General features: G+C 70.7%; 70 protein-coding genes, 1 tRNA gene and 1 rRNA gene. 26 read left to right on the forward strand and 46 right to left on the reverse strand.

The window, feature by feature from the left end:
- Nucleotides 1-136: 136 nt before the first annotated feature.
- Nucleotides 137-1,723 (reverse strand): DUF4192 family protein, encoded by a 1,587-nt coding sequence (locus AB0I54_RS30570; protein ID WP_363299430.1) that lies wholly within the window; start codon nucleotides 1,721-1,723, stop codon nucleotides 137-139.
- Between the two features lie 142 nt (nucleotides 1,724-1,865).
- Between AB0I54_RS30570 and AB0I54_RS30575 the strand changes: the two genes are divergently transcribed.
- Together AB0I54_RS30575 and AB0I54_RS30580 are read left to right on the forward strand one after the other, a co-directional pair.
- Complete coding sequence (locus AB0I54_RS30575; RefSeq protein WP_363299431.1) at nucleotides 1,866-4,031, forward strand: RecQ family ATP-dependent DNA helicase; 2,166 nt, start codon at nucleotides 1,866-1,868, stop codon at nucleotides 4,029-4,031.
- A gap of 284 nt (nucleotides 4,032-4,315) precedes the next feature.
- Nucleotides 4,316-4,936, forward strand: coding sequence for a hypothetical protein (locus AB0I54_RS30580; RefSeq protein WP_363299432.1), 621 nt, complete (start codon nucleotides 4,316-4,318; stop codon nucleotides 4,934-4,936).
- Nucleotides 4,937-5,403: 467 nt separating this feature from the next.
- Here the strand turns inward: AB0I54_RS30580 and AB0I54_RS30585 are convergent, their stop codons facing one another.
- From AB0I54_RS30585 to AB0I54_RS30595, 3 genes are all read right to left on the reverse strand, one after another.
- Nucleotides 5,404-6,033: a hypothetical protein gene (locus AB0I54_RS30585; protein ID WP_363299433.1), complete on the reverse strand. Its 630-nt coding sequence runs from the start codon at nucleotides 6,031-6,033 to the stop codon at nucleotides 5,404-5,406.
- 68 nt (nucleotides 6,034-6,101) lie between these two features.
- Nucleotides 6,102-6,803, reverse strand: a complete 702-nt coding sequence (locus AB0I54_RS30590) for a ribonuclease HII (protein ID WP_363299434.1) — start codon at nucleotides 6,801-6,803, stop codon at nucleotides 6,102-6,104.
- An 81-nt stretch (nucleotides 6,804-6,884) separates the two neighbouring features.
- On the reverse strand, nucleotides 6,885-7,508 hold the full coding sequence (locus tag AB0I54_RS30595; protein ID WP_363299435.1) for a TetR/AcrR family transcriptional regulator: 624 nt from the start codon (nucleotides 7,506-7,508) through the stop codon (nucleotides 6,885-6,887).
- A 187-nt stretch (nucleotides 7,509-7,695) separates the two neighbouring features.
- Here AB0I54_RS30595 and AB0I54_RS30600 point away from each other — a divergent pair, with 187 nt between their 5' ends.
- Nucleotides 7,696-9,243, forward strand: a complete 1,548-nt coding sequence (locus AB0I54_RS30600; RefSeq protein WP_363299436.1) for an MFS transporter — start codon at nucleotides 7,696-7,698, stop codon at nucleotides 9,241-9,243.
- A 306-nt stretch (nucleotides 9,244-9,549) separates the two neighbouring features.
- Here AB0I54_RS30600 and AB0I54_RS30605 read toward each other — a convergent pair whose 3' ends face one another.
- The 3 genes from AB0I54_RS30605 to AB0I54_RS30615 form a co-directional block, all read right to left on the reverse strand.
- Nucleotides 9,550-10,455 (reverse strand): ADP-ribosylglycohydrolase family protein, encoded by a 906-nt coding sequence (locus tag AB0I54_RS30605; RefSeq protein WP_363299437.1) that lies wholly within the window; start codon nucleotides 10,453-10,455, stop codon nucleotides 9,550-9,552.
- Nucleotides 10,456-10,465: 10 nt separating this feature from the next.
- Nucleotides 10,466-11,125 carry a histidine phosphatase family protein gene (locus AB0I54_RS30610; RefSeq protein WP_363299438.1) on the reverse strand — a complete coding sequence of 220 codons (660 nt, stop codon included), beginning with the start codon at nucleotides 11,123-11,125 and terminating at the stop codon, nucleotides 10,466-10,468.
- 119 nt (nucleotides 11,126-11,244) lie between these two features.
- On the reverse strand, nucleotides 11,245-11,850 hold the full coding sequence (locus AB0I54_RS30615) for a YdbC family protein (protein ID WP_363299439.1): 606 nt from the start codon (nucleotides 11,848-11,850) through the stop codon (nucleotides 11,245-11,247).
- Nucleotides 11,851-12,001: 151 nt separating this feature from the next.
- Between AB0I54_RS30615 and AB0I54_RS30620 the strand changes: the two genes are divergently transcribed.
- Nucleotides 12,002-12,535: a TerD family protein gene (locus AB0I54_RS30620; protein ID WP_363299440.1), complete on the forward strand. Its 534-nt coding sequence runs from the start codon at nucleotides 12,002-12,004 to the stop codon at nucleotides 12,533-12,535.
- A 230-nt stretch (nucleotides 12,536-12,765) separates the two neighbouring features.
- On the opposite strand, the gene AB0I54_RS30625 is transcribed toward AB0I54_RS30620, so the two are convergent.
- Both AB0I54_RS30625 and nrdR read right to left on the reverse strand, forming a co-directional pair.
- Nucleotides 12,766-15,660, reverse strand: a complete 2,895-nt coding sequence (locus tag AB0I54_RS30625) for a vitamin B12-dependent ribonucleotide reductase (protein WP_363299441.1) — start codon at nucleotides 15,658-15,660, stop codon at nucleotides 12,766-12,768.
- Between the two features lie 164 nt (nucleotides 15,661-15,824).
- Entirely contained in the window at nucleotides 15,825-16,376 is a 552-nt protein-coding gene (nrdR, locus tag AB0I54_RS30630; RefSeq protein WP_363299442.1) for a transcriptional regulator NrdR, read from the reverse strand.
- 563 nt (nucleotides 16,377-16,939) lie between these two features.
- On the opposite strand from nrdR, the gene lexA reads away from it, so the two are divergent.
- On the forward strand, nucleotides 16,940-17,719 hold the full coding sequence (gene lexA, locus AB0I54_RS30635) for a transcriptional repressor LexA (protein ID WP_263213418.1): 780 nt from the start codon (nucleotides 16,940-16,942) through the stop codon (nucleotides 17,717-17,719).
- A gap of 154 nt (nucleotides 17,720-17,873) precedes the next feature.
- On the opposite strand, the gene AB0I54_RS30640 is transcribed toward lexA, so the two are convergent.
- The 4 genes from AB0I54_RS30640 to AB0I54_RS30655 form a co-directional block, all read right to left on the reverse strand.
- Nucleotides 17,874-19,850 (reverse strand): ATP-dependent DNA helicase, encoded by a 1,977-nt coding sequence (locus AB0I54_RS30640; RefSeq protein WP_363299443.1) that lies wholly within the window; start codon nucleotides 19,848-19,850, stop codon nucleotides 17,874-17,876.
- A gap of 253 nt (nucleotides 19,851-20,103) precedes the next feature.
- On the reverse strand, nucleotides 20,104-20,880 hold the full coding sequence (locus AB0I54_RS30645) for a GNAT family N-acetyltransferase (RefSeq protein ID WP_363299444.1): 777 nt from the start codon (nucleotides 20,878-20,880) through the stop codon (nucleotides 20,104-20,106).
- Nucleotides 20,881-20,919: 39 nt separating this feature from the next.
- Nucleotides 20,920-22,893 (reverse strand): IucA/IucC family protein, encoded by a 1,974-nt coding sequence (locus AB0I54_RS30650; RefSeq protein ID WP_363299445.1) that lies wholly within the window; start codon nucleotides 22,891-22,893, stop codon nucleotides 20,920-20,922.
- A 76-nt stretch (nucleotides 22,894-22,969) separates the two neighbouring features.
- Nucleotides 22,970-24,514 carry a diaminobutyrate--2-oxoglutarate transaminase family protein gene (locus AB0I54_RS30655; RefSeq protein ID WP_363299446.1) on the reverse strand — a complete coding sequence of 515 codons (1,545 nt, stop codon included), beginning with the start codon at nucleotides 24,512-24,514 and terminating at the stop codon, nucleotides 22,970-22,972.
- 286 nt (nucleotides 24,515-24,800) lie between these two features.
- Between AB0I54_RS30655 and AB0I54_RS30660 the strand changes: the two genes are divergently transcribed.
- Both AB0I54_RS30660 and AB0I54_RS30665 read left to right on the forward strand, forming a co-directional pair.
- Nucleotides 24,801-26,033 (forward strand): hypothetical protein, encoded by a 1,233-nt coding sequence (locus AB0I54_RS30660; protein ID WP_363299447.1) that lies wholly within the window; start codon nucleotides 24,801-24,803, stop codon nucleotides 26,031-26,033.
- 135 nt (nucleotides 26,034-26,168) lie between these two features.
- On the forward strand, nucleotides 26,169-27,377 hold the full coding sequence (locus AB0I54_RS30665) for a hypothetical protein (RefSeq protein WP_363299448.1): 1,209 nt from the start codon (nucleotides 26,169-26,171) through the stop codon (nucleotides 27,375-27,377).
- A gap of 63 nt (nucleotides 27,378-27,440) precedes the next feature.
- Here the strand turns inward: AB0I54_RS30665 and hflX are convergent, their stop codons facing one another.
- From hflX to miaA, 6 genes are all read right to left on the reverse strand, one after another.
- Complete coding sequence (hflX, locus tag AB0I54_RS30670; protein WP_363299449.1) at nucleotides 27,441-28,934, reverse strand: GTPase HflX; 1,494 nt, start codon at nucleotides 28,932-28,934, stop codon at nucleotides 27,441-27,443.
- A 150-nt stretch (nucleotides 28,935-29,084) separates the two neighbouring features.
- The gene (locus AB0I54_RS30675; protein WP_363299450.1) at nucleotides 29,085-30,650 is read right to left on the reverse strand and encodes a M1 family metallopeptidase; all 1,566 of its coding nucleotides are present in this window, start codon (nucleotides 30,648-30,650) and stop codon (nucleotides 29,085-29,087) included.
- Between the two features lie 104 nt (nucleotides 30,651-30,754).
- Nucleotides 30,755-32,965, reverse strand: a complete 2,211-nt coding sequence (locus tag AB0I54_RS30680; RefSeq protein WP_363299451.1) for an HD domain-containing protein — start codon at nucleotides 32,963-32,965, stop codon at nucleotides 30,755-30,757.
- Nucleotides 32,966-33,248: 283 nt separating this feature from the next.
- Complete coding sequence (gene dapF / locus AB0I54_RS30685; RefSeq protein WP_363299452.1) at nucleotides 33,249-34,118, reverse strand: diaminopimelate epimerase; 870 nt, start codon at nucleotides 34,116-34,118, stop codon at nucleotides 33,249-33,251.
- An 88-nt stretch (nucleotides 34,119-34,206) separates the two neighbouring features.
- Nucleotides 34,207-34,719 (reverse strand): hypothetical protein, encoded by a 513-nt coding sequence (locus AB0I54_RS30690; protein WP_363299501.1) that lies wholly within the window; start codon nucleotides 34,717-34,719, stop codon nucleotides 34,207-34,209.
- Nucleotides 34,720-34,827: 108 nt separating this feature from the next.
- Nucleotides 34,828-35,766 carry a tRNA (adenosine(37)-N6)-dimethylallyltransferase MiaA gene (miaA, locus tag AB0I54_RS30695; RefSeq protein WP_363299453.1) on the reverse strand — a complete coding sequence of 313 codons (939 nt, stop codon included), beginning with the start codon at nucleotides 35,764-35,766 and terminating at the stop codon, nucleotides 34,828-34,830.
- A gap of 182 nt (nucleotides 35,767-35,948) precedes the next feature.
- Here miaA and AB0I54_RS30700 point away from each other — a divergent pair, with 182 nt between their 5' ends.
- Entirely contained in the window at nucleotides 35,949-36,263 is a 315-nt protein-coding gene (locus tag AB0I54_RS30700) for a hypothetical protein (RefSeq protein ID WP_363299454.1), read from the forward strand.
- A 24-nt stretch (nucleotides 36,264-36,287) separates the two neighbouring features.
- Nucleotides 36,288-36,566: an antitoxin gene (locus AB0I54_RS30705; protein WP_363299455.1), complete on the forward strand. Its 279-nt coding sequence runs from the start codon at nucleotides 36,288-36,290 to the stop codon at nucleotides 36,564-36,566.
- Between the two features lie 87 nt (nucleotides 36,567-36,653).
- Here the strand turns inward: AB0I54_RS30705 and AB0I54_RS30710 are convergent, their stop codons facing one another.
- On the reverse strand, nucleotides 36,654-37,367 hold the full coding sequence (locus AB0I54_RS30710; RefSeq protein WP_363299456.1) for a class III extradiol dioxygenase subunit B-like domain-containing protein: 714 nt from the start codon (nucleotides 37,365-37,367) through the stop codon (nucleotides 36,654-36,656).
- Nucleotides 37,368-37,451: 84 nt separating this feature from the next.
- Nucleotides 37,452-38,966 (reverse strand): tRNA (N6-isopentenyl adenosine(37)-C2)-methylthiotransferase MiaB, encoded by a 1,515-nt coding sequence (miaB, locus tag AB0I54_RS30715; RefSeq protein WP_363299457.1) that lies wholly within the window; start codon nucleotides 38,964-38,966, stop codon nucleotides 37,452-37,454.
- A 240-nt stretch (nucleotides 38,967-39,206) separates the two neighbouring features.
- On the opposite strand from miaB, the gene AB0I54_RS30720 reads away from it, so the two are divergent.
- Together AB0I54_RS30720 and AB0I54_RS30725 are read left to right on the forward strand one after the other, a co-directional pair.
- Entirely contained in the window at nucleotides 39,207-39,557 is a 351-nt protein-coding gene (locus tag AB0I54_RS30720; RefSeq protein WP_363299458.1) for a metalloregulator ArsR/SmtB family transcription factor, read from the forward strand.
- A gap of 249 nt (nucleotides 39,558-39,806) precedes the next feature.
- The gene (locus AB0I54_RS30725) at nucleotides 39,807-41,198 is read left to right on the forward strand and encodes a hypothetical protein (protein ID WP_363299459.1); all 1,392 of its coding nucleotides are present in this window, start codon (nucleotides 39,807-39,809) and stop codon (nucleotides 41,196-41,198) included.
- A gap of 6 nt (nucleotides 41,199-41,204) precedes the next feature.
- On the opposite strand, the gene AB0I54_RS30730 is transcribed toward AB0I54_RS30725, so the two are convergent.
- Nucleotides 41,205-41,612: a MazG nucleotide pyrophosphohydrolase domain-containing protein gene (locus tag AB0I54_RS30730; protein WP_363299460.1), complete on the reverse strand. Its 408-nt coding sequence runs from the start codon at nucleotides 41,610-41,612 to the stop codon at nucleotides 41,205-41,207.
- Between the two features lie 87 nt (nucleotides 41,613-41,699).
- Here AB0I54_RS30730 and AB0I54_RS30735 point away from each other — a divergent pair, with 87 nt between their 5' ends.
- On the forward strand, nucleotides 41,700-42,698 hold the full coding sequence (locus tag AB0I54_RS30735; protein WP_363299461.1) for a TAXI family TRAP transporter solute-binding subunit: 999 nt from the start codon (nucleotides 41,700-41,702) through the stop codon (nucleotides 42,696-42,698).
- A 22-nt stretch (nucleotides 42,699-42,720) separates the two neighbouring features.
- Here the strand turns inward: AB0I54_RS30735 and AB0I54_RS30740 are convergent, their stop codons facing one another.
- Nucleotides 42,721-44,124: a HAMP domain-containing sensor histidine kinase gene (locus AB0I54_RS30740; RefSeq protein ID WP_363299462.1), complete on the reverse strand. Its 1,404-nt coding sequence runs from the start codon at nucleotides 44,122-44,124 to the stop codon at nucleotides 42,721-42,723.
- Nucleotides 44,125-44,133: 9 nt separating this feature from the next.
- The gene (locus AB0I54_RS30745) at nucleotides 44,134-44,820 is read right to left on the reverse strand and encodes a response regulator transcription factor (RefSeq protein WP_363299463.1); all 687 of its coding nucleotides are present in this window, start codon (nucleotides 44,818-44,820) and stop codon (nucleotides 44,134-44,136) included.
- Nucleotides 44,821-45,117: 297 nt separating this feature from the next.
- Between AB0I54_RS30745 and AB0I54_RS30750 the strand changes: the two genes are divergently transcribed.
- The 8 genes from AB0I54_RS30750 to AB0I54_RS30785 all read left to right on the forward strand — a co-directional run bounded on the left by AB0I54_RS30750 (nucleotide 45,118) and on the right by AB0I54_RS30785 (nucleotide 51,545).
- Nucleotides 45,118-45,894, forward strand: coding sequence for an amino acid ABC transporter ATP-binding protein (locus AB0I54_RS30750; RefSeq protein WP_363299464.1), 777 nt, complete (start codon nucleotides 45,118-45,120; stop codon nucleotides 45,892-45,894).
- 82 nt (nucleotides 45,895-45,976) lie between these two features.
- Nucleotides 45,977-46,819, forward strand: coding sequence for a glutamate ABC transporter substrate-binding protein (locus AB0I54_RS30755; protein ID WP_363299465.1), 843 nt, complete (start codon nucleotides 45,977-45,979; stop codon nucleotides 46,817-46,819).
- A gap of 111 nt (nucleotides 46,820-46,930) precedes the next feature.
- On the forward strand, nucleotides 46,931-47,596 hold the full coding sequence (locus tag AB0I54_RS30760; protein ID WP_363299466.1) for an amino acid ABC transporter permease: 666 nt from the start codon (nucleotides 46,931-46,933) through the stop codon (nucleotides 47,594-47,596).
- A complete protein-coding gene (locus tag AB0I54_RS30765; RefSeq protein ID WP_363299468.1) occupies nucleotides 47,593-48,495 on the forward strand; it encodes an amino acid ABC transporter permease in 903 nt (300 codons plus the stop codon). The genes AB0I54_RS30760 and AB0I54_RS30765 overlap by 4 nt, the downstream gene beginning before the upstream one ends.
- Before the next feature lie 175 nt (nucleotides 48,496-48,670).
- Nucleotides 48,671-50,314 (forward strand): FAD-dependent monooxygenase, encoded by a 1,644-nt coding sequence (locus tag AB0I54_RS30770; protein ID WP_363299469.1) that lies wholly within the window; start codon nucleotides 48,671-48,673, stop codon nucleotides 50,312-50,314.
- Between the two features lie 51 nt (nucleotides 50,315-50,365).
- Nucleotides 50,366-50,479 (forward strand): putative leader peptide, encoded by a 114-nt coding sequence (locus AB0I54_RS30775; RefSeq protein WP_363299470.1) that lies wholly within the window; start codon nucleotides 50,366-50,368, stop codon nucleotides 50,477-50,479.
- Nucleotides 50,480-50,589: 110 nt separating this feature from the next.
- On the forward strand, nucleotides 50,590-51,135 hold the full coding sequence (locus AB0I54_RS30780; protein WP_363299471.1) for a cysteine dioxygenase: 546 nt from the start codon (nucleotides 50,590-50,592) through the stop codon (nucleotides 51,133-51,135).
- The gene (locus AB0I54_RS30785) at nucleotides 51,132-51,545 is read left to right on the forward strand and encodes a rhodanese-like domain-containing protein (protein WP_363299472.1); all 414 of its coding nucleotides are present in this window, start codon (nucleotides 51,132-51,134) and stop codon (nucleotides 51,543-51,545) included. Before AB0I54_RS30780 ends, AB0I54_RS30785 begins: the two co-directional genes overlap by 4 nt.
- A 109-nt stretch (nucleotides 51,546-51,654) precedes the next feature.
- Here AB0I54_RS30785 and AB0I54_RS30790 read toward each other — a convergent pair whose 3' ends face one another.
- From AB0I54_RS30790 to recA, 4 genes are all read right to left on the reverse strand, one after another.
- Nucleotides 51,655-54,183: an ABC transporter permease gene (locus AB0I54_RS30790; RefSeq protein WP_363299473.1), complete on the reverse strand. Its 2,529-nt coding sequence runs from the start codon at nucleotides 54,181-54,183 to the stop codon at nucleotides 51,655-51,657.
- Nucleotides 54,180-54,794 carry a helix-turn-helix domain-containing protein gene (locus tag AB0I54_RS30795; RefSeq protein ID WP_363299474.1) on the reverse strand — a complete coding sequence of 205 codons (615 nt, stop codon included), beginning with the start codon at nucleotides 54,792-54,794 and terminating at the stop codon, nucleotides 54,180-54,182. The genes AB0I54_RS30790 and AB0I54_RS30795 overlap by 4 nt, the downstream gene beginning before the upstream one ends.
- A gap of 178 nt (nucleotides 54,795-54,972) precedes the next feature.
- Complete coding sequence (recX, locus tag AB0I54_RS30800; protein ID WP_363299475.1) at nucleotides 54,973-55,854, reverse strand: recombination regulator RecX; 882 nt, start codon at nucleotides 55,852-55,854, stop codon at nucleotides 54,973-54,975.
- Nucleotides 55,855-55,857: 3 nt separating this feature from the next.
- Nucleotides 55,858-56,982, reverse strand: coding sequence for a recombinase RecA (gene recA / locus AB0I54_RS30805; RefSeq protein WP_363299477.1), 1,125 nt, complete (start codon nucleotides 56,980-56,982; stop codon nucleotides 55,858-55,860).
- Between the two features lie 413 nt (nucleotides 56,983-57,395).
- Here recA and AB0I54_RS30810 point away from each other — a divergent pair, with 413 nt between their 5' ends.
- A complete protein-coding gene (locus tag AB0I54_RS30810; RefSeq protein ID WP_363299478.1) occupies nucleotides 57,396-58,157 on the forward strand; it encodes a hypothetical protein in 762 nt (253 codons plus the stop codon).
- Between the two features lie 9 nt (nucleotides 58,158-58,166).
- On the opposite strand, the gene AB0I54_RS30815 is transcribed toward AB0I54_RS30810, so the two are convergent.
- Entirely contained in the window at nucleotides 58,167-59,435 is a 1,269-nt protein-coding gene (locus AB0I54_RS30815) for an AI-2E family transporter (protein ID WP_363299479.1), read from the reverse strand.
- Between the two features lie 60 nt (nucleotides 59,436-59,495).
- Entirely contained in the window at nucleotides 59,496-59,690 is a 195-nt protein-coding gene (locus tag AB0I54_RS30820) for a DUF3046 domain-containing protein (protein ID WP_363299480.1), read from the reverse strand.
- A gap of 80 nt (nucleotides 59,691-59,770) precedes the next feature.
- On the opposite strand from AB0I54_RS30820, the gene AB0I54_RS30825 reads away from it, so the two are divergent.
- Nucleotides 59,771-60,715, forward strand: coding sequence for a hypothetical protein (locus AB0I54_RS30825; RefSeq protein WP_363299481.1), 945 nt, complete (start codon nucleotides 59,771-59,773; stop codon nucleotides 60,713-60,715).
- 12 nt (nucleotides 60,716-60,727) lie between these two features.
- Here AB0I54_RS30825 and AB0I54_RS30830 read toward each other — a convergent pair whose 3' ends face one another.
- The 3 genes from AB0I54_RS30830 to AB0I54_RS30840 are packed head-to-tail and all read right to left on the reverse strand — an operon-like array spanning nucleotide 60,728 to nucleotide 62,702.
- Nucleotides 60,728-61,036, reverse strand: coding sequence for an AzlD domain-containing protein (locus AB0I54_RS30830; RefSeq protein ID WP_363299482.1), 309 nt, complete (start codon nucleotides 61,034-61,036; stop codon nucleotides 60,728-60,730).
- Nucleotides 61,033-61,815 (reverse strand): AzlC family ABC transporter permease, encoded by a 783-nt coding sequence (locus AB0I54_RS30835; protein ID WP_363299483.1) that lies wholly within the window; start codon nucleotides 61,813-61,815, stop codon nucleotides 61,033-61,035. The genes AB0I54_RS30830 and AB0I54_RS30835 overlap by 4 nt, the downstream gene beginning before the upstream one ends.
- Nucleotides 61,716-62,702, reverse strand: a complete 987-nt coding sequence (locus tag AB0I54_RS30840; protein ID WP_363299484.1) for an AraC family transcriptional regulator — start codon at nucleotides 62,700-62,702, stop codon at nucleotides 61,716-61,718. Before AB0I54_RS30840 ends, AB0I54_RS30835 begins: the two co-directional genes overlap by 100 nt.
- A 120-nt stretch (nucleotides 62,703-62,822) precedes the next feature.
- Between AB0I54_RS30840 and AB0I54_RS30845 the strand changes: the two genes are divergently transcribed.
- Genes AB0I54_RS30845 through AB0I54_RS30855 form a run of 3 tightly spaced genes read left to right on the forward strand, consistent with a single transcriptional unit; the run spans nucleotide 62,823 to nucleotide 69,429 of the window.
- The gene (locus tag AB0I54_RS30845; RefSeq protein WP_363299485.1) at nucleotides 62,823-67,745 is read left to right on the forward strand and encodes an ATP-dependent helicase; all 4,923 of its coding nucleotides are present in this window, start codon (nucleotides 62,823-62,825) and stop codon (nucleotides 67,743-67,745) included.
- Nucleotides 67,746-67,789: 44 nt separating this feature from the next.
- Nucleotides 67,790-68,632 (forward strand): DNA-formamidopyrimidine glycosylase family protein, encoded by an 843-nt coding sequence (locus AB0I54_RS30850; RefSeq protein ID WP_363299486.1) that lies wholly within the window; start codon nucleotides 67,790-67,792, stop codon nucleotides 68,630-68,632.
- A 32-nt stretch (nucleotides 68,633-68,664) separates the two neighbouring features.
- On the forward strand, nucleotides 68,665-69,429 hold the full coding sequence (locus AB0I54_RS30855) for an SDR family NAD(P)-dependent oxidoreductase (protein ID WP_363299487.1): 765 nt from the start codon (nucleotides 68,665-68,667) through the stop codon (nucleotides 69,427-69,429).
- Here AB0I54_RS30855 and AB0I54_RS30860 read toward each other — a convergent pair.
- The 10 genes from AB0I54_RS30860 to AB0I54_RS30905 all read right to left on the reverse strand — a co-directional run bounded on the left by AB0I54_RS30860 (nucleotide 69,377) and on the right by AB0I54_RS30905 (nucleotide 84,203).
- Nucleotides 69,377-69,664 carry a hypothetical protein gene (locus AB0I54_RS30860; RefSeq protein WP_363299488.1) on the reverse strand — a complete coding sequence of 96 codons (288 nt, stop codon included), beginning with the start codon at nucleotides 69,662-69,664 and terminating at the stop codon, nucleotides 69,377-69,379. The genes AB0I54_RS30855 and AB0I54_RS30860 overlap by 53 nt on opposite strands.
- 130 nt (nucleotides 69,665-69,794) lie before the next feature.
- The gene (locus AB0I54_RS30865) at nucleotides 69,795-70,265 is read right to left on the reverse strand and encodes a DNA starvation/stationary phase protection protein (protein ID WP_363299489.1); all 471 of its coding nucleotides are present in this window, start codon (nucleotides 70,263-70,265) and stop codon (nucleotides 69,795-69,797) included.
- 200 nt (nucleotides 70,266-70,465) lie between these two features.
- Nucleotides 70,466-70,840, reverse strand: coding sequence for a helix-turn-helix transcriptional regulator (locus AB0I54_RS30870; RefSeq protein WP_053666341.1), 375 nt, complete (start codon nucleotides 70,838-70,840; stop codon nucleotides 70,466-70,468).
- 109 nt (nucleotides 70,841-70,949) lie between these two features.
- Nucleotides 70,950-71,495 carry a CinA family protein gene (locus AB0I54_RS30875; RefSeq protein ID WP_363299490.1) on the reverse strand — a complete coding sequence of 182 codons (546 nt, stop codon included), beginning with the start codon at nucleotides 71,493-71,495 and terminating at the stop codon, nucleotides 70,950-70,952.
- Nucleotides 71,492-72,265, reverse strand: a complete 774-nt coding sequence (gene pgsA / locus AB0I54_RS30880; protein WP_363299491.1) for a CDP-diacylglycerol--glycerol-3-phosphate 3-phosphatidyltransferase — start codon at nucleotides 72,263-72,265, stop codon at nucleotides 71,492-71,494. The genes AB0I54_RS30875 and pgsA overlap by 4 nt, the downstream gene beginning before the upstream one ends.
- Nucleotides 72,262-73,737, reverse strand: coding sequence for a 30S ribosomal protein S12 methylthiotransferase RimO (gene rimO / locus AB0I54_RS30885; RefSeq protein WP_363299492.1), 1,476 nt, complete (start codon nucleotides 73,735-73,737; stop codon nucleotides 72,262-72,264). The genes pgsA and rimO overlap by 4 nt, the downstream gene beginning before the upstream one ends.
- A gap of 92 nt (nucleotides 73,738-73,829) precedes the next feature.
- A complete protein-coding gene (locus AB0I54_RS30890; protein ID WP_363299493.1) occupies nucleotides 73,830-74,669 on the reverse strand; it encodes a RodZ domain-containing protein in 840 nt (279 codons plus the stop codon).
- Nucleotides 74,670-74,946: 277 nt separating this feature from the next.
- Nucleotides 74,947-77,664: a DNA translocase FtsK gene (locus AB0I54_RS30895; RefSeq protein WP_363299494.1), complete on the reverse strand. Its 2,718-nt coding sequence runs from the start codon at nucleotides 77,662-77,664 to the stop codon at nucleotides 74,947-74,949.
- A 124-nt stretch (nucleotides 77,665-77,788) separates the two neighbouring features.
- Nucleotides 77,789-78,472 (reverse strand): response regulator, encoded by a 684-nt coding sequence (locus AB0I54_RS30900; protein ID WP_363299495.1) that lies wholly within the window; start codon nucleotides 78,470-78,472, stop codon nucleotides 77,789-77,791.
- Nucleotides 78,473-78,746: 274 nt separating this feature from the next.
- Nucleotides 78,747-84,203 (reverse strand): HAMP domain-containing protein, encoded by a 5,457-nt coding sequence (locus AB0I54_RS30905; protein ID WP_363299496.1) that lies wholly within the window; start codon nucleotides 84,201-84,203, stop codon nucleotides 78,747-78,749.
- Nucleotides 84,204-84,598: 395 nt separating this feature from the next.
- Between AB0I54_RS30905 and AB0I54_RS30910 the strand changes: the two genes are divergently transcribed.
- On the forward strand, nucleotides 84,599-87,355 hold the full coding sequence (locus tag AB0I54_RS30910; protein ID WP_363299497.1) for a SpoIIE family protein phosphatase: 2,757 nt from the start codon (nucleotides 84,599-84,601) through the stop codon (nucleotides 87,353-87,355).
- Nucleotides 87,356-87,416: 61 nt separating this feature from the next.
- On the opposite strand, the gene AB0I54_RS30915 is transcribed toward AB0I54_RS30910, so the two are convergent.
- From AB0I54_RS30915 to rrf, 3 genes are all read right to left on the reverse strand, one after another.
- Nucleotides 87,417-87,489, reverse strand: a tRNA-Thr gene (locus AB0I54_RS30915).
- A gap of 85 nt (nucleotides 87,490-87,574) precedes the next feature.
- A complete protein-coding gene (locus AB0I54_RS30920) occupies nucleotides 87,575-88,237 on the reverse strand; it encodes a DegT/DnrJ/EryC1/StrS family aminotransferase (RefSeq protein WP_363299502.1) in 663 nt (220 codons plus the stop codon).
- A 114-nt stretch (nucleotides 88,238-88,351) separates the two neighbouring features.
- A 5S ribosomal RNA gene (gene rrf, locus AB0I54_RS30925) occupies nucleotides 88,352-88,444 on the reverse strand; the annotation flags it as partial.

The following is an 88,444-nucleotide window of genomic DNA, read 5'->3' on the forward strand; positions in this document are numbered from 1 at the left end:
CGAAACCCGTGCGGCGGTAGCGGGCCCCCGGCAGCGGGCGGAGCCGGCCCGGCCAGTCGCCACGTGCCCCGACCTGACAGCAGACGCCAGGCGACCAGCAGGCACCAGGCAACCGAGGCAACACACCAACCGTTGCTCATGCATCCGCCTCCGGGCCATTGCTTCCGGATCGATTGCCTCCTGATGCGGCGTCGTCGCACCGCGCATCGCCCTTCCCTGCGGCACGCGTGCGCGTACTGGCCGGCCTTGAGGCGCCCGGGCGCGTACGTCCGGGTGCCGGGGTGCGCGGATGCGTGCCGTCCGGCCGGAGCCGTCGGCTCTTCGCGCGTGTCGAGCGCGGCTGACGGTCGGCGCCGTCGGCGGCACGAGCGCGGTGGTGTCGGCGGGAGGCGCCCTCCGAGACACCCGGCCGAGTCGGGGCCGAGTCCGAGTCCACCTCCGTTCCCTCGTCCTCAGCGGCCTCCGTCTCCACACCTCCCGTGCGTCCCGCACGCAGGCAGCGGCGGATCGCCTCCGGATCCAGGCCCTCGTTGCAGGCCTGGTGCAGAAGGCGGGCGAACAGGTAGTCCGGGTCCGCGCCCAGGGCCATCGCCAGGGCCTCCCTGGCTTCGAGGTCGTCGCCGATCGACCAGGCGACCCAGCCAGCGAGGGTGAGGGGTGCGGCGGCGTGTTCGCCGTACGGCCCGACGCATCGGCGGGCCAGCGCACGCCACAGACGCAGCGCCGGACCGGCCTCGTCACCTTCCATCCATGCCGCGGCCCGGTCCCGGGTCGTGCGGTCCTGCAGGCCGAGGATCAGCTTGGCCGCTTCCTCGTGCGTGATCAGTTCGTCGTCACGAAGGTCCGCGGGGAGTGTGCCGGACACCGACGGCGCCGCGGCAAGCCGGGCCATGACCCGCTCGGCGAGGCCGAGGGTCTCCTCGGCGACCTGCGCGCGCGTCGCGTCGTCGATGATCCTGGGCACCACGGTCATGCCCATGGTGTCCAGGACGATCTCCTGCTCCAGCGCGGCAGACGTCTCCCAGGGAAGCAGCCTGGCCCGCAACTCGCGCAGCGTGCCGCGCACTTGGATACCGGCGTAGGTGGCCGCTGCCGCGAGTACGGAGGTGCCGGGCAGGCCCATCGGTGTTCCGTCGTCCGGGCAGCACCCCTCGTTCGGGCAGCAGTAGGACCAGAAGCGGCCGTCCGAGATGCACACCGCCTCGATGACCGGTACGTCGAGGTGCCCGCACTCGGTGCGCAGCAGTTGGGCAAGCGGACGCAGCCGCCGCATGACGTCCCGGCCCGACTCACCCTTCGCCGGTTCCTGACAGACGTAGGCGACCATCTGCTCGGGCCGGGCGCCCCTGCGCTCGCTGCCGGCCACCAGGCCCTGGGCCAACTGACGGGCGGCCGACTCCCAGTCGTCCGTGCTCGCGGGGATGCCGAGCCGCGCCCGGCCGCCGAAGCGGCCGCGGCCGCCCCGGTCGTGCAGGGCCACCAGCACGATGCTGTCCTCGGGGCGGTAGCCGAGCAGATAGGGCAGGGCGTCGGCCAGTTCGGCCGGGGTGCGCAGCGTGATCTGGCTCTCGTGTGCCGTGGGCCCGAGGTCTGCGAAGCGCTCTGTCTCCGCTCGCTCCACTCGCCCCGATCGCCCGGCGTCCGCGGCGCGCCCGCTGTGCGCGTCACGTCCTGCGATATCGCCGTTTTCGGAAGGTCCGGTCGTTTCGCTGTGATTCGTCATGCGCAGACGATCTCGCGGATCCCGAGATTCCGCTTGAGCCTGTGGATAAGTCCGAGCAGGGACACGCCAAACAACCGGAGCACTCCCGCCCGCCGTCCCACGGACCGCACGGATGTCAGTGCCGTCCTGTTGTATGGGACGCATGGAGCACACGAGCAACGCGGACCTCAGGACGCAGGCCGACGCCGTCCTCGCCCGTCTCGTCGGGGACGCCACGGGCACGGCGAGACTGCGCGAGGACCAGTGGCGGGCGATCGAGGCACTGGTCGCCGACCGGCGCCGGGCCCTGGTCGTGCAGCGCACGGGCTGGGGAAAGTCCGCCGTCTACTTCGTGGCGACCTCGCTGCTGCGCGCCCGGGGCAGTGGCCCGACCGTCATCGTCTCGCCGCTCCTCGCACTGATGCGCAACCAGGTGGAGGCGGCGGCCCGCGCCGGCATCCACGCCCGGACCATCAACTCCTCCAACACCGAGGAATGGGACACCGTCCAGGGGGAGATCGCGGCGGGCGACGTCGACGTGCTGCTCGTCAGCCCCGAACGCCTCAACAACCCCGACTTCCGCGACCAGGTCCTGCCCAAACTGGCCGCCGCGACCGGACTGCTCGTCGTGGACGAGGCCCACTGCATCTCCGACTGGGGCCACGACTTCCGTCCCGACTACCGACGGCTGCGCACCATGCTCGCCGACCTCCCGCCGGGTGTACCCGTACTGGCCACCACGGCCACGGCCAACGCACGGGTGACCGCCGACGTCGCCGAGCAGCTCGGCACCGGAGGCACGTCCGACGCGCTGGTGCTGCGCGGCCCGCTCGACCGGGAGAGCCTCAGCCTGAACGTGCTGCGGCTGCCGGACGCGGCGCACCGTATGGGCTGGCTCGCCGACCACCTCGACGACCTGCCGGGTTCCGGCATCGTCTACACGCTCACCGTGGCGGCGGCGGAGGAGGTCACCGCCTTCCTCAGGCAGCGGGGACACACCGTCGCCTCGTACACGGGAAAGACGGAGAACGCCGACCGGCAGCAGGCCGAGGACGATCTGCTCGGCAACCGGGTCAAGGCGCTGATCGCCACCTCCGCCCTCGGCATGGGCTTCGACAAGCCCGACCTCGGCTTCGTGGTGCACCTCGGCTCGCCCTCCTCCCCCATCGCCTACTACCAGCAGGTCGGACGTGCCGGGCGCGGTGTCGAGCACGCCGAGGTACTCCTGCTGCCGGGCAAGGAGGACGAGGCGATCTGGGAGTACTTCGCGTCGCTGGCCTTCCCTTCCGAGGACCTGGTGCGCCGCACCCTGGATGTCCTCGCCCGGGCCGCCGGCCCCTTGTCCCTGCCCGCCCTCGAACCGCTGGTGGAGCTGCGCCGGTCGCGTCTGGAGACCATGCTGAAGGTCCTCGACGTCGACGGTGCGGTCAAGCGTGTCAAGGGCGGTTGGATCGCGACGGGTCAGCAGTGGACGTACGAGGCCGAGCGGTACGCCTGGGTGGCGCGGCAGAGGGCGGCCGAGCAGCAGGCGATGCGCGAGTACGCGTCCACGACGGGCTGCCGGATGGAGTATCTGCAGCGGCAGCTCGACGACGAGGGCGCGAAGCCCTGCGGCCGCTGCGACAACTGCGCGGGAGCGCGTTTCACGGCGGACACCTCGACGGCCGCGCTGGATGCGGCGCGCGTCGATCTGGGCCGCGCGGGAGTCGAAGTGGAACCTCGTCGCATGTGGCCGACGGGGCTACCGGCGGTCGGCATTGATCTCAAGGGGCGCGTTCCGGCCGGGGAACAGGCTTCGGCGGGGCGGGCGTTGGGGCGACTGTCGGACATCGGATGGGGCAACCGGCTGCGGCCGATGCTCGCACCGCAGGCGCCGGACGCTCCCGTGCCGGACGATGTGGCGAGGGCCGTGGTGGGCGTCCTGGCCGACTGGGCCAAGGGCCCCGGCGGCTGGGCTTCCGGCGAGGAAGGCGCGCCGCCCCGGCCGGTGGGCGTCGTCACCGTCGCCTCGCGCACCAGGCCGCGGCTGATCCAATCCCTGGGCGCGCGTATCGCGGAGATCGGCAGGCTGCCACTGCTGGGCTCCGTGGAGTACATGGGCGAGGTGCCGCGCGGCTCCCGCAGCAACAGCGCGCAGCGCCTGAAGGTCCTCGACGGCGCGCTGACCGTTCCGCCCGCCCTGGCCGCCGCTCTCACCGAGGCCCGGGGTCCGGTTCTGCTCGTGGACGACTACACGGAGACCGGCTGGACCCTGGCGGTCGCGGCCCGGCTGCTCAGGAGGTCCGGGGCGCAGGGGGTGTTGCCGCTGGTCCTGGCCATGCAGGGCTGATCCACGGATGCGCGGGCGCCGCCCCCGGTCCGCGGCGTACGCACGTGTCGTGCTCGAACGTCACGTACGTTGCCAGGCGCCTCACAAGGTAGGGATATAAGCCACGCACCACCAGATAACAGTCGGTGGCCCCAATTGCTCGTTGCCGCATCCAAGTTCGACAGGAAGAATTGAAGTCCGCTCCCCGCACGGTTCGCTCGTGATCCGGTTGGGCTTCGCTGCGGTGTGCGCTCCCCCGAATCCGACCCCGCCCGCTGTATGGGCGCGTAGCCGAAGGGAGGAACGTGACCTTCGGATTCGCTCCGTCCTCGGCGGCCTCGTTGTCGACGTCCGCGTCCGCCGCGTCCGCCAGTCGCCTGCTTGAGCCTGCCGAGTGGGCAGCCGCCGGCATCCCACTGCTGCGCAACCCCCGTGAGGTCGTCAGCGGGCTGCACACGCGGCACCATCCCAGGGCGGCGACGGCGATCGTGGCCGTCCTCGACCCGGAGGAACGGCTGCTGGCGAGCGCCTCGTTCACCCGGCGCCCGGCACCGGCCGACGGATGGATGTTCCGCAACGCCCTGCTGGACCAGCTGCGCCGGGTCATACCGCATGATCTGCGGCGCCGCACACCGGTGCGTACCGCCGTGCTGCTCTACTGCCGTGAGGGGGACGCTCGTTGGACGGAGGAGGACGGCGCGTGGATGTGGGGGCTGCGTGACGCCTGCACGCTGCACGGGCTGCGCTGCGGGGCATACATCACGCTGACCAGCGACGGCTGGCAGGTGCTCGGCGAGGGGCGTGGCGGCCGCCGCCCGAACTCGGACTCGACACCTGAACCCTTCGGCATATCGGACGTGCCGCCCCCGTCGCCCCGCACCGGCGGCGCCATGTCGGACGTCCTGCGCCGCGCAGCGGCCCGCTGAGGAGCACCGGCTCCGTGTGCGCGTGGCGCCGGGCCGAGCCTCCACCGGGTCGACCGCTCCCGAAGCGCTGCGCGCCGCGCAGGTGGAGACGGGACCGCGACGGCTCGGGGAGGGTGTCCGGCACGGGCCCCGACGGCGCCGATCAGCCCCTCGGAGTTCTTCGCGCGCGGAACACGGGACCCCGCACGCACCGGTCACAGCGCGTGGGTAGGGCGCCTGCGAGATGGCATACCGCGGACCGGGGACGGATACGACACCATGGACCCGCCGCCGACGGGTGCGCCGGCGTCGGCGTCGTCACTCCGCGCGCCTCCACCAAGCCCTGAGCCGCCCGTCCATCCGGAAGCCGCCCCTCGGTGGGGCAGGGCCGCCACCGGATTCCGAGCAGGCCGAAGGCCCCACCGTGCCGGTGCCACCGCTGCGGCACCCTTGGCACCTCCGGTGCTTCCGGAGGTGCCGGACAGGGCTCAGACGCCCGCGCCCAGCACCGAGTTGATCTGCTGCGGGTCACCGCAGACGACCAGCAGGGCACCGGCCCGGGTGAGGGCCAGCGGAAGCGCGGTCGCGGCAGCGGCGGCAGGACCACCGTTGACGGCAACCACGACGACAGGACGGGACGCGGCACGCGAGGCCATGGCGGCACCCGTGTAGAAGACGTCGTCGCCCGCGTCGTGCTGGGCCCAGTAGGAGGCTTCACCGAAGGACAGCTCGTGGTCGGCCCACGGGTGCGGTTCGCCAGTGGTGATCACCAGCACGTCACCGGGGGCACGGCCCGAGTCCAGGAGCAGGTCCACTGCCTCCTCGGCGGCGTCGAGGGCACCCTCGACAGAGGCCGGGATCAGCTGGATCTGCGGAGTCGCCGCGGCTGCGGCGGGAACGGCCGGACCCGACGGGCCCGGCTTGGCGGCCACGTCGCGCGGCGTACGTTGCACCGGTTGCCCGGGCCGGAGAGGGCCGGGACGACCGGGACGCGACGGAGCCGCGGGGCGGGGGCCGGGTACGGGGCGAGGGGTCGGCGCGGTACGGCCGCTGGCCGGAGTGGCGCGGGGACCCTGGGCACTCTCGTGAATCTGAGGCTCCTCGGGAATGAGAGGCATGGGCTGATGTTTATCAAACGTTGGTGCGACTCGCGCGACCGGGTGGCACAACAGTGCGGGTGGAACGGTCAGAAATCGAAGCCCAGCTGACCCTCGATCTCAGGAACGCTTCCCTCCGCCCAGCTGCGGACCTTCTTGAGGTGCCGCCACTGGGGCAGCGCATCAAGATACGCCCACGACAACCGGTGGTACGGGGTGGGGCCCCGCTCCTCCAGTGCGGCCTTGTGCACGGGCGACGGATACCCGGCATTGTCCGCAAAACCGAAGTCTGCATGGTCGATACCCAGTTCGGCCATCATTTTGTCGCGCTGAACCTTGGCAATCACCGAAGCCGCCGCCACCGCCACGCACGAGCGGTCGCCCTTGATCACCGTGCGGACCTTCCAGGGGGCTCCGAGGTAGTCGTGCTTCCCGTCGAGGATCACCGCGTCGGGGCGGATCGGCAAGGCCTCCAGGGCCCGTACGGCGGCAAGCCGCAGCGCCGCCGTCATCCCCAGAGCGTCGATCTCCTCCGGGGAGGCGTGCCCCAGGGCATAGGCCGTCACCCACTTCAGCAGCTCCGCGGACAGCTCCGTGCGGCGCTTGACGGTGAGCAGCTTGGAATCGGTGAGGCCCTCGGGCGGCCGGCGGAGTCCAGTGACCGCCGCGCAGACGGTGACAGGTCCCGCCCAGGCGCCGCGCCCCACCTCGTCGACACCGGCGACGACCTTCGCTCCGATCGTGGCGCGGAGGGAGCGCTCGACGGTGTGAGTAGGCGGTTCGTACGGCATGGCGCCCTTAGCCTACGCCGCCGAGATCTCCGCGCGACACCCCGACCCACCCGGCGGGCCCGGGGGCGACGCGGCCCCGGATCAGGCCCCGTCCGGGCGCAGCAGCGGAAGCATCAACTGGTCGATCATCTCTTCGAGATCCTGGTCGGTCCATTCGCTTGCGCACATCTTGGACCGGTACATCATCATCGCCGGAATGGCGTCGAAGACATAGCTGTTCGCGGCATCCGAACGAACCTCTCCCCGCCCTATTCCACGGGTGATGACCTCACGCAGCAGTCTGATGGTCGGCTCCACAACCCCTTCGAAGATCAGGCCGTGGAAGCGCTCGGCCTGCGCGGGATCACATTCGTGAATGACTGCTCGCAGGGCGAATCCGGGTCGCGAGAACATCGCGCGACGCGCCTGGCGGCACAGGGCGAGCAGGTCCTCGCGCACCGTCCCCAGGTCCGGCGCCTCCGCCGGACGCGGCAGCCCGGCCTGGAGCGCGTCGGCCACGAGATCCTCCTTGGACGGCCAGCGGCGATAGACGGCCGCCTTGCCGGTCTGGGCACCGGCGGCGACACCCTCCATCGTGAGGCCCTTCCAGCCGACCGTACTGAGCTGCTCCAGCGCGGCGTCCAGGATCGCGCGTTCGAGCACGGCGCCGCGCCGGCGAAGAGAGGCCGTCCGAGCCGGGGCGGCCGTCCAGCGCGAGGTAACCATCTGAGTTTCTCCAGCGAGCAGGGTGAAGCGGGGATTGCGGGACCGGGGACACATCGCGCGACGGCAGAGGGGGACGCGAGGCGCGACGGTGAGCTAAGTGAACGCTTGCGTTCTCTGTCAGGAACTCACTACCTTTGACGGGACAGTGAACGCCTGCGTTCACTAACGCCTTCGTGGGGGACTCATAGTGACAACCTCTCAGCTGATACAGAACGAAAAACCTGGAGCAGCCCGCCGGGAGGGACACCCCGGCATCGCACTCACCGTCATCGCGGCCTGCCAACTCATGGTGGTACTCGATGCGACGATTGTGAACATCGCTCTCCCGCACATTCAAGACGCCCTCAAGTTCAGCACCACGGACCTCACATGGGTGGTCAGCGCCTACACGCTGACCTTCGGAGGCCTCCTCCTGCTCGGCGCGCGAGCCGGTGACATCCTCGGTCGCCGCCGGGTGTTCATGACGGGCATCCTGCTGTTCACCTTCGCCTCGCTGCTCGGCGGAATCGCCCAGGAGCCCTGGCAGCTGCTCGCCGCGCGCGCCCTGCAGGGCATGGGTGGCGCCATCGCGTCGCCCACGTCGCTGGCGCTCATCACCACCACGTTCCCCGAAGGGCCGGAGCGGAACCGGGCCTTCGGCGTCTTCGCCGCCGTCTCCGCGGGTGGTGGCGCCATCGGTCTGCTCGCGGGCGGCATGCTGACCGAGTGGCTCGACTGGCGCTGGGTGCTCTTCGTCAATGTGCCGATCGGCGTGCTCATCGCCGCGCTCACCCCGATGTACATCAACGAGTCCGAGCGACACCCCGGGCGCTTCGACATCGCGGGCGCGCTGACCTCGACAGCCGGTATGGCATCGCTCGTGTACGGCTTCATCCGGGCCTCGGAGGACGGCTGGCGCGACAGCCTGGCCCTCGGCTCCTTCGGTGCCGCCGTGGTCCTGCTGGTGGCCTTCGCGCTCACCGAGATGCGGGCCAAGGAGCCGATCACCCCGCTGAAGATGTTCGCCGACCGCAACCGCTCCGGCACATACGTGATCATGCTGAGCCTGGCGGCCGCGATGTTCGGCATGTTCTTCTACATCGTGCTGTTCGTGCAGAATGTGCTGGGCTACAGCCCGATCAAGGCCGGTCTGGCGTTCCTGCCCGTGACGGTCGCCATCGCGGTCGGCGCGGGTCTCTCGCAGCGGTTCCTGCCCACGCTCGGCCCCAAGCCGTTCATGATGACCGGTGCGACGTTCGTCGTGATCGGGCTCGTCTGGCAGTCGTTGATCACCCCTGACAGCTCTTACGCCGGGGGCGTGCTCGGCCCGATGCTGGTGTTCGGCTTCGGCATGGGGCTGAACTTCGTGACGGTGACCGTGACGGCTGTCTCCGGCGTCGCGCAGCACGAGGCGGGTGCCGCGTCCGGACTGCTCAACGCCACCCAGCAGGTGGGCGGTTCGCTGGGCCTGTCGATCCTCACCACGGTCTTCGGCTCGGCCAGCAAGGACGAGGCGAAGAAGCAGCTGCCGAAGTTCCTCGCCAACGGCTCGCCGGAGCAGAAGGCGGAGTTCGCCAAGACCCATCAGCTGCCCGCGCCCTGGGGGCACGAGGTGCTCGCCCACGGCATCTCGACCGCGTTCATTCCGGCCGCCTCGATGGCCGTGCTCGCCCTGGCCACCGCATGGCTGGTGATCAAGGTCCGCAAGAGCGACCTCGAAGCCCTCGCCGGCACGGCGGGCCCGGGGATCGGCTGACCCGACCGGGTCCGCGCAAGACCGCGGAAGGCCGGACCACGCCCGGGGGACAGCTGGCGAGGGCGACGGTCCGGCCTTCCGCACTCGGGCCAACGAGGCCACGAGAAACACCGACACCACCAGCACCAGCACGAACGACACTCCCGACACCCCCTGCCGCCCGCGGAACCTCTCGCCCGTGCGCATTCAGACTCCACACGGCTGATGCCAGGACAACGCCCACCCATCACGCAGAGTTCCCGGCGAACACAGAGAGTTCCCAAAGGCGGCCAGGCCCCCACAGGTGTCAGCTCGGCCCCACGGGCATCAGGTGGACGCGGCCACCCACTCCGGCAGCGTCTCCGTACGCTCCACCCACTCGGCGGGCGGTGTCCCCGCCTTGCCCGACGCGAGCACGCCGCCCACGATGGCACAGGTGGTGTCCACGTCCCCGCCGACCTGTGAGGTCGTCCAGAACGCCGTCTCGTAGTCACCGAGGGCCCGCGCCGCCGACCAGAGGGCGAAGGGGACGGTGTCATGGGCACTCGTACGCCGTCCGCAGCCCAGGACGGCCGCGACAGTGCCGGCGTCGCCGTAGTCGAGCATGTCCCGGGCGCGCCGCAGGCCCGCGCCGACGGCACTCTTCGGCACCAGGGCGATGACCCCGTCGAGGAATGACTCCGGGGTGGGCGGACCGCCGGGGGCGGCGGCCAGCGCGGCGGCCGCGGCGACGGCCATGGCGCCGACGACGGCCTCACGGTGCTGGTGCGTGGGGTACGCCGAGATCTCGGCCTGGTGAGTCGCCTGATCCGGGTCGTCCGCGTACCAGGCGCCCAGCGGTGCGATCCGCATCGCGGCCCCGTTGCCCCAGGACCCCTGCCCGTTGAACAGGCCGGAAGCCAGCTCACGCCAGTCGCCGCCCTCCCGCACGAGGCGCAGCAGCCTGTTGACCGCGGGGCCGTAACCCCGGTCGAAGTCGTGGTGCTCGGCGAAGGAGAGCGCCAGCGCGTCCTGGTCGACGCGGTGGTGAGCGGCGAGGACGGCGACCACGGAACAGGCCATCTCCGTGTCGTCCGTCCACTGCCAGGAGCCGGGCGGCAGCTCGCGGCGCTTCAGCAGCGGATAGTTCGCCGGAACGAAGAACTGTGAGCCCAGCGCGTCCCCCACCGCGAGTCCGCGCAGGCTGGCCAAGGCGCGGTCCAGGCGCCCGAAGGAAGAGGAGTCAGCGGTCATCGCCGCCACTCTAACCGGTGACCCAGTGCGGCACCGGGTCCCGCCAGCGCTCGAAGGGCCGGTCCAGTGTGTACTTGCCGTCGTCGCCGAGTACGAGCATCCGCATCTCGGCGTTCCCCGGGTTCGAGAGCGACTCGAATTCGGCGACCGTCCAGTGGAACCAGCGCATGCAGAACAGCCGCATGGCCAGACCGTGGGTCACGAGCAGGACGTTCGGCGGATGATCGGGGGCCTCGAAGCTGCGGAACAGGCTCTCCAGGAAGCCGCCGACCCGGTCGTACACGTCGGCGCCGGACTCTCCCTGGGGGAAGCGGAAGAAGAAGTGCCCGTACGCGTCCCGGTAGGCCTTCTGCACGCGTACGTCGTCGCGGTCCTGCCAGTTTCCCCAGTCCTGCTCGCGCAGCCGGGGTTCCTCGCGCACCCGTATGAGCCCGGGGTCGAGATGGAACGCGCGGAAGGTCTCGTGCGTGCGGCGGTACGGGGAGACGTACACGCTCACCCGCTCCCGCCCGAAGATCTCCCGGATCCGCTTGCCGGTCTCCTCCGCCTGCTGCCAGCCCAGCTCGGTGAGCCCCAGAGCATGGTCGGGTTCACGCTCGTACACGGAGTCATCAACATTGCCCGTTGACTCGCCGTGCCGGACAAGGACGATGCGCCGTGGTCGTGCCATGCCAAAACCCTAGATCGGCCGACGCCCGATCGAGCACTCGTACGGGCTCCATACGGCGTACGTCACACGAATCCCGCACCAGGAGCCACACAGAGGCACACGTTTTGCGCGTCCGGATTTCAAACCGTCCAGGACGGTTCCAGCTCCACGATGTCGCCGGTCAGCGATGCGATGTCCGCCTCCGTCTGGGCCCGCAGGGCGAGGCGCTCCACCCGCTCGGTGCGGTACTTACCGTGCTCGGCGGCCGACCGCCACATCGACAGGATCAGGAACTCGTGCTCCGGGGTCTCGGCGAACATCCCCCGGATCATGCCGGGCGAGCCGGCCATCGCGGGGTTCCACACCTTCTCCTGCATCAGTGTGAAGTGCTCGACGCGCTCCTCGTGGACACGACAGAGGGCGACACGGATCAGGTCGGAGTCCGTGAACCGCGGCTCGAAGCCGGTCTTCACGTCGAACCGGTACTCGAAGAGTTTGACCTGCGCGTCCTTGAACGTGCCGGACTGGGCAGCCGCCAGCCGGTCATGGGAGCGGGCCATGAAGGAGTCGTAGAAGGCACGGCTCTCCCAGAAGGCGAATATGTGCGCCACCCCCGGCCGCTGCCGGCTCCAGCCACCGCCCTGCCCCCGAAACCCCGGCTCCCCCAGAAGCCCCGCCCACTTTCGCTGCCCCCGCTCGAAGCCGCGGCGGTCCACCACGGTGCAGCGAATCCACTTGACCAGCACCGCGCCATCGTAAGGCCATGGGGCGTGGCGTCGGTCACGCTCCGGCACAGATCACCCGCGCACACTCCCCCGCGCGCATGGCACGATGGACAACGTGCCTCGGCCACCCGGGAGTTGGGGCAGGAGGCCGCGAGGGGGAAGGGGACGCCTGTTGAACGGCTTCAGCAAGGGGATCCGCAAGGTCGAGGTCGCACTGAAGTGGGACCCGAGTCCGGCGGGGCAGTCACCCACCGATCTGGACATCGTCGCCGCTCCGTACGCGGCGAACGACCCGTACGGGGCACCGGCGTACCTGGTGCACTTCGACAGTCGCTCGCCCGACGGCACGATCTTTCTCAACCGGGACAGCAAGGACGGCAAGGGCTTCGGCTGGGACGAGGTCATGACGCTCGAACTCGACCGGCTCGACGCCCGGTACGCGCGCGTGGTGGTCGGCATCGTCATCCAGCAGCGCACGGCGGAACGAACCTTCGTCAATGTCCGGAATCCGTCCGTGCGCATTCGGGAGGGCTACAACGTCCTGGCCGAGGACGACTTCGGCTCCGTCCTCGGATCGACGGCGGCGACGGTCGCGGAGTTCGTGCGCGACGAGTCCGGCGGGTGGAACTTCCGGCCCGCCATACGCGGCTTCGACGACGACCCCGCGGCCTTCGCCCGGCACATGGGCGGGGCTCATCAGCCCTGAGGGCCACCCCGTGCAGGGGGCCACGCACGATCCGGGTGAGCGCGTAGGCGGACCGGCAGCAGGGCGACGGCTTTGTTTCGGCCGGGTACCAGTAGGTGAAGGCGCGCCACCACTCCTGACGCCGGTCGCACGACTCGCTGAGGCCGCGGTCCAGTCGGGGCGCACGGCACGGAAAAGGGGCGCCGGCACATGGCCGGCGCCCCTCAGCTCAAGAGGGCTTGCCGTCGGCGTCAGCTGCAGCCGCTCGTCGAGCCGCAGCCCTCGCAGATGTAGCAGGAGCCGGCCCGCTGCATCTTCGTGCCGCAGGAGAAGCAGAGCGGGGCGTCCGCCTGGATGCCCAGCTGCATCTCCACCAGCTCGGCGCTGGTGTGGGCCTGCTTGGGAGCGGGCTGGGCCGCGCCGGCCTCCGCCTTCGGCGTGGCGACGGCCTTGAGGTCCGTCTGGCGCGGCGCCGACTGGGCCAGGCCCTCGACGTCGACCTCGTCCTCGGAGGGCTCGTACGAACCCGTCTCCAGGTGGCGCTGACGCTCCTCGGCGGAGTGGATGCCGAGCGCGGAGCGCGTCTCGAAGGGCAGGAAGTCCAGCGCGAGGCGGCGGAAGATGTAGTCGACGATCGACTGCGCCATCCGCACGTCCGGGTCGTCCGTCATGCCGGCCGGCTCGAAGCGCATGTTCGTGAACTTCGAGACGTACGTCTCCAGGGGCACGCCGTACTGGAGACCCACCGAGACGGCGATGGAGAAGGCGTCCATCATGCCCGCGAGGGTGGAACCCTGCTTGGACATCTTCAGGAAGACCTCGCCGAGACCGTCGTCCGGGTAGGAGTTGGCGGTCATGTAGCCCTCGGCGCCACCGACGGTGAAAGACGTGGTGATGCCGGGACGACCCTTCGGGAGGCGCTTGCGGACCGGGCGGTACTCGACGACCTTCTCGACCGTCTCGCGGATGGCCGCCTCGGCCTTCTCCGTGATCTCGGCCTTCTCCTTCTCCTTGGTCTTGGCGGAGAGCGGCTGGCCGACCTTGCAGTTGTCGCGGTAGATCGCGAGCGCCTTGACGCCCATCTTCCAGGCCTCGAAGTAGACCTCCTCGACGTCCTCGACGGTGGCGGTCTCGGGGAGGTTGACCGTCTTGGAGAGGGCGCCGGAGATCCACGGCTGGATCGCGGCCATCATGCGGACGTGGCCCATCGCGGAGATGGAGCGCTCGCCCATGGCGCAGTCGAAGACCTCGTAGTGCTCGTGCTTGAGGCCGGGGGCGTCGATCACATTGCCGTGCTCGGCGATGTGGGCGACGATCGCCTCGATCTGCTCCTCCTGGTAGCCCAGGCGGCGCAGGGCCTGCGGAACGGTGCCGTTGACGATCTGCATCGAGCCGCCGCCGACCAGCTTCTTGAACTTGACCAGGGCGAGGTCGGGCTCGAGGCCGGTGGTGTCGCAGGACATCGCGAGACCGATGGTGCCGGTCGGGGCGATGACGGACGCCTGGGAGTTACGGAAACCGTTCTGCTCGCCGAGGCGGACGACGTCCTGCCAGGCCTCCGTGGCGGCGGCCCAGATCGGCGTGTCCAGGTCGTCCATGCGGACGGCCGTGCCGTTGGCGTCGGCGTGCTGCTTCATGACGCGCTTGTGGGCATCGGCGTTGCGGGCGTAGCCGTCGTACGCGCCGACGACCGCGGCGAGTTCGGCGGAGCGGCGGTACGACGTGCCGGTCATCAGGGAGGTGATGGCGCCGGCGAGGGCGCGGCCGCCGTCGGAGTCGTATGCGTGGCCGGTCGCCATCAGCAGGGCGCCGAGGTTGGCGTAGCCGATGCCGAGCTGGCGGAACGCGCGCGTGTTCTCGCCGATCTTCTGGGTCGGGAAGTCCGCGAAGCAGATGGAGATGTCCATCGCGGTGATGACGAGCTCGACGACCTTGGCGAAGCGCTCGACGTCGAAGGACTGGGTGCCCTTGCCGTCGTCCTTGAGGAACTTCATCAGGTTCAGCGAGGCGAGGTTGCAGGACGTGTTGTCCAGGTGCATGTACTCGCTGCACGGGTTCGAGCCGTTGATACGGCCGGACTCCGGGCACGTGTGCCAGCGGTTGATCGTGTCGTCGTACTGGATACCCGGGTCGGCGCAGGCCCACGCGGCCTCGGCCATCTTGCGGAACAGGGCCTTGGCGTCGACCTCCTCGATGACCTCACCGGTCATCCGCGCGCGGAGACCGAACTTGCCGCCCTGCTCGACCGCCTTCATGAACTCGTCGTTCACTCGGACCGAGTTGTTGGCGTTCTGGTACTGGACGGACGTGATGTCGTCGCCGCCCAGGTCCATGTCGAAGCCCGCGTCACGCAGGGCGCGGATCTTCTCCTCCTCCTTGACCTTGGTCTCGATGAAGTTCTCGATGTCGGGGTGGTCGACGTCGAGGATGACCATCTTGGCGGCGCGACGGGTGGCACCGCCGGACTTGATCGTTCCGGCCGAGGCGTCGGCACCGCGCATGAAGGAGACGGGACCGGAGGCGTTGCCACCGGAGGAGAGCAGCTCCTTGGAGGAGCGGATACGGGAGAGGTTCAGGCCGGCGCCGGAACCGCCCTTGAAGATCATGCCCTCTTCCTTGTACCAGTCGAGGATCGACTCCATGGAGTCGTCGACGGACAGGATGAAGCAGGCGGAGACCTGCTGGGGCTGCGGGGTGCCCACGTTGAACCACACGGGGCTGTTGAAGCTGAAGATCTGGTGCAGGAGGGCGTACGCCAGCTCGTGCTCGAAGATCTCGGCGTCGGCGGGCGAGGCGAAGTACTTGTAGTCCTCACCGGCCTTCCGGTACGTCTTCACGATGCGGTCGATCAGCTGCTTGAGGCTGACCTCGCGCTGCGGGGTGCCGACGGCACCACGGAAGTACTTGCTGGTGACGATGTTGACCGCGTTCACCGACCAGAAGCCGGGGAACTCGACGCCACGCTGCTCGAAGTTGACCGAGCCGTCGCGCCAGTTGGTCATGACGACGTCACGGCGCTCCCAGGCCACCTCGTCGTACGGATGCACGCCGGGGGTGGTGTGGATGCGCTCGATACGCAGGCCCTTGCTGGCCTTGGCGCCCTTGGCTCGGGAACCTCGTGCCGGACCGCTCGCCGTCTCTGTCATGCCGCCTCCCTGTACGGGCTAAAACGCCCTGAAGTGCCACGATGTTCCCGTGACACGGTGTTCTGTCATGTGTTGCGGGCACCCTCACGCTGCCGCCCGCAACAGGTCTTGGATTGCCGCCGTCCGGCCGGATCCGGGGCCTCCGCCCCACTCCGGTCCGCCGGTCAGTCGGCGGCGTGGGCGGGCACCGGAACCTGGCTGGTCCCTCCGGTCCCGCGGTCGTCTTCCTGGCTCCCCGCTCCCGCGTCTTCGTCGTCCACGGCGGGGCCTCGCCTCGTTTCCCTGAGCTCCGTGATGGCTGCCTCGAAGTCCTCCAGCGAGTCGAACGCCCGGTAGACGGAGGCGAATCGCAGATAGGCGACGAGGTCGAGCTCCTGCAACGGGCCGAGTATGGCCAGCCCCACGTCGTGGGTGGTCAGCTCGGCGCTTCCGGTGGCCCGCACCGCCTCCTCGACCCGCTGGCCGAGCTGGGCGAGTGCGTCCTCGGTGACAGGCCGTCCCTGGCACGCCTTGCGCACGCCGTTGATGACCTTGGTACGGCTGAAGGGCTCGGTGACTCCGGACCGCTTGACCACCATGAGCGAGCACGTCTCCACGGTCGTGAAACGACGGGAGCAGTCAGGACACTGGCGGCGCCTGCGGATCGACGTGCCGTCGTCGGTCGTACGACTGTCGACCACACGGCTGTCGGGGTGCCTGCAGAAGGGGCAGTGCATGATCTCCAACCCTCCTCACAGCAGACTGAACAGCCTCGCGAGACCTCCTGGGCCCCTCGAAGCAGCCCCAAGCATAGGCGATCTCCGAGCCACCGAAGACCCGGGGGACCACAACTTGTGGGCTACTGCTGCAATCCAACCACTAGATGTGGGGCTTGGCCGATACATCGACCGTACGCGCGTGTCGCACGCGCGCGTATCCGCACGACCCGGCAGGCAAGCCGCTACGGAACACACACGTGCGCCTCCGTACCGCTGCGAGGCTTACGGAGATACGGTGGGCGCCGCACGGAGGTCACGTAGGACTCCGGCGCAGAAGGGGACCGGATCCCGGTTGACCGGGATCCGGATGGCAGACTTGGGACACAACCCACGAGGTCATCACCCCGGCGGTGAAGAGTACAACAATGGGCCCTTTTGTCCGCCAGGTGCCGCGTTAGCCATACACCCAGACACACGATTACGTCAGGTGAATCGCGGTTTTTCACTCGAACGTGTGTTTGGCGCAACCTTTCGAAAGCAACTACCGTTGTCCAGCAGGGAGACCATCGAGAGGGGCCGACGTGACCACCACCGCAGACAGTGCCACCATCACTGCCCAGGACCGCTCCCAGGGCCGACTGGACCCGGTGCACGCGATGAACGAAGCCACGAATCCCGAGGCGCACAAGCGCTCGCTGCCGGGCCGACCTCCAGGCATCCGGGCGGACAGCTCGGGGCTCACCGACCGCCAGCGCCGGGTGATCGAAGTCATCAGGGATTCCGTGCAGCGGCGCGGCTACCCGCCGTCCATGCGGGAGATCGGCCAGGCCGTCGGGCTGTCCAGCACCTCCTCGGTCGCGCACCAGCTCATGGCACTGGAGCGCAAGGGCTTCCTGCGCCGCGACCCGCACCGCCCGCGCGCGTACGAGGTGCGTGGCTCCGACCAGGCGGTGACGGTGCAGCCGACGGACACCGCGGGCAAACCGGCCGCGTCGTACGTCCCGCTGGTCGGCCGTATCGCCGCCGGCGGCCCGATCCTCGCCGAGGAATCGGTCGAGGACGTGTTCCCCCTGCCCCGGCAGCTCGTGGGTGACGGCGAGTTGTTCGTCCTCAAGGTCGTCGGCGACTCGATGATCGAGGCCGCGATCTGCGACGGCGACTGGGTCACCGTGCGCCGTCAGCCGGTCGCCGAGAACGGCGACATCGTGGCCGCCATGCTGGACGGCGAAGCCACCGTCAAGCGCTTCAAGCGCGAGGACGGCCATGTCTGGCTCCTCCCGCACAACTCGGCCTACGAGCCGATCCCCGGCGACGACGCGACCATCCTGGGCAAGGTCGTCGCGGTGCTGCGGCGCGTGTGACGGCTGCGGCGGGCGAGCACGACAGGCTCGTCCCCTGACCGGGCCCCGGGACCCCTGCGCCGGTTCCGGGGCCCTGTTCTGTCCCGACCCCGCTCCCTGGCCGCTTGGTATTGCTCGGTAGCCTGTCCCGGCGCCGGGACAGGCTACCGAGCGATCACTCCGCTTCCTTCTGCTTCGCCGCCGCGTCGATGGCGGCCAGTGACTTCCGGACCTGGTTACGGTCCGTGGTGAACCAGAAGTCGGGCAGTGACGCCTTGAGATAGCCGCCGTACCGCGCGGTGGCCAGCCGCTGGTCGAGCACGGCGACCACACCACGGTCCCCGGACGCCCGGACTAGACGCCCGGCGCCCTGCGCCATGAGGAGCGCCGCGTGAGTCGCGGCGACCGCCATGAATCCATTGCCGCCAGCGTCCTCCACGGCCTTCTGGCGGGCGCTCATCAGCGGGTCGTCGGGACGCGGGAACGGGATCTTGTCCATGACGACCAGCTGGCAGCTGGGACCGGGGACGTCGACGCCCTGCCACAGCGACAGCGTGCCGAAGAGACAGGTCTTCGGGTCAGCGGCGAAGTTCTTGATCAGTTCCCCGAGGGTCTCCTCGCCCTGGAGCAGGATCGGATACTCGGGAATCCGCGAGCGCAGTTCCTCGGCGGCGAGCTGAGCGGCACGCATCGAGGAGAACAGACCGAGCGTGCGGCCACCGGCCGCCTGGATGAGCTCGGTCAGCTCGTCGAGCATGTCGGCACGGTCGCCGTCGCGGGCCGGGCGCGACAGATGCCTGGCGACATAGAGAATGCCCTGCTTGGGGTAGTCGAAGGGCGAGCCCACGTCGACGCCCTTCCACTGGGGGAGGTCCTCGCCCTCCGTGCCCTCGGGGGCGAGCCCCAGGGAGGCGCCCACTCCGTTGAAGTCACCGCCGAGCTTGAGCGTCGCCGAGGTGAGGACGACGGAACGGTCCGCGAAGAGCTTCTCCCTGAGCAGACCGGAGACGGACATCGGGGCGACACGCAGCGAGGCCCCGAAGCGGTCGTGCCGTTCGTACCAGACGACGTCCCACTCCGAGCCGTTCACGACGCGCTCCGCCACGTCGTGGACCGTCTCCACCGAGGCCAGCGCCTGCTTGCGCACCGCGTCCTCGTCCTGAACGGACTTGTCACGGGTCGAGCCGATCGCGGAGATCACGGTACGGGCGGCATCCCGGAGCGCCATCAGGGCATAGGCGAGGTCCTCCGGGATCTCCTCCAGGCGACCCGGCAGAGCCAGCTCCATCAGCCGCTCGAAGCCCTCGGCGGCGGTCTGGAGCTGGTCGGCGGCCTTCTCGTTGACCAGCTTCGCCGCGCGGCGCACCGCACGGTTGACCTGCCCGGGCGTGAGCTCGCCGGTCGCGACGCCGGTGACCCGCGAGACCAGCTCATGGGCCTCGTCCACGATCAGCACCTCGTGCTGGGGCAGGACCGGAGCGCCCTCGATGGCGTCGATCGCGAGCAGGGCGTGGTTGGTGACGACGACCTCGGCCAGCTTGGCGCGCTCGCGGGCCATCTCGGCGAAGCACTCGGCGCCGTACGCGCACTTCGAGGCGCCCAGGCACTCCCGGGAGGACACGGACACCTGGGCCCAGGCCCGGTCGGAGACGCCCGGCGTGAGGTCGTCGCGGTCACCGCTCTCGGTCTCGTCCGCCCAGTCCCGCAGCCGCAGCAGGTCCTGACCCAGCTTGCTGGTGGGCGCGGCCGCCTCGAACTGGTCGAAGAGGCCCTCCTCCTCGTCCTGCGGCACGCCCTCGTGGAGCCGGTGCAGGCACAGGTAGTTCGACCGGCCCTTGAGCATCGCGAACTCCGGACGGCGGCGCAGCTGCGGGTGCAGTGCGTCGACGGTGCGCGGCAGGTCGCGCTCCACGAGCTGGCGCTGCAGGGCGAGGGTGGCTGTCGCCACGACGACGCGCTCCCCGTGCGCGAGGGCGGGCACCAGGTAGCCGAGCGACTTTCCGGTGCCGGTGCCGGCCTGGACCAGCAGATGGGATCCGTCGTCGATCGCTTCGGCGACCGCTTCGGCCATGGTCACCTGGCCGGGGCGCTCCGTACCGCCGACGGCTGTGACGGCGGCATGCAGGAGTTCGGGGAGTGAGGGCTTCGTCATAGCGCGACCACCCTACGGCCCGGCACTGACAAACGGGTGGTCAACGCTGGGACCGAGGGCGGGACGGGGAACGGGACCAGGGGCGGGACCAGGGGTCGGAGCACGGCCGGGACTCCTCGGGCGGGACGGGCGAGGGCTGGGACGGGCGAGGGCTGGGACGGGCGAGAGGTGAGACGTGGCGAGAGGCAGGACGCGGCGATAGGCAGGACGCGGCAAGAAGTGGGACGTGGCGAGAAGTGGTCGTCACTGGGCGCTACATCAGATCGCGCAGGGACCGGTCCCGGATCATGAGGGCAGCCCGCTTGGCGGGCAGGTCGACCTCGGCGGCATACCGGAACCCGGCATTCAGGAACGCGGCCATGGAGGGCGTGTTGCGAAGATCGGGTTCCGCGACGACGCGCCCGCAGGCGGGGCGTCGGTCGAGCACCAGGTCGGCCACGGCTCTGAGCAGGGCGGACCCCAGACCCCGCCCACGGTCGGCGACACCGCCGATGAGGAGGTGGACGCCGGTGTCGTGCGGGCGGGCCGGATAGTGGCGGGCGAGCGGGTCCAGATCCGCCCGGTAGATCTCCCAGTAGCTCATCGGGGTGCCGTCCAGCACGCCGACGCACGGGACGCTCCGCCCGTCACCGTTGAGCTGAGCGCGCACATGCTCCTCGGTCTGGGCGTGGGAACCGGCGAGTTCCCAGAACGCGGCGACGGCGGGATCGTTCATCCAGCGGCTGATGAGGGAAAGGTCGCGGTCGAGTCGGACGGGGACCAGTTGGAACGGACCCACCGGCGTGACGAACGGGCCCCAATCGCCGACGCGGTCCAGCAGATCGTCGTCGGGGCAGTCGAAACGGTCCTCGACCGGTGCGGGCCTGTCCTCAACCGGGACGAGACCCTGCGCCGCCTCCCCGGCGATGAGGGCGATGAGTTCATCGGGCAGGCGCAGGTCCAGCGTGTCCTCATTGTCCCCGCCAAAACCCGAGCGACCGGGGTGAACAGGGACGGTGACGGCATCGGCGCTCGCGTCGGTGGAAGACACGGCGGGCTCCTATCAAAAGACGAGGTGGGTCGTGTGGGTTCAGCGGTGAAGGGGGTTGGCCACAGTGACGTAGACGGACTGGGTGTCGACCGGGCCGACCAGCTCGTCGAGCCCGTGCAGCCGCGTCAGCAGGTTGGCCTTGCAGCGCAGCATCGGTGAGTCCAGCAGCCGGGCCGGCAGGGAGGTCCGCAGCGGGGCGGGTCCCGAGGCGACGTCGGTGAGGAAGCGGCGGAAGGCGGCGAGCAGCAGTTGTTCGTCGACGAGGCGCTGGGAGCCGAACGCGCCGATCAGGCCGAGCACGTTGTTGATGGCGAGGTAGTACGCGAAGCGTTCGTCGGTGACCTCGTCGGAGACGAACGTGTCACTGTGCTCGCCGATGCCGGGCAGTCGGGCGTCGAGTTCGGCGCGCCGGGACTCACGGAAGTAGTAGCCCTGGTTGTCGCGGTAGCGGCCGCCCGCGGGCCAGCCATCGCCGTCCAGCAGGAGCAGGGTGTTCTGCTGGTGTGCCTCCAGGGCGATTCCGGCCTCGCCGTCGAGCCACAGCACGGGGCGCACGACGTGTTCCAGATAACGCAGGAACCACTCGGCGGCGACCGCTCCCCGGGACCGACCGGTCCTCTCGGCGAGCCGTGCGACGACGTGGGCGAGCCGGGAACCGACCCGCGGCGTCCCCTCCGGCATCCGCGGCGTCCCCTCCGGCAAGGGGCTGTCGGCAGAGGCAGCGGCAGGACGGGGCCGGGGCGAGACCAGGCCGGCGATACAGGAGACGTCGTCGGAGGGGGCGAACGGGTTGTGCCGGATCACCACGTCGAGTCCGGGCACGGGGCGGCCGTCCGGGCCGTCGACGGCCAGCCAGGCCGGGTCGCGGACGATGTCGAAGCCGGGGTGCACGGCCTGCCACGCCTTGGACAGGCCGGCGCGCAGCAGGCGGTGCACCTCGACACCGCGGTGGAGCTCCTTGCGCAGGTTCTCCCGGCGGGAGTTGGTGATCCGCAGGCCCAGCGACAGCTTGAGCATCGCGGTGGCGCCGGACCGGTGAACGGTGCGTACGGAGGATGTGGGGTGCCACGGCGAGCCGTGGGGGCCGAGGTCGCGGAGCAGACCGGCGTCGAGCAGGGCAGCGATCTCGTCGCGGTGCCGGACTTCGCGTGACTGCCAGGGGTGCAGGGGCAGGGCGGCGTAACCGTCGGGCAGCGGCAGTCCGGGGCCGGCGAGCCGTGTCGTGAGCAGGTCGGCCGGAATGGGCCGGCCGCGCTCGGTCCAGGCCGAGTCGACCGCGAGCACTGAGGGGGCGACGGCCATCCAGTGCAGCGGGAAGGAGCCGCTCACCTCCGGTGAGTACAGGAGGGCCTCGCCCTCGGACAGGCCCTCGCGGCTCTTCGGAGTCGGGTGGAAGGGGTGGCCGAGCAGGAGTGCCTGTTCGGCGTCGAGGAAGAGGTCGGGGCGGTCGGCGGGTCGCTCGCGCCGGTCGGTGATGAAGGTGGCGGTGCGGCGTACCGAGTCGGCGACCCGGGCCACGAGGTCACCGCTGTCCGTGCTCACGGAGGCCTGCACAGGGGTGGCGGCAGCCTCAGGCTCGCCGGGTGTCTCCCTCGCGAGCAGCGCCGCGAGCGTGACCGCGTCGAGCGGCGGTGCGTCCTGCGGGGCATCGGCCAGGCGCGGAAGTCCGAACCGGTGCCAGCCTGTCGGAGACCAGTAGTGGACAGGTGCGGTCAGGGAGACACCGCTGGTGGGCAGCGGGATGTGCAGGGTGTCGGTGTCGGGGGCCGCCGGGTTCGTCTCGCGCACCCAGCAGCGGAGCAGGTTCTCCACGGCGGCGGCCTGGGCGGCGGTGTGCGGGTCGGGGTGGTCCAGGAGGTCGGTGGCGGTACCTCGTGGGTGCTCGGCTTCCGACGTGCGGGTCTTCTGCTGGGGTACCGGCTCGGCCGGCGGTGGGGGCGGGGCTTGGGTGCCGTGGGAGTCGTCGTGCGAGGGAGTGTGGGAACGGCCGTTGGGGATGGGGATCGCGTTCAAGACTGTTCCTTGGAGCGTTCGGATGTGCTGGAGAACTGCGTCGGCGGTGCAGGAACAGGGGCGCAAGGCGCCTGGTTCAGCGTTGCGACCGAGGCGGGACGACCTGTGCGGTGGCGCCGCGGGCCACCGCCGCCACCGCGTCGGTCAGCCGGTCGAGTACGGCCGCCGCCTGCTCGTCGCTGATGGTGAGGGGCGGGAGGAGCCGTACGACGCTTGAGTGGCGGCCGCCGATTTCCACGATCAGACCGCGGCGCAGGCACTCCCGCTGGACGGCGGTGGCAAGTTCGGGGGCGGCGGGACGAGGAGTGCGGGCGGGCTCCAGCCCGGCGGCCGTCCGTTCGGGAGCTTCCGCGGGACCGGGCCCGAGTCCGCCTGGCCCGTCCTCCCCCATGAGATAGCCCGCCATCGGATCCGCCCCTACCGGAGCCGTCCCCACCGAACCCATCCCCACCGGACCCGCCTCCACCGGATCCTCCCCCTCCGGATCCACCAGCTCGACGCCGATCATCAACCCCCGCCCCCGGACATCCCCCACGCACGGGAACTCCCCTTCGAGTTCCCGCAGTTGGGTCAGCAACCGGGAGCCCAGCAGGGCCGCGCGCTCCGCGAGGCCGTTCTCCCGGACATGGGCGAGGGTGGCGGCGCCGGCGGCCATGGCGAGTTGGTTGCCCCGGAAGGTACCGGCGTGGGCGCCGGGTTGCCAGACGTCGAGGTCGTCCCGGTAGACGACCACGGCCAGCGGGAGGCTGCCGCCGATGGCCTTGGACAGGACCATCACATCGGGGGTGACGCCGCTGTGTTCCACGGCCCAGAAGGCACCGGTGCGTCCCACACCGGTCTGGATCTCGTCCGCGATCAGCGGGACGGACCGGGCGGCGGTGATCTGCCGCATGCGCCGCAGCCAGTCGTCGGGTGCGGGAATCACCCCGCCCTCGCCCTGAACGGGTTCCAGGATCATCCCGGCGGGAAGGGGCACGCCGGACTTGGGGTCGTCCAGGACGGACTCGGTCCAGCGAGCGGCGAGTTCGGCGGCGCGGGGGCCGCCGACCCCGAAGGGGCAGCGGTAGTCCTGGGGGTACGGGAGACGGGCGACCCGTACGTCGCAGGCGCCGCCGGACGCGGCCAGGGCTCCGCTGGTCATCCCGTGATAGGCGCCGGTGAAGGCCAGGATCCCGGCACGTCCGGTCGCCGCTCGGACCAGCTTGAACGCGGCCTCCACGGCGTCGGTGCCGGCCGGTCCGCAGAACTGGACGCGGGCGCGATCGGCCAGGCCGGGTGGCAGGGTGCGGAACAGTTCGGTGATGAAGGCGTCCTTGACGGGGGTCGCCAGGTCGAGGACGGAGAGGGGCGCGCCCGAGTCGATGACCTTGCGGATGGCCTCCAGGACGACGGGGTGATTGTGGCCGAGGGCGAGTGTTCCGGCGCCGGAGAGGCAGTCGAGGTAGCGGCGGCCGTCCGCGCCCTCGATCGTCAGCCCGCGCGCTCGGACCGGCACGATCGGGAGGGCGCGCGCATAGGTGCGCGCTGCCGACTCGCGCGCCGACTGGCGCCTCAGAATCCCCTCGTGCGCGGCGCGCGCTCCCCCGGATGTCCCCCCGGTCACCGATTCGGTCACGGCCACGGCTCGCTGTCCTCCCGCTGTACAGAGGCGAGTTGATGCGTGGGGACCGGGCGTGGGCAGCGGCCCCCACACCGCTACAACCCCGAACCGCCCAGCTGGTTACGGGTTGCTTCAAGATCCTTGCCGTGACGGAACCGTTGCCGTTCCGTCGGAAGTCCCCCACAGCGAGCGCATAGTGTGTGATGCCGTTCCGGACGTCCGTGGGACCGTCGCGAACTCCCAATGAGTTCCGGCCGATGTCGCGGGCACAGCGCCTAGTTCCTTTACAGCAGGGGGAGTCAAGACCATGCGATCCATACGGCCGTCCTTCACCGTTCGCCGAGGAGGGAGCGCGCCTCGCAGAACCTCCCCCGTGCTGGCGGCCGTCGCCCTCGCCTCGGCGCTGGCGCTGACCGCCACCGCCTGCAACGGCTCCGGTGACGACAACGCCGGCGGGCAGGCGACCGCCGCCGCGACCGGCGGGGACAGCGGCGACGGCAAGATCAAGATCCCGGACGACATCAAGAACAAGCTCAAAGAGCACGGGATCGACATCGACAAGTGGAAGCACGGCGCCTGGAAGAACTGGGACAGGGACGACTGGCTGCGCGAGGCCAACGACTTCATCAACCCGATCATCAAGGGGCTGTGGGACCCGGACCGCATGCGGGACGCCAACGACCCCGACAAGGGTGTCGACGAGAACGACATCTCCGGTGACCAGGGCGTGACCGACCCGACGCCGACGCCGGTCAAGGCGCAGGCGGTGCAGCCGACGTACCACGCCCATGCGGCCACCTCCGGAAAGGTGTTCTTCGACGCCCCCGAGGGCAAGATGGTCTGCTCGGCGACGGTGGTGAAGGACCCGGCCCACCCGGGCAAGTCCAACCTCATCTGGACGGCGGGTCACTGTGTGCACGCCGGCAAGAAGGGCGGCTGGTACCGCAACATCGTGTTCGTGCCGTCGTACAACGACAAGGGCATGACGAACGACCAGTTGCAGAAGGCCACCAGGGAAGAGATCGCACCGTACGGCGTCTGGTGGGCCGACGGGGCCCAGACCTCGCAGCAGTGGATCGACCAGGGCGGGGAGACGGGCGGCGACGGCGCCTCGTACGACTACTCCGTGATCCATGTGACGCCCGAGCAGGGCAGCGGCGGCAAGTCGCTGGAGGAGACGGTCGGTTCGGCGCTGCCGGTGAACTTCAACGCCCCGGCCGTGCCGAAGGTGCAGAGCATCACGGCCACCGGCTACCCCGCGGCGCCGCCGTACGACGGAAGCCTGCTCTACCAGTGCCAGGACAAGCCGGGACGGCTGTCGATCAACAAGTCGGACCCGACGATGTACCGCATCGGCTGCACCATGACCGGTGGCTCCTCCGGCGGCGGCTGGGTGGAGACGGGCTCGGACGGCAAGCCGGCGCTCGTGTCCAACACCTCCATCGGCCCGGTCACCGCGGGCTGGCTCGCGGGTCCGCGGCTGGGTGATGTGGCCAAGGGCGTCTACGACTCGGTCAGCAAGAAGTTCGCCGGGCAGTAGCGGCCGGCCGGCGCGGCCGGGGCACGGACGGCGGCGCGGCGGGGCGCGGAAACCTTCACCGGCTCGCCGCCGTTCGTCCCCAACCCCACGGGCATAGTGGGGTGTCAACATCGCTTCAACGGGGGTAATCGCAGCATGCGTTCCATACGTACGCCCTTCGCGCACCGGCGCGGACGGCGGCCCACCGTCCTCGCCGCCACCGGTCTGGTCGCGGCCCTGGCGCTCACCGCCACCGCCTGCAACGGCTCCGGTGACGACAAGTCGAGCGACAAGCCCGGCGCCACGGCCACCTCGGCGGCCGACGGCGCCGGCAAGGTCGAGATCCCGGCCGACATCGCGAGCAAGCTCAAGGAGCACGGCATCGATGTCGACAAGTGGGCGGACGGCGGCTGGAAGAACTGGGACAAGGACAAGTGGCTCAGTGAGGCCAAGGACTTCGTCAACCCGGTGATCGAGGGACTCTGGAAGCCGGAGCGGATGCGGTCCGCGAAGGAGGCCAACAAGACGGTCACGGCGAAGGACGCCGCCGCCGACCAGGGCGTCAGCGACCCGGATCCGCAGCCGGTGCGGGCCGCGGCGGAGAAGACGCCGTACCACGACAACGCGGCCCCCGTCGGCAAGGTCTTCTTCGACTCCCCCGAGGGCTCGATGGTCTGCTCCGGCACGGTCGTCAAGGACGTCAACCACCCTGGCAAGTCCAACCTCGTGTGGACGGCGGGTCACTGTGTGCACGCAGGCAAGGGCGGCGGCTGGTACCGCAACATCACCTTCGTGCCGTCGTACAACGACCTCGGCAAGCCGGAGTCGCAGCTGGCCGATGCCACGAGCTCGCAGATCGCCCCGTACGGCACCTGGTGGGCGGACTGGGCGTCCACCTCGAACGAGTGGATCCAGGGCGGCTCGGAGACGGGCGGCGCGGGTGCCGCGTACGACTACGCGGTGCTGCACGTGAAGCCGGAGTCCGGGTCGAAGTCCCTGGAGGAGACGGTCGGCGCGGCGCTGGACGTGGACTTCTCGGCCCCGTCCGCGACCGAGGTCGCCAAGATGGGTGCCTGGGGATACCCGGCGGCGCCGCCGTACAGCGGTCTGAAGATGTTCAAGTGCATCGACCGGCCCGGCCGGCTGTCGATCAGCCCCGCGCTGCCGACGATGTACCGGATCGGCTGCACGATGACCGGCGGTTCGTCCGGCGGCGGCTGGTTCCGGGTGGTGGACGGCAGGACCGAGCTGGTGTCGAACACCTCGATCGGTCCGGCGGACAACACCTGGCTCGCGGGCCCGCAGCTTGGCAAGGAGGCCGAGGGGCTCTACCAGAACATGAGCAGGACGTACGGCGGTCGGTGACCCCGGCACGCCGAAGGCCCGCCCCCTGCGCCGAGCAGGAGGCGGGCCTTCGGGCTGTACGGGTCAGGCCGCGGGAGTGGGCACGTACGGTGCCAGGTCCGCGGCCAGCTCCTCGTGCACCCGCACCTTGAGCAGCGTGCCCTCCGCGGTGTGCTCCTCGGAGATCACCTCGCCCTCGGTGTGGGCACGGGCGACCAGCTTGCCGTGGGTGTACGGCACGAGCGCCTCGATCTCGACGGACGGGCGCGGCAGCTCGTTGTCGATCAGCGCGAGCAGCTCGGCCATGCCCTGGCCGGTGCGGGCCGAGACCGCGATGGAGCGCTTCTCGATCCGCAGCAGCCGCTGGAGCACCAGCGGGTCGGCCGCGTCGGCCTTGTTGATCACGACGATCTCGGGCACGTCGGTGGCGCCGACGTCCCGGATCACCTCGCGCACGGCGGCCAGCTGCTCCTCCGGGATCGGGTGCGAGCCGTCCACCACGTGCAGGACGAGATCGGCGTCGCCGACCTCCTCCATGGTGGAGCGGAACGCCTCGACCAGGTGGTGCGGCAGATGCCGGACGAAGCCGACGGTGTCCGCCAGTGTGTACAGCCGGCCGCTCGGGGTCTCCGCCCGGCGGACGGTCGGGTCCAGAGTCGCGAACAGGGCGTTCTCGACCAGGACGCCGGCTCCGGTGAGGCGGTTGAGCAGGGAGGACTTGCCGGCGTTGGTGTAGCCCGCGATGGCGACGGACGGCACCTTGTTGCGCTTGCGCTCCTGGCGCTTGATCTCGCGGCCGGTCTTCATCTCCGCGATCTCCCGGCGCATCTTCGCCATCTTCTCGCGGATCCGGCGCCGGTCCGTCTCGATCTTGGTCTCACCGGGACCACGGGTGGCGAGGCCGCCGCCCTTGCCGCCGCCCATCTGGCGGGACAGCGACTGACCCCAGCCCCGGAGCCTCGGCAGCATGTACTGCATCTGCGCGAGCGCGACCTGCGCCTTGCCCTCCCGGGACTTGGCGTGCTGGGCGAAGATGTCCAGGATCAGGGCCGTACGGTCGATGACCTTGACCTTGACGACGTCCTCAAGATGGATCAGCTGGCCGGGGCTCAGCTCACCGTCGCAGATGACGGTGTCCGCGCCCGTCTCGATCACGACGTCGCGCAGCTCCTCGGCCTTGCCGGAGCCGATGTAGGTGGCCGCGTCGGGCTTGTCGCGGCGCTGGATCACGCCGTCGAGCACGAGCGCGCCCGCGGTCTCCGCGAGGGCGGCGAGCTCCGCGAGGGAGTTCTCCGCGTCCAGCACGGTCCCCGAGGTCCAGACGCCGACGAGCACGACCCGCTCCAGGCGGAGCTGGCGGTACTCGACCTCGGTGACGTCCTCGAGCTCGGTGGAGAGGCCGGCCACGCGGCGCAGGGCCGCGCGCTCGGAGCGGTCGAACTGGTCGCCGTCCCGCTCTCCGTCGATCTCGTGGCTCCAGGCGACGTCCTCTTCCATCAGGGCATCGGCCCGAAGACCTTCGGGGTAGGCGTGCGCGAAGCGCTTGGTGTCCTGGGAAAAGGAAGAAGAGGAGGTCATTGGGTCCTTACGTCGATGGGGATTCCGATACGGCGGTCATTGTGCTACGGCGGTCACTGAGCACAACGTACGAGTCTCCTGGGAGATTCCCGGACCCGTACCACGTCAACCCGAAGATGGTCGCACGGGACGCCCCGTCTCGTCACCGCCTTATTCGCCGTGCGCGGTCTTGCCGGTCAGGGCCTTGCCGTGTGGGCTCCTGGCGGGTGCGTCCTTGGTCTGTGCGCCCTTGGCGGGCGGCGTGGACGCCCAGTCCGGGTGGCCCGGCATCGGCGGGGTCTTCTCGCCGTAGAGCCAGCCCTTGAGGAACCCGCCGAGGTCGCGGTCGGCGATCCGGGAGGCCAGCTCCACGAAGTCGGCCGTACTCGCCGTGCCGTCCCGGTGGTCACGCACCCACGCCCGCTCCAGACGCTGGAAGGCGTCCTTCCCGATCTCCTGCTGCAGGGCGTACAGCACCAGCGCGGCTCCGTCGTAGACGTTGGGCCGGAAGATGCTGATCTTCTGGCCCTCCTTGGGCGGCTTGGGGGCGGCGGGCGGGCCGCCCGAGGCCCGCCAGCCGTCCGAGGCGCCGTAGGCGGCCTTCATGCGTGCCTCCATGGGCTTGTTCGCCCTCTCCTGCGCGTACAGGGACTCGTACCAGGTGGCATGCCCCTCGTTCAGCCACAGGTCGGACCAGCTGCGGGGGCTGACGCTGTCGCCGAACCACTGGTGGGACAGCTCGTGCACCATGACCGACTCGATGTACCACTTGGGGTAGGCCGGCTCGGTGAACAACTCCTTCTCGAAGAGGGAGAGGGTCTGCGTCTCCAGTTCGAAGCCGGTGGAGGCCTGCGCCATGAGCAGGCCGTACGTCTCGAAGGGGTAGGCGCCGACCTTGCTCTCCATCCAGGCGATCTGGTCGGGAGTCTTGGCGAGCCAGGGTCCGAGGGCCCTGCTGTCGGCGGCGGGGACCACGTCGCGCACCGGCAGCCCGTGGGGTCCGGTGCGGTGCAGGACGGCGGAGCGGCCGATGGACACCTGGGTGAGCTCGGTGGCCATGGGGTGCTTGGTCCGGTACGTCCAGGTGGTCGAGCCGCCGTCCCGGCCCACACCGGCCCGAACTCCGTTGGCCACGGCCGTGAGGCCGTCGGGGGCGGTGACCCGGATGGTGAACATCGCCTTGTCCGACGGATGGTCGTTGCACGGGAACACCAGGTGCGCGGCGTCGGCCTGGTTGGCCATGGCGAGGCCGTCGGAGGTCCGCACCCAGCCGCCGTCCCGGCCCTTGACGGGCCTGGGGTCACTGGTGTGCCGCACGGTGATCCGCATCCAGGAGCCCTTGGGCAGCGGCACCCGAGGAGTGACGACCAGATCCTCACCGGCGGCGGCGAAGGTGGCCGGCAGGCCGTCGACCTCGACGGACTCGACCTTGCCGTGCGCGAAGTCGAGGTTGATGCGGTCCAGGTCGGCGGTCGTCCGGGCGTCGATGGTGGTGACGGCCCCCAGGGGTTTGTCGTTGGTGCCGGGATAGGTGAAGGAGAGGTCGTACGACGTGACGTCGTATCCCGGGTTGCCCAGGTACGGGAAGAGGCGGTCGCCGACGCCCAGCGGCTCGGCGGGGGCGCCGGCGGCCAGGAGGCAGACGGAGACGGCGGAGGCGAGGAGGGCCGCCGTGCGGTGCCGGGAGGTCCTCGTCCTCTTCGGCCGGGGAGGGCGGGTGCGGAGGATGAGCAGCATGCACCACCGCTACCAGCGCGCGCCCGCCCTGCGGTGGCGACGCGCGCCCGGCCCACCCGAACGGGTTGGGGGTCGGTTCCTCAGGAGGCCTGCGATGTCCTCCCTCAGGAGGAGGCGGGGGCCTGGTGCTGGGCCCGGCTCACGTCGTACACGCCGGGTACGTTCCGCATCGCCCGCATGAGGACCGGGAGGTGGGCCGCGTCGGGGAGTTGGAGGGTGTACGTGTGGCGTACGCGCTGCTGGCTGGGCGGTTCGACGGTCGCGGACACGATCTCGGCGCCTTCCAGGGCGATCGCTTCGGTGAGGTCGGCGAGCAGATGGGGGCGGCCGAACGATTCGGCGACCAGCGTGACCCGGCACTCGGTGGTGTCACCCCAGCGCACAGCGACCTCCGCGCGTCCTGTGCTCGTCATCCGGGCCACCGCGGCACACTCCACCCGGTGCACGGTCACCACCCCGCCGCGCACGGCGAATCCGGTGATTCGGTCAGGCGGTACGGGAGTGCAGCACCCGGCGAGCCGTACGGCGGCTCCCGGCGGGTCCACGAGGACGTCGGCGCCTCGGGGGCGCGCGGCTCGGGCGTCGCTGCCGGAGCGAGCGCCGGGGGCATCCGGGGTGACGTGCGCGGCGGAGGCGCCGGGACCGGCTGCCGGGCCGTCCGGGGCCGCACCGGCGTCGGTCTCCTGGGCGTGCGTGCCGGCGGACGCGTCCCGCGCGGCCTCGCCCTCCGGATGCGCCGCCAGCCACCGCTGGATGGCGATGCGCGCGGCCGGGGTGTGCGCGTGCTCCAGCCACTCCCTGGAGGGCTCGGAGGCCGGGTCCTGGCCCATGAGGAGTTGGACGCTGTCGCCGTCTCGGAGGACCGTGCTCAGCGTCGCGAGGCGGCCGTTGACGCGGGCTCCGATGCACGCGTGCGCGTCCTCGCCGTACTGGGCGTAGGCGGCGTCGACGCAGGTGGCGCCCTCGGGCAGGCCGAGCGTGCCGCCGTCGGGCCGGAAGACGGTGATCTCGCGGTCCTGGGCCAGGTCCTCCCGCAGGGTGGACCAGAAGGTGTCGGGGTCGGGCGCGGCCTCCTGCCAGTCGAGGAGGCGGGAGAGCCAGCCGGGGCGGGTGGGGTCGGCGCGCTCGCCGTCGCTCGCGGACTGCTCCTCCGAAGGAGGAGCGTAGGGATTGCCGAGCGCGACGACCCCGGCCTCGGCGACCTTGTGCATCTGGTGGGTGCGGATGAGGACTTCGGCGACCTGGCCGTCCGGGTGGGCCACCGCGGTGTGCAGCGACTGGTACAGGTTGAACTTCGGTACGGCGATGAAGTCCTTGAACTCCGAGACGACGGGCGTCATACAGGTGTGCAGCTCGCCCAGGACGCCGTAGCAGTCCGCGTCCTCGCCCACCAGGACCAGCAGCCGGCCGAAGTCCGCCCCGCGCAGTTGTCCGCGTTTGCGGGCCACCCGGTGGACGGAGACGAAGTGGCGCGGGCGGATGAGGACTTCGGCCTGGATGTCGGAGTCGCGCAGGACCGTGCGCACCTCGTCGGCGATCTCCGCGAGTGGATCGTCGGGGCGTGCCGCGTTGTCGGCGATCAGACGGCGGGTGTGTTCGTACTCCTCGGGGTGGAGGATCGCGAAGACGAGGTCCTCCAGTTCGGTCTTCAGGGCCTGGACGCCGAGCCGTTCGGCGAGCGGGATGAGGACGTCGCGGGTGACCTTGGCGATGCGGGCCTGTTTCTCGGGGCGCATGACGCCGAGGGTGCGCATGTTGTGCAGCCGGTCGGCGAGCTTGATCGACATCACACGGACGTCGCTCCCGGTGGCGACGAGCATCTTGCGGAACGTCTCGGGCTCCGCCGCGGCTCCGTAGTCGACCTTTTCCAGCTTGGTGACGCCGTCGACGAGATAGCGCACTTCCTCGCCGAACTGTTCCCGCACCTGATCCAGCGTCACGTCGGTGTCCTCGACGGTGTCGTGGAGCAGAGAGGCCGTCAAGGTGGTGGTCTCGGCACCGAGTTCGGCCAGGATCAGGGTCACGGCGAGCGGATGGGTGATGTACGGCTCGCCGCTCTTGCGCATCTGGCCGCGGTGCGAGGACTCGGCCAGGACGTAGGCCCGGCGCAGCGGTTCGAGGTCGGCGTCTGGGTAGTGGGCGCGGTGGGCCTCGGCGACATGGCCGATGGCGTCCGGCAGACGGTCGCGGCCGGCGGGACCGAGCAGCGCGACGCGGCCGAGTCGGCGCAGGTCGATCCGGGGGCGGGCCTTCCTGCGGGCCGCTGTAGGGGCTACAGGGCCTGGGGTCGCAGGGTTCGTGGCCTCCGCACTCATGGGCACCTCCGGCTCGTGGACCGGCGGACGGGGCCCCAGGGCATACGCGGCTCAGGGTTGGCGACGTTCCCCCGTCCGTGCCGGTGCTTGATGCTACCGAGCCCATCACGCCCGACTGACCCGCTCTCGCCGAGCGTGAAACGGATCACCCATTCGAGCGACGATTTGGAGGTTTACGGTTTTGCGCCACGTGCCTCGCGCCCTGCCATCGTTTCGCACCACCCCGGAGGCCAGGATCCACGGATCCACGCGCCCAGGGCTGCGGGAGCTGCGTTTCTCGCGGTCAGCGAACCGCGTTTTCCAGCCACTCGGCGTCGATCCCGCCCTCGGCGACGATCACCGCCGGACCGGTCATCTCGACCTCGCCGTCGGGTCGCTCGGTGATGACCAGACGTCCGCCGGGCACGTCCACGGTGTACGTCACCGGGGTTCCGGTGACGGTCGGGTCGGCGCCGTCCCGGCGCGCGGCGGCCACGGCGACGGCGCACGCGCCCGTGCCGCAGGAGCGGGTCTCTCCGGAGCCTCGCTCGTGCACGCGCATCGCGACATGGCCGGGCCCGCGGTCCACCACGAACTCGACGTTGACCCCGTCGGGGTAGGCGGCGGCCGGGCTGAAGGGGGGCGGGTCGAGCAGCTTGCCGGCGTGCGCGAGGTCGTCGACGAAGGCGACCGCGTGCGGGTTGCCCATGTTCACGTTGCGCGCGGGCCAGCTGCGCTCGCCGACGCTCACCGTGACGTCCCCTTCGGGGAGACGCGCTCTGCCCATGCCGACGGTGACGTCACCGTCCTTGGCGATGTGGACGGCCTTCACTCCCCCGCGCGTGGCGATCGCGAGGTCCCCTTCGGCCACATGTCCGGCGTGCTGGAGGTAGCGCGCGAACACACGGACGCCGTTGCCGCACATCTCCGCGATCGAGCCGTCACTGTTGCGGTAGTCCATGAACCACTCGGCGTCGGCCGCCATGTCCCTGGCCTCCGGGTGCGCGGCGGAGCGCACGACGTGCAGCACGCCGTCACCGCCGATGCCGGCGCGGCGGTCGCACAGGGCGGCCACGGCGGCCGGGGTCAGGTCGATGACGTTCTCGGGGTCCGGAACGATCACGAAGTCGTTCTCGGTGCCGTGACCCTTGAGGAAGGCGATCCGCGTGCTCATTCCTCGATCGTACGGGGTCGGTACGACAGCCGTACGGGACGTACCGGGTGGGATGGGACGGGACGCATCGGGGGGGACGACGGACCGGCTAGCGCAGCCGGGCCACGCGCCACACGGCGAGGACCGCGATCACCGCCACCAGCAGGACGTAGCCGATGACGACCCGCCAGTCCGGGCGGCGTCCGGAGCCGCGCGGGGGCAGGCCGGGGAAGGTGTGGCCCACGCGGCGGGCGGCCATCATGCCCCAGCCCGCGGCGCAGCAGCAGATCAGCAGGCCCAGCATGGCGATCACCGCGCCGCTGTCGCCGAAGTCGAAGGCGAGGGGGAAGGCGAACATCAGGGAGCCGACCGCGGCCAGGCCGACGATGGGCGCGAGCTGCCAGATACGCAGTCGGCGCTGTGGGCGCAGCTCGACCTCGACCTCCGGTCCGCCGGCGAACATCTCCTCGGGCTCGGGACCGTCGTCGGTCACACCGCCCGCGGTCTCGTCGGGCCCGTCGGAGCTCAGAGGGCCCTCACCCGGTTCCGGTTCTACGCCGCCGACGCCGATGTGCTCGGTGTCTTGTGCCGCCTGTGCGGTGTCGCGAGGGCCGGCCTCCATCGCCACGCGCCCTCCCAACTAGGACTCCACTTGGTCGATCGAAGCTCGATGATGGCACGGCGCCGGAGGCCTCGATGACCGGCGGCGCATCCCGATGCCATCACGTGATCAGGCTGTAACCGGTCGTTCGACCAACGCCAGGGCGAGGTGCGGAAGTTCTGTGAGGTCCGTCGCGGCCCCACTCAACCACTGCACGCGGGGATCGCGCCTGAACCATGAATCCTGACGGCGCGCGAAGCGCTTGGTGGCGCGCACGGTCTCGGCCCGTGCTTCCTCCTCGGTGCAGTCCCCGGAGAGCGCGGTGAGCACCTGCTGGTAGCCGAGCGCGCGCGACGCCGTACGCCCCTCGCGCAGGCCTTTCGCCTCCAGTGCGCGCACTTCCTCCACCAGACCCGCGTCCCACATCCGGTCGACCCGGCGCGTGATGCGCTCGTCGAGCTCGGGGCGGGCGACGTCGACCCCGATCTGGACGGTGTCGTAGACGGAGTCGTGACCCGGCAGGTTGGCGGTGAAGGGCTGGCCGGTGATCTCGATCACCTCAAGGGCCCGGACGATACGGCGGCCGTTGCTGGGCAGGATCGCCCGCCCCGCCTCGGGGTCGGTGGCGGCGAGACGCGCGTGCAGCGCCCCGGAGCCGCGCAGCGCGAGCTCCTCCTCCAGCCGGGCCCTGACCTCGGGGTCGGTGCCGGGGAACTCCAGATTGTCGACGGCTCCGCGGACGTAGAGGCCGGAGCCGCCGACGAGGATCGGCCAGCGCCCCCGGGCGAGCAGGTCGTCGATCCTGGCGCGGGCCAGCTTCTGGTACTCGGCGACGGAGGCGGTGACGGTCACGTCCCAGATGTCCAGCAGGTGGTGCGGGACGCCGCCGCGCTCCTCGGGCGTCAGCTTGGCGGTGCCGATGTCCATCCCGCGGTAGAGCTGCATGGAGTCGGCGTTGACGACCTCACCGCCGAGCCGCTGGGCCAGGAAGACGCCCAAATCGGACTTTCCGGCCGCGGTGGGACCGACGACGGCGATGACGCGGGGGGCGGAGGGTGCGCTGCTCACCGCACCAGTCTCGCAAACCTCGCGACCACGTCTCGAACGGGTTACGTGACGCACCGGGTTCGGCGTCGTTGCCCGTTGCGAGGATCCGGCCGCCGGTTTCGAGGGGCGGTGACCCGGGCGACGCAAACGGACGCTCCGGGTGACGCGGGATTTCGCCCGCACGAGTAACGTATGGAGTGGATATGGGCGTTTTTGCACGACTTCTTAGGAAATCAAAGGCGACGGAGGAGACCTCCGCCGCCGAGGCGCGGGTCGGCGCGGAGCCGGCCGGGGCCGAGGCGGAGGACGTGGCCGACAACGCGGCGAAGGTGACGGCCGAGGACGCGACGAAGGGATTGTCGGAGGCGAAGGCACCGGCGGGAGACGGCGACGAGAGTGCGGCGGCGACCGCGACCGACGCCGCCAAGGGTGCCGCCGCCGAGAGCGCCGACATTCCCAAGCAGCAGTCGGCCGAGAAGGCCGCCGACAACGACGCCGGTGAGGGCGCCCGTACATAGCTGATCCGCGAGGGAAGGTGGACCATGCATCTCTTGGACACCCTGAAGGCCAAGCTCGCCCCGGCCAAGGAGAAGGTGTCGGACCTCGCGCACCATCACGAGGACAAGATCGACAAACTTGAGCACGGTCTCGACAAGGTCGCCAAGGCCGTCGACGAGAAGACCAAGGGCAAGTACAGCGAAAAGATCCATGCGGGCACCGACAAGGCCAAGGGCGCCATGGACCGCTTCGTGCAGAAGAGCGGCACCGAGCCGGGTGAGGGCACAGCGACACCGCCCGAGGCGCCGCCACCGGCGTCCTGAGCGGTCACGGCGGTGGCCCGGCAGGTGGATCGGCGGACGGCCGAGGAGCGTGGGGGCTCCCGGCCGTCCGCCGTTTCCGGGACGTGCTCAGGACCAGGCGGCGACCAGGTACCCCACCCCATAGGGCGCGTCCTCGTAGAGCAGCGCGCCAGTGAGGTTGGCGCCCTCGGCCGCGCCCGCGAGGATCTGCCAGGGGGCTCGGCCGGAGACCTTCAGCTCATACGCCAGCTCGACGTCCAGGGCCTTCAGCGCCACCACGTCTGCCGCGCCCAGCGCACGCGCGACCTTCGCGTCGAAGGGTGCCGCCCGCTCGTCGAGGTAGCCCGGTGCCTTGAGTGTGCGGCAGGCGCTGGCGTCGCCCATCACCAGCAGTGCCACCCGATCGGCCCGCGCTCCGATGTCCCTTCCGACCGCCGTGCAGCGCTCGGGTGTGAGCGATTCCTCCACACCGAGTCCAACGATCGGGGCGTCCGCCCAGCCGGTCCGCTCCAGCAGCCATGCGGCGACGGCGAGCGACGGCGGCAGCTCCCGCTCGGACTCCGGGGCCCGCCCCGGGCCGAGCCGTACATCGAGGTCGACGCCGAAGCCGCGGAAGGAACCCCGGGCGCCCTGCGGATGAGGCCCGCTTCCGCTCTCCCCCGCGGGCCCGACCACCACCAGCCGGTCGGGACGGGCGGCGGCGAGCACCCCGAGCGCGTCCGTGCACGCGGCGCGCGCGGCGTCCAGCTCGGCTGCGGCGCCCGAGGCGATCTGGGGCACGAGGAGCGGTGGACAGGGGCAGACTGCTGCGGCGACAAGCATGATCGGCAGGGTAATGCCGTACGGCGGCCCTGACGTCACTCCTCGTCGAGCACGTCTGCCGGATCGAGGCCTGATCGATCAGCGTCAGTCGCAGCCGCACCCGCTCGTCGCCACCGGCAGCGGCGCCGGGGCGCCGATCTGCGGCAGGCCGAGCATCACGCCGGCCGGCTTCGCCGCCTCCGCCGCGTTGCGCTTCGCCCAGGCGTCACCCGCTCGCGTGGGGCGCACGCCGAGAACGGCGCCCTCGGCGAGGAGGTGGTGCGGGGCGGCGTAGGTGATCTCGACGGTGACCACGTCGCCGGGGCGTACCTCCTGCTCCGGCTTGGTGAAGTGGACCAGGCGGTTGTCGGGGGCGCGGCCGGACAGGCGGTGCGTGGCGCCGTCCTTGCGGCCCTCGCCCTCGGCGACCATCAGCTCCAGGGTGCGGCCGACCTGCTTCTTGTTCTCCTCCCAGGAGATCTCCTCCTGGAGGGCGACGAGACGCTCGTAGCGCGCCTGCACGACCTCCTTGGGGATCTGGTTCTCCATGGTGGCGGCCGGGGTGCCGGGCCGCTTGGAGTACTGGAAGGTGAAGGCCTGCGCGAAACGCGCCTCGCGGACGACGTGGAGGGTCTGCTCGAAGTCCTCCTCGGTCTCGCCCGGGAAGCCCACGATGATGTCCGTGGTGATCGCGGCGTGCGGGATGGCGGCGCGGACCTTCTCGATGATCCCGAGGTAGCGCTCCTGCCGGTACGAGCGGCGCATCGCCTTCAGGACGGTGTCCGAGCCGGACTGGAGCGGCATGTGGAGCTGCGGCATCACGTTCGGCGTCTCGGCCATCGCCGCGATCACGTCGTCGGTGAAGTCGCGGGGGTGCGGGGAGGTGAAGCGGACGCGCTCCAGGCCCTCGACGGAGCCGCAGGCGCGCAGCAGCTTGCTGAAGGCCTCGCGGTCACCGATGTCGGAGCCGTACGCGTTGACGTTCTGCCCGAGCAGCGTGATCTCGGAGACGCCCTCGCCGACCAGCGCCTCGACCTCGGCCAGGATGTCGCCGGGGCGGCGGTCCTTCTCCTTGCCGCGCAGGGCCGGGACGATGCAGAAGGTGCAGGTGTTGTTGCAGCCGACGGAGATCGAGACCCAGGCCGCGTACGCGCTCTCGCGCCGCGTCGGCAGTGTGGAGGGGAACGCCTCCAGGGACTCGGCGATCTCGACCTGCGCCTCCTCCTGGACTCGGGCGCGCTCCAGCAGAACCGGCAGCTTGCCGATGTTGTGCGTGCCGAAGACGACGTCCACCCAGGGCGCCCTGTTCACGATGGTGTCGCGGTCCTTCTGCGCCAGACAGCCACCGACCGCGATCTGCATACCGGGCCGGGCCGCCTTCTTCGGCGCGAGGCGGCCGAGGTTGCCGTACAGCCGGTTGTCGGCGTTCTCCCGTACGGCGCAGGTGTTGAAGACGACGACGTCCGCGTCCCCGTCCGACCCCTCGGGGGCGCGCACATAACCGGCCTCTTCGAGCAGCCCGGACAATCGCTCGGAATCGTGGACGTTCATCTGGCACCCGTAGGTGCGTACTTCGTAGGTCTTCACGCCCACGGGCCGGCTCCGGTCGATGCTGCTCATGTGACAAGGGTAGGGGGTTCCCGGAGCACCCCCTCCCTGAGGGATGAAGCCGAGGGATATAGCTGCGCAATTGCGAAATTTGGCAATCACTTAGCTGATTCCGGGTGCACGGGTCACCGTGTTCGGATCCGGCGCGGCCGCACGAGAGGATGGCCGCATGTTCCTGACGAGTAGGCGGACACGATGCACCGAGGTCCGGCGGGCGGTGCCGTGCCGCCATGCCGGGGAAGGGGCGACACCGTGAGCGCGCCGCTGTACCAACTGAAGGCCGAGTTCTTCAAGACACTCGGCCACCCGGCACGCATCCGCGTCCTGGAGCTGCTGAGCGAGCGCGAGCACGCGGTCGCCGAAATGCTGCCCGAGGTGGGCATCGAGCCCGCGCATCTGTCCCAGCAGTTGGCGGTGCTGCGGCGCGCCAACCTGGTCAGGACCCGCAAGGAGGGCGCGAACGTGTACTACTCGCTGACGAGTCCGCACGTCGCCGAGCTCCTGCGGGTGGCCCGCACCATCCTGTCCGGCGTCCTGGCCGGACAGGCCGAGCTCCTCGCCGATCTGCGGGCCGCACAGGGTGAGGAGAAGCCGTCGGCGTAGCGGCGGGGTCGTACGGAGACACAGGGGGGTGATCCGGCCCGCGCCGCGGCCTGAAATAGCCGTGGTTCAGGTCACGTTCGGATGTGGCCGGATTGCGGACGTCACGTGCGCACGGCCATGGCATGCTCATGTCTCGTCGCCGAGTTACCGGCCAGTACGGCACATTGCCGCTGTCCGCCGGTACCTCCTTGCCACCCCCCACCCTCAGGAATCACCTTGCGCAGACGCACGAGGCACACGCATGCCCTCATGCCCGCCTTCGCCGTGACCGCCCTCCTGTTCGCCGTCGGCTGCTCCTCGTCCTCACCGCAGGCCGAGCAGCCCGCCGCGGGTCACAGCCGGCAGACCCAGGGCCCGGACGGCACCGCCACGACCGCCGCGGATCACTCGCTCACCGTCGCCGCCGCTCCCGCCGCCACCCCGACCGCGGCCGCCGGCCCGGACGGCTCGGGCAGGCCGGCACACAAGACCACACTCACCGTCAGCTCGTACGACAGCAAGACCCGACGGGCCGTCATCTCCCAGGGGAAGAAGCCCGTTTCCCCCTCGCCCTCGGCGTCCTCCCCCTCTCCCGGCGCCTCCGCCGGCCGGCACGAGGCCGCCGTCGGTGACGTCATCGCCAGCGCCCCGGCACCCGGTGCGCCGCACGGTCTGCTCGCCAAGGTCACCAAGGTGATCGGCGAGACCGACAGGGGCACGGAGGTGCAGACCGAGCCCGCCGCGCTCAACGCCCTGCTCGGCGACGACACGGCGAAGGGCACCGTGCCCGTCGACCCGGCCTCCTTCGACATCGACAAGCTGCTGCCCGACGTCAAGGTCTCCTGGTCCAGGACCGGTGATGTGCACGTCGGCCCCAAGGGCGCCACGGTCCCGCTGGGCAGCCTGCGGCTCGACGTCTCCGCCGAGGTGCCCACACCCGAGGGCGCCCCGGTCTCGGCAGCCGCCTCGGTGTCCGGCTTCGTGCAGGTCGCTCCGCAGGTCGACTTCAAGTACGGCGGCCAGGGCACCGACACCCCGCCCGGCTCCGCCTACCTGGGCGTCTCCGGCGACTGGACCTCGGGCTGGGCCGTCAAGGGCCGCGCCGCCGCCTCCGCCACACCGCTGCGCATCCCGTTCGCGAAGCTGCACGCCGACCCGGTGCTGCAGGTCGGCCCCGTCCCGGTCGTCGTCAACCTCGATCTGACCTGCTACTTCCAGATCAGCGCCGACGGCAAGGTCACCGTCGACGTGCAGCAGAGCCTCAAGGGCGACTTCAAGGCCGGCGGCACCTTCGGCGCGGGCAAGGGCTGGACCCCGGTGAGCGCCTCGGACATGACGAGCACACCGGTGCGGACCTCGGTGACCGCCGCCGGGAACGTGAAGACCGCGCTCGGCGCCGAGGCCTCGGTCGGTCTCTACGGCACCGTGGGCGTCACCGCCGACCTGGCGCCGTACCTGCGCGGCGAGGCCTCGGGAACGGTGGAGGCCTCGTCGGACACCACCGGCGCGAAGACCACCGGCAAGTGGGGTCTGTACGGCGGCGTGGACCTGTCCGGCACCCTGCGCCTCCAACTGTCGATCTTCGGCACCCCCATCCTCCAGCGGAGCATCCCGCTGGGCGCGCTGCACCGCGAGTGGCAGCTGGCGGGCGACTCGGTCTGAGCGACGTCAGGCGCCGCCGGGTACCCATCCCTGGCGGCGCAGGACGGCCGTCACGTCCGGCGCCGCGTAGTGCTCGCCCTTGAGGACCTTGCCGTCGGCCCGGCGGGCGACCTCGCCGTCGAGGCCCAGCTTGCTCATGTTGGAACGGTGCACCTCGGCGATCACCGCGTCCAGGTCGATGCCGTGGACCAGGGCCGTGCCATAGGCCACGTAGACGACATCGGCCAGTTCGTGCGCGAGCCGGTCCAGGGGGCCGGCCACCGCGACCTCGGCAACCTCCGCGGCCTCCTCGGCGAGCAGTTCCCCGCGGTGCGCGGCCAGCTCGGCGGGCACCTCCGTCGGTCTGCTGCGGGCGTCGAGGCCGAAGGCGACGTGAAACTCGCGGACGAGGCCGGCGGGCGAGGAGTTGCTCATACGGCGACTGTAGCGGCCGCCACCGACAACCCCCCGCGGCGAGCCCGGCGCTGGTCAGGACCGCGGGCGGCTGGCAGGATCGCGCGCATGTCCAAGGTCTTCCCCGGTATCGGCAGGCGCCGCGCGCTCCAGGGCGCGGCCGCCGGCTTCGTCGCGTTCGGGCTGCTGCTGTGGTGGCTGCTGCCGCTCGGCGAGGAGCCGCCGAGCGGGACGATCGTCTTCAGCACCGGCACGCCCCGAGGGGTCTACCAGGAGTACGGGGAGCGGCTGCGCACCGAACTCGACAGGGACATGCCGGGTCTGTCGGTGAAGCTGCTCAACAGCGCCGGTTCGCAGGAGAACGTGCGGCGGTTGGCGACCGGGAAGGCCGACTTCACCATCGCGGCGGCCGACGCGGTGGAGTCGTACGAGCTCCAGCACCTCAGTGGTGCCGGGCGGCTGCGCGGTGTGGCCCGGCTGTACGACGACTACGTCCAGCTCATCGTGCCGCGCGACTCGCACGTCAGGTCCCTCTCCGACCTGAAGCACAAGCGAGTGGCCATAGGGCTGCCCAACTCGGGGGTGCGGCTGATCGCCGTCCGGCTGCTCAAGGCCGCGGGGATCGATCCCAAGAAGGACATCACGCCGGTGTCCGACGGCATCGACACCGGGCCCGACAGGCTGCAGCAGGGGAAGATCGACGCGTTCTTCTGGTCCGGCGGGCTGCCCACGAACGGGCTGGTCCAGCTCACCAAGACGTTCGACTTCAAGTTCGTCCCGATCGACGGCGACGTGGTCGACAAGCTCCACGCCGAGGGGGACTCCGCCCGCTACTACCGGGCCACCAACATGCCCGAGTCGGCGTACCCGTCCGTCCAGCAGGGGTCGACCGTGGCGACCATCGCGGTGTCCAACCTGCTGATGACCCGCACGGACATGGACCCCCGGCTGATCGAGTGGGTCACCCGAACCGTCATCAAGAGCCGTGACGACATCGGCGCCCACGTCCACTCCGCGCAACTGGTGGACCTCCGCACCGCCATCTACACGGACCCGCTCAGGCTGCACGAGGGGGCACGACGCTACTACCGATCGGTGAAGCCCTAAAAACGGGGAGCGCGCACGCCCCCTAAGCCACCGCCTCGCTCCTCGGCACCCGCACCGTCACGCTCAGGCCGTGCGGGGCATGGTGCTCGTACTCGATGGAGCCGCCGCCCGCCGCGAGGAGGGCGCGGGTGATGGAGAGGCCGAGGCCGGAGCCCTTGACGTTCTGGTGGCGGCCGCTGCGCCAGAAGCGGTCACCGACGCGGGCGAGTTCCTCCTCGGTGAGGCCGGGGCCGGTGTCGGTGACCACGACCGTCGAGGACTCGCCGTTGGAGGCGACGGTCACCGTGACGGTGCCGTCCTGCGGTGTGAACTTCACGGCGTTGTCGATCACCGCGTCCAGCGCGCTGGACAGCGTGATCGGGTCGGCCCAGCCGGTGGTCGGCGGGCAGTCGCCGGTCAGCCGGACCCCCTTGGCCTCGGCCGTCGGCGCCCACGCGGCCAGCCGCTCGGCGGCCAGTTGTCCGATGTCGGTCAGCCGCAGGTCGGCCTCGGCGTGCTCGGCCAGCGCGAGGTCCAGCAGGTCGTCCAGGACCTGCGCGAGCCGCTTGCCCTCGGTACGGACCGAAGCGATCTCCTCGTTGCCCTCGGGCAGTTCGAGGGCGAGCAGTTCGATGCGCAGCAGCAGCGCGGAGAGCGGGTTTCGCAACTGGTGCGAGGCGTCGGCGACGAAGGCGCGCTGCTGCTCCAGCACGTCCTCGACGTTGTCCGCCATCTCGTTGAACGACCGGGCGAGCCTGCGGAGTTCCGGCGGCCCGCCGGCCACCGCGACCCGGGACTTCAGCCGCCCGGTGGCGATGTCATGGGTGGTGGCGTCGAGCACGCCCACGGGCTTGAGCACCCAGCCGGTCAGCCGTAGCGCGGCGCCCACGGCCAGCAGCATCGCGGCGATCTCACCGGCCCCGATCAGCAGCCAGCCGCGCAGCGTCCGCGACCGCATGGGCCCCGTGGGCGAGTCGGTGAGCACGACCGCGACGACGTCCCCGTCCCGGATCACCGGCGAGGCGACGATGAGGCGGCTGCGCTGCCAGGGCCACACCTGTTCGGGGTCATGGCTGCGCCGGCTGAGCAGCGCCTCGTCGAAGGCGTCCCGCGCCTCCCCGCTCTGGGGCAGGAGCCAGTCGTCGGGTGCGTTGGCCATCGCCGCACCGTTGCGGTAGAAGACCCCCGCGCGAATGCCGTACACCCCGTAGTAGCTGGCGAGTTCGCGGCGCAGCGTCTCCTTGCGGTCGTCCTCGGTCGTGCGCGGGGACCCGGTGCCGTCGGTGACGAACTGGGCGAGCGCCGCGAAGCGCGCCGTGTCGTCGATCCGGTCGACGACCACCGTCTGCTGCTGGGCCGCGGCCACGCTGACGGCGAGCGGGAGGCCCAGTGCGAGCAGCACGGCCGCCATCAGGACGATGAGCAGCGGCAGGAGACGTGTGCGCACCCGTCCCCGCTACGCGGCCGGGGCGACGAGTCGATAGCCGACGCCGCGTACGGTCTCGATCAGCGCGGGCATGCGCAGCTTGGCGCGCAGGGAGGCGACATGCACCTCAAGGGTGCGTCCCGTTCCCTCCCAGCTGGTGCGCCACACCTCGCTGATGATCTGCTCCCGCCGGAAAACGACGCCGGGGCGCTGGGCGAGCAGCGCGAGAAGGTCGAACTCCTTGCGGGTCAGTTGGACGACCGAACCGTTGACGCTGACCTGGCGCGTGGGCAGTTCGATGCACACGGACCCCAGGCGCAGCGCGTCCTCGGTGCCCGGCACGGCGTCCTCGTGGGCGGTGCGCCGGCTGACGGCGTGGATCCGGGCGAGCAGTTCCCCGGTGTCGTACGGCTTCACCACGTAGTCGTCGGCGCCGAGGTTGAGGCCGTGGATGCGGGAACGCACGTCGGAACGGGCGGTGACCATGATCACCGGGGTGCTGGTGAGCTTGCGGATCTTGCCGCAGACCTCGTATCCGTCCTGGTCGGGCAGGCCGAGGTCGAGCAGGACCACGCCGAAGCCGGGACCCTCGGGTACGAGCGCCTGAAGCGCCTCCTCGCCGCTTCGGGCATGGGTCACATGGAATCCGTGTCGCGCGAGGACCGCGGAAAGCGCCGCGGCAACGTGGTTGTCGTCCTCGACGAGCAGCAGTCTCATCCCGGCCCCCTCCGGTTCAGTGGTCGTACGGTGGCGGTTCGTTCTCGGCTTGTACAAAACGCGCGCACGCGCGCGTGCACCAAGGCAGTCACGCCGATGGATGATGATGACGTCAAGACGGTTCCGGTTCCATGCGGGTTCCGTTACCCGGCCGATACATGCCCCGGCCTCAACTGCTACGACACGTGTCCGATTGCTATCGGATCGTGATGCTCAGATTCCCCTCAGATGTAATGACGCTGGTCATCCGGGGTTACTACATTCCTCCGAAACCGAGGAGGACGGAGCCCGAAAGCGATGACCGAAGTATCGGTGGCCAAGCAGGACAAGGCCGCGACCGGCGACTTGGTCGTCCTGGAGAGCGTCAACAAGCACTTCGGCGCGTTGCATGTACTCCAGGACATCGATCTCACGATCGCCCGCGGTGAGGTCGTGGTGGTCATCGGGCCCTCCGGGTCCGGGAAGTCCACCCTGTGCCGCACCATCAACCGCCTGGAGACCATTGACTCGGGCACCATCACGATCGACGGAAAGCCGCTGCCCCAGGAGGGCAAGGAGCTGGCCCGGCTGCGGGCGGACGTCGGGATGGTCTTCCAGTCGTTCAACCTCTTCGCGCACAAGACCGTGCTCGAGAACGTGATGCTGGGCCAGATCAAGGTCCGCAGGACCGACAAGAAGCAGGCCCAGGACAAGGCCCGCGCCCTGCTCGACCGGGTCGGCGTGGGCACCCAGGCCGACAAGTACCCGGCACAGCTCTCCGGCGGCCAGCAGCAGCGCGTCGCCATCGCGCGCGCTCTGGCCATGGGCCCGAAGGTCATGCTCTTCGACGAGCCGACCTCGGCCCTGGACCCCGAGATGATCAACGAGGTCCTGGAGGTCATGCAGCAACTCGCCCGCGACGGGATGACGATGATCGTCGTCACCCATGAGATGGGATTCGCACGATCGGCTGCAAACCGGGTGGTCTTCATGGCCGACGGCCGGATCGTCGAACAAGCTGCGCCCGACCAGTTCTTCAGCAATCCGCGCAGCGACCGGGCCAAGGACTTCCTCTCGAAGATCCTGCACCACTGACGGCACGCGTCCGCGCCGCGGACGACCGACCTGCGCCACCCGCCTGACGGCTCCCCTGTTCACCAGACAAAGGATGTTCACGATGAAGCTCCGCAAGGTCACCGCCGCCTCGGCCGTCGTACTCGCTCTCGCCGTGTCCGCCACCGCGTGCGGCGGCGGCAAGAAGGACGACGGCGGCTCCTCCTCCAGCGGCGGCGGCAAGATCAAGATCGGCATCAAGTACGACCAGCCCGGCCTCGGCCTGAAGGAGCCGGACGGTTCCTTCTCCGGCTTCGACGTCGACGTGGCGACCTACGTGGCCGGCAAGCTCGGCTACAAGCCCAACCAGATCCAGTTCGTCGAGACCAAGAGCGCCGACCGCGAGAACGCCCTCGCCCGTGGCGACGTGAAGTTCATCGCGGCCACCTACTCGATCAACGACGAGCGCAAGCAGAAGGTCGACTTCGCCGGCCCCTACCTGCTGGCCCACCAGGACCTGCTGGTCAAGAAGGACTCGGACATCAGCAAGGCCACGGACCTCAACGGCAAGAACCTGTGTTCCGTGACCGGTTCCACCTCGGCGCAGAACATCCACGACACGATCGCCCCGAAGGCCAACCTGAAGGAACTCAGTGGCTACTCCGAGTGCATCGCCGCTCTCCAGAGCGGTGCCGTGGACGCGGTGACCACCGACGACTCGATCCTCGCGGGCTTCGCCGCGCAGGACAAGTACAAGGGCCAGTTCAAGCTCGCCGGGCTCAAGCTCAGCAACGAGAACTACGGCGTCGGTGTGAAGAAGGGCGACACCGCGACCCTCGACAAGATCAACAAGGCTCTGGAGTCGATGGTCAGCGACGGCTCCTGGCAGAAGGCGGTCGACAAGAACTTCGGCCCGGCCGAGTACAAGAACGAGCCCGCGCCGAAGATCGGCCAGATCGTCAAGTAAGGCCGGCCCCAGCTCCGCAGGGTTCCCCGGGCGCGCCGTCGCCAGCCGCGATCACGGCGGCGGCGCGCCACGCCCTCCTCGTACGCCACACACCCGGAAGCGCGGGAGATCGTGTTCGACTTTCTTGAAGGTTACGACGTCCTCGGGGCGTTCTGGATGACGGTGAAACTCACCGCCCTCTCCGCCCTGGGCTCCCTGGTCTGGGGCACCCTGCTGGCCGCGATGCGGGTGGGCCCAGTGCCGCTGATGCGCGGGTTCGGAACCGCCTATGTCAACTTCGTCCGGAACATCCCCCTGACGGTCATCATCCTCTTCACGTCGCTCGGCCTCGCCGACATCTTCGGCGTGACGATGGGCGCCTCCGACTTCAAGGTCCAGGGCTTCCGACTGGCCGTGCTCGGCCTGATCGCCTACCACGCGGCCTTCGTCTGCGAGGCGCTGCGATCCGGCATCAACACCGTGCCCGTGGGACAGGCGGAGGCGGCCCGCGCGATCGGGCTGACCTTCAGCCAGACACTCAGGCTGATCGTGCTGCCGCAGGCGTTCCGCGCGGTGATCAGCCCGCTGGCGAACGTACTGATCGCACTGACCAAGAACACCACCGTGGCGGCCGCGATCGGTGTGGCCGAGGCCGCCTATCTGATGAAGTCGATGATCGAGAACGAGGCCCAGACCCTGGCCATCGGCGCCGTCTTCGCCTTCGGATTCGTTGTTCTGACCCTTCCCACCGGCCTGTTCCTCGGCTGGCTGGGCAAGCGACTGGCGGTGAAGCGATGAGCTCCGTTCTCTACGACACCCCCGGCCCCCGGGCCAAGCGGCGCAACCTCGTCTTCACCGTGCTCTTCGTCGTTCTGCTCGCCCTGCTGCTGTGGTGGGTCTGGCGGACCCTGGACGACAAGGGCCAGCTGAAGTGGGTCTTGTGGCAGCCGTTCACCACATCCGAGGCGTGGACGACGTATCTGCTGCCCGGCCTCGGCGACACCCTGAAGGCCGCCGCGCTCGCCATGGTCATCGCGCTGCCCCTGGGCGCGTTCCTCGGCATCGCGCGCATGTCCGACCACCAGTGGGTCCGCATACCGGCCGGCGTCGTGGTCGAGTTCTTCCGCTCGATCCCGGTCCTGCTGCTGATGCTGTTCGCCAACGAGTACTACGCCCGCTACACGAACGTGACCAGCGACGACCGGCCGCTGTACGCGGTCGTCACCGGCCTGGTCCTCTACAACGCCTCGGTCCTCGCGGAGATCGTCCGGGCCGGCATCCACGCCCTCCCCAAGGGACAGACGGAGGCCGCGAAGGCGATCGGTCTGCGCAAGGGCCAGACGATGACCAGCATCCTGCTCCCGCAGGCGGTCACGGCCATGCTTCCGGCCATCGTCAGCCAGCTCGTGGTCATCGTGAAGGACACCGCGCTGGGCGGCGTGATGATCGGCTACACCGAACTGCTCAACACGCGCAGCACGCTGGCGGCCAACTACGCCAACGTCATCCCCAGCTTCATCGTGGTGGCCGTCATCTTCATCGCGCTGAACTTCGCTCTCACCACCTTCGCCAGTTGGCTGGAGGGCCGGCTGCGGCGCAGCAAGCGGAGCACGGGCGCGGTCCTCGGGGCGGACGACGCGGTGGAACTCAACCCGGCTGAGGTGGGGGGCTCCTTCGGAAGCGGTGCCGCTGTCTGATGACCAGCCAAGTGGCATGATCGGCACGGGGGCAGTGGCATGATCGCCACTGCCCCCGTCACTTGACGCAAACCCCGCCAATGGGTTGCATACGTTCTGTGATCGTGCACCCTGCCCCAACTTCTTGTTCACACATGTCCGTCAGGGCACAGCCGCGGGCAGGGGGCGTCGCGCCGTGGACCCGGTGATCATCGTCGGTGCGGGGCCCGTCGGGCTCACGACGGCCCTGGCGCTGGCCCGTCACGAGGTGCCGTCCGTCGTCCTCGACGAGGGCCCCGGCAAGGACGAACCACGCGCCGCGCGCACGGTCGTACTGCGCGAGGAGACCGCCGCGCTGATGGAGCGGCTGACCGGCGTCCCGCTCTCCGAGCGCGGCGTGCGCTGGGCCGGATGGCGGTCTCTGCGGCGCAAGCAGGTGACACGCGAACTCGTCTTCGACGACACCGAACCCGCCCCGCTGCACCTCGCACAGCACGTACTGACCAACGCCCTGCGCACCGCCCTCGCCGACGAGCCGCTGGTCAGGATCGCCCTCGACAGTCGGCTCGACACCATCGAACAGGAGCGCTCGGGAGTCACCGCACACACCCGCGGCCCCAACGGCACCTGGTGGCGGGGCAGTTATCTGGTCGGCTGCGACGGCCCGCGCTCGACCGTGCGCAAGCTGCAGGACATCCGCTTCCCCGGCCGTACGGCGGTGGAGCGACACGCCGTCGCCGCGCTGCGTGTGGAACTTCCGTGGCCCGGTCAGGCGTTGCTCCATCGGATGCCGCCGTGGCGGACGTCCGGGCCCTCGGCCGGGGAGGTGACCGCCCGCCCCCTCCCGGACGACGTGTGGCGCCTGGACTGGCTGCTGCCGCCGGGCAAGGACCTGGTCACGCCCGACCTCCTGGTGGCCCGTGTCCGCGAGACCCTCGCCGGCTGGACGGACGGCCCCACACCGACGTACGAACTCCTCGACACCGGAGTCCACACGGTGCACCACCGCCTCGCCCGCCGTTGGCGCGCCGGCCGGGTCTTCCTCGCCGGGGACGCGGCGCACCTGCTCGGCGCGCTGGGCACCCAGGGGCTGGACGAGGGGCTCAGGGACGCCGACAACCTCGCCTGGAAGCTGGCCGTGGCCTGGCACCACGGGCCGCACGAGGCGCTGCTCGACAGCTACCAGGCGGAGCGGCGTGCGGTGGTGGCCGCCCGGTTGCGCGCCGCCGACCAGGTACTGCCGGTGCTGCGCGGCAGTGGCGGGCTGCGCTCTTACGTCCCCGGCTCGGGCCGGGGCCAAGACGCGCTGCTCACGGACGGTCACCTGGGGCGCGGGACGCTGGGCGCGCCGGGCTCGTACGCCGGTTCACCGCTCGCGCCCCGGCACCTGGAAGGGGAGGTCTCCGTCGACACTCCTCCCGGCACACCGGTGACCGATGTGCGGGTCACGGCGGAGGACGGCTCCTTCGTACGGTTGCGGGACCGGCTCGGGCGTGGCGCGCTGCTGGTCGTGCTGATCGCGCCGGGCACGGGTGTGTGGGACCGCAAGCACTGGGTCTCCGCGGGGCTCATGCCCCGGCTGGCCGCCGCCGTGACCGCGTTGCCGTACCCGGCGGAGTTGCTGGTCGCCGAGGAGTACCCGGGCGCGCCGGCGCACACCGTGCTGCTCGTGCGCCCCGACGGTCACCTGGTCACCGCGCTGAGCGGGGTTCGGCCGGCCGACCTGTACGCGGCGGCGGAGGCGACTCTCGGCGGGGCGGTGAAGGCGGAGAAGGAGGCGGAGACGGAGTCGGAGGCGCAGGCAGAGGCCGGGGCCGGGGCGGGCTCCAGGGTGCGTTGACCGTGAGTGCGGTCACCCTCCGGTCCACATAGTGACTGTCGGTTGACCGGTATGCACCGGCATGGTGTACTCCGGGTCGTGACCGACACCGATGTGCGCCTGTGGCGGAGGGTCCATATGGACCTGGTCCGCTATGCGGGCTGCGTGTGTCGCACGTCCTGCTGAATTCGCATCGCTGAATTCGCCATCCCTCTCTCCTCCCCTTCTCTTCCCGTCGCGCGCCGTTCCCGCATCGCCGCGCGTCACCTCAGCGAACGCACCTCAGGACGGTGTACGTGTCTGTCTCTCCCTCTCTTGCCCCCACTCCCCCCGCCCAGGGGTCCGCTTCCGCGCCCACGCAGACGGACCTCCTCGGCTTCGTACGGCAGGTGGCCGCCGATGCCGAACTGATCGCCTCACTCCCGCTCGACCCGGAAGGCCGCACCTGGGTGCGGCTGGAGGGCCCCGGCGGCAGCGAGGCCTGGCTGATCGGCTGGCCGCCCGGCACCGGCACCGGCTGGCACGACCATGCCGAGTCCGTCGGCGCCTTCATCACCGCGACGGGCGAACTCAAGGAGAACTCCCTCGCCGTCCGGCTGCCCGCCGACGGCTGGAAGACCCTGGAACTGACCGACGACGTGGACCGCGAGCGGCGGCTGCCGGCCGGAAAGGGCCGCTCCTTCGGCCGGCACCACGTCCACGAGGTGTTGAACGAGTCCACCGACCGGCACGCCATCTCCGTGCACGCCTACTACCCGCCCCTGCCGCGGATCCGGCGCTACAGCCGCACGGGCCCGGTGCTGCGTCTGGAACAGGTCGAGCGTCCGGAGGACTGGCAGTGAGCGGGACGGCGGAGCAGCCGGAAGAACAGCCGGTGGGCATCGACGAGCTGCTGGAGCGGGTGCGCGACGGCTACCGGCGGATCGAGCCGCTGGAGGCGTACGACGCGGTGCAGGCCGGCAAGGCCCTGCTGGTGGACATCCGCTATGCGGCCCTGCGCGAGAAGGACGGACTGATCCCCGGCGCGCTCGTCGTGGAGCGCAACGAACTGGAGTGGCGCCTGGATCCCCGCGGCAGCCATCGCGCCCCCGAGGCGACCGGCCACGACCTGCGCGTCGTGGTGGTCTGCAACGAGGGCTACGCGTCCAGCCTGGCGGCGGCCTCCCTGCACCGGCTGGGCCTGCACCGGGCGACGGACCTGGTCGGCGGCTTCCAGGCGTGGAAGGCGGCGGGGCTGCCGGTCACCTCCTGACACACGGTCACCTCCTGATAGTGGTCACCTCCTGATACGAGGTCACCCCTCGGGCGGGCAGTACAGCGGGTCCATGCCCAGCGGTCGGCGAGGCGCTCGGGCGCCGGTGCTACTCCTTCGCGGTCGCCACCGTCACCGCGCGCACCCTGAGCGCCACGCGTCCCGGGAGCGCGGTGGCCACGAGGGCGAAGACGGCGGCGACCGCGACGACGGTGACGTACAGCAACGGCGTGACCGTGGGCGCGGCCCGGCCCGTCATGCCGATGCCGAACGCGGTCAGCACCGCGAGGGCGATGCCGCTGCCGAGCGCCGTGGCGAGGAGCAGGACCGACAGCGCCTCGGTGCGCAGCATCCGGAGCACCTGGCGCCGGGTCGCCCCGGCAAGGCGGAGCAGCGCGAACTCCCGGATCCGTTCGGAGACCGACATGGCGAGCGTGTTGACCACGGCGATGGCCGTGAAGGCCAGGACGAGCCCCATGGCCAGATAGTTGACCTCGGCGTTCGCCTGCTGACGGTCCGCCTGGAGCGAGTCGGCGGCGGCCGGAGAAAGAATTCGGAGTCCCGGGAACTTACGGAGAGTAGTCGCGAGTTGTGTCTGTGTACGGGTCGTGCTGACGAGGACGGAGGAGGCGAGCGGGTTGTCGACGTGGCGGGCGACGAGGTCGTGGGCGAAGGTGATGTCGCCGAAGCCGAGACCCCTGGCGTAGACGGCGGCGACGGTGAGCGTGGCGGGCGTGCCGTCGCCGAGCGTGAGTTTCAGGGTGCTGCCGGGCTTCAAGTGGCGCTGGTCCGCGGCGAGTTCACTGACCGCGACGGTGTTCCCGGTCAGCCGGTCGAGGGAGCCGGCGGTGACCTTCGGGTCCCAGGTGCTGGTGAGTCCTTCAGGGGTGACGCCCTGGGCGGCGTATTTGTCCAGGCCGACGCGGACGGTCGTGCGGACCACTTCGGTGACGGCGTCGTGGTGGGTGCGCAGTTGCCGTGCGGCCTCGGCCGGGACGCCCGGCCCCTGGGCGGCGACGACCCAGTCCGCGGTGACGCCCTCGCGGGCCTGGGCCCGGGCGGCACCGCCGAGGGTCGACTGGACGAACAGGACGGTGCAGGTCATACCGATGAGAAGAGTGAGGGGGGTGACTGCGGAGGCCATCCGGGCGGCGTTCCCACGCAGGTTGGCGGTCGCGAGCCGACCGCTGTGACCGGTGAGCCGCAGCGGGCCGGCGAGCAGCAGCGCGGCCGCCCTGACCAGCAGGGGACCGAGCAGGGCGACGGAGGTCGACAGGACCACGACGGCAAGGAAGGTCACGGGAGTCGAGGCGGGCTCGGTACGCAAGGAGGTGAGGACCACGACGAGGACGATCCCGCCGGTGAGCAGCAGCAGACCGGCGAAGATCCGCCCCCAGGCGGTGCGGGCACGCTCGGCCCTGGCCTCGGCCAGTGCCTCGGCCGGCCGTATCCGGGTGATCCGGCGCGAGGCGATACGGGCCGCGGCCCACGCCCCGACCAGGGTCACCGCGAGTGCCGCAAGGGGTGGGAAGACGCCGACGGTGTGCTGCAGTGTGTCGGGTACGGCGCCCAGGGCGACGAACCGATCGTGCAGCAGACCTCCCAAGGGAAGCCCGAGGAGCGCGCCGACCGTGCCCGCGGCCGCACCGACAATCAGGGCCTCGCGGCCGAGCAGCTTGCGGATCTGGCCGGACGTGGCGGCGATGGCGCGGAGCAGGGCGAGTTCGCGGTGGCGCTGCTGGACGGAGAGCGCGAAGGTGCCGACGACCACGAGGACGGCCACGAGCAGCGAGGTCCCGCCCATCGCGCCACCCATGCTGACGAGCCGGGTCCGGGCGGCTGCCGCGTCCAGGAACTCGACCGGGCCACGGGCGTCTCCGCTGCTGACCTGAGCGGTGGTGCCGTGCAGCGCCCGCGCCACCGCCTGTCGCAGCCGGTCCGGGCCCGTGCCCTTGGCGGGGAGCACACCGTATGCGGTCACCTGCCCGGGGTGCGCGGCCAGTCGGCGGGCCTCGGCGCTGGAGAAGAACAGCGACGTCTGATGGCGTACGTCCGTGGCGGGAGCGGCAATGCCGGAGATTCGGTAGCTGCGCGGGGACTGCGTCGACTGCACGGTGAGGTGGTCACCGGGCCGAAGGTGGGCACGTGCGGCCAGATAGATGTCGACGACGAGGTCGGTGGCGGCCTTGGGGGCGGTGCCGACCGTCAGCCGGTACGGCGTGAGCACGGCGGAGTCCCAGGCGTGTCCGTAGGCGGTACGGCCGCCGGTTCCGGTCGGGGTCAACGGCTCGGCGAGGAAGGTCAGTTCGGGGACGACCCGGGCTACGCCCGGGGTGCCGGCGAGGGTGCGCTCCAGACCGGCCGGGAGCCAGGCACGTTCGGCGATGGGTTTCGCCTTGTGCTTGATCTTGGTCTTGCCCTTCTTGTGCTTGACGGTGGTCTGGTGGACGTTCTGGTCGGCGGAGACCACGACGGGGGCCACCGCATAGCGCTCGGTGCGGATCGTGCCGCGCAGGCCGGTGTCGAGCAGGGTGCCGCAGGCGGTGATGAGTGCGGCCGCGCACATCAGGGCGAGGAAGGCGCCGAGGAATCCGGCCTTGCGGGCGCGGACGGTCCGAAGGGCGTAGCGCAGCATCATGAGGGCCGGGTCTCTTTTCTGTTGTCGGTCCGGGTGTTGTGGTCGGCCGGGGCAGGGAAGGCGAGCAGGCGCGTGAGTACGGTGCGGGCCTCGGGCAGGGTGTCGGCCTCGGGGCGCTTGTAGCGGTTGAGGAGGGCGATGTACTCCTCGAAGAACTCACGGAGTTCGGGCAGGGTCAGCCGGATGGTGCCGCGCGAGTAGGGGAAGGCGTCCGCCCAGGGGTCGCCCTCGTCCGTGTCCAGCTGGAGTTGCTCGAACAGCTCCAGATCGGCGGCGTAGGCGTGATGGTTCAGCTCGTCCATGACGTGCCGGAGTTCCGCGCTCTGCCGGCTGCGCGGCGGGAATCGCAGGTCGCCGGGGACGGCCCGCCACCAGCGTTCCCGGCCGTGGCCGGCGGCCGCGGCGGTCTCCTCGACGAAGCCGTACCGGGCCAGTTCACGCAGGTGGTAACTGGTCGAGCCGGTGTTCAGCCCCAGCGCGCGGGCGAGCGTGGCGGAGGTCGCCGGGCCGTGCAGGGTGAGGTGCTGGAGCATGCGCTGCCGACGCGGGTGGCCGAGCACCCTGAGCGCGGCGAGGTCGGAAAGCTCGACGGGAGCGGGTGGTACGGGCATGCGTACACAGTCGTCTGTGCACAGGTGCCTGTGCACTGCGGTGCTCCGGCCTCTTCGGACGGGGGTTAACCCCACCCCGTCACAGGCGGTGCCGTCGGAGTGGCGGTGATGCGGGCGCGCGACGGATCACACGGCGGATCACGCGACGTATCGAAGGGTCCTCACGAAGGCCCCTGGCTCAGAACTCCTCGCCCTCAAGGAACTCCGTGTCCTCGCCCTCTTCTTCCAGCGCCTGCCGGACCACCCGGAGAGCCATGCCCTCGGAGTACCCCTTGCGGGCGAGCATCCCCGCGAGGCGCCGTATCCGCTTGTCGCGGTCGAGGCCACGGGTGGCGCGCAGCTTGCGGGCGACGAGTTCACGGGCGGTCGCCTCCTCCTGCTCGGAGTCGAGCTGGGCGACGGCCTCGTCGATCAGCGTCGAGTCGACGCCCTTGGTCCGCAGCTCACGCGCGAGCGCACGCCGGGCCAGACCCCGGCCGTGGTGCCGGGACTCCACCCAGGCGTCGGCGAACGCGCTGTCGTCGATCAGGCCGACCTCCTCGAACCGCGACAGCACTTCGTCGGCGACGTCGTCCGGGATCTCCCTCTTGCGCAGGGCGTCCGCGAGCTGCTTCCGCGTGCGCGGGGTCCCGGTGAGCAGACGCAGACAGATCGCCCGCGCCTGCTCAGCCGGGTCCCCCGGGTGCTCCTTCTTCTCGGCCCTCGACGAGGAGAAGGAGTCCCCGTCCTCATCAGGCGCCGCACCGGACGCCTCACCGAAGCCACCGCGCCCGCGACGTCCGCGCGAGCTGGCCCGGGCGCGCGTCCCACGGCCACCGCGCCGTGAACCGCCGCGCGGCTCGTCGCCGCTGGGGCCGTCCGGGTCATGGCTGCCCGGATCGCCCCCGTACGACCCGTCACCTCCGTAGGACCCGTCGCCCTCGTACGGCCCGGTGTCCGTGAACGCGCCGTCGCCCCCCGTACCGTCGCCCGTCCGGGCAGGACCCGCGCCGCCTCTCCCCCGCCGCTCCCGTGGAGCGTCGGGGTACGCGTACTCGGCCCAGTCGGTTCGTCGTGTCACGGGTCAGCTCTTGGCTGCGCCGGCCTTGGGCTTGGCGGCCTTGCCGGCTGCCGGGGCGGGCACCGTCTTCCCGGCGTCCGTACCGGCCGCGACCGGGGCTTCGGCGCTCGGCTCGGCGGCGGGCTCCTCCGGCCGCACTCCGACGCCCAGCTTCTCCTTGATCTTCTTCTCGATCTCGTTGGCCAGGTCGGGGTTGTCCTTGAGGAAGTTGCGCGCGTTCTCCTTGCCCTGGCCGAGCTGGTCGCCCTCGTACGTGTACCAGGCGCCGGCCTTGCGGACGAAGCCGTGCTCCACGCCCATGTCGATCAGACCGCCCTCACGGCTGATGCCCTGGCCGTAGAGGATGTCGAACTCGGCCTGCTTGAAGGGCGGCGCGACCTTGTTCTTCACGACCTTGCAGCGGGTGCGGTTGCCGACCGCCTCCGTGCCGTCCTTCAGGGTCTCGATGCGGCGGATGTCGATGCGCACCGAGGCGTAGAACTTCAGCGCCCGGCCACCGGTCGTGGTCTCCGGGGAGCCGAACATCACGCCGATCTTCTCGCGGAGCTGGTTGATGAAGATCGCGGTGGTCTTCGACTGGTTGAGCGCGCTGGTGATCTTCCGCAGGGCCTGGCTCATCAGACGGGCCTGCAGACCGACGTGGCTGTCGCCCATCTCGCCCTCGATCTCCGCGCGCGGGACGAGCGCGGCGACGGAGTCGATGACGATGAGGTCGAGGGCGCCGGAGCGGACCAGCATGTCCACGATCTCCAGGGCCTGCTCGCCGTTGTCGGGCTGGGAGAGGATGAGGTTGTCGATGTCGACGCCGAGCTTGCGCGCGTACTCGGGGTCGAGGGCGTGCTCCGCGTCCACGAACGCGACCTGACCGCCGGCCTTCTGTGCGTTCGCCACGGCGTGCAGGGTCAGGGTCGTCTTACCGGAGGACTCCGGGCCGTAGATCTCCACGACGCGGCCGCGCGGCAGTCCGCCGACGCCCAGGGCCACGTCGAGCGCGGTCGACCCGGTCGGGATGACCTCGATGGGCTCCCTCGACCGCTCGCCCATGCGCATGACCGCGCCCTTGCCGAATTGCCGTTCAATCTGTGCGAGTGCGGCGTCGAGCGCCTTCTCGCGGTCGGTTCCTGCCATGGGTTCCACCCGGTTTGCTTGAGTCGATCGCTTCACGTCAAAGACGCTAACGCCTGCCACTGACAATGCGCCCCGACGCCGGCCCGGCCTGTGGACAACTCGGGCACTTCTCCACCCAAACCGTGTCGAAATCCCCGTCGAGAGCCTCGCCCGAGCCTCCATAAGAATGGATGTTCGATTTTCGTGTCAAGCGCACCATGCGACACCTGCGATGCTTCGCCGCGGCCCCGGCCGAGGCTCCTGCCGACGCGTCCGACGCCGGCCCAACACCGGCCCAACGGCGGCCCGGCGCGCGGCTACTCCGGGCGGCGTACGACGGGTGTCTTCGACCGGACGACGACCGCACGGAGCGTTCCCGGGAGCCTTGAGCCATGCTTCGGTCCCCGGCACAGTCCCTGAGAAACCCGCGGTCCGTGAAGGACCCGCCGTCCGTCGACACCCAGCACGCCGCCGAGCGTCTCTGTCACGCGATCGGCCTGCTCCTCGTCGCCTCCGGTCTCGCGCACCTGGTGGTGTTCGCGGTCGACGGCGGCCCCTGGGGCGGTCCCGTCTCCTGGCGCAAGCCCGTCACGTTCGGGCTCTCCTTCGGGATCACGCTGATCGCGGTCACCTGGGTCACGTCGTATCTGCGCGTCGGGCAGCGGCTGCGCACCGTGCTGCTCGTCGTGTTCGCCGCCGACTGTGTGGTGGAGGTCGGCGGCATCACCCTTCAGGCGTGGCGCCGGGTGCCCTCGCACCTCGACATGGAGACCCCCTTCGACACGGCTGTGTCCATGACGCTCGCGGTGGGCGGCGGTGTGCTCGTGGTGCTGCTCACCGTCTTCGCGGTGGCGTCCTTCCGGCACCGGCCGACGGGCCCGGCGGCCATGCCGCTCGCGGTGCGCTCCGGGTTCGCGATCCTGCTCGTGGCGCTGGCCTCGGGCGCCGCGATGATCGCCCGCGGGGTGGTGCTCACCCGGACCGGCCACCAGGAGGCGGCATACCACTCGACGGCCCCGCTCAAGCCGCTGCACGGAGTGAGCCTGCACGCCGTCCTGGTCCTGCCGGCGCTGGCGTGGCTGCTGTCGCGCACGTCCTGGAGCGAGCGGACGCGGCAGCGCATCGTCGCCGTCGCGGTCGGCTGTTACGCGGCCGCCGTGGCGGGTGCCGGGGTGTGGGCGGTCCTCACGTACTGAACCCGTGCCTCAGGAGGACTCCTCCGGGAGCCCCGCCCCGGGCTCGGCCGCACCCGGCTGCCCCGCCCACAGCCGACGCGCACGGGCGATCAGGCCGGGACCGGACGCCCCGCGTGTGCGGTGCCCCTGCACCCGGGGGTCGTCCGTGACCTCGTACCTCTTCACGTACGCGCCCAGGAAGGCCTGCAGCGTGGCGACCGCGGGGATGGCGATCAGGGCGCCGACGGCACCGAGCAGTGCGGTGCCCGCGATGACGGACCCGAAGGCGACCGCCGGGTGGATGTCGACGGTCTTCGAGGTCAGCTTGGGCTGCAGCACATAGTTCTCGAACTGCTGGTAGACCACCACGAAGGCCAACACCCACAGCGCGTACCAGGGGTTGACCGCGAACGCGATCAACATGGGCAGCGCGCCCGCGAGATACGTGCCGATGGTGGGGATGAACTGCGAGACCAGACCCACCCAGACGCCCAGCACGGGTGCGTACGGCACCCCCAGGGCCTGGAGCAGGATGTAGTGCGCGATCCCGGAGATGAGCGCCATGAGGCCGCGCGAGTAGAGGTAGCCGCCGGTCTTGTCCACGGCGATCTCCCACGCTCGCAGCACCTCGGCCTGCCGGGCGGGCGGCAGGACCGAGCACAGGGTGCGGCGCAGCCGCGGCCCGTCGGCGGCGAAGTAGAACGAGAAGAGGGTGACCGTCAGCAGCCGGAACAGACCGCCGAGCACCTGGGCGGAGACGTCGAGCACACCGGCCGCGCTGGTCTGCGCGTACTTGCGCAGCCAGTCGGAGTGGAGCAGCCCCTCCTGGACGTCCACGCGTCTGAGGTCGGTGTGGAACGTCTGGTTGACCCAGTTGATCAACGAGTCGAGATAGCCGGGGAACCCCTCGACCATCTTGACGATCTGGCCCGCGAGCATCGACCCGAGCAGCGTGACGAAGCCCGCGGTCACGATCATCAGGCCGAGAAAGACCAGGAAGGTGGCCAGCCCCCTGCGCATTCCATGGGCGGACATCCAGCTCACCGCGGGTTCTATCGCGAGGGCCAGGAAGAACGCGATGAGGATGTTGATCAGCAGGCCGGTCAGCTGGTGGAAGGCCCAGCTGCCGAGCTGGAACACGGCGACGAGGGCGAGTGCGAGCACCATGGCGCGCGGCAGCCAGCGCGGCATGCGGGCGCCCGGCCCGGCGGCGCCCTCGGCCGGGGGCCGGGCGGGCGGCGTCGTACCGAACGGGGATGCGTGCTGGGCGAGCTGCCCGGTGTCGTCAGTGGGTGCCACGGAGCAAGTGTCGCCCACGCCGCTGACAGCCCGCTGTCGGCCTGCGATCGTCGTTACCGGTCAGCGCCTCTCCCCCGGCACGTTCATGACGGTGCAGACCACCCGCCAGACGTCCTTGGCCTCCCAGCCGGCGTTCAGCGCCTCGCGCACCGTGCGTCCGCCCAGCTCCGACATCACATGATCGCGCGCGAATGTCTCGGCGTACCCCGCACCGAAGTGTTCCGCCATCCGCTGCCAGAAGACCGTCAACCGCATGACACCAGTATCCCGCCCCTTGGGGTGGGCCCTGCCGGGGACCGCCTTGCGAGACCGCTTTCCGTCCTACGGTCTGACGCATGCCCGAAACAGGAGCTTCTCCACTCCCCCCTGTGTCCCCGGCGCGCACCCCGCTCTTCCGCGCCGAACAGTTCGTCTGGCTCACCGCGCGCGTGCTGGAGCAGCGCCTGTTCGCCTTCCACTTCCTGAACGGCGGCGCCGATCCGGTGGAGACGGCACTGGACGCCTATCGCAACGAGGACGGCGGGTACGGCCATGCTCTCGAGCCCGATCTGCGCGGCCCGGTGAGCCAGCCGCTGCACACGGGCCACGCGCTGCGCGTCCTGGACGCCGTGGGACGGTGCGGCGGGCAGCGGGTGGAGCGCGTGTGCCGCTATCTGACCTCCGTCTCCACCTCGGACGGCGCCCTGCCGGCGATCCATCCCAGCCAGCGCGGCTATCCGGCGGCCCCGTTCATCCCGATCGTGGACAACCCGCCCAGCGAGCTCCTGGCCACCGGACCGGTGGTGGGCCTGCTGCACCGCAACGAGGTGTGGCACGCCTGGCTGTTCCGGGCCACCGACTTCTGCTGGCAGGCCGTGAACGGCCTGGAGAAGTCCCACCCCTACGAGGTCGAGGCCGCGGTGGCCTTCCTGGACTCGGTGCCCGACCGCCCGCGCGCGGAGGCGGCCGCCGACCGCCTGGGCCGCCTGGTGCGCGAGCAACGGCTCGCGGCACTGGACCCGGAGCGGCTCGACGAGTACCCCGTCGCGCCCGGCTACGCCCCCGGCGAGCACCACTTCCCGCACGACTTCGCGAGGACACCGCGGTCGCTCGCGCGCGCGTGGTTCACGGACGAGGAGATGACACGTTCCCTGGACTTCCTCGCGGCCGAGCAGCAGGAGGACGGCGGCTGGCCGGTGCGCTGGCGTCAGTGGGCGCCCGGCACGGCCCTGGAGGCCCGCCCCATGGTGACGATCGAGGCCCTGCGCACCCTCAGGGCGTACGGCCGGTTCGTGGGCTGAGCCGGGGCGCCGTCATCCTCCGACGGCCCGCACACCCGCCGTGACCACCACGGCCGCCGCGACGACGAGCAGGAACGGGGCGCGCAGCACCAGCGCCACGCCTGCGGCCGCGAGCCCGGCGGCCCGGGCGTCCAGCATCAGCGCGTGCCCGTGGGCGAAGGTCTGCTGGGCCGTGAGGGCGGCGAGGAGGGCCACGGGCAGCAGGGCGGCGAGCCGCTTGACCAGCGGGCGCTCCAGGGCGCCCGCGGGGACGAGCAGTCCGGCGAGCTTGACGGCGTAGCAGCCGAGGGCGGTCGCGCCGATCGCGATCCAGGTGTTCAACGGTCTTCCTCTGGTGCGTCGTCGGGTATGTCGTGCGGTACGTCGTCGGGTGCGTCGTGTCGGGTACGGCCCCTGCGGCGGCCCTCCGCCCACAGGGCGACCGGCGCCGCGAGCGCGGCCACCAGGACGGGCACACCGGCGGGCAGGACGGGCAGCAGGCCGAGTCCGAGCAGCACCGCCAGGGCCGCGACGGCACGCTCGGTGGCGGTCTTCACCATGGGGGCGAGCAGCGCCAGGAACACGGCGGGCCCGGCCGCGTCCAGGCCCCATGCCTCGGTGTTGCCGATGGCCTTGGCACCCAGGGCGCCGAGCAGCGTGGTGAGGTTCCACAGCAGGTACAGGCTGAGCCCTGTGACGGTGAAGCCGATCCGCACCGCGCGCCGGGTCGGCTGCGCCAGCGCCACCGCCGTCGTCTCGTCGATCACCCACTGGGCGGCGAACGGACGCACCGCGCGCGGGAGGGCCAGCAACTGCGACAGACGCAGCCCGTAGAACGCGTTGCGCACCCCGAGGAAGAAGGCACCCGCGGCCGCCGTGAGCGGGTTGCCTCCCGCGGCCAGCGCCCCCACCAGGGCGAACTGTGAGGCGCCGGTGAACACCAGGAGGCTGAGCGCACAGGTCTGCAGCAGGCTCAGCCCGCTGCCGGCCGAGGTCACCCCGAAGGCGAACCCGGACAGTCCTACGGCGACCCCGACTCCGAGGGCGTCCCGTACGACGGCGGCGTCCGGTTTTCCTGCGTCGTCGGCGCGTATGTCTGCGAGAGCTGTCTGTTGTGCCACGCGTCGGACGTTACGAGCAGTCGGGGTCCCCGGTCTTGTACGTTCTTGCGCTCTCGCTCCTGTACGTTCTTGCGCTCCCGCTGGTACGCCCCCGGGGGCACGCCGACGATCCGGGCGAAGTGCCGGTTGAGGTGCGGCTGGTCGGTGAAGCCGACGGCGACGGCCGCCTCCGCGGGTGCGGTCCCGGCGTCCAGCAGGTGCCGTGCCCGGCGCACCCGGGCGTCGGTCAGCCAGGCGTGGGGCGGCATGCCGTAGATGTCACGGAACGCCCGCAGCAGCGCGAAGGGGCTGGTCCCCAGGTCGGCGGCCAGCCGCTCCAGGGTGGGTGGCTCCGTCATCCGCTCCTCCAGCACGGCACGCGCCCGTGCCGCGGTACGGGCCCCGGCCGTGCGCACCTCGCGGCGCGGCAGCGGTCCGCCGTTGAGCCGCAGCAGCCGGGTCACGGCCACCCGCAGCAGGGTGTCGGCGGCCAGCGCGTTGCCCTCGTCGGTGGCGCGCAGCACCTGGTGCACCAGGCCGACGGTGTACGGATCGTCGAGCACGGGACTGACGAAGCCGGGGGTGCCGCGGATCGTGGTGGTCTCGGCCGCGATGGCGCCCACCACCTCGGGCGACGGGTACACCGCCCCGTACCGCCAGCCCTCCGGAACGCCGGCCCGCCCGGTGTGCGGGGTGTCCGGATTGACCAGGGCGAGCGCTCCCGCACCCACGTGGACGTCGGACCCGCCGTGGTGGAAGACCTCGACGCCGGCGGCGACGGCGGCGATCACGAAGTTCTCGTGGGTGTGCCGGACGAAGGTCTTGCGGATGTACCGCGCCCGCAGCAGGTCGACACCGGGCAGTTCCTCGTACTGCCAGTGCCTCGCCCGCTCTCCCGAACCCGCCATGGGGTCATTCTCCTGCACCCCGGCGGACCGGCGGCCGCCCGGGGCCGGGCCGGGCCATCGGGTTCGGTCGGGTTTTCCCAGGTCAGCGGGATTGTCAGTGCGTGGGTGCAGGATGGACGCATGGTCAGCTCCGCACACCGAGCCCTCGACGGCTTCTCCCCCGCGACCCGCGGCTGGTTCACGGGGGCCTTTTCCGCGCCCACCGCGGCCCAGGCGGGCGCGTGGCAGGCCATCGGCGAGGGTTCGGACGTGCTGGTGGTGGCCCCGACCGGCTCCGGCAAGACGCTGGCCGCCTTTCTCGCCGCGCTGGACCAGCTCGCCTCGACGCCCGCGCCGGCCGACCCGAAGAAGCGCTGCCGCGTTCTGTACGTGTCACCGCTGAAGGCCCTCGCGGTCGACGTCGAGCGCAACCTCCGCAGCCCGCTCACCGGTATCCGTCACGAGTCCTTGCGCCTGGGCCTGCCCGAGCCCGAGGTCAAGGTCGGCATCCGCTCCGGCGACACCCCGGCCGCCGAGCGCCGCGCCCTGTCCACGCGCCCGCCGGACATCCTGATCACCACCCCGGAGTCCCTGTTCCTGATGCTGACGTCGGCCACGCGCGATGCGCTGACCGGCGTGGAGACGGTGATCCTGGACGAGGTGCACGCGGTCGCGGGCACCAAGCGCGGCGCGCATCTGGCGCTCTCCCTGGAGCGGCTGGACGAGCTGCTGCCGCGGCCCGCCCGCCGCATCGGCCTGTCCGCGACGGTCCGCCCGGTGGACGAGGTGGCCCGCTATCTCTCCCCGCGCCGCAAGGTGGAGATCGTCCAGCCCAAGTCCGGCAAGGAGTTCGACCTCTCCGTCGTCGTCCCGGTCGAGGACCTGGGAGAGCTGGGCGGCTCCCCGGTGGCCGACGGCAACGAGGGGGGCGAGCGGCCCTCGATCTGGCCGCATGTCGAGGAGCGGATCACCGACCTGGTCCAGGCCCACCGCTCGACGATCGTGTTCGCGAACTCCCGCCGTCTCGCGGAGCGGCTGTGCAACCGGCTCAACGAGATCGCCTACGAGCGTGCGACCGGCGAGCCCCTGGAGGAGCACCACTCCCCCGCCGAGCTGATGGGCGGCTCGGGCGCGGCCCAGGGCGCGCCGCCGGTGATCGCCCGCGCGCACCACGGCTCCGTCTCCAAGGAGCAGCGCGCCCTGGTCGAGGAGGACCTGAAGGCGGGCCGCCTGCCCGCCGTGGTGGCCACCTCCAGCCTCGAACTGGGCATCGACATGGGTGCGGTGGACCTGGTCGTCCAGGTCGAGTCCCCGCCGTCGGTGGCCTCCGGCCTGCAGCGGGTCGGCCGTGCGGGACACCAGGTGGGCGCGGTCTCCACCGGCGTGGTCTTCCCGAAGTACCGGGGCGACCTCGTGCAGGCCGCGGTGGTCACCGAGCGGATGCGCTCCGGCTCCATCGAGTCCCTGAGGGTGCCCGCCAACCCCCTGGACGTGCTCGCGCAGCAGCTCGTCGCGATGACGGCCCTGGACAGCTGGCAGTTCGACGACCTGCTCGCCGCGGTCCGCCGCGCCGCGCCCTTCGCCTCGCTCCCCGAATCGGCGTTCACGGCGGTCCTCGACATGCTCGCGGGCCGCTACCCGTCCGACGCCTTCGCCGAGCTGCGCCCGCGCGTGGTGTGGGACCGCGTGACCGGGACGATCACCGGCCGCCCGGGTGCCCAGCGCCTCGCCGTCACCTCCGGCGGCACGATTCCCGACCGCGGTCTGTTCGGGGTCTTCCTCGCCGGGGCGGATCCCAAGAAGGGTGGCGGGCGGGTCGGCGAGCTCGACGAGGAGATGGTCTACGAGTCCCGGGTCGGTGACGTGTTCACGCTCGGCACCAGCTCGTGGCGCATCGAGGACATCACGCGCGACCGCGTCCTGGTCTCCCCCGCCCCCGGGGTGCCCGGCCGCCTCCCTTTCTGGAAGGGCGACCAGCTGGGCCGCCCGCTCGAACTGGGCCGCGCGGTGGGCGCGTTCCTGCGCGAGGTCGGCTCGCTGCCCAAGGACGACGCCCGCCTGCGTCTCCTCGCCGCGGGCCTCGACGCCTGGGCCGCGGACAACGTCCTGTCCTACCTCGACGAGCAGCGCGAGGCCTGCGGCCACGTCCCGGACGACCGGACGATCGTCGTGGAGCGCTTCCGCGACGAACTGGGCGACTGGCGGGTCGTCGTGCACTCCCCGTTCGGCGCGCAGGTGCACGCCCCGTGGGCGCTCGCCCTCGGCGCCCGCCTCTCCGAGCGCTACGGCATGGACGCGCAGGTCATGCACGCCGACGACGGCATCGTGCTGCGCCTGCCCGACGCAGATCTGATGGGCCTGGACCTGCTCGACCAGGAGCCGCGGAAGGCCGGCACGGAATACGACGCCGACCAGGCTCCGGTCGGCGCGGCCGACGTCGCCTTCGACAAGGGCGAGGTCGACCAGATCGTCACCGACCAGGTCGGCGGCTCGGCCCTGTTCGCGTCCCGGTTCCGCGAGTGCGCCGCCCGCGCGCTGCTGCTGCCGCGCCGCAACCCTGGCAAGCGCACCCCGCTGTGGCAGCAGCGCCAGCGTGCGGCCCAGCTGCTCCAGGTGGCCAGCGAGTTCGGATCGTTCCCGATCGTCCTGGAGGCGGTCCGCGAGTGCCTCCAGGACGTCTTCGACGTCCCCGGCCTCGTCGAGCTGATGGGCGACGTCGAGTCCCGCAAGGTGCGCCTGGTCGAGGTCACCACCCCCGACCCGTCCCCCTTCGCGCGCTCCCTCCTGTTCGGGTATGTGGCCCAGTTCCTGTACGAGGGCGACTCCCCGCTCGCCGAGCGCCGTGCCGCGGCGCTCTCCCTGGACTCACGACTGTTGGCCGAGCTGCTGGGCCAGGCGGAGCTGCGCGAGCTGCTCGACGCGGAGGTGCTGACCGAGCTGGAGCGGGAGCTCCAGTGGCTCACCGAGGACCGCCGCGTCAAGGACGTCGAAGGCGTCGCCGATCTGCTGCGGATGCTGGGGCCGCTCACGGACACCGAGCTGGCCGAGCGGGGTGCCGAGCCGCAGTGGGCCCAGGAGCTGGCCGGAGCCCGCCGGGCCATCCGGGTGCGGATCGCCGGCGCCGAGCACTGGGCGGCCGTCGAGGACGCGGGCCGGCTGCGCGACGCCCTGGGCACGGCGCTGCCGGTCGGCGTCCCCGAGGCCTTCACCGAGCCGGTCAAGGACCCGCTGGGCGACCTCCTGGCCCGGTACGCCCGCACACACGGCCCGTTCACCTCGACCACGGCGGCGGCCCGCTTCGGCCTGGGCGTGGCGGTCACGGAGGGCGCCCTGCAGCGGCTCGCCGCGGGCGGCCGTGTCGTGCAGGGCGAGTTCCACCCGGCGGGGATCGGCCAGGAGTGGTGCGACGCGGCCGTGCTGCGCCGACTGCGCCGCCGCTCGCTGGCCGCCCTGCGGCACGAGCTGGAGCCGGTGCCGCCCGCCGCCCTGGCGCAGTTCCTGCCGCAGTGGCAGCACATCGGCAAGGGCCACGGGCTGCGCGGCATCGACGGACTGGTGCGTGCCATCGAGCAGTTGCAGGGTGCCTCCGTGCCCGCGTCCGCCCTGGAGAAGCTGGTATTGCCGTCCCGCGTCGCGAACTACACCCCTGCGATGCTCGACGAACTCACCGCCGCGGGCGAGGTGGTGTGGGCCGGCGCGGGCGCCCTGCCCGGCAAGGACGGCTGGGTCTCCCTCCACCTGGCGGACGCGGCCCCGTTGCTCCTGCCACCGCCCCATCCCCTGGAGCTGACCGCACTTCACCAGTCCGTCCTGGACGTGCTGTCCGGTGGCTACGGCCTGTTCTTCCGTCAGATCGCCGACCGGGTGAGGGCCACCACGCACCCCGACGTCACCGACCCGCAACTGGCCGACGCCATCTGGGACCTGGCCTGGTCCGGACGGCTCACGAACGACACCCTCGCCCCGATGCGCTCCGTCCTCGGCTCCGGCCGCACCGCGGGCTCCACGGCCCATCGCGCCAAGCGCACGGTCCCGCGCGGGCGTTACGGCTCCCTGACCGCGGCCGCCCGCACCGCCTCGCGCACCGGCCCGCCGACCGTGGCCGGCCGCTGGTCGCTGCTCCCCCAGCGTGAGCACGACGCCACCGTGCGCGCCCACGCCCTGGCCCGCGCGCTCCTCGACCGGCACGGCGTGGTCACCCGGGGAGCGGTTTCGGCGGAGGGCGTCGAGGGCGGCTTCTCCGCCGTGTACCGGCTCCTGTCCGCCTTCGAGGAGAGCGGCCAGGCACGGCGCGGCTATGTCGTGGAGGGGCTCGGTGCGGCCCAGTTCGCGATGGACGGGGCGGTGGACCGCCTGCGCGCGGTGGCCAATGCCCGCGAGCGGGGCGAGGGCCTGCCCGGTACGGGCCCCGGGAACGGCGGCTCGCCGGGGTTCGGGCCACCGGACGACACGGCCTTCCCCGCCCCCTTCGGCCAGGCCGACACCGGTTTCGACCTGACCGCCCTCGACACCGACTTCGACAGCGACCTCGACCGGCCGGCGGACCGCCGCACCGCACCGGGCGACTACGTCTCCCCCCGGGACTTCGCCGCGCCCGGTTACGGCGGCCCCCGGGGCGGTCCGGCCACCCCTTACGGCTACGGCGACCGGCGCACCCGTACGCCCGCCGCCGACACCCGGGCCGTCGTGCTCGCCGCGGCCGACCCCGCCAACGCCTACGGCGCCGCCCTTTCCTGGCCCGAGCCGCCGACCGGGGCAGGGCACAAGCCGGGGCGCAAGGCGGGCTCGCTGGTGGTGCTGGTGGACGGCGAGCTGACGCTCTACATGGAGCGCGGCGGCAAGACGCTGCTGGCCTGGCCCTCCGCGCCAGACACCGATGCGGGCGACGACCCCCGCCTGCGGGCAGCCGCTCAGGCCCTGGCGGCGGCTGCCCGCGCGGGCACCCTCGGCACGGTCACGGTGGAGCGGGTCAACGGCGCCTCGGCCCTCACCTCCCCCATCGGCGCTCTCCTGGAAGGAGCGGGCTTCATCGCGACCCCGCGCGGACTGCGGCTCAGAGCATGATCCGCGGGGCAACGACGCGACGACCGGCATGTCACCCTTGACCCATGCCCGAGGGTGACACGGTCTGGCAGACCGCGAGGCGGTTGCACGACGCGCTCGCGGGCCGGGTGCTGACCCGTAGCGACCTGCGGGTGCCCAAGTACGCCACGGTCGACCTCACCGGCCGTACGGTCCTGGAGGTCACCCCGCGCGGCAAGCACCTGCTCACCCGCGTCGAGGGCGGCCTGACGCTGCACTCGCACCTGAGGATGGACGGCTCCTGGAAGGTCTACGGCAACGCCCAGCGCTGGAGCGGCGGCCCGGCCCACCAGATCCGCGTGATCCTCGGCAACGCGGAGCGCACCGCGGTGGGGTACCGCCTCCCGGTCCTCGACCTCCTGCGCACCACCGACGAGTCCCGCGCCGTCGGGCACCTCGGCCCCGACCTCCTGGGCCCGGACTGGGACCCCGACCAGGCCCTGGTCAATCTCCTGGCGGACCCCGCCCGTCCCCTCGGGGAGGCCCTGCTCGACCAGCGCAATCTGGCCGGCATCGGCAACATCTACAAGAGCGAGCTCTGTTTCCTGCTCGGCGCCACCCCCTGGCTCCCGGTGGGGGCGCTGCCCGCCGACCGGGCCGCCAAGCTGCCGGCGCTCGCCAGGAAGCTCCTGGAGGCGAACCGCGACCGTCCGGTGCGCAGCACCACGGGCCGGCGCGGCCAGGACCTGTTCGTGTACGGCCGCGCACCCCGCCCCTGTCTGCGCTGCCGCACCCCGGTCCGCGCGGCCGACCAGGGCGACGGCTCCCGGGAGCGCCCCACCTACTGGTGCCCTGGCTGCCAGCAGGGCCCCGCCCCGGCGCCGGGCTCCCCGCGGGCCCGTCGAATCCGCCCCCGTACAGGCAATTGACGATCCGTCAGGACCGCTCGTACCGTCACTTCATGCCCGTCAAGGCGTACGACCTCACCGGACGCACCGCTTTCGTCACCGGCGCCGCCGGGGGCATCGGCCGGGCCTCCGCCGTCCTGCTCGCCGAGGCGGGTGCGACCGTGCACCTGGCCGACCTGGACGTGGACGGGCTGCACGGCACGGCCGCCCTGATCAAGGACCGGGGCGGCAGCGCCCGCACCCATCCCCTCGACGTGACCGACCGGGTGCAGCTGGCGCAGGCCGTGCGGTCCTGCGCGCGCCTGGACGTGATGGCGGCGATCGCCGGGATCATGCACAGCAGCCCGGTCCTGGAGACCCGGGACGAGGATCTCGACCGGGTGCTGGACGTCAACTTCAAGGGCGTGCTGCACGCCTGCCAGGAGGCGGCCCGGCTGATGCTCGCCCAGGGCACCGCGGGCAGCATCATCACCATGGCCTCGGGCGCCGTCGACACAGGCGGACCGGGACTGCTCTGCTACGGCGCGGCGAAGGCGGCCGTGGTCCAGCTGACGAAGACCCTGGCGAACGAGGTCGGCCGGCACGGCATTCGCGTCAACGCCGTCGCCCCGGGCTGGGTGCGCACGCCCATGACCGAGCGCCACGACCGTGAGACGCAGGCGCAGGTCGAGTCGCGGATGGCCCGGATGTCACCGCTCGGCAGGGTCGGCGAGCCGGACGACATCGCGCATGCCGTGCTCTACCTGGCGTCCGACGCGTCGTCGTTCACGACGGGTCAGATCCTGCGCCCGAACGGGGGTGTGGCGATGCCGTGGTAGCGGTCGTCACGCGCCCCGCCCGCCAGGCCGCCACCCATCGCCCCGGACCCACGGCCCGCCTCGCCCGCATCTTGGGCACACAGTGCACCGGCAGCAGGCTCAGCCCCCAGCCGCCTGCCACCACGGCTCCCTCCAGCACCCCCGTGTCCGTCCCCGACGCGAGCCGCAGCACGGCCCACCACCACACCACCCCGAGCCCGAGAGCAGCCCCCCACCGCACTATTCGCCCCACCATGGCCGCCACCTCCAGCCGGACGCTAGAACGCCGCCTCACGCTCCGGGGAGGCGCACCAAGGGCTCATCGATGCAACACAGGGTGACACCACAGCTGAGTGTCCGGGCGGCAGCCGGCGTCAAGGGCACGCTCATGCGTTCTCCGCCTGGAACATCCAGTGGTGCTTCTCGAGATCCGCCGTGATCGAGATGAAGATGTCCTGCGACACCGGGTCCGCCTTCCCGGTCGCCTCCACCCGCTCCCGCATTCGTGTGATCACCCGTCCGAGTGCATCCACGAGCGTCCCCACCGCGTCCGTGTCCTTGACCCAGCCTGCGGGTGTCGCCCCGATGCCGCTGCCGGCCGCCACCGTGGAGGCGCGTCCGTCGGGCGGGACTCCCAGGGTGGACGCCCGCTCCGCCACCGTGTCGGAGTGGGTCCGGGCGGAGTCGACCACCTCGTCCAACTGGAGGTGGATCGACCGGAAGCGGGGACCGACGATGTTCCAGTGGATCTGCTTCGCGGCCAGCGAGAGGTCCACCAGGTCGACGAGCGCACCCTGCAGCGCCTCGGACACGGTCTTGCGGTCCGGGTCGGACAACGTGCTCTTCACGACGTACATGCGCATCCTCCGTTGGCTCCGCCCCGCCACGTCCCTCCACCATGACGGCCCCGCCTCATACCGGCAAATGGACGCAAACCGGATCACCGGAAGGTGTGGCGCACCACACGAAGGCCCCGGCCGCTCTCCCCCGGGTCTCCCCGGAGAAGCCCCGGCCGGGGCCTCAGACGTGTTGCGTCACAGAGCCACGCGCGTGAACGTCACGCGGCGACCACGTCCACCGCTTCGGCAGGCGCCTTGATGGTCACCCGCTCCGGTGGCACACCGGTCACCGAGACGGAACCCAGCATCGGGCGAACCGGCGTGGGTACGGGCTCGGTGGCCGCGGCAGACTGGGCCAGCTCGGCGAGGGCGAGCTCGTCGCTCACTTCCCGCATGAGCTCGGACATCCGTACGTCCAGCGCGTCGCAGATGGCGGCGAGCAGTTCGGAGGAAGCCTCCTTCTGCCCCCGCTCCACCTCGGAGAGATAGCCGAGTGAGACTCGGGCGGACGAGGAGACTTCGCGCAGAGTACGGCCCTGGCGTTGGCGCTGCCGACGCAGCACGTCACCAAGCAGGCGACGGAGCAGAATCATCGGTGGCTCCCTCCTCGGACCGCGTAGCCGCATCCTTCACGCCCCACCGTACCGCCTTGCGCCGCGGCCGTGCGGGGAGCGATGTCGTGTTCACTCAGGGCTGCAAACATCAAAACCCCCCGTTCTGTTCCGTATCCTGTGCCCGCTCATTCCCGGTCTGTTCGCCCGCAAGCCCCTTCAGGAGCAGTGCGAGTACGCTCCGTACACTCTCCATACGAATTTCCGCGCGGTCGCCGTTCAACCGCAGGGCCTCGACTTTTCCGCCACCGGCGGAACCGGAGTGCGCCCCGAAGGGGCCGTCGACGGCCACGAAGACCGTCCCGACGGGCTTGCCGTCCTGTGGTTCGGGACCGGCCACACCGGTCGTCGCAAGGCCCCAGTCCGCCCCCAGCGCCTTCCGCACTCCGGCCGCCATCTGGGCCGCGACCTGCGGATCCACCGCACCGGACTGGGCCAGCAGAGTGGCGTCGACGCCCAGCAGTTCATGCTTCAGTTCTGTGGCGTAGGCGGTGACCGACCCACGGAAGACCTTGGAGGCACCGGGGACCGTTGTGATCTCCGCCGCGACCAGACCGCCGGTGAGCGACTCGGCGACGGCGAGCGTCTCGCCCCTCACCGTGAGTAGTCGCACCAGTTCGGCGGCCGCAGAATTCACGCTTCCGTCTCCTCCGAGGCCGCCTTGCGTTCGGCGATTCCCTGCCTGCGCAGCACAATGGCCTGTCTCACATAGTCGAGGCCGGTCACCACGGTCAGGACGACCGCCGCGGCCATCACCCACCACCTCAGGGTCGCCAGCCACCCCGTCAGTGCCAGCACGTACATCCCCACGGCGATGCCCTGGGTGAGAGTCTTGAGCTTGCCGCCGCGGCTCGCCGGAATGACGCCGTACCGGATGACCAGGAAGCGCAGCAGCGTGATCCCCAGTTCCCGGCCGAGGATGACCGCCGTCACCCACCACGGCAGATCGCCCAGCGCGGAGAGACAGATCAGCGCCGCTCCCATGATCGCCTTGTCGGCGATGGGGTCGGCGATCTTCCCGAAGTCGGTGACGAGGTTGTAGGTGCGCGCGATATGGCCGTCGAACAGGTCGGTGATCATGGCGATGGCGAAGGCGGCCCAGGCCAGCGAGCGCCACGCCGGGTCATAGCCACCGCCCGCCAGCATGAGCGCCACGAAGCCGGGGACGAGCAGCAGCCGGAGCATGGTCAGCAGATTCGCCACGTTCCACAGGCTGGCCTCGTTGACGGCCGCGGCCGCCAGCTTCCCGCCGCGCGCGGGCCTCGCCCCGCCCTGCGGCTCGGCGCCCTGACCGGAAGCGGAAGAGGCAGAAGCAGAGCCGGGGGCGGCACCGGAACCGGCGGCGGAGCCCGTGGCGCCCTGCGCGCCCGGGGAACCACCCGCGGCGGATGCCGGTACTCCGGTCATCTGCCCGCCTCCTCACTGCGCGCGAACGGGCCCGGCAGGGGCTCGGCCACCAGGTCGACACCCTCCGTACCGACCACCTTCGCCTCGACCATACGACCGACGGACAGACCTTCGCCGCTCGTGAGCAGGACCTGGCCGTCCGTCTCCGGGGCCTGGTGCGCCCCACGGCCGTGGACGCCCTCCTCCTCGTCGACGGACTCGACGAGCACGTGCACGGTCTCGCCGAGCCGCTCCTCGGCCCGCTGCGAGACGAGCTCCTCGGCCAGCCGAGAGACATGGGCCAGCCGCTCGGCGACGACGTCCTCGTCGAGCTTGCCGCCGTACGTCGCCGCCTCCGTGCCCTCCTCGTCGGAGTAGCCGAAAACACCGATGGCGTCCAGGCGCGCATGGTTCAGGAAGCGCTCCAGCTCGGCCAGGTCGGCCTCGCTCTCGCCGGGGAAGCCGACGATGAAGTTGGAGCGCACGCCGGCCTGCGGGGCCTTGCCGCGGATGGTGTCGAGGAGCTCCAGGAAGCGGTCGGTGTCGCCGAAGCGGCGCATCGAGCGCAGCACGTCGGGCGCGGAGTGCTGGAAGGACAGGTCGAAGTACGGGGCGATCTTCGGGCTGGAGGTCAGCACGTCGATCAGACCCGGGCGCATCTCGGCCGGCTGGAGGTAGCTCACACGCACCCGCTCCAGGCCGTCGACCTCGGCGAGCTCGGGCAGCAGGGACTCCAGGAGACGGATGTCGCCCAGGTCCTTGCCGTACGAGGTGTTGTTCTCGGAGACCAGCATGATCTCCTTGACGCCCTGCTCGGCCAGCCAGCGCGTCTCGTTCAGCACGTCGCTCGGGCGGCGGGAGATGAAGGAGCCGCGGAAGGACGGGATGGCGCAGAAGGAGCAGCGCCGGTCGCAGCCGGAGGCGAGCTTCACCGAGGCGACCGGGGCACCGTCCAGCCGGCGGCGCAGGGGCGCACGGGGGCCGGACTGCGGGGCCAGGCCCTCGGGGAGGTCCGTGGGAGCGCCGTGACCCGGAAGCGCCACCTCGGTCGCCGAGTCCTGGCGCTGCGCCGGGCTGATCGGCAGCAGCTTGCGCCGGTCGCGCGGGGTGTGGGCGGCGTGGATGCCGCCGCCCAGGATGGTCTGCAGACGGTCGGAAATGTTCGCGTAGTCGTCGAAGCCGAGCACGCCGTCGGCCTCGGGGAGGGCATCGGCGAGTTCCTTGCCGTACCGCTCGGCCATGCAGCCCACCGCCACGACGGCCTGGGTTCTGCCGTGCTCCTTGAGGTCGTTGGCCTCCAGGAGGGCGTCGACGGAGTCCTTCTTGGCGGCCTCGACGAAGCCACAGGTGTTGACCACGGCGACATCGGCGTTCGAGGCGTCCTCCACGAGCTGCCAGCCGTCCGCCTCCAAACGGCCTGCGAGCTCCTCCGAGTCCACCTCGTTACGGGCGCAGCCGAGAGTGACGAGTGCGACGGTACGGCGTTCAGGCATGGGCTCAAGACTACTTCGTCCCACAGACAGCCCACGTCGACGGGGTTGGCCGATCTTGGCCAACCCCGTGCGTACTCGACCGATCGAACCCCTTATCCGACCTCGGGGTCGCCCTTCGTGTACGTCAGGCGCTCCACGGCGCCCGGCTGGAAGGCGTCCTCGATCTTCTTGCCGTTGACGTAGAGCTGGATCGCGCCGGCGTCGCCCAGGATGAGGTTGATCTTCGAGCTGTCCTGGAAGGTCTTCGAGTCGCCCTTCTTCAGGAGCCCGTCGAAGAGCATCCGGCCGTTGTGGTCCTTGGCCGAGATCCAGCTGCGCCCGTTGACGGCGCTCACCTGGACCGTGACCTTGTCCTGCGGCGCGGCCGCGATGGCGCTGTCCGACGGCTCGGGCTTGCCGGCGGGCTCGCTCTTCTTCGGTGTGGGCGAGGCGGACTTGTCGGCCGTCGGCGAGGCGCCCTGGGCCACCTGGTCCTTGGCGTTGCTGCCGTCGTCGCCGCCCTTGAACACGGTGAAGCCGACGAAGCCGATCACGACGACGATCGCGGCGACCATGGCCGCGGTCCAGTTCGGTCCGCGGCGCTCGGGGCGGATACGTTCCGCCTCGAACAGCGGGGCGGCAGGGGTCGGCGCGGGACGCCCGCCGTGCTCGGCGTCGTACTGCTCGATCAACGGGGCCGGGTCGATGTGCACGGCCCTGGCCAGGGTCCGGATGTGCCCGCGGGCGTAGACGTCTCCGCCACAGGGAACGAAGTCGTCGGCCTCGATGGCATGCACGATGGCGATACGGACGCGAGTGGCACTGCTGACGTCGTCGACGGTGAGCCCGGCCGCGATGCGCGCCTGCTGGAGGGCGCGCCCGACCGAGGTGCGGGCTTCCTCGGATACGTCGTGGAACGGACGCTCGTCTTCAGGGGAGTTGCCGATGGACACGGGGGCGCCTTTCGAGCGTTTTAGCCACCTGTGCTGGAGGTTCAGTCTAGGGGGGGTACGAAAGGGTGAGGCAACCGGGCGGTATGACTTTGTACGCCATCGGTATGGCCGGTCATCCCGATGACGGGCCAGGCACGAACCCAGTGTGGTACCCGCGCCTGTCCTTTCGCTCAACTTGACGTACGTTGCAGGGAAACGGTTGCCCGCGGATCACTAACGGGTGGATCACGACCGTGTCTCCACCTGGCTCCAACCGGTCCACCGGGCGGACATATCCCTACCCTTCAGACTCCCCGCGTATCACAGCAAGGACGCCGTCCAGCTCATCGGGCTTCACCAGAACGTCGCGCGCCTTGGAGCCCTCGCTGGGTCCGACGATGTTCCGGGACTCCATGAGGTCCATCAGCCGCCCGGCCTTGGCGAAGCCGACACGCAGCTTGCGCTGGAGCATGGACGTCGAGCCGAACTGCGTGGTGACCACCAGTTCGGCCGCCTGGCACAGCAGGTCGAGGTCGTCGCCGATGTCCTCGTCGATCTCCTTCTTCTGCTTGGTGCCCACGGTGACGTCGTCCCGGAAGACCGGCGCCATCTGGTCCTTGCAGTGCTGGACGACGACGGCGACCTCTTCCTCGGTCACGAACGCGCCCTGCATACGGGTCGGTTTGTTCGCGCCCATCGGCAGGAACAGACCGTCGCCCTTGCCGATGAGCTTCTCGGCGCCGGGCTGGTCGAGGATGACGCGGGAGTCGGCCAGGGACGAGGTCGCGAAGGCGAGCCGCGAGGGCACGTTGGCCTTGATGAGACCGGTGACGACGTCGACCGAGGGGCGCTGCGTGGCCAGCACCAGGTGGATGCCGGCCGCGCGCGCGAGCTGGGTGATGCGCACGATCGCGTCCTCGACGTCACGCGGCGCGACCATCATCAGGTCGGCGAGCTCGTCGACGATCACCAGCAGGTACGGGTACGGCTGGAGTTCCCGCTCGCTGCCCTCGGGCAGCTTCACCTTGCCGTTGCGGATCGCCTCGTTGAAGTCGTCGATGTGCCGGAAGCCGAACGCGGCCAGGTCGTCATACCTGAGGTCCATCTCCCGTACGACCCACTGGAGCGCCTCGGCGGCCCGCTTCGGGTTGGTGATGATCGGCGTGATCAGGTGCGGAATGCCCTCGTAGGCGGTCAGTTCGACGCGCTTGGGGTCGACGAGGACCATCCGGACGTCCTCGGGGGTCGCGCGGACCATGACGGACGTGATCAGGCAGTTGATGCACGAGGACTTACCGGAACCGGTGGCTCCGGCGACCAGGATGTGCGGCATCTTCGCGAGGTTGGCGGTGACATAGCCGCCCTCGACGTCCTTGCCGAGCGCGACCAGCATCGGGTGGTCGTCCTCGGACGCGTCCGCCAGGCGCAGCACGTCACCGAGGTTGACCATCTCCCGGTCGGTGTTCGGGATCTCGATGCCCACCGCCGACTTGCCGGGGATGGGGCTGATGATCCGCACGTCCGGGCTGGCGACGGCGTACGCGATGTTCTTGGTGAGCGCGGTGATCCGCTCGACCTTCACCGCGGGGCCGAGCGTGACCTCGTAACGGGTGACCGTCGGTCCGCGCGTGAAGCCCGTGACGTCGGCGTCCACCTTGAACTCGGCGAAGACCTGGCGCAGGGAGTCGACGACCGCGTCGTTGGCGGCGCTGCGCGCCTTGCCGGGTCCGCCGCGGGCGAGGAGGTCGAGGGAGGGCAGGGAGTAGGTGATGTCGCCGGAGAGCTGGAGCTGCTCGGCGCGCGGCGGCAGGTCGCGCGCCTCCTCGGGGGCCGCCTTGGTCAGGTCGGGCACGGCCTGCTCGACCGCGAGCTTCTCCTGCCGGGGCCGCCGCGCCGGGGCCGGGACGGGGGTGGGGGTCGGCGTCGGTGTCGTGTCCTCGCGGTCGCCGATGCTCACGCCCTGGGTGAGGTCTGCCACCAGCGGGGAGGGCGGCATGCCGTGCAGCACGGCGCCGTCGAGGTCGGCGGCGGCCGCCGCGGCGATGTCCACGGCGTCCAGCTGCCGGTCCATCGCGGGCTGCGGCACCGCGGAGCGCCTGGGGCGGCCGCGGCGCTTGGCGAGGGCCTGCTGCTCGGCGCCGTCGGGGTCGTAGTCCTGGGGGGCGCTCCGGCGCCTGCGGGGGCGCGCGGGCAGCGACTCGCGCCACTGGTCTTCGTAGCGCTCGTCGTCCTCGGTGAGATCGTCCTCCACGGGATCGTGTACGACACCGAGCCGCACGCCGAGGGCCCGCAGCCGCTGCGGGATGGCGTTGACCGGGGTGGCGGTGACGACGAGCAGCCCGAAGATCGTGAGCAGGACCAGCAGCGGTACGGCGAGAACCTTGCTCATCGTGTACGTCAGCGGGGTCGCCGCGCCCCAGCCGATGAGGCCGCCGGCATCCCTTATCGCCTGCATGCCGTCACTGCGCGCGGGCGAACCGCAGGCGATGTGGACCTGGCCGAGCACGCCGATGACGAGCGCGGACAGGCCGATCACGATGCGGCCGTTGGCCTCGGGCTTCTCGGGGTGGCGGACGAAGCGCACCGCGATGACCGCGAGCAGTATCGGCACGAGCAGGTCGAGGCGTCCGAAGGCGCCGGTCACCAGGATCTCGACGAGGTCGCCGACGGGACCGCGCAGATCGGCCCAGGTGCCGGCGGCGACGATCAGAGCGATACCGAACAGCAGGAGTGCCACGCCGTCCTTGCGGTGCGCCGGGTCGAGGTTCCTCGCGCCCTGCCCTATGCCGCGGAAGACGGCGCCCACGGCATGTGCGAGCCCGAGCCAGAGGGCGCGCACCAGCCGGTAGATGCCCCCGGTGGGGCTCGGCGCCGGCTTCGGCGGCGGCGCCGACTTCTTCGCCGCGGCCTTCTTGGCGGGGGCCTTCTTCGCGGCGGCCTTCTTCGCCGGTGCCTTCGCGGGAGCGGCCGCCTTCTTGGCTGGCTGCTTCTTGGCTGCGGAGGGACGTGAGGCCATGGAAGTGAGATTACCGGTGGAGACGACAGTGGACACGCGTGCCGGGTGCTTCACCCGATCGTGTCGCCCTTACTGGGGCGCGAAGCTGACGCGCCCTCATGCGCAACTGCGTCCGAGGCGGGCGTCAGTTCTGCGTGGGGACCGAGGGGGCACCGGTGCCCGTGCCCGGTTCCAGGGCGTCGAGTGCGCGGCGCAACCCGGTGAGTTTGCGTTCGAGATGGGCCGCGGTGGCCACCGCGGCCGCGTCCGCGGAGTCGTCGTCCAGCTGCTTGGACAGCGCCTCGGCCTGCTCCTCGACGGCGGCGAGCCGTGCGGAAAGTTCGGCGAGCAGCCCCGCCGACTCCTTGCCGGCGCCGACCGCGCCCTTGCCGCCGCCCTCCAACTGGAGCCGCAGCAGCGCCGCCTGCTCCCGCAGCTGGCAGTTCTTCATGTACAGCTCGACGAACACGGACACCTTCGCGCGCAGCACCCAGGGGTCGAACGGCTTGGAGATGTAGTCGACCGCGCCCGCCGCGTATCCGCGGAAGGTGTGGTGCGGGCCGTGGTTGATCGCGGTGAGGAAGATGATCGGGATGTCCCGGGTCCGCTCCCGCCGCTTGATGTGCGCGGCGGTCTCGAAACCGTCCATGCCCGGCATCTGAACGTCCAGCAGAATGACCGCGAAGTCGTCCGTGAGCAGTGCTTTGAGCGCTTCCTCCCCGGACGATGCCCGCACCAGCGTCTGATCGAGCGCAGAGAGGATGGCCTCCAGCGCCAGCAGATTCTCCGGCCGGTCATCGACCAGGAGGATCTTGGCCTTCTGCACCATGGCCCGCCCTCCTCGCCCCGGCGGTACACCGGGCGCCGCCCCAGGGGACGACTCCCTATCGCCGCCCGTCCTTGTGCCGGTCATGGTAGCCGCACCCCGACCGTCGCCACACCCTGTCACCGCGATGTCACTGTGCACGTAGCAGAAACGCAGCGGGAGACCAGAAGGTTCCCCGAATCCCGCACTTCTACACGGGTTCGGCCACCCTGAGTCAACAACTCCGCTCGTACACCGAAGGTTCCCACAGCGTTCGCCCCGAGCCCGCTCGCGCCCGTCACTCCTCTCGCATCCACTGCCGCATCACCGCCAGCAGATGGTCGGGATCGACCGGCTTCGTCACATAATCGGATGCACCCGACTCGATCGCCTTCTCCCGGTCGCCCTTCATGGCCTTCGCGGTCAGCGCGATGATCGGCAGCCCGGCGAACTGCGGCATCCTGCGGATCGCCGTGGTCGTCGCGTACCCGTCCATCTCGGGCATCATGATGTCCATCAGCACGACCGCCACGTCGTCGTGCTGCTCCAGCACCTCGATGCCCTCGCGGCCGTTCTCGGCGTACAGCACGGACAGGCCGTGCTGCTCCAGAACACTGGTGAGCGCGAACACATTGCGGATGTCGTCGTCGACGATCAGCACCTTCTCGCCGCCGAACCGCACCACGCGGTGCGCCCTGGGCGCCGCGAGCTGATCGCCGACCGTCCACGCCTCCGTCCGGTCCTCGGCCCCCGGAGCGCCCCGCCTGCGGCGCCGGAAGAGGGCGGCGGCGCCGTTCTGCGTCTCCTGGTACGACTTCACCTCGGCCGGCGTCTCGACCTCCGCGCCGACCAACTCGGCCAGCTGCGCCGCGGAGGCGACCAGGTCGCCCGCCTCCAGCGCGGGCACCGGCTGCTGATAGCCCTGCGGCGGCAGTTCGCTCGGGTGCAGCGGCAAATACAGCGTGAACGTCGAACCGCGTCCCGGCTCGCTCTGCGCGTGGATCTCACCACCGAGCAGCTGTGCGATCTCCCGCGAGATCGACAGCCCGAGGCCCGTGCCGCCGTACTTGCGGCTGGTCGTGCCGTCCGCCTGCTTGAAGGCCTCGAAGATCACCCGCATCTTGCTCGCCGCGATTCCGATACCGGTGTCGGTCACGGAGAACGCGATCAGCTCCGCGTCCGGGTCGTTGACCGACCCCGCCTCCAGCAGCTGCTCCCGGATCGCCATCGGCACGCCCGCGCCGGCCGGCCGGATCACCAGCTCCACCGACCCGGAGTCGGTGAACTTCACCGCATTGGACAGCAGGTTGCGCAGCACCTGCAGGAGGCGCTGTTCGTCGGTGTGCAGCGTGGCCGGCAGCTCCGGCGACACCCGTACGGACAGATCCAGGCCCTTCTCGGCGGTCAGCGGCCGGAAGGTGGCCTCCACGTAGTCGACGAGCTGGACCAGCGCGATACGCGTCGGGGAGACGTCCATCTTGCCTGCCTCGACCTTCGACAGATCGAGGATGTCGTTGATCAGCTGGAGCAGGTCGGAGCCGGCGCCGTGGATCGTTTCGGCAAACTCGACCTGCTTCGGGGAGAGGTTCCCCTCGGCGTTGTCGGCGAGCAGTTTGGCCAGAATCAGCAGCGAGTTGAGCGGCGTACGCAGCTCGTGCGACATGTTGGCGAGGAACTCGCTCTTGTAGCGCATCGACACGGCGAGCTGCTCCGCGCGCTCCTCCAGGACCTGCCGCGCCTCCTCGATCTCGGTGTTCTTCACCTCGATGTCGCGGTTCTGCTGGGCCAGCAGCTCGGCCTTCTCCTCCAGTTCGGCGTTGGACGACTGGAGCGCCTTCTGCCGGTTCTCCAACTCGGCCGACCGCTCCCTCAGTTGCTCGGTCAGCTCCTGCGACTGCTTCAGCAGCACCTCCGTCTTGGTGTTGACGGAGATGGTGTTGACGCTGGTCGCGATCATCTCGGCGATCTGGTTGAGGAAGTCCTTCTGGATCTGCGTGAACGGCGTGAAGGAGGCCAGTTCGATGACGCCGAGCACCTTGCCCTCGAACAGCACCGGCAGCACGATCACCTGTGCGGGCGGGGCCTCGCCGAGCCCGGAGGAGATCTTCAGATAGCCGCTGGGCGCGTTCTCCACCAGGATCGTGCGCTTCTCCTGGGCGGCCGTCCCGATCAGCGCCTCACCCGGCCGGAACGACGTCGGCATGGAGCCCATCGAGTAGCCGTACGAACCGAGCATGCGCAGCTCGTACGCGTCCTCGCCCTCCGTGCTCGGGTCCTTGCCGTCGACCAGCGGCATGGCGAGGAAGAACGCGCCGTGCTGCGCGGAGACCACCGGGGTCAGCTCGCTCATGATCAGCGAGGCCACGTCGTCCAGGTCGCGGCGGCCCTGCATCAGCGCGGAGATGCGGGCGAGGTTGCCCTTGAGCCAGTCCTGCTCCTTGTTGGCGATGGTGGTGTCGCGCAGGTTGGCGATCATCTTGTTGATGTAGTCCTGCAGCTCCTGGATCTCGCCGGACGCGTCCACGTCGATCTTCAGATTCAGGTCGCCGCGGGTCACCGCGGTCGCCACGCGCGCGATGGCGCGCACCTGCCGGGTCAGGTTTCCGGCCATCTCGTTCACGGACTCGGTGAGGTCGCGCCAGGTGCCGTCCACGTCACGCACGCGTGCCTGGCCGCCGAGCTGTCCCTCCGTGCCCACCTCGCGGGCGACCCGGGTGACCTCCTCGGCGAAGCTGGACAGCTGATCAACCATGGTGTTGATCGTCGTCTTGAGTTCGAGGATCTCACCACGGGCGTCAATGTCGATCTTCTTCGTCAAGTCGCCCTTGGCGATGGCCGTGGTGACCATGGCGATGTTGCGCACCTGACCGGTCAGGTTGGACGCCATCTGGTTCACCGACTCGGTGAGGTCCTTCCATGTGCCCGCCACACCCGGCACATGCGCCTGACCACCGAGGATGCCGTCCGTACCCACCTCACGGGCCACCTTGGTGACCTGGTCCGCGAACGAACTCAGCGTCTTGACCATGGTGTTGATGGTGTCGGCGAGCTGAGCCACCTCGCCCCGCGCCTCGATCGTCACCTGCCGCGTCAGATCGCCGTTGGCGACGGCCGCCGAGACCTGGGAGATGTTGCGCACCTGCATGGTCAGGTTGTTGGCCATCAGGTTCACGTTGTTGCTGAGGTCCTTCCAGATGCCCGTGACACCCGGAACGTTCGCCTGACCGCCCAGGATGCCCTCGGTGCCCACCTCACGGGCCACCCGGGTCACCTGCTCGGCGAAACTGGACAGCTGATCAACCATGGTGTTGACCGTCGTGACGAGCTCAAGGATCTCGCCCTTCGCGTCAACAGTGATCTTCTTGGACAGGTCGCCCTTGGCGACCGCGGTCGTGACCTCGGCGATGTTGCGGACCTGGATGGTCAGGTTGTTCGCCATGAAGTTCACGGACTGCGTGAGGTCCTTCCAGGTGCCCGCGACCCCCTGCACCTCGGCCTGACCACCCAGGATGCCCTCGGTACCCACCTCTCGGGCCACACGCGTGACCTCCTGGGCGAACGACGACAGCTGGTCGACCATCGTGTTCAGGGTGTTCTTGAGCTCCAGGATCTCCCCGCGCGCGTCCACGGTGATCTTCTGGGAGAGGTCACCCCGGGCCACCGCCGTCGCGACCTGGGCGATGTTGCGCACCTGGGCGGTGAGGTTGCCCGCCATGCCGTTCACGGAGTCCGTCAGGTCACGCCACACACCGGCCACACCGGGCACCTGCGCCTGACCGCCGAGCCGGCCGTCCGTGCCCACCTCGCGGGCCACCTTGGTCACCTGGTCGGCGAAGGCGGAGAGCTGGTCGACCATCGTGTTGATCGTGTTCTTCAACTCAAGGATCTCGCCGCGCGCGTCGACGTCGATCTTCTGGGACAGGTCGCCCCGGGCCACCGCCGTCGTCACCTGCGCGATCTGCCGCACCTGCGAGGTCAGGTTCCCCGCCATGAAGTTGACGGAGTCCGTCAACTCCTTCCAGGTGCCCGAGACGCCGTCCACCCGGGCCTGACCGCCCAGCCGGCCCTCCGTGCCCACGTCCCGGGCCATCCGCGTGACCTGGTCGGCGAAGCTCGACAGCTGGTCCACCATCGTGTTCACGGTGTTCTTCAGCTGGAGCATCTCGCCGGAGACGTCGACCGTGACCTTCTGCGACAGATCACCGTTGGCCACCGCCGTGGTCACCTGGGCGATATTGCGGACCTGGCCGGTGAGGTTGCGGAATGCGGTGTTGACGGAGTCCGTCAAGTCCTTCCAGGTACCGGCCGCGCCCGGCACCTGCGCCTGACCGCCCAGCTCACCCTCGACACCGACCTCCCGCGCCACGCGCGTGACCTCGGCGCCGAACGACGACAGCTGGTCGACCATCCCGTTGACGGTGTTCTTCAGCTCCAGCATCTCGCCGGCCACGTCGACCGTGACCTTCTGCGACAGGTCGCCACTGGCCACCGCCGTCGTCACGGCGGCGATGTCCCGCACCTGTGTGGTCAGGTTCCGGAACACCGTGTTGACGGAGTCCGTCAGGTCCTTCCAGGTGCCCGCGGCACCCGGCACATTGGCCTGACCGCCGAGCCGCCCCTCGGCACCGACCTCGTTGGCCACGCGCGTGACCTCGTCCGCGAAGATCCGCAGCGTCTCGGTCATCTGGTTGATCGTCTCGGCGAGCTGAGCGACCTCGCCGCGTGCCGGGACGGTCACTTTCTGCGACAGGTCACCGCTGGCGACGGCCGTGGTGACCTGGGCGATCCCGCGCACCTGGGCGGTGAGGTTGCCCGCCATCGTGTTGACGGAATCGGTGAGCTCCTTCCACACACCGGCCACCCCGGGCACCTGAGCCTGACCGCCCAGAATGCCCTCGGTGCCCACCTCGCGCGCGACCCGCGTCACCTCGGAGGAGAAGGAGGACAGCTGCTCCACCATCGTGTTGACGGTGTTCTTCAGCTCCAGCATCTCGCCGGCCACGTGGACGGTGACCTTGCGTGACAGATCACCCCGGGCGACCGCGGTGGTCACCAGCGCGATATCGCGCACCTGCGCGGTCAGCCGGTTCGCCATCGTGTTGACGGATTCCGTCAGGTCCTTCCACGAACCGGACATACCGCGCACCCGGGCCTGACCGCCCAGCTTGCCCTCGGTGCCGACCTCACTGGCCACACGCGTGACCTCGTCGGTGAACGTCGACAGCTGGTCGACCAGATTGTTGACGGTCCGCCCGACCCTGAGGAACTCACCGCGCAGCGGATGCCCGGTCCCGTCCGGCGCCTGCGTCCGCAGCTCCATGCGCGGCGACAGATCGCCCTCGGCCACCGCCGTCAGCACCCGGCCGACCTCGGAGACGGGCCGTACGAGATCGTCCACGAGTGCGTTGGAGGCGTCGATGGCAGCCGCCCAGGAGCCCTCACAGGCCCCCGTCTCCAGCCGCTCCGTGAGTTTCCCCTCACGTCCGACCATGCGCCGCACGCGCGACAGCTCACCCGTCAAATGCAGGTTGCGGTCGGCGACCTCGTTGAAAACCGCGGCGATCTCCGACATCACGCCGTCACCGGACACCGTGAGCCGCTTGCGGAAATTCCCGTCACGCATCGCCACGAGAGCGACCAGCAGACGGTTCAGGGCAGCCGTGTCCACCGTCGTCGTCCCGTTGCGCTGCTTGCTCAGGGACTGTCCGCCTTTCGCGCGCGTCTTCGTTCCACGCGTCGCTTCGCCAGACTCCACTGTGTCCCTCCCGCAGGGGTCGACCGTTACTGCCGTGCTCGGGCACTTCTGCTCGGTGTACCGGTTACCTCGGCGTACCGGTTACTGCTGCGTATTTCTGCCAGATGTATTCCGGCCACACCAGGGGCTGCTGCCCGCCGTACACGGAACACACTCAGTCTGGCCGGACCTTCACCAGAAGCTTGCCCAGTGTTTCACCCCTGCTGAACCCGGCCATAACAGTTCGGCAGCTTCGCACATCGTCCGCACACTCTGAGGGCGTAAACACCGACGACCGGCATCCGATCGGACGGCGAAGGTAAGTAACCTTGCATGCGGCTGTCCAGCCGCACCGGTCCGTCCGGCCTGGGCGGTGGCACGAGAACGAGCGCGCATCGGAGGGGCGGCCGCAGACCATGAGCACGGGAGTGATCCCCGGGGGACAGTCCCCGGAGCCGCGTCCGGCGGGCACGCAGATGCCCCACCAGCGGCACGAGCAGGTCGGACAAGGCGCCCACCACATCGACAACCGGTCGAGGAGTTCTGTGATCACCGCGCGCGCGGCCGCCAACTTCGAGCCCGTCGGGCGGTCGGTCGCGATCGCCCGGTCCTTCGTCCGCGACACCCTCCAGGGATGGGGATTCGCCGACATCGTCGACGACGCCGTGGTCCTCACCAGCGAACTGGTGACCAATGCCGTGGTGCACGCGGGCACCCACGCCGACGTCCTGTGCCTGCGCAGCGAGGACGGCGTACGGATCGAAGTGGCCGACCGCTACCCGGAACGCGAGGTCCCGCTCCAGAGCTCGGCCGTCAACATGGGCAGCCCCGACCGCGAGGGCGGCCGGGGCCTGCAGCTCTGCGCCGCCCTGGCCGGCCGCTGGGGCGTGGAGTACACGCCCACCCACAAGAACGTCTGGTTCCAACTCGACCTCCCGGAACGCCCGCTGGGCACCCGGGCCGCCGGCCCGTCCCTCCCCGCCGACCTCCTCCCGCTCGCCGACGGCCGGGTCCGCGTCGCGGTCGTCCAGATCGACCGCAAGGGCTCCGTCAGCGCCTGGAACGAGGACGCCGAGGAACTTTTCGGCCATCCTGCCGACCAGGTCACCGGCAGACCGCTCACCGACCTCGCGGCCTGGCCGCACACCCCGGGCACCGGCACCGGCATCGCGGAGGCGCTCCAACTCTCGCGCTGGGAGGGCAGTTACGGAATCCGGGGCGCGGACGGCCGGGTGACGCCGGTGTACGCCTCCCACCTCCGCGTCCGCGACACCGGCGGCGAGCCCTCCACGGTCTGCCTCCTGGTACGGGACCACGAACGCGCGGTCCTCCAGACGCCGTTGCGCGTCCCGGCCTCCGACGCGCCCGCCTCCTCCGACGGACAGAGCACCGACCCGTTCGAGGTGTTCATCGGCTCCCCCGCCCCGGACGACCTCGACGGCCTCCTCCAGCGCACGGTGGAGCGCGCCCGGGACATGCTCGACGGCGACTCCGCGTTCCTCCTGCTGGCCACGGACGACGAAACGGAGCTGGAGGTCCGCGCCTCCACCGGCCTGCCCTCCGCCCGCCAGCGCTTCGCCCGCGTCCCCGTCGAGGCCGGCCCCGGCCGCTACGGCTCCGCCCGGATGCCCGCCGTACACGACGACCTTGCGGCCGTACCGGGCGCCGTCCCGCTGCTGAACGCCACGGGCATGCGCTCGGTCGTCACGGTTCCGCTGAAGGTCGAGGGCCGGCTGACCGGCTCCCTCGGCGTCGCGGCCGAGGCTCCCGGCAGATACTCCAACGAGGAGGCGCTGCGCCTCCAGTTCGCCGCCGACCGCATCGCCCTGGCCGTCGAATCGGCCCGCCTCGGCGAGCTGGAGCGCCTGCGCCGTGGCTCGCTCAGCTTCCTCGTCGAGGCCTCCGACCTGCTCGCCGGAACCCTGGACCGCGACCAGACCCTGGCCCTGATGGCCCAGATGACGGTCCCCACCCTCGCAACCTGGTGCGCCGTCTACACCATCGCCGACCAGGCCTCCGAGCCGTATCTGTCGTACGTCCTGCACGAGGACGAGGAACTCATCGACGGCATCAAGTCGTTGCTCTCCAAGATTTCCCCGCCCGACCCGGTACCCACGCCCGGCGCCCGCGTCTGGACGGCCCCCGGCGAGGCCGCCCACGAAGCCGCCCTGCGCAGCTCGATGCGCAGCCTCGGCCTGACCGGCGGCCCGACCCACCAGGTCGCCTCTGGCATCGGCCCGACCCTCGCGACGGCCTCCGCGGTCGGCGGCGAGACGGTCGTCCTGCCGCTCGTCGCCCGCAACCGCGTCATCGGCATGCTGACGCTCGGCAAGCCGACCGACGAACACTTCCGCCAGGAAATCCTGGAGCTGGCCGAGGACTTGTCCCGCCGGGCCGCCCTGGCCCTGGACAACGCCCGCCTCTACTCGGAGCGCACGGCCATCAGCCAGTCCCTCCAGCGCAGCCTCCTGCCGCCGGGACTCCCGACCATCGAGGGCGTCGAGGTCGAGGTCATCTACCGCGCGGCCGGCGAGGGCAACGAGGTCGGCGGTGACTTCTACGACGTCTTCCCGATCCACGACGGCGCCTACGGCTTCGCCATCGGCGACGTCTGCGGTACGGGCCCCAACGCGGCGGCGGTGACGGGTCTGGCCCGGCACGCCCTGCGCCTGCTGGCCCGCGAGGGCCTCAGTGGCCCGGCCGTCCTGGAGCGCCTGAACTCCGCGATCCTCGACGAGGGCGCCCGCAGCCGCTTCCTGACGCTCCTGTACGGCGAGATGCGTCCCCAGGAGGACGGCAGCGCGGAACTGAAGGTCGTCTGCGCCGGCCACCCGCTCCCGCTGCGCCTGCGCCAGGACGGCACGGTGGAGGCCGCGGCCGAACCACAGCCGCTGCTCGGTGTCATCGAGGACCTGGAGCTGTACGAGCAGACGGTCACCCTCGACCCGGGCGATGTCCTGCTCTGCGTCACGGACGGTGTCACGGAGCGCCGCGAGGGCAGCCGCATGCTGGGCGACGACGGCCTCGCCGACGTCCTCACCACATGCACCGGCCTCACGGCGGGAGCGGTCGCGGCACGCATCATGCGCGCGGTGGAGCGCTTCGCCTCCGACGCCCCGTCCGACGACATGGCGATCCTGGCGATGCGAGTACCCGGCCTCCACGTGGACTAGGAGCAGGGCCGCACCGGGGCATGAAAAAAGCCCCGCCCATGTGGGCGGGGCCTTTTGGCTGAGCCCCCAAACGGAATCGAACCGTTGACCTTCTCCTTACCATGGAGACGCTCTGCCGACTGAGCTATAGGGGCCTGTCACCATTTGAGGTTTCCCTCGCGGCAACCGAATAGATCATACCCCGAACAGAGCCGTGTTCCCAAACCCGTTCAGTGATCGTCAGAAGGCAGGCTGAAGCAGTCCCCCGAGGGCATTGCACGCGGATACGACCCGCTGCATTTCCCGCTTCGTCAACGACGCGTCCACGGGCAGCGCCAGCGTCTCGTCCGCGGCCCGCTCGGTCTCCGGCAGCGACACACACCGCCGGTACTCCGGCAGCCGGTGCACGGGCGTCTTGACCGGCACCCGGCATTCAACTCCCTTGGCCCGCACGGCGCGCGCGAAGGCGTCACGGTCCGGCCGCCCGTTCCCGGGCACCCGCACGACGTACTGCTGGTACGTGTGTCCGTCACCGCCGTCGGGGGTCCATACGCCCCGCAGCTTGCCGTCCAGGAACGCGGCACGCTCCCTGCGCTGCGCGATCTCGTCGTACGGCGCCTCGGACTCCCCCTGCTCCAGCACCAGGAGCCCGTGCCGCTGCCCGACACCGTGCAACCGCGCGATGTCGGCCCGACGTCCGAAGCGGTGGACGACAACAACGGCCGCGGAGCGGGCAGTTATGGCCGCCTCGACGGCCGACACGTCCAGGCAGTACGTCACCGGGTCTATGTCGGCGAACACCGGGAGCGCGCCGGCCAGCGTCACGGCCTCGGCGACTTCCACGTTCCCGAAGGCCGGCACGACGACCTCGTCACCGACTCCGACGCCGGCGGCCCTGAGCATTGCAGCAGTACCCATGCTGTGGATGCTCCGGCCGGAACGTGAACGTCAAGTTACGCATACCAGAAAAGGGTCGGTCCCCGAACCGAAGTTCGGGGACCGACCCTTTCAAAATTTGTTCGGCGGTGTCCTACTCTCCCACAGGGTCCCCCCTGCAGTACCATCGGCGCTGTGAGGCTTAGCTTCCGGGTTCGGAATGTAACCGGGCGT

The sequence above is a fragment of the Streptomyces sp. NPDC050625 genome, assembly GCF_040654755.1.
Lineage (GTDB): Bacteria > Actinomycetota > Actinomycetes > Streptomycetales > Streptomycetaceae > Streptomyces.

What these genes read in the sequence shown, in the direction of transcription:
- AB0I54_RS30570 (WP_363299430.1), bottom strand. Translation starts at nt 1,723, where the DNA reads ATGACGAATCACAGCGAAACGACCGGACCTTCCGAAAACGGCGATATC.
- AB0I54_RS30575 (WP_363299431.1), top strand. Translation starts at nt 1,866, where the DNA reads ATGGAGCACACGAGCAACGCGGACCTCAGGACGCAGGCCGACGCCGTC.
- AB0I54_RS30585 (WP_363299433.1), bottom strand. Translation starts at nt 6,033, where the DNA reads ATGCCTCTCATTCCCGAGGAGCCTCAGATTCACGAGAGTGCCCAGGGT.
- AB0I54_RS30590 (WP_363299434.1), bottom strand. Translation starts at nt 6,803, where the DNA reads ATGCCGTACGAACCGCCTACTCACACCGTCGAGCGCTCCCTCCGCGCC.
- AB0I54_RS30595 (WP_363299435.1), bottom strand. Translation starts at nt 7,508, where the DNA reads ATGGTTACCTCGCGCTGGACGGCCGCCCCGGCTCGGACGGCCTCTCTT.
- AB0I54_RS30605 (WP_363299437.1), bottom strand. Translation starts at nt 10,455, where the DNA reads ATGACCGCTGACTCCTCTTCCTTCGGGCGCCTGGACCGCGCCTTGGCC.
- AB0I54_RS30610 (WP_363299438.1), bottom strand. Translation starts at nt 11,125, where the DNA reads ATGGCACGACCACGGCGCATCGTCCTTGTCCGGCACGGCGAGTCAACG.
- AB0I54_RS30625 (WP_363299441.1), bottom strand. Translation starts at nt 15,660, where the DNA reads ATGACAGAGACGGCGAGCGGTCCGGCACGAGGTTCCCGAGCCAAGGGC.
- nrdR (WP_363299442.1), bottom strand. Translation starts at nt 16,376, where the DNA reads ATGCACTGCCCCTTCTGCAGGCACCCCGACAGCCGTGTGGTCGACAGT.
- AB0I54_RS30640 (WP_363299443.1), bottom strand. Translation starts at nt 19,850, where the DNA reads ATGACGAAGCCCTCACTCCCCGAACTCCTGCATGCCGCCGTCACAGCC.
- AB0I54_RS30660 (WP_363299447.1), top strand. Translation starts at nt 24,801, where the DNA reads ATGCGATCCATACGGCCGTCCTTCACCGTTCGCCGAGGAGGGAGCGCG.
- AB0I54_RS30665 (WP_363299448.1), top strand. Translation starts at nt 26,169, where the DNA reads ATGCGTTCCATACGTACGCCCTTCGCGCACCGGCGCGGACGGCGGCCC.
- hflX (WP_363299449.1), bottom strand. Translation starts at nt 28,934, where the DNA reads ATGACCTCCTCTTCTTCCTTTTCCCAGGACACCAAGCGCTTCGCGCAC.
- AB0I54_RS30675 (WP_363299450.1), bottom strand. Translation starts at nt 30,650, where the DNA reads ATGCTGCTCATCCTCCGCACCCGCCCTCCCCGGCCGAAGAGGACGAGG.
- AB0I54_RS30680 (WP_363299451.1), bottom strand. Translation starts at nt 32,965, where the DNA reads ATGAGTGCGGAGGCCACGAACCCTGCGACCCCAGGCCCTGTAGCCCCT.
- dapF (WP_363299452.1), bottom strand. Translation starts at nt 34,118, where the DNA reads ATGAGCACGCGGATCGCCTTCCTCAAGGGTCACGGCACCGAGAACGAC.
- AB0I54_RS30690 (WP_363299501.1), bottom strand. Translation starts at nt 34,719, where the DNA reads ATGGAGGCCGGCCCTCGCGACACCGCACAGGCGGCACAAGACACCGAG.
- AB0I54_RS30700 (WP_363299454.1), top strand. Translation starts at nt 35,949, where the DNA reads ATGGGCGTTTTTGCACGACTTCTTAGGAAATCAAAGGCGACGGAGGAG.
- AB0I54_RS30705 (WP_363299455.1), top strand. Translation starts at nt 36,288, where the DNA reads ATGCATCTCTTGGACACCCTGAAGGCCAAGCTCGCCCCGGCCAAGGAG.
- AB0I54_RS30710 (WP_363299456.1), bottom strand. Translation starts at nt 37,367, where the DNA reads ATGCTTGTCGCCGCAGCAGTCTGCCCCTGTCCACCGCTCCTCGTGCCC.
- miaB (WP_363299457.1), bottom strand. Translation starts at nt 38,966, where the DNA reads ATGAGCAGCATCGACCGGAGCCGGCCCGTGGGCGTGAAGACCTACGAA.
- AB0I54_RS30725 (WP_363299459.1), top strand. Translation starts at nt 39,807, where the DNA reads ATGCCCGCCTTCGCCGTGACCGCCCTCCTGTTCGCCGTCGGCTGCTCC.
- AB0I54_RS30730 (WP_363299460.1), bottom strand. Translation starts at nt 41,612, where the DNA reads ATGAGCAACTCCTCGCCCGCCGGCCTCGTCCGCGAGTTTCACGTCGCC.
- AB0I54_RS30735 (WP_363299461.1), top strand. Translation starts at nt 41,700, where the DNA reads ATGTCCAAGGTCTTCCCCGGTATCGGCAGGCGCCGCGCGCTCCAGGGC.
- AB0I54_RS30745 (WP_363299463.1), bottom strand. Translation starts at nt 44,820, where the DNA reads ATGAGACTGCTGCTCGTCGAGGACGACAACCACGTTGCCGCGGCGCTT.
- AB0I54_RS30750 (WP_363299464.1), top strand. Translation starts at nt 45,118, where the DNA reads ATGACCGAAGTATCGGTGGCCAAGCAGGACAAGGCCGCGACCGGCGAC.
- AB0I54_RS30755 (WP_363299465.1), top strand. Translation starts at nt 45,977, where the DNA reads ATGAAGCTCCGCAAGGTCACCGCCGCCTCGGCCGTCGTACTCGCTCTC.
- AB0I54_RS30765 (WP_363299468.1), top strand. Translation starts at nt 47,593, where the DNA reads ATGAGCTCCGTTCTCTACGACACCCCCGGCCCCCGGGCCAAGCGGCGC.
- AB0I54_RS30775 (WP_363299470.1), top strand. Translation starts at nt 50,366, where the DNA reads ATGCACCGGCATGGTGTACTCCGGGTCGTGACCGACACCGATGTGCGC.
- AB0I54_RS30790 (WP_363299473.1), bottom strand. Translation starts at nt 54,183, where the DNA reads ATGATGCTGCGCTACGCCCTTCGGACCGTCCGCGCCCGCAAGGCCGGA.
- AB0I54_RS30795 (WP_363299474.1), bottom strand. Translation starts at nt 54,794, where the DNA reads ATGCCCGTACCACCCGCTCCCGTCGAGCTTTCCGACCTCGCCGCGCTC.
- recA (WP_363299477.1), bottom strand. Translation starts at nt 56,982, where the DNA reads ATGGCAGGAACCGACCGCGAGAAGGCGCTCGACGCCGCACTCGCACAG.
- AB0I54_RS30820 (WP_363299480.1), bottom strand. Translation starts at nt 59,690, where the DNA reads ATGCGGTTGACGGTCTTCTGGCAGCGGATGGCGGAACACTTCGGTGCG.
- AB0I54_RS30825 (WP_363299481.1), top strand. Translation starts at nt 59,771, where the DNA reads ATGCCCGAAACAGGAGCTTCTCCACTCCCCCCTGTGTCCCCGGCGCGC.
- AB0I54_RS30840 (WP_363299484.1), bottom strand. Translation starts at nt 62,702, where the DNA reads ATGGCGGGTTCGGGAGAGCGGGCGAGGCACTGGCAGTACGAGGAACTG.
- AB0I54_RS30845 (WP_363299485.1), top strand. Translation starts at nt 62,823, where the DNA reads ATGGTCAGCTCCGCACACCGAGCCCTCGACGGCTTCTCCCCCGCGACC.
- AB0I54_RS30850 (WP_363299486.1), top strand. Translation starts at nt 67,790, where the DNA reads ATGCCCGAGGGTGACACGGTCTGGCAGACCGCGAGGCGGTTGCACGAC.
- AB0I54_RS30855 (WP_363299487.1), top strand. Translation starts at nt 68,665, where the DNA reads ATGCCCGTCAAGGCGTACGACCTCACCGGACGCACCGCTTTCGTCACC.
- AB0I54_RS30860 (WP_363299488.1), bottom strand. Translation starts at nt 69,664, where the DNA reads ATGGTGGGGCGAATAGTGCGGTGGGGGGCTGCTCTCGGGCTCGGGGTG.
- AB0I54_RS30865 (WP_363299489.1), bottom strand. Translation starts at nt 70,265, where the DNA reads ATGTACGTCGTGAAGAGCACGTTGTCCGACCCGGACCGCAAGACCGTG.
- AB0I54_RS30870 (WP_053666341.1), bottom strand. Translation starts at nt 70,840, where the DNA reads ATGATTCTGCTCCGTCGCCTGCTTGGTGACGTGCTGCGTCGGCAGCGC.
- pgsA (WP_363299491.1), bottom strand. Translation starts at nt 72,265, where the DNA reads ATGACCGGAGTACCGGCATCCGCCGCGGGTGGTTCCCCGGGCGCGCAG.
- rimO (WP_363299492.1), bottom strand. Translation starts at nt 73,737, where the DNA reads ATGCCTGAACGCCGTACCGTCGCACTCGTCACTCTCGGCTGCGCCCGT.
- AB0I54_RS30895 (WP_363299494.1), bottom strand. Translation starts at nt 77,664, where the DNA reads ATGGCCTCACGTCCCTCCGCAGCCAAGAAGCAGCCAGCCAAGAAGGCG.
- AB0I54_RS30900 (WP_363299495.1), bottom strand. Translation starts at nt 78,472, where the DNA reads ATGGTGCAGAAGGCCAAGATCCTCCTGGTCGATGACCGGCCGGAGAAT.
- AB0I54_RS30910 (WP_363299497.1), top strand. Translation starts at nt 84,599, where the DNA reads ATGAGCACGGGAGTGATCCCCGGGGGACAGTCCCCGGAGCCGCGTCCG.
- AB0I54_RS30920 (WP_363299502.1), bottom strand. Translation starts at nt 88,237, where the DNA reads ATGCTCAGGGCCGCCGGCGTCGGAGTCGGTGACGAGGTCGTCGTGCCG.